Genomic DNA, 83,113 nt, shown 5'->3' on the forward strand with positions numbered 1-83,113 from the left:
GCGCGCACCGGATTCGTCGTCCACGACGAAGGTCGGGCCGATGTCGCGCATCCAGAAGTCGTCCAGCGGGGCCTCGAGCACGTCGACGGCGCCGGAGAGCAGTCGGTCCGCGTCGGCGCGTGCGACCGGGTCCACCACGACCGTCACCGGCTGGTACTCGCTGATCGTGTTGGCTGTCGTCGCCCACGCCGTGCGCGCGGCCTCGGCGCTCGCCGGGTCGTCACCGAGGGTGGCGCCGGGCCGTGGGAACGCCATCCACGTCCGTTCCTGCGGCGCCGTCTCCGCCGGCATCCGCCAGGTCACGAGTGCGCCGCCACAGCGTCGCACGCAGCGTTCGCGGCTGCGTCGGTCGGCCGTCCTTCGGCCGGTACGTTCGCGATGGAGGCGCGGATCGCCTCACGCGCGCCGTAGCCGTCGCGGACGGGGTCGACGTCCCGCACCAGGCCGCCGTACAGGTCGGGTCGCCGGGTGAGGTAGAAGGGGAAGAGCCGGAGCCACTCCACGCGGGCGTCGAGGTCGAGGTCCGCGACGAGCACCGTGTCCGCGTCGCGTGGGGCCTCGACGAGCACCCGACCGAACGGGTCCGAGATGAACGACGAGCCGTAGAACGTGATGTCGCCCTCGTTCCCCCAGCGGTTCGGCACGACCATGAACTGGCCCGCCGTGATGCCGTTCGCCACGATCACCTGCCGCCAGATCCCAGCGGTGTCGAAGTCCGGGAAGGTCGGCTCCGATCCGATCGCGGTCGGGTACGCGAGGACGTCCGAGCCGGCGATCCCGTACGAGCGGGCGACCTCGGGGAACCATTCGTCCCAGCAGGTCGGCAGGCCCACGCGCGCTCCGAGCCCGGCTGGCTCGTACACGGGGAAGGCGTCGTCGTCGTTGCCCGGGCGGAAGTAGGTGTCCTCGTAGTACCCGGCGCTGATCGGGATGTGGGTCTTGCGGGTCCGACCGACCAGGGTGCCGTCGGGGCCGACGAGCACCGCGGTGTTGTAGCCGCGCGGGTCCTCCGGCCGGTCGTCCTCGGCGGGACGCTCGTACAGCGAGGCGTGCACGAACACACCGTGCCGTCGGGCCTGCTCGCGCGCGAAGGTGATCGTCGGCCCGTCCTCGAGTGACTCCGCGTGCTCCTTCGGGACGTCGCCCGCCGGTGTGTCGCCGGGGTAGCGCGACAGCGTGAGCTCCTGCAGGAACACCGCGGTGGCGCCGTTCGCCGCGGCGGTGGCGATGCCGTCGGCGAGCCGGCTCTCGTGCGCGGCGGAGTCCTCGAGCCACCGGGCCTGCACGAGGGCGACCCGGACGGTGCGGCGGGGCACGCCGGTGTCTTCGTGGAGCGGTGACGGTTGCGGCGTGCCGATGATGACGTCCATGTCGCCATTGTTGATCATGCGATCAACACGCACAACCCCCTCTGGGAGTACCCCGCATATCAGTATGCTGGTCCCGGGCCTCGTCACCGCCGGGACGTCGCCCGGGCAAAGTTGAAGCCCACCACTGGGCAAACAGTGATGGGCTTCGATTTGTCCTCCGAGTGGAGAACGAGGGACAACCAGGGTCCCGAGCCTGAACTCGGAACCAGTGTAGCCCGCTCTGTGAGTGAGTTGCATCCCTCGGCCTGCACTTCTCGTGTCCGCCGGCGCTGACACGAAGGTGGTCCGATGTCGAACGACACCGAACCGCGTCGCGGCCGATCGGTGCCGTGGCTGGGGATCGCGAGCTTGCTCGTGACCGTGGCCCGGCTCCTGCTCGACCTGTGGCGCAAGGGCTGAGACCCAGGGCGCCTCGCACGTTCCTCGTGCGAGGCGCCCGCCGGCGGTGTGCCGCGGGGATGACTGGAGTTCAGCTGATGATGTTGACCGCGCGGGAGATGACCAGAGCGAGCAGGATGAACCCGCCGAGCGACTGGTAGGCCATGATCATCTTCGCGCGGACGGTCATCGGCATCGTGTCGGTGGGACTGAACGCCATCATGTTCGTCAGCGCCACGTAGAGGTAGTCGAGGTACACCGGGCGCCATGCAGCGGTCTTCGCATCGGTCTCCTGCGGGAACTGGAAGTCCGCCTCGGCGCTCGTGAAGAGCTCGGGTCGCCGCCGTGCGACCGGGCCACCGCGGTCGAGCTCCCAGTACACGAGGCCGAACGCGATGACGCTGCTCACCCACACCTGGAGGGCGGTGAGCAGCACGGCGCCGCCGTTCGCGTGTCCGGTGAGCAGCTCGACGATCGTCCGGACGACGGTGAGCTGGTTCGCGACGGTCAGCAGGATCGCCAGGGAGAACGACAGCCACCGTGACCAGGTCGTCTCGCGCGTGAGGCGGCGCGGGTTGAAGACGACGAGCGGGATGAGGAGCAGGACCCCGATCGACGGGATGACCCACGAGGGGAAGAGCAGGACCTGGTTCGGCAGGAGCAGGCTGAGCGCGAGGTTCACCAGCACGGCGATGGCGACCGGCACCCGGTGCTCGTGCTGCGGACGTGCCGTCGTCGTGCTCACGGGCCGAGTGTAGAGCGCGGCGGCGCCGGTTCAGTCGACCAGGTCGGCGGCGACGACCTCCGTCCCGAGGATCCGGGACGCCGCGCGCAACCCGGACAGCAGCGCGCCGTGCACCGTCGCGGGGTCGTCGCCCCACGTGGCCTCGCCGGCGAGCTGCACGGGGCCGACCGGGGTGCCGAGCAGGTCGTGGTCGTCCGGCGACGCCCCGACGTGCAGGTACGAGTACGAGCCCCGAGCGAAGGGGTCGGCCTTCCAGCGGGTGATCCGCACGGCCTCGGGCTCGGGCACCGCATCGCCGAACATCCGCCGGAGCGCCGCGACGGCCTCGTCGACGACCATGCCGTCCGGCAGCTCCTCGATCCGCCGGGCCCCGTGACCGCCGAGGAGCGCCGCGAGCACGGGCTCGCCCGTCACCCGAGACATGTCGTACCAGGAGTGCCAGTCGACGCCGGCGGAGCCCTGCTGCCGGATCACCCAGTCGTCGCCCCAGAAGCACGACGGGAAGCGCAGGAACACCTTGTCGTAGGTGCCCATGCCGAGCCGGCCCATGGCACGGCGGACCTCGGGCGGCAGCGGCGGTTCGAACACGACGTCGCCGGCCTGCAGCACGCCGAGCGGCACCGTGACGACCGCGTGTCCGGCCGCGATCGTCGTGCCGTCCGCGAGTCCGACGACGACGCCGGTGTCCTTCGTCGTGACGGAGCGCACCACCGCGCCGAGCCGGATGTCGAGCCCGTCGGCCAGTGCGGTCGCGTACTGGCCGTACCCGCGGGGGAACACGACCTCGTCGCCGGGCACGTGCTCCTCGTCGAGACCGTGCGCGTCGAGCACCGTGACGGGTGCTCCGCAGAGGTCCTCCGAGCGGTGCGCGGTGTACTCGCGCACCCGGACGGCCCGGTCGCCCTCGATCCGCAGACCGCGGAGGACGGTGTCGACCGCGGCCGCGTAGGTCGAGGGCGGTGGGGCGTGCTCGACGACGGCGGGGAGCGCCGCGTCGACGGCGTGCAGGTCCGCGGTGAACGCCGCCGCCGCCGTGGGGGCGACGCGGCGGCCGGCCGGGTCGTGCCATGCGATGGGACGGCCGTCGAACTGGAAGCTCCCGACGGTGAACTCGACGGTCTCGATGCCGAAGGCCGACGCGAGGGCCCAGAGCGGGTTGCCGTCGATGCCGTGGATCCACGACGCGCCGAGGTCGACCGGCACGCCGAGTGCGGAGTCCGTCCAGGTGCGCCCACCGATGCGGTCCCGGGCCTCGAGCACGACCACGGACCGACCCGCACGGTTCAGCGCCCGGGCCGCGGCGAGACCGGCGGCGCCGGCCCCCACGACGACGACGTCGGCAGCAGTGGCCATCAGTGTCCTCCTGTCAGCGGCGCCATGAGTCGTGCGGCGAGGCTCGGGCGCCCGGTCAGCGCCTCTTCACGGTCGGCGAGGTCCGTGGCGACGAGCCCGGCGTTGGCACCGAGGAACCGCAGCGGTTCGAGTTCCCAGTCCGGCGACCGGTGGTTCACCCACGGCAGCGCGGTCAGCGGCGAGGTCACCCCGCGCACGAGGTCGGCGAGGGTCCGCCCCGCGAGGTTCGTCGTCGAGAGCCCGTCCCCGACGTAGCCGCCGGCGGTCCCCACGTGGCCGTCCCAGGTCACCGAGGCGCACCAGTCGCGGGGGACGCCGAGCGGGCCGCCCCAGGTGTGGGTGATCGGGGCGTCGGCCACGGCGGGGAACAGCTCGACGAGTGCTGCGCGAAGGTGCGCGAACACCCGTGGCACCCGGTCGTACCCGGGCGTGATCGAGGAGCCCCAGTGGTAGCGCGCTCCGCGGCCGCCGAACGCGAGCCGGTCGTCGGCCGTGCGCTGCCCGTAGACGAGCAGGTGCCGGTAGTCGGAGAACGTCTGTCCGTGCTCGAGTCCGATCCGGTCCCACACCGACGCGGGGAGCGGGGCGGTCGCGATCATGAGCGAGTAGAGCGGCAGGATCCGCCGCCGCGTCTGCGCGAGCTGCGCGCCGTAGCCCTCGACCGCGATCACCACAGCACCGGCCGTCACGGTCCCGCGTGACGTGACCACGCGCCCGCGGTCCCAGGACGAGGCGGACGTGTGCTCCGCGATGCGGACGCCCCGCGCCTCCAGGGCCGCCGCCAGGCCGCGCACCAGCGCTGCGGGCTGGACGCGCGCGCAGTCCGGTGTCCACGCGACGCCCGCCGATCCCGCGGCGTCACCAGGGCGCGCCGGACGCCAGGTCATGTCGTCACCCCACTCGGCGGAGGACGCGACCTCGTCTCGTGCCGCCCGTTCCTGCACCGCGGAGCGTGCGTAGAGGACGGTGCCGCCCTTCACGTAGTCGCAGTCGACTCCGGCTTCGGCCGACGCACGGCCGACCTCGTCGACCGTGTCCCGCATCGCCGCCCGCAGGGCGAGAGCCGCGTCGCGTCCGTGCCGCTCGGCGATGGACGCCGCGGACCGCGGGAACAGTGCGGAGCACCAGCCGCCGTTGCGGCCGGACGCCCCGAAGCCCGCGATCTCGCGTTCCACGACGACGACCTGGAGGCGCGGGTCGGCCTGGTGCAGGTACCACGCGGTCCAGAGACCCGTCAGTCCACCGCCGACGATGCAGACGTCCGCCGTCGTGTCGCCGTCGAGCGGGGGCCGGGGCGTCAGGTCGTCGCGTCCGGTGGAGACGAGCTGGTCGAGCCAGAACGAGACGCCCCGGTAGGCGCTCATGTCAGATCTTCGTCCAGGCCTCGGACAGGACGCTCCGCAGGATGGAGGTGATCTCGCGGAACTCCGGCTGCCCGATGGTCAGCGGCGGTGCGAGCTGCACGACGGGGTCGCCTCGGTCGTCGGCGCGGCAGTACAGGCCCGCGTCGAACAGCGCCTTCGACAGGAACCCGCGGAGCAGGCGCTCGGACTCGTCGTCGTCGAAGGTCGTCTTGGTCGCCTTGTCCTTCACGAGTTCGATGCCGTAGAAGTACCCGTCACCGCGGACGTCGCCGACGATCGGCAGGTCGCGCAGGGTGTCCAGCTCGGCCTTGAAGAGCGGCGCGTTCTGCTGCACGTTCTGGAGCAGGCCCTCCTCCTCGAAGATGTCGAGGTTCTCCATCGCGACGGCGGCGGAGACCGGGTGCCCGCCGAACGTGTACCCGTGGTAGAACGTCGTGTCTCCGTGCGAGAACGGCTCGAAGAGCTTGTCGCTGATGATCGTCGCGCCGATGGGGGAGTACCCGGAGGTCATCGCCTTGGCGCACGTGATCATGTCCGGCACGAAGCCGTACGTGTCGCAGGCGAACATCGTCCCGATGCGGCCGAACGCGCAGATCACCTCGTCGGAGACGAGCAGGACGTCGTACTCGTCGCAGATCTCACGGACGCGCTGGAAGTACCCGGGGGGCGGGGTGAAGCAGCCGCCGGAGTTCTGCACGGGTTCGAGGAACACCGCGGCGACGGTGTCGGGGCCCTCGAACTCGATCATCTCGCGGATGCGCTCGGCCGCCCAGTAGCCGAACTCCTCCTCGCTCTCGCCGCCGAAGCCCATCTCGGCAGCCCGGTAGAAGTTCGTGTTCGGGACGCGGAACCCGCCGGGAGCGAGGGGTTCGAACATCTGCTTCATCGCCGGGATGCCGGTGATCGCCAGCGCTCCCTGCGGAGTGCCGTGGTAGGCCACCGCGCGGGAGATCACCTTGTGCTTCATCGGCTTGCCGCGGAGCTTCCAGTAGTACTTCGCCAGCTTGAACGCGGTCTCGACGGCCTCGCCGCCGCCGGTGGAGAAGAACACCTTGTTGAGGTCGCCCGGGGCGTGGTCGGCCAGCCGGTCGGCGAGCTCGATGGCCGCGGGGTGCGCGTACGACCAGATCGGGAAGAACGACAGCGTCTCGGCCTGCTTCGCGGCCATCTCGGCGAGGCGCTTCCGGCCGTGGCCGGCGGCGACGACGAACAGGCCGGAGAGCCCGTCGATGTACTCCTTGCCGTGGCTGTCGTAGACGTGGTGCCCCTGGCCGCGGACCATGATCGGGACGTCGGCGCCGGCTTGGTTCGCGCCGTGCCGGGCGAAGTGCATCCACAGGTGGTCGCGGGACTTCTGCTGCAGTGCGGCGTCGTCGACCGGGGCGAACGGGTCGTAGGAGCCGAGTCGGCTGCTGGTCGTGGTCTGATCGGAGATGGTCATCGCGTTCCCCAGTCGTAGAGCTGTTTGCGGAGTTGCAGGTAGACGAAGGTCTCGGTGGCGGTCACGCCCGGGATGGCCCGGATGGTGCCGTTGAGCAGTTCGATGAGGTCGTCGTCGTCCTCGCAGACGACCTCCACCATGAGGTCGAAGCTGCCGGCGGTCATCACGAGGTAGTCGACCGACGGCAGCTTCTCGAGTTCGTCGGCGACCGTGCGGGTGTCGCCGTTGACGCGGATGCCGATCATCGCCTGGCGGTGGAACCCGAGTTGCAGCGGGTCCGTCACCGCGACGATCTGCATGACGCCGGTCTCGGTGAGCTTCTGCACCCGCTGGCGGACCGCCGCCTCGCTGAGACCGACCGCCTTGCCGATCTCGCCGTACGGGCGGCGACCGTCGGCCTGGAGTTGCTCGACGATCCGCTTCGAGGTGTCGTCGATCGGTCCCGGACGTCGTGGTGCTGCCGCCATGCCGCACAGCATGGCAGCGGGTTCGACGGGATGCAAGGGATTCCGTTGTGAACGTCGTGTTTCGCGACGATTTCCGTTGTTACGGTTCTTCCAAACCGGCGCATTCCGTGCAAGTATCGCCGCCATGCTGGACATCGACACAGCCACCCGCACCCTGCGGAACTTCATCGGGGGCGAGCACGTCGACGCCCGCGGCGACCGCACCATGGACCTCGTCGACCCGACCGACGAGCACGTGTACGGCACCTCGCCGGTCTCCACCACCGCCGACGTCGACGCCGCCTTCGCCGCGGCCGGCACCGCGTTCGACTCCTGGCGCCGCACCACCCCCGGGGAACGCCAGCTCGCCCTGTTCCGGATCGCGGACGCGGTGGAACAGCGGGCGGAGGAGTTCGCGGACCTCGAGTCGCTGGACACCGGCAAGCCGCGCGCCACCCTCGTCGAGGACGAGATCCTGCTCTCCGTCGACCAGATCCGCTTCTTCGCCGGGGCGGCCCGCAACCTCGAGGGTCGCGGCGCCGGCGAGTACCTGGCCGACCACACGTCGTTCGTCCGGCGCGAGCCCATCGGCGTCGTCGCCCAGGTCACCCCCTGGAACTACCCGCTCAACATGGCGGTGTGGAAGTTCGCCCCGGCGCTCGCCGCGGGCAACACCACCGTGCTGAAGCCGAGCGACACCACTCCGCTGTCGACCCTGCTGCTCGCCGAGGTCGCCGCCGAGTTCCTGCCGCCGGGCGTCCTCAACGTCGTGCTGGGGGACCGGACCACGGGCGCCGCGATGATCGACCACCCGACGCCGCAGCTCGTGTCCGTCACCGGGTCGGTCCGCGCGGGCACCGAGGTCGCCCGCGCTGCCGCCGGCGACCTCAAGCGCACGCACCTCGAACTCGGCGGCAAGGCCCCGGTGATCGTGTTCGACGACGCGGACATCCCGTCGGCCGTCGCCGGGATCGTCGCCGCCGGGTTCTTCAACGCCGGCCAGGACTGCACCGCGGCGACCCGGCTGCTCGTGCAGGACGGCATCCACGACGAGTTCGTCGCGGCGCTCGCCGCTTCGGCGCGGGAGACCGCGACCACCGGTGCCGACGCACCCAGCCCGTACTTCGGCCCCGTCAACAACGCGAACCAGCTCGCCCAGGTCCGGTCCTTCATCGACACCCTGCCGGACCACGCGACGATCGAACTCGGCGGCGCACGGCAGGGTGACGTCGGCTACCACCACCAGGCCACGATCGTGTCGGGCCTCGGCCAGGACGACCGCATCGTGCAGCAGGAGGTCTTCGGGCCCGTGCAGACCGTGCAGCGGTTCCACACCGAAGCGGACGCCCTGCGTGCGGCCAACGGCGTCGAGTACGGCCTGGCGAGCTCGGTGTGGACGACCGACCACGCGCGCGCGATGCGCTTCGCCCGCGACCTCGACTTCGGCTGCGTGTGGATCAACACGCACATCCCGATCGTCGCCGAGATGCCGCACGGCGGCTTCAAGCACTCCGGCTACGGCAAGGACCTGTCCCAGTACGGGTTCGACGACTACACCCGCGTCAAGCACGTCATGTCCTACATCGGCTGACCCGGCCGGAACCGACCCGAAACCCCCAGGAGGCACCATGGCAATGACCGGCACCTTCGCCGAGTCCGGGGCGGATCTCCGGCTCGACCGGATCACGAAGTCCTTCCCCGGACACACCGCGGTCGACGCGCTCGACCTCACGGTCCCCGCCGGCTCGTTCTTCGCCCTCCTCGGTCCCTCCGGCTGCGGCAAGACCACCACGCTGCGCCTCGTCGCCGGCCTGGAGGAGCCGACCAGCGGCACGATCACGATCGGCGGCCGCGACGTCACCGAGACGAAGCCGTACCAGCGCCCGGTCAACACGGTCTTCCAGAACTACGCGCTGTTCCCGCACATGAGCGTGCTCGACAACGTCGCGTTCGGCCTGAAGCGCCGCCGCATCCCGGACCCGATGACGAAGGCGAAGGAGGCCCTCCGGCTCGTCGAGCTCGAGGCCTCGGCGTCGAAGCGGCCCGCCCAGCTCTCCGGCGGGATGCAGCAGCGCGTCGCCCTCGCCCGGGCGATCGTGAACCGCCCCGCCCTCCTGCTCCTCGACGAACCCCTGGGCGCCCTCGACCTGAAGCTCCGGCACCAGATGCAGCTCGAGCTGAAGACGATCCAGGCCGAGGTGGGCCTGACCTTCCTGCACGTCACCCACGACCAGGAGGAGGCGATGACGATGGCCGACACCGTCGCCGTGATGAACGGCGGCCGCATCGAGCAGATGGGCAGCCCGCAGGACCTCTACGAGCTGCCCCGCACGGCGTTCGTCGCGAACTTCCTCGGCCAGTCGAACCTGCTCGAGGGGGAGGTGCGCGGCACCGAGGGCGGACTGCTCGTCGTCGCCACGCCGGCCGGCACGCTCGCGGTGCCGGCCGCCCGCGCCGTGGCGACCTCCGGCCGCGTCGTCGTCGGCGTCCGCCCCGAGAAGCTCAAGATCCGAACCGCGGAACCGACCCCCGAGGCCGGCCGCAACATCCTCGGGCCGGGCCGGGTCGTCGACGTCTCCTTCTCCGGTGTCAGCACGCAGTACCTCGTCGACGTGCCGGGCGCGGGCCGGGTCTCGGTCTTCGCGCAGAACTCGAAGGGCGGACCGCGCATCGCGACCGGTACCGAGGTCTGGCTCACGTGGGGCGTCGACCACGGTTTCGGCCTGGAGGCGCACCCCGCGACCGACGCGGGCCGCACGACCCGAGCCGAGCCGGGCCTCCAGTCCGCACCCGCCACCGCAGGAGCGGTCGCGTGACCAGCCGCCCCGACCTGGTGCGCGGACTCACGTCCGGCCGTGTCAGCCGTCGCGGGTTCCTCGCCGGGGGCGGCGCCGCCGCGATGGCGGCCCTCCTGGCGGGCTGCAGCATCAAGGGGTCCGCGGCCTCGCTCGCGGACCATCCCGTCGACTGGGAGCGCTTCTGGAAGGACGCGAAGGCGACGAAGCAGCTGAACTTCGCGAACTGGCCGCTCTACATCGACTCCGACCACGGCAAGTCCGAGTCGCTGACCCTGTTCGAGAAGCGGACGGGCATCAGCGTGGACTACCAGGCCGTGATCCAGGACAACGCGACGTTCTACGCGACCGTCTCACCGATCCTCCGGGCGCAGGGGGCGACCGGGTACGACCTGGTCGTCATGACGAACGGGTTCGAGCTCACCCAGATGATCAAGAACGGGTTCGTCTGCGAGCTCGACCACTCGCGGCTGCCGAACTTCGCGAAGAACGCGGGTGCCTCGGTGAAGGACCCGACGTACGACCCCGGGAACAAGCACTCCGTCGTCTGGCAGACGGGGTTCACGGGGCTCGCGTACAACCCGAAGTACATCGACCGCGAGATCACGTCCTTCCAGGACCTGCTCGACCCGGCGTTCACGGGTCGAGTCGGGCTGATGAGCGACAACACCGAGCTCGGCTCCCTCGGACTGCTCGCGAACGGCATCGCCCCGGAGACGTCGACCCCGGCGGACTGGCGGAAGGCGCAGGCGTGGCTGCGGAAGCTGCGCCCGAGCGCCGCGGGGTTCTACGACCAGAGCTACATCAACAAGCTCGAGAACGGCGACACGTGGATCACCCAGGCCTGGTCCGGTGACGTGTTCCAGGCGCAGCAGTCCGGGTTCGAGCACCTGAAGTTCGTCACGCCGGAGGAGGGGCAGATGATGTGGCACGACAACCTCATGATCCCGAGGCAGGCGGCGAACCCGGTGGCGGCGCTCGAGTGGATGGACTTCTACTACACCCCGGAGATCGCCGGCATCGTCGAGGACTGGGTCAACTACGTCTGTCCGGTGCCCGGTGCCGAGGACTACGTGCGCGACGAGCTCGACGACGCGACCGTCGCCGACAGCCCCCTCGTGTTCCCGTCGGAAGCGGTCCTGCAGCAGTCCCACGAGTTCCGGGTGTTCAAGAACTACGACGAGTACTCGGAGTGGAACGCCGTCTTCAACGCGGTGGTGCAGTCGTGAGCGCGGTCGGCACCGCGGCGGTCGCGGGCATCGGGAGCGAGCACGGGCGTCGTCGACTGCGGGTGCCGTTCCTGCTCGCGCTCGTCGGGACGGCGTACCTCTGCGTGTTCTTCGTCATCCCGCTGGTGTCGGGGCTCATCGTGTCGCTGATGTCCGGCAACCCGGACGACGGGTACACGTTCACGTGGAACTGGGGAATCTACTCCTCGCTGTTCGTGGATCCGCAGGTGCCGTACCTGACGTTCCTGCTCCGATCGCTCTGGTACGGAGCCGCTGCCACGGTGGTCACCATCATCGTCGGTTACCCGGTCGCCTACTTCATCGCGTTCCGGGTGTCGCCGCGGTGGAAGAACCCGCTGCTCATGCTCGTGTTCATCAGCTTCCTGGTCTCGTTCGTCATCCGGACCGACATGTGGGCGTTCGTCCTCGCGTCGCAGGGACCGGTCGTCACCGTCCTGCAGGGCATCGGGCTGGCCGGCAAGGACTTCCACATCCTCGGCACGTCCGGCGCGGTGGTCTTCGGCGACGCCTACAACGACCTCGCGTTCATGGTGCTGCCGATCTACGCCGCACTCGAACGGATCGACCCGCGGCTCGGCGAGGCCGCGCACGACCTCTACGCGGGGAAGGCGCGGGCGTTCTGGCACACCACGCTGCCGCTGTCCCGCTCGGGCGTCTTCGCCGGGGTCCTGCTCGTGTTCATCGACTGCGTGGGGGACCCGGTGAACTCGGCGCTCCTCGGCGGCACGAACACCTACACGATCGGTCAGGCGATCCAGGACGCGTACTCCGGCAACCAGCAGTACAACGTCGCCGCGGCGCTGTCGACCGTGCTCATGGTCGTGCTCGGCATCATCCTGTTCATCTACGCCCGCGTGTCCGGAACCGACGACCTCGAGGACCTCGTATGACCGCCGTCGCACCGCCCCGATCGTCCGCCGGTCCCGCGTCACCCGCGACCGGCTCGACCGCCCGCGATCCCCGACGGCACGGGGTGAACCGACGAGGACCGTGGCTCGCCATCGTCTACTGGGTGGTCATCGCGATCACCCTCGTGCCGATCGCCTACATGGTCGCGTACTCGTTCAACGACGCCCCGACGAACCGGCTGACGTTCGCTTGGAACGGGTTCACGACGTACTGGTACGCCAACCTCGTGAACGTGTCCGGGCTCGGGTCGGCGTTCGTCACCTCGGTCGTGATCGCCATCCTCGCCGCCGTGGTCTCGGTGGCGATCGGGCTGCCGTTGGCCCTGGCGCTCGAGCGGTACCGGTTCCCCGGGCGCGGTGCCGTCAACGCGGTGGTGTTCGCGGACATCGCGGCGCCGTCGATCGTCGTCGGGTCGGCCTCGCTGTCGTTCTTCCTGTCGATCGGCCTCGGCACGGGGTTCCTCACGGTGCTCCTCACGCACGTGGCGTTCGACGTCGCCTACGTGGTGGTGGTGCTCCGGGCGCGGATCGCCGGGACGTCCCGGGCGCTCGAGGAGGCAGCCGGGGACCTCGGTGCGACCCCGTTCCAGGCGTTCCGGCTCGTCACGCTGCCGCTGCTGGCACCGGGCATGCTCGCCGCGGGGTTGCTGGCGCTGGCGATGTCGATCGACGACTACGTGATCACCTCGTTCGTCGCCGGACCCTCGGTCACGTTCCCGCTGTTCGTGTACGGGGCGGCGAAGGCCGGGATGCCGCCGCAGGTGCTCTGCTTCGGCACCCTGGTGTTCGCCGTGGGGCTGCTCGTCGCCCTGCTCAACGGAGCGCTGAACCGTCGTCTGGCCCGGACCCGCGGGTGATGCCGAGCGCACCGAGAGGTGTCGCGCGTAGGTTCGGCCCATGAGTGCAGAGCTGACGCTCGGCGCCGAGGAAGAACTGCACCTCATCGACCTCGAGTCCGGCCGACTTTCCGCGAAGGCCCCGCGCCTCCTGCCCAGGCTCCCCGCCGACCGGTTCGGCGCCGAGCTCCAGCGCACGACCATCGAGACGAACACGCCCGTGGTCCGTTCGCTCGACGACCTCAGGCGGGTGATCGTCGACCTGCGCAGCGAGCTGAGCGTGGCGATCGCACCGGCCGGGGTCACCATCGCCGCGGCCGGCACCGCACCGCGGTCCGAGTACGCCGACTTCGAGCTGACCTCCGGTGGCCGCTACGGCCGGATGCAGGAGCAGTACCGGATGCTGGTCGACGAGCAGCTCATCTGCGGTCTGCAGGTGCACGTCGGGGTGAGCGACCGCGACCTGGCGGTGCAGATCGCCCAGCGTGTGGCGCCCGTGCTGCCGGTGCTCCTGGCGCTCAGCGCGTCGAGCCCGTTCTGGAACGGGCAGGACACCGGGTACTCGTCGTTCCGGAGCATCATCTGGCAGCGCTGGCCGTCCGCCGGCAGCTTCGGCCGGGTCGCGGACGCCGCCGAGTACGACGCGATGCTCGAGGACCTCATCGCCTCGGGCGTGATCGCCGACAAGAAGATGGCGTACTTCGACGTCCGGCCGTCCTCGCACGCGCCCACGCTCGAACTGCGGGTCTGCGACGCGACCCCGGTGGTGGACGACGCGGTGCTCATCGCCGGCCTGTTCCGCGCCGCCGTCCGCAAGGCGGAGAAGTCCGTCGAGTCCGGTGCCGGGTGGCAGCCGCGCAGTGAGCCCCTGCACCGCGCGGCGATGTGGCAGGCGGCACGGAGCGGTCTCAGCGGCGAACTGCTCGGACAGGGCCTGCACCCGGAACGGCTGCCCGCGGAGATCGCGGTGCGTCAGCTGCTCGACCGCCTGCGCCCGGAACTCGAGGAGCTCGGTGACTGGGGCACGGTGGCGGACCTGCTGGAGGACACCCTCGCGCGCGGCAACTCCACCGACCGGCAGCGCACCGCCTACGCCGAGCGGGGCGAGCTCGACGACGTCGTGGCCCTGGTGGTCCAGGACACCGCGGGCACCCCGTCGGGCCGCGCCGAGCACCCGTCGATCGCGATCCCCTCGTACCGCGTGCGTGCCGGCGACGAGGCCGTCGGGCCCGGTGCCCGTCCGCGTCCCGCCTTCCGCGACCTGGCCGCCTTCTTCGGCGGGTGGGACGCCGAGACGACCATCGAGCGCTGCGCCGCGCGGGACGCCTGGACCCGCGAGCACGAGGTCGGCTTCGTGGTCGACGGCGGCGTGCAGGCGTTCGGGTGCGACCTCGTCCCGCGCACCGTGAGCGCCTACGAGTGGAGCCAGCTCGGCCTCGGCCTCGGACAGCGGGCACGCGCGATCGAGCTGTTCCTCCGCGACGCGTACGGCGAGCGGCGGATCGTCGCCGACGGCGCGATGGACGAGCACCAGTTCGTGGGCGCGAACGGCTGGGACCCGGACGCGATGCGGCTCCCCGCGTCGGCCGTCCGGGCACCGGTGATGGGCTTCGACCTGGTGCGGAACGAGTTCGGTGGGTGGCGCGTCCTCGAGGACAACGTGCGCTCGCCCTCGGGCGTCGCCTTCGGCATGGCGCTCCGCGAGCTCATGGACGAGGTCGTGCCGGACGCCCCGCGGCCCGAACACCTCCGCGACCCGCGCAGCGTCACCAGGCGCCTGCGTGACACCCTCCGGACCAACGCGACCGCCGTCACCGGCAACCCGGACCCGGTCATCGGACTCGTGAGCGACGGCCCCGCCGCCGGCGCGTGGTTCGAACACCGCAGGCTGGCCGACGGTGCCGGGCTGCGCCTCCTGGCCGACTCCGACCTGGACGTCCGCGACGGGCGGGTCGTCGTGGCCGCGACCGGCGAGGTCCTCGACGGGCTGTACCTGCGGGTCGACCGCGATGCGAGTGCGCTGCGGAACGACCACGCACCGGACCTCGGCAGTCGGATCCTCGACGCGGCCGAGGCCGGCCGTGTCCACCTCACCAACGCACCGGGCAACGCACTCGTCGACGACAAGGCGATGTACGTCAACGTGCCCGACCTCATCTGGTACTACCTCGACGAGAAGCCCCTGCTCGACTCGGTGCCGACCTACCGCACCAGCATCGAGGGCGAACGGCTCTCCGTGCTCGACCGTGTCGGGGAACTCGTCACGAAGCCCGTCGACGGCGAGGGCGGACGCGGCGTCCTCATCGGCCCGAGCGCCAGCGCGCCCGAGGTCGCCGAGCGTCGGCGGGAGATCGCCGCGAACCCCGAGGGGTGGGTCGGGCAGGAGGTCGTGCAACTCTCCTCGCACCCGACGATCGGGCCCGCCGGGTTCGACCCGCGACACGTCGACCTCCGCGCGTTCGTCTACGTCACGGGCACCGGTCCGGACGACGTCCACCTCGCCGACGTCGCACTCACCCGCGTGGCTCCGGAGGGCAGCATGGTCGTCAACTCCTCACGGGGCGGCGGCGCCAAGGACACGTGGATCATCGGCGATCGAGGCGACACCGAGCAGGAGGACAGCTGATGTGTGGACTCGCGGGCGAGATCCGGTTCGACGGACGTCCGGCGGACGTCGGAGCAGTGGCGCGGATGACCGGGTGCCTGGTCCACCGCGGCCCCGACGGCGACGGACTCTGGGCGCGCGGACCGGTGGCGCTCGGCCACCGCCGGCTGTCCATCGTCGACCTGTCCACCGCCGGCGCGCAGCCGATGGTGGTCCCGCGCGCCGGGCTGACGATCGCCTACAACGGGATGGTCTACAACTACCGGCAGCTCCGCGACGAGCTGCGGGCCAAGGGGCACGAGTTCTTCTCGACCTCCGACACCGAGGTCATCGTCGCGGCGTACGCCGAGTGGGGCACCGCGTTCGTCGAGCACCTGATCGGGATGTTCGCGATCGTCATCTGGGAGCACGCGAGCGGCCGGCTGGTCCTGGCCCGCGACCGCCTGGGCATCAAGCCGCTGTACGTCGCGGATGTCCCCGGCGGGGTGCGGTTCGCTTCGTCCCTGCCGGCGATCCTGGCCGGCGGCGAGGTCGACACCTCGATCGACCCGGTCGCCTTCGCGTCGTACATGACCTTCCACTCCATCGTCCCGGCACCGCGCACGATCCTGTCCGGCGTCGGCAAGCTCCCGCCCGCGACCGTCCGGGTCATCGAGCCGGACGGCAGTTCCCACGACGAGACCTACTGGGAGCCCCGCTTCGAGCGCGACCCCGCCAAGGCCGACTGGTCCGACCAGGACTGGCAGGAGGGCTTCACCGAGAAACTCCGCACCGCCGTCGAGCGCCGCATGGTCGCCGACGTCCCGGTCGGCGTGCTGCTCTCCGGCGGGATCGACTCCTCGCTCGTGGTCGCCCTGCTCGCCGAGGCCGGCCAGCAGGACCTCGCCACGTTCAGCATCGGGTTCGAGTCGGCGGGCGGCGAGTCCGGCGACGAGTTCGAGTACTCCGACGAAGTGGCGCGGCACTTCGGCACCGACCACCACCGCATCCGCATCCCCTCGTCCCGCCTGCTCGACGGCATCGACGGCGCCGTCCAGGCGATGAGCGAACCGATGGTCAGCCACGACTGCGTCGCGTTCTACCTGCTCTCGCAGGAGGTCTCGCAGCACGTCAAGGTCGTGCAGTCCGGGCAGGGCGCGGACGAGGTGCTCGGCGGGTACAGCTGGTACCCGCCGCTCGCGTCCGTCCCGCGTGACGAAGCGGCCGAGGTCTACCGCTCCGTGTTCATGGACCGCCGCTGGCCCGCCCTGCAGGGGATCCTCGGGGAGCGGTGGCGGAGCGACGACGACACGCCCTCGGCGTTCGTCGACGCCGAGTTCGCCCGGCCGGGCGCCGAGACGAGCGTCGATGCGGCGCTGCGGAGCGACACCACGATCATGCTCGTCGACGACCCGGTGAAGCGGGTCGACAACATGACGATGGCGTGGGGGCTCGAGGCGCGAGTGCCGTTCCTCGACCACGAGTTCGTCGAGTTCGCCGGGGCGATCCCGCCGGCGCTCAAGCTCGCGGACGGCGGCAAGGGCGTCATGAAGCGCGCGGCGCGCGGCATCGTGCCGGACGCGGTCATCGACCGGACGAAGGGGTACTTCCCGGTACCCGCGATCCGGCAGCTGGAGGGGCCGTACCTCGAGCGTGTGCGGCAGGCGCTGCACGCCCCGGAGGCGCGGGAACGCGGGCTGTTCGACCCGGGTACGGTCGAGCGGATGCTCCAGGACCCGAACAGCACGCGGACCGAGATCGGCGCCAACGCGCTCTGGCAGCTCGGCCTGATCGAGATGTGGCTGCAGCACCAGGGGGTGCGATGAGCCGGCCTGGAGGCACGACACCGGTCGCGTCGTCGGCCCGCGTCGAGCAGGCGGCGGGCCTGGGCGAGCGCCTCGTCGCCGCCTGGGGATCGTGGGGGCCCACCATGACGAGGAACGCGCGTCGCGTCGCCTTCGTCAGCGACCGGCACGGCACACCCGAGGTCTTCGTGCAGGACGTCGTCGTGGACGGTGAACCGCCCCAGCCCGTCCGGATCCGGCTGTCCGACGACCCGGTGGTCCGGGTGACGTGGTCGTCGGACGGCGAGTGGCTCGCCGTGGCCATCGCGACCGACGGCGGCGTGAAGCAGCAGGTCTGGGTGGTCCGCCCCGACGGCAGCGACGCCGCGCAGATCGCGGGTTCGCGGTACCAGCACGCCGAACTCGGGCCGTGGAGCCGCAGCGGACACCGGGTCGTCATCACCCTGCCCTCGACCGAACCCGACCAGCCCGCTCGCTCGTACCTCGTCGACCCGGTGTCCGGCGACCGCGACGACCTCGCCGTCGGGGAACTCATCCACATCCTCGACCTCTCCGTCGAGGAGCGCCTCGTCGTGCTCCGCGACGGGCAGCGCGGACACGAGTTCGTGGTCGTCGTCGACCGGCTCACCGACGAGAGCCACGCGCTCCTCACGGACCCGCCGGACGGCTCGGCGGAGATCGCGTTCCTCCGTCCCGCACCCGCGAGCGAGACCAGTCCGCTCGTGGCCTACGTCGCGACCGAGGCCGGACTGCCCCGTCGGCAGCTCGTCGCCCAGCCGGTCGGACCGCACGGGTGGCGCGGGCAACCGCGGCGGATCGTGGAGCGGGTCGACGCCGAGCTCGAGTACCTCGACGCCGACGACGCCGGGCGGACGCTGCTGCTCGGCTGGAACGTCGACGGTCGCAGCGAGCTCGACCTCATCAACACGCACGACGCCTCGCGCACACCCGTGCCGGACCTGCCCGGGTACGTCGTCACCGACCCCGTCCTGAGCCGCGACGGCCGGAGTGTGATCCTGGCGGTCGAAGGGCCCACCCGGCCGCGGGAGCTCTGGCGGCTCGACACGAACGCGCTCACGTGGAGCCGCGTCACGGACGTGCCGGTCCTGCCGGGAGAGACCCTCGTCGAGCCGACGCTCGAGCGGTTCGCCGCCCGTGACGGTCTGGAGATCACCGGTTGGCTGTACCGGGCCGCGGAGCCGACCATCCCGTCGACGCAGCGCGACGGCGAGACCGGTGCCGTGCCTCCCTTCCCGCGCACAGCGCTCGTCCACCTGCACGGCGGACCGGAGTCGCAGGAGCGGCCGACGTTCTCGCCGCAGCACCAGGCGCTCGCCGCTGCGGGGATCACGGTGTTCGCTCCGAACATCCGCGGGTCCTCCGGGTACGGGCACGACTTCGTGCACGCCGACGACCTCGGCCTGCGGTGGAACGCGCTCGCGGACGTCGTGGACTGCGCGCGGTTCCTGGTGTCGAACGGGTACGCGGACCGTTCCAGGGTGGCGGTGGAGGGCCGCTCGTACGGCGGGTACGCGACCCTCGCGTCACTGGCGTTCACGCCGGACGTCTTCGCCGCCGGGGTCGCGATCTGCGGGATGAGCGACTTCGCGACGTTCTACCGCGACACCGAGCCGTGGATCGCCGCGGCCGCCGCGACGAAGTACGGGCACCCCGTGGACGACGCCGCGCTCCTGGGCTCCCTCTCACCGATGCGCGCGATCGACGACGTCGCGGCGCCGCTCCTCGTCGTGCACGGCGAACTCGACACGAACGTGCCGATCGGCGAGGCGCACCAGGTCGTGGCGGCGCTGCGGGAGCGGTCGCACGACGTGGAGTACCTCGAGCTCGAGGGGGAGGGGCACGAGTACCGGCGCGCGTCGTCCCGCGCGGAACTCGTCCGGCGCATGGTGGAGTTCGTCGCGGACCGCCTCGCCTGAGCGCGGCGGCACCTGGACGCTTCGAGCGGTGCGCGTCACGCGGTGCAACGATCGTCCGTCGGGCGGGTGAGCGGTCGCAGGATGGAGCCATGACGACCAGTGCCCGTCCCACCGACCTGACCCGACCCGGTGACGTCGTCATCACGACCGTCGCCGACGTGGACGGCGTCGTCGAAGGCGCGCGCAACCGGTACGCGGCCGCGGTCGTGGCCGACACCTCGGACTGGGCCGACGGGGACCGGCGTCGACTCGAGGACCTCGGGTTCCGCGGCGGGGACGACCGGGGCGCGGGCGTCCGGACGCTGGACCTGACCACCGCCGACGACGGCACGCCGACGCGCTTGCTCGACAACCCGGCACTCGCCTCGCTGAACGGCCACCACGCCGGGTTCGCCGAGCGCCGCGGGGAGATCGCGCGGTACCTGCCCGACGTGTCGGTGTGGACCGGGATCCCCGCCCGGCCGACCCCGCAGGACTGGGCGGACGTCCGGGCGCTGCTCGGTCCCGGTGCGGTGTTGAGCGTCGGCGCCGAGGCCGTGCTGCCCGACGGCTGGCACGCCGTCGAGAGCGCCGGTGGCGTGCAGCTCACCGGGGAGACCGTCGACGGGGTGCGGGACCCCGAGGCCGTGGAACTCACGCCGGACGACGTCCCCGAGATCCTCGAGCTCATCGCCCGGACGAAGCCCGGACCGTTCCTGCCACGGACGATCGAGCTCGGACGCTACGTCGGCATCCGGCGCGAGGGACGCCTGGTCGCCATGGCCGGGGAGCGCCTGCACCCACCGGCGTGGACCGAGATCAGCGCGGTGTGCACGGACGCCGGCTTCCGCGGGCAGGGGCTCGGGCGCCGGCTCGTGCTCGACGTCGCGTACGGCATCCGGGAGCGGGGCGAGACGCCGCTCATGCACGCGGCGGCGGGCAACACGGGCGCGATCGGCCTCTACCAGCACCTCGGGTTCCGGCTGCGGGACCGCGGGGCACCGCGGTTCGTGCAGGTGCCCTGAGCGCTTCCCGCCGTCTCAGCGGCCGGGCGCGGGCTCGGTCGACGTGGGCGCCGGCTGCAGGGCGGCCAGCTCGGGAGCGGGCTCGCCGAGGACCAGGCGGGCGAGGGCGTCGCCGAGGAGCGGGCCCATCGTGAGACCGGCTGCGCCGTACCCCGTGGCGACGAACAGCCGGTCGTGACCGGGGACGGCTCCCACGATCGGCATCGTGTCGTCGGCGAGCGGACGCAGACCCACGCGCGTCTCGATGACCGTCGCGTCGGCCAGCCCGGGAGCGATGGACAGGGCGTCCCGCAGCACCTGGAGCTGTCCGGCCGCCGTGACCCGGGCATCGAACCCGCTGCCCGTCTCCCGGGTCGCACCCACGGCCACCCTGGACCCGTCGAAGGCGACGAGGTAGTGGTGCGAGAGCGGGTGCACGGACGGCCAGTGCGTGGTGTCGACCCCGGGGAGCGTCAGGTGCGTGATCTGTCCTCGCTGCGGTGCCACCGGGACCCGGAGCCCGATCGCGCCGAGCAGGTCGTTCGTCCAGGCCCCGCCGGCGAGCACGATCGCGTCGGCCTCGAGTTCACGGGCGTCCGTCGTACCCGCGGAGCCCGCACGGTCCGCCGTCGCCCCGGTCAACCGGACGCGTCCGTCGCCGGCCAGGGCGGCGTGCGCCGCGACGGTGCGGCCGCCGCTGCGCAGACCGGCCTCGACCAGGGCGTCGCGCACCGTCCGGCCGTCCACCCGGCCGCCGCCCTCGATCCAGAGCGCGTCGAGTCCGGTCGCGAGCGGCGGGAACAGCTCGCGCGCACGCTCCCCGCCGATGCGCTCGACCCGACCGACCACGTCCGGTTCGGCGGAACGGCGCCGCTCGACCCGCTCCTCGGCCGCGTCGATCGCCGCCGGGTCCGCGTTCACCACGAGGGCGCCGCTGCGTCGGTGATCGGTGCGGCTCACCCCGACGTCGGCCAGACGTGCCAGGGCCTCGGGCCAGAACGCCGCCCCGCGCACGTACAGGTCGGCGAAGGGTCCGTCGATCGCGGACGACCACGGCTGCAGGATGCCGGCGCTCGCCGCGGTCGCCTGTCCGGTCACGCCGTCGTCCACGAGGGTGACGTCGACGCCGCGTCGAGCGAGGGCGAAGAAGGTGGCGGCGCCGGCGATGCCCGACCCGATGACGACGGCGGAACGTGATCCCATCCCCCGATTCTCGGCGGTCGACGCACAGACCGCGAACGAGCGCACCGGCCAGTTCGGGGGGTTGACCCGCTCGTCAGCGCCTCCGCACACTGACTCAGCCACGCACGGGACCGGTGTGGCTCATCAGGGGATCAGGAAGGGCCGGATCGTGCGCATGTCGCTCGTGACCGCAGGGGCGGTCGCCATCGGGGTCGCGCTCGCCGCGGTCACCGTGTCGTCGGGAGGCGGTGCGGCCGTCGGCGCGACGCCGTCGTGTCGTGGGGACCACATCACCGTCGCGTCGCTCGCGAGCGGGTGCGCGGTCTCGTCCGGGACCGTCGTCCTGCCCGACGGCCGGCGCTTCACCGTCCCGCCCGTCGGCACCACCGTCCAGGCGCTGCCGGTCGCGGCGTCGGGAGCTGGGGACCCGGGTGACGTCTCGCTCACGAACACCGGCCGCGCCGGACTCGCGGTGCGCGTCGACGACCATTGGTCCGGATCCCCGGCGGCGGTCCGACAGGAGCGGGCGGCCGTCCAGCACCGGAACGCGGCGCTCGGCTCGACCAGCGGCGCGGCGACCACGACCGCCACCACGAGCGCCCCGTCCAGCTGCAGCAACAAGACCTACACGCGCCTCGGCGTCCGATGGGCGAGCAGGGTCGACTGGCGGTACAACGCGACCGGGCAGAAGGTCGCCGGGGTCACGGCGATCCGGGCGGGCGCGGATGCCTGGACCGGTGCCCTGTCGTCCTGCGGGAAGAAGGTCGCCTCCACCGCCTCGGACCGCTACCTCGGCACCGCCACCGAGGCACCGGGCGTGACCGCGGCCGGCGGGTGCGGTTCGTCCAGCGGGACGAGCGTCGCCGGCTGGGGCTCGCTCCGCTCCGGCACCCTCGCGGTGACGTGCGTCTGGTCGCGCTCCGGCGTCGCGGTCGAGGTCGACGAGCGGTACTCCACGGCGGTCGCGTGGTCGGTGTCCACGACGTGCACGGGCACCCGGTTCGACCTGCGCGGGGTGGCGACGCACGAGTGGGGACACGGCTTCGGCCTCGGGCACACCGCGCAGAGCAGCGGCCTCGTGATGAAGCCCGCGTCGACGACGTGCGAGACCGGGCAGCGCACGCTGGGACTCGGCGACCTGATGGGTATCGACGCCCTCTACTGATCCGTCCCCGTCCCCGTCCCCGTCCCCGTCACCGGCGCCACGACCTCGCTCGGCGCTCACGCGGGCGGGGTGCCGGCGTACCGCCTTCGAGAGCGCCCACGAGTGCTTCCAGCTGCGCGGCGAACGCGGACACGTCGCCTGCGGTCCAGTCGGTGAGGTGGGCGACGAACCGTTCGGACAGGTCTCGACGGAAGGCGTCGATCGTGCTGCGTCCGGAGGTCGTGGGCTGCACCGTGTAGGAGCGTCCGTCGTGCGGGTCTCCGTGCCGTTCGATCAGCGTCGCGGCTTCGAGTTCGGCGACGGCTCGGCTGACCGTCTGCGGTGGCAGGCCGAGTTCTCGCGAGAGGGCGCTGGGCGTGCCGGGCGCGACCGCGGCCGCGTTGAGCACGCCGAGCGCGGCGTACCCGAGCTCTGCCGTCGCGGCGGCGCGCTGCTGGAGCGTGGCCGCACGGTGCAGCGCCCGGATGATCCGCCAGACCGAGTCGTCAGTCTCCACGGCGCCACCGCCGTCCATCGACGGAGGATCCCGTGATCGCCAGCGTCCGGTCGACGAGTCGTCCGAGGTCGTCGGTGTCGTCGACGGCGCCGGCCAGGATCCCGTCGGGTCGCACGAGATGCGCGGTTGCGCGGCCGTACGTGTCCATCCACCGGCCTCCGTGCCGGGGGTCGAGATCGGCGAGACCGACGGAGACCACGTGGAGACGGTGATCGGCGACCGCGAGGTGCTCGGCGGTGACGACCGTGAACCGGCGCGGGTCGAAGCGGTCGAGGAGGCTGCGCCCATCGGCGAGGGCGACGTGCGGCGCTCGGGTCCCGGTCGCCATGGTCGGCCGAGCCGGATCGTCGAAGGCAGCGGCCTCGTTCGTCCCGTAGTGCTGGCCGAGGGAGATGCGGAGCGGGTCGACCTCACCTTCCGCCGGCCCCTGTCCGGGAGCCTTCCGGGATCGGAGGAGGGCCTGGTCGACGATCAGACGGTCGATGGGCCGGCGCTCGGTCTCGTACCGGTCCAGGAGCGGCTCAGGGGCGTCGCCGCGTACGACGGCGGCGAGCATCCATGCCAGGGCGTGCGCGTCCTGCACGCCCGTGTTCCCGCCGAGCCCGCCGTAGGGCGGCATCACGTGGGCGGCATCGCCGACCAGGAACACCCGGCCGGAACGGAACCGGTCGGCGACGAACGCCCCGGTACTCCACAGCGCGACGTCCTCCAGCACCGGCTGCACGTCGGGCATCCCCGTCGCCTCCCGCAGGACACCGGTCAGCTCCGCAGTGAGGTCTCCGGGGTCCCGACCCGTCCACTCCGGCCGGACGTACGTTCCCAGCTGCCACCGCCGATCCACCCCGTTCCCGCGGGCGAACAGGAACGCGCCGGCCGCGCGGCAGAAGACCGCGTCGACCGTGCGTCCGCGCAGCGCGGGCTCCAGATCGGCCCGGAACACCGCACTCACCGACCGGCCGGGCACCTCGGTCCCGGACATCGCGACGCCGAGTCGTTCGCGCAGTGCACTCCGGGCTCCGTCGGCGGCGACGACGAACTGCGCCCGGATCACCCGTGGCCCGTCCGGCCCCTGGACCCGCACCTCGACCGCATCGGGCCGTTCGACGACATCCACCACGGTGGTGCCGAAGCGCACGTCCGCGCCGAGGTCTCCCGCGGCGCTCAGGAGGATCGGTTCGAGACGCTGCTGATCGCAGGAGTAGGGCGTGGTGGGGCTGAGGTCTCCGGCCTCGACCTCGTCCGCCGGCGGCGCGATCCACGTGGACAGGTCGCCCGACAGGGTGTCGGTCACCGCGAAGCCGTGGCTCGGCTCACCCGCCGCGCGGACCGCCGACTCGATGCCGAGCCCGCGGTACAGCTCCATGCTCCGCACCGTCACCAGGCGGGCCTTCGGATGGACGGAGGTCGAAGGACGCCGCTCGACGAGCGTCACCGCCACTCCCTGTCGAGCGAGGAGAGCAGCGCTCGCCGACCCGACGAGGCCGCCGCCCACCACGACGACGTCCGTGTCGATGGTTACTCCCATGGAGGAACCTTATCCGTCATGGTCGATTCTCTAGGATCGATGCATGTCGATCACGATGCCGGGCTTCGGGACGGAACGCATCAGGCAGCTCGGACTGCGAGACCGGGTCTACGACCGGGTGCTCGAGGTCCTCATGGGCCACGACGTCGAACCCGGCATGCGTCTGTCGATCGATGGCCTCGCCCGGACGCTCGGGGTGTCCCCGACACCGGTGCGCGAAGCCCTCGTCCAGCTCGAGCGCACCGGCCTCGTCACGCGCGAGGCGAACAAGGGCTACCGGGTGTCCCCGCCGCTCGCCGGTGACCAGCTCGAGGCGCTCTTCGACGCCCGACTCATCGTCGAGAGCGGCGCCGTCGAGCTCGCGTCCCGAGGCGATGTGCCGGCACTGCGCGCCCGACTGGAGGCGGCGCTCGCCGAGCAGGCGGCGGTCGTCGACGAGATCGCCGCGGTGGGCGCGGGTTCGACGTCCGAGGAGCTGATGGCCCGGTTCTTCCGGAGCGACTGGCAGTTCCACCAGCTGATCTTCGACGCGACGCGGAACCCATTCCTCGAGGAGATGTCCGAGATCATCACGACCCGGGTCCACCGGATGCGGCAGATCGTCGAGGGCGGCGGGGACGACACCGACCGCGCCGTGCACGAGCACCGGGCGATCCTCGAGGCGCTCGCCGTGGACCCCGCCCCCGCGGTCGCGGCGATGCGGCACCACATCGACGCCGTGCGTCTGCGGTCGCGAGCGGACGCGTCGCGCACGGCCTGAGCCCGGTGGTTGCGAATCCCCGTCGATCGAGTATCTTTCCTATAGGAAAGAGGTTCATCGAGGAACCGTGACATGCGAGGGAGCATTCCGTGAGCACACCGCAGGACTGGGTCGACCAGGACTGGAGCCCCACCAGCTGGACGGCGGACACCTGGCCGATCGCCACCTGTCTGCACGGCTTCCCACCGGTCACGCGTGACGGGGTCGCCTTCCACGACGCCGACCCGGCCGTCTGGGACGACGTGTTCGCGCAGATCGAGGCCGTCGGGTTCTCGCTCGCCGAACTCGCCGACAGCCACATCCGGCCCGCCGACCTCGAGCGGTCCCGGCGAGACGAGCTGTTCGCGATCGCGAAGGCGCACGGCGTGGGGATCCCCTCGGTGCACCTGCAGCGCAAGAGCGTCGTCCAGCCCGGGCACGAGGAGGACAACCTCGCCTACGCCCACCGCACGATCGACGCGGCAGCCGAGTGGGGCATGCAGGTCTTCTCGACCGGGCTGCACCAGCCGTTCAACGCGGACCAGCAGCGGGCACTGTGGTTCTGGACCGCGCAGGGACCGAAGGACCCGGACGACCCCGAGGTGTGGGACGCCGCGGTCTCCCGCCTCCGCGAACTCGGTCAGCACGCCGCGTCGGTCGGTCTGCCGATGGCGCTCGAGCTGTACGAGGACACCTACCTCGGAACCGCCGACAGCGCCGTGCGCCTGGTCGAGGAGATCGGCCTCGACAACGTCGGGCTGAACGCCGACGTCGCGAACCTCATCCGTCTGCACCGTCCCGTCGAGGACTGGCGCGAGCTGTTCGCGAAGACGCTGCCGTACACGAACTACCTGCACGTGAAGAACTACACGCGGGACGAAGCAGGCGACGGCAGCTGGGCGACGAGCGCGCCGAGCACCATGGAGGCCGGGCTCATCAACTACCGCCAGGTCCTCCGCGACGCCGTCGCCGACGGGTTCCGCGGCATCGTCATGGCGGAGCAGTACGGCGGGGACAGCCTCGGCGTGTGCGCCACCAACCAGCAGTACATCCGGTCCGTGCTCGCCACGACCAGCGTCGGCCGCGCCGGCACCACCACCGAAGGAGCAACACGATGAGCACCCTCGACATCGCCGTCGTCGGATCCGGCTACATGGGCGGCGGGATCGCCCAGGTCCTCGCCCTCGCCGGCCACACCGTCCGCATCGCCGACGTGTCGGCCGAGATCGCGCAGCAGAACCTCGACCGGCTGATCGGGGAGACCGAGCAGTTCGTCGCCGACGGTCTCTTCCCCGCGGACGCCGTCGAGCGGGTCCGCGCGCACCTCAGCGCCGCGGAGTCGATCGAGGCCGCGGTCGCCGAAGCCGACTTCATCGAGGAGGCGGTGCCCGAGAAGATCGAGATCAAGCACGCGACGCTCCGCCGGATCAGCGAGGCCGCCCGCGCCGACGCGGTCATCGGCTCGAACACGTCGACGATCCTCATCGAGTCCCTCGCCGAGGCCGTCACCGGTCCGGAGCGGTTCCTGGGCGTCCACTTCTCGAACCCGGCTCCGTTCATCCCCGGTGTCGAGCTCATCCCGCACCCCACCACCGGCGACGCCGCCGCGGTCGTCGCCGAGACGGTCGTCGCGTCGACCGGCAAGCAGTCGGCACGGGTGAAGGACGCCACCGGCTTCGTGCTGAACCGCCTGCAGTACGCGCTGTTCGAGGAGGCCACGAAGATCGTCGACGAGGGCATCGCGAGCCCGGACGACATCGACACGATCGTCCGGACGACGTTCGGGTTCCGTCTGCCGTTCTTCGGCCCGTTCGCGATCGCCGACATGGCCGGACTCGACGTCTACGCGTTCTGCTTCGAGTCGCTGCAGACCCGGTGGCCCGAGCGCTTCGCCACCCCGGCCTCGCTCCAGCAGCACGTCGACGCGGGCGAGCTCGGCACGAAGTCCGGAGCGGGCTACCTCCAGGTCCCTGCCGAGCGCACCCCGGAGCTCGTCGCGTACCGGAACAAGGCCTACGTCGCGATGCAGAAGCTCCTCGACGACCTCGGCCCGGCCCCGATCCACTGAACGGAGGGAACGACATGACCGAACAGCACACCGTCGTCCTGACCGGCGCGGCCTCGCCGCGGGGCATCGGGCGGGCCACCGCCCACCACCTCGCCGAGCGCGGGTGGAACGTCGGCATCATCGACCTCGACCAGGCCGCCAGCGAGGCGGTCGCCGCGGAACTCCGCGAGCAGCACGGCGTGCAGGCCGTGGGAGCCGGGGCGAACGTGGCGGACGAATCCGCCGTCCGCGCCGCGTTCGACACGATCGAGGCCGCACTGTCGCCGATCACCGCCCTGGTGAACCTCGCGGGCGTCTCCTCGGCGCACGCCTACCTGGACCTGCCCGAGGGGGAGTGGCACCGCGTCCTGAGCATCAACCTCGACGGGGTGCACTTCGCGAGCCTCCGGGCCGCGGAGTCGATGGTGCAGAACGGGTACGGCCGCATCGTCAACCTGTCGTCGGTCTCCGCGCAGCGCGGTGGCGGCACCTTCAGCAAGACCCCGTACACGGTCGCCAAGGCCGGCGTGATCGGGCTGACCCGCGGCCTCGCGCGGGAACTCGGGCACCAGGGGATCACGGTGAACGCCATCGCCCCCGGGCCGATCGACACCGACATCATGGGCGGGACCCTCACCGAGGAGCGCAAGTCCGCGATGGCGGCCGACGGCGTCCTGCCCCGGATCGGGACGCCGCGGGACATCGCGGCGGCGATCGCCTACCTCATCAGCGAGGACGCCGGCTTCGTCACCGGGCAGACGCTCAACGTCGACGGCGGCCTCTACATGCACTGACGGCCGAGCGGTGCGCGGCAGTCGCCGCGCACCGCCGCCCGACCCGACCCACGACCGGAACGAGCCGACGTGCTCGTCGTGCGTCGTGCCTCCAGGCCGACCCGGCCGACACAAGACCACCCGATCGCGAAGGAGCGACCGTGTCCTCATCCGTCCCCGCCCTGGGGTCCACCCACGATCCCGCCCTGAAGTCGGCGATCGGCAAGGCGACGAAGCACCTCATGCCGATGCTCGTCATCCTGTACTTCGTCGCGTTCCTCGACCGCACCAACGTCGGCTTCGCGGAAGAGGCGCTCAGCGTCGACCGCGACATCTCCGACGCGGCCTTCGCCCTCGGCGCCGGCATCTTCTTCATCGGCTACGCGATCTTCGAGATCCCCTCGAACCTCCTGCTCAAGCGGTTCGGGGCACGCTTCTGGCTCGCCCGCATCGCGATCACGTGGGGGATCGTCGCGGCGCTGTTCTCGTTCACGACGAACGACACCATGTTCATCGTGCTGCGGTTCATCCTCGGTGTGACCGAGGCGGGTCTGTTCCCCGGCGTGATCATGTACCTGTCCGAGTGGTTCCCGAACAAGGTCCGCGTGCGGATGTTCGCGATCTTCTACCTCGCGCAGCCGTTCTCGCAGATGATCGGCGCACCGCTGTCCGGCGGCCTGATCAGCTTCGGCGACAAGGCGACCCCGTTCCACGGCTGGCAGGTGATGTTCGCCGGTGAGGGGATCCTCGCCGTGCTCGCCGGCATCGCGGCGCTCGTGTTCCTGACGAACAGTCCCCAGCAGGCGAGGTGGCTGGAACCCGGGGAGAAGAACTCCCTGACCGCGGCGATGGCCCGGGAGGACACCGCCCGCAGCGAGGACGGCCCGACGGGCATCTGGAAGGCGATGGCGAGCGGCCGCGTCTGGTACTTCACGATCATCTACTTCTGCCTGCAGGTCGCCGTGTACGGCACGACGTTCTACCTGCCGCAGCAGGTCTCCGCGCTGCTCGGGCAGGACGTCGGATGGCAGGTCGGGCTCGTCGCGGCGATCCCGTGGCTCGTCGGCCTGGTCGCCTGCTACCTCGTCGGCTCCAAGGCGGACACGGTCGGGCGTCGCCGGCGCTGGGGAACCCTGTTCTACGTCACCACGGGGCTGTCGATCCTCGGGTCGGCGTGGGCCGGTGCGAACGGGCAGCCGATCCTCGGCATCCTGTTCATCACGCTGGCGGTGGCGAGCTTCCTCGCCGTGGGACCGATCACGTGGGCGTACCCGACGGCGTTCCTCACGGGTGCCGCGGCCGCCGCCGGCATCGGGCTCATCAACTCGCTCGGCAACCTCGGCGGCTTCGTGGCACCGATCATGCGCACCGCGATCAACGAGGTCGTCCCGACGGACAGCGGGGCGTTCGGCATCGTCTCGCTCGGCATCCTGGCGTTCGTGGCCGCGGTGATGATCTTCTGCACGAGGTTCTTCCGCGGGGCGAAGGCGGACGAGCTGCTCGACACGACGCACGTCCGGACGACATCGGCGTCGAAGGGGACGAACGCATGACCCGGCTGTACAACGCCCCCGCCGACTTCGCCGACGAGGCCACCGACGGCTTCGTCGCCGCGAACGGACGCTGGGTGCGGAAGGTGCACGGCGGCGTCGCACGCTCGACGACGTCGCCGGAGGGGACCGTCGCGCTCGTGATCGGCGGCGGCTCGGGGCACTACCCGGCGTTCGGGGGCCTGGTCGGGTACGGCCTCGCCGCCGGCGCCGCGATGGGCAACCTCTTCGCGAGCCCGAGTGCCCAGCAGGTGGCGGCGGTCGCACGCGCCTCCGAGCACGGCGGCGGGGTCCTCCTCAGCTACGGCAACTACGCCGGCGACGTGCTCAACTTCGACGCGGCGGCACGCGCGCTCGAGGCGGACGGCATCGCCGTGCGGACGGTCCGGGTGACCGACGACGTCACGTCCGCCCCGGCCGACCGCGCGCACGAGCGGCGCGGCATCGCGGGCGACCTCTGCGTGTTCAAGGTCGCCGGTGCCGCGGCCGAGCGGGGCGACGACCTCGACGCCGTCACGGCGATCGCCGACCGTGTCAACGCCCGGACGCGCTCGTTCGGCGTCGCGTTCTCCGGCTGCTCCCTGCCCGGCGCCGACGAGCCGCTCTTCGAGGTGCCCGAGGGACGCATGGCCGTCGGGATGGGCATCCACGGCGAACGCGGCATCGACGAGACCGACGTGCCGACGGCGGACGAGCTGGCCTCGCTCCTGGTCGCGCGGCTGCTCGACGAGCTCCCGTCCGGGGTCACGGCCGCCGGGGCCCGGGTCGTCCCGATCCTCAACGGCCTCGGCAGCGTGAAGTACGAGGAGCTGTTCGTCGTCTACCGCTCGGTGCAGCGCCTGCTCGCGGACGCCGGCGTCGTCATCGTGGAGCCCGAGGTCGGTGAGCTCGTCACGAGCTTCGACATGGCCGGGGTCTCGCTGACGCTGTTCTGGCTCGACGACGAACTCGAGGAGCTCTGGGCGGCGCCGGCCGACGCCCCCGCGTACCGCAAGGGCGGTGCGGTGCCGCAGGAGCGGGTCGCGGAGTCGGTCCTCGACGCAGATGCGGCTCCCGACGCGGTCGGGCCGGCCGCCGACGAGTCACGAGCGGCCGCCTCGACCATCGCCGCCGGCCTCGCCACCGTCCGGGCCGTCGTCGACGAGCACGCCGACGAGCTCGGACGGATCGACGCGATCGCCGGGGACGGCGACCACGGCATCGGGATGCAGCGGGGATCGCACGCCGCCGAGGCAGCGGCCGCGGACGCCGTGGCGCGGGGGGCCGGAGTGGGGACGGTCCTGCGGATCGCCGGGGACGCCTGGTCCGACAAGGCCGGCGGTACGTCCGGCGCGATCTGGGGAGCCGCCCTGGAGGCACTGGGTCGCGTCCTCGGGGACGACGCGCGTCCGGCAGCGGCCACCGTCGCGCAGGCCGTCGGCGCCGCCGCCGAAGCGGTGCGGGCCTTCGGTGCGACGGTCGGCGACAAGACGATGGTCGACGCGCTCGTCCCGTTCGACGAGGTGCTCCGGTCGCGCATCGACGAGGGCGTCCCGCTCGCCGAGGCATGGCGTGCGGCGGCGTCCGCGGCGCAGGAGGCGGCGGACCGGACGGCCGAGCTGCTCCCGAGGAAGGGACGCGCGCGCACGCACGCCGAGCACGCGGTCGGTTCGCCCGACCCGGGAGCGGTGTCGTTCGCACTGATCGTGGCGGCGGTCTCGCCGTGATCACCGTCGGGGTGTCGCTGAAGATGTACTTCTCGCACGCGCGCACGCTCGAGTGGGCCGCGTCGGTCGCGGGCATCGCTCGGCGGCACCCCGCGGTGCGTTCGGGCGCGGCCTCGCTGTTCGTGGTGCCGACGTTCCCGGCGCTCGTCCCCGTGCGCGAGGTGCTCGGCGACGCCCCGGTGCTGCTCGGAGCGCAGGACCTGGCGTGGGCCGACGAGGGCGCGTACACGGGGGAGGTGTCCGGTGCCGAGCTCCGGGAGATCGGGGTCGACCTCGTCGAGATCGGCCACGCCGAGCGGCGCTCCCTGTTCCACGAGACGGACGACGACATCGCGGCGAAGGTGCGCGCCGCCTTCCGCAACCGCCTGCGTCCGTTGATCTGCGTCGGTGAGGCGAGCCGTGCCTCCCGTGCGGAGACCGTCGCGGAGGTGACGGCGCGGCTCGACCGAGCCGTCTCGACGGCGGTCGCGGACGGGCTGGCCGGGCCGGTGATCGTGGCGTACGAGCCCGTCTGGGCGATCGGAGCCCCTGCGCCGGCGCCCGACGAGCACATCGTGGCGGTCCTCGGCGGCATCGAGCAGCACCTGGAGGGTCGGCCGGAGCTGCGCGGGAGCGCCGTCGTCTACGGCGGCAGCGCCGGGCCGGGGCTGCTCACGCGTGGTCAGGGGCGGATCGGCGGACTGTTCCTCGGACGGTTCGCCCACGACCCCGCGGCGATCGAGACGGTCCTCGACGAGGTCGCGGCGCTCGACTGAGCGGGTCGCGCGGCCTACCCGTCGTCGCGGGTGCCGGCCAGTCCGTGGTCGTGCGCGTACACCACGAGCTGGACCCGGTCCCGCAGCGCGAGCTTGCCGAGGATGCTCGAGATCTGCGTCTTCACGGTCGACTCGGTGACGAACTCCTTCGCCGCGATCTCCGCGTTCGACAGACCGCGGGACGCCCAGCCGAACACGATCCGCTCCCGGTCCGTCAGCGTCTGGAACTCCCGCGGCTGCGGGGCAGGCGCGCGCTCGACGTCGGCGCCGAACAGCTGTGACAGGTCGTTCGGGGCGATGACCGAGCTGCCCTCGTGCACCGCGCGGACGGCCGCGAACAGGAACGGCGGCGTGGTGTCCTTGAGCAGGAAGCCACTCGCGCCGAGCCGGATCGCCGTCGCCGCAGCGGGGTCGAGGCCGAACGTCGTCAGCACGACCACCCGGGGGAGCGGGCCCTCGACCGCGCCGGAGAACAGCTGCCGCACGGTCTCGACACCGTCCGTCCCCGCCATGCGCATGTCGAGCAGCACGACGTCCGGCCGGAGTTCCGGGATGCGCTCGAGCGCCTCGGCGCCGTCGGACGCCTCACCGACGACGACCATGTCGTCCTGGGCGTCGAGGACGACGCGGAGTCCGGCACGGAACAGCGCCTGGTCGTCGGTGAGCAGGATGCGGATCGGATCGGTCATCGGTTGGTCCCCCCATGGACGTCGAACGGGATGCGGGCGCGTGCTGCGAACACGTCGTCCAGGACGGCGGCGTCGAACGACCCGCCGAGCGCACTGAGCCGGGACTGCATGCCCTCGACACCGCGGCCGGAGCCCGCGGTGCGGCCGTCGCCGACGACGTTCTCGACCTCGAGCACGACGTCGGCCGACCGCCAGGTCTCCCGCACGGTGACCGGCATGCCCGGGGCGCCGTGTCGGAGCGCGTTCGTGAGCATCTCCTGCAGGACCCGCCGCGCGGCCGTCCCGCTGTCCGGTCCGAGGGTCACCGGGGCCCCGCGGACGGCGTGGTCCACGTCGACCCCCGCGTCGCGGATGCCCTGCACGATCTCGTCGAGCGACCCCGGGTCCGTCTCGCTCCCCGAACCGTCGATGTGCCCGAGGACCTGCCGGACCTCGACGAGGGAGCTCCGCGCCGTGCTGGCGATCGTGGCGCTGACCTCGCGGATCCGGGCCTCGTCGTCGAGGAACGGCACCGAGTCCGCCTGCGCGATGATCACCGCGAGGGAGTGTCCGACGACGTCGTGCACGTCGCGGGCGATGTCCGCGCGGATGCGTTCGGACTCCGCGACGTCGATGGCACGGGTGGCGGTCGCCTCGGCCTCGGTGGCGACGGCCTCGGCTCGTGAGGCGGCCGCCTCGGCGTCGGCGCGACGCTCGGACTCGCGGTCCCGCGAACGGAACGCCCGGACGGCGACGCCGCCGGCCCACACGCCGAGGAGCGCCGTCACGGGGGCGGCCATGGCCAGGAACGCCTGGTCGCGAGGGCCGTTGAGGAGCACCAGGAACCGGAAGCCGGTCAGGGCGAGGTAGACGGTCGCCCCGATGCCGGCGACGAACGCGAGCAGACCGGAGGCGATGACCTCGGTCCGTGTGCCGACCACGGCCGCGGTCCCGATCACGACGAACATCGCGAGGTCGACGAGCGACGGACGCTCCCCGCCGCCCACCTGGACGATCCCGAGGACGACGACCATGGTCATCGCCGCAGACGGCGAGACTCGGCGGAGGGCGATGGCCCCGGCGGCCGCGAGGACCGCGATCGGACTCGCGTGCTCGAGCTCGAGGTCGATCGGGAGCAGGAAGACGAACGCGGCGAAGACGGCCCAGGCCACGTCGACGACGATCGAACGGGTGGCGAGCGGCCGGATGAACGTGCGCCGTTCCGTCACGGCTCGATCATCGCACGGGGTCGCGGCGCCACCGTCACGGGACGGGCGACATCGCGATGAGGGCGGTGGCCGTGACCGTGACGATCGCGGCGCAGACCAGCAGCGTGGCGATCGTGTGCTTCGTCGAGGACTCCATGCCGACAGCTTCGCGGCGTTCGGCACCCCTGGCATCGGGCGGGGGGCTGAGCGGCTTCGTCCTGCAGACCGAAACCGGACCGCGTGATCCGTCCAGTCCGGACGGGCGCCCAGAGGCACCGGCCGACCATCGCCCCTGCAGGTACGACCGTCACGAGCAGGGAGCGACATGTCCGAGCAGCAGCCGCCGGGGAGCGACCAGGACCTCACGCCACGCGCCGACCACGGGGAGGAGTCGTACCGCGGCTCGGGCAAGCTCACCGGCCGGCGCGCCGTCATCACCGGCGGCGACAGCGGCATCGGCAAGGCCGTCGCGATCGCGTTCGCCCGCGAAGGGGCGGACCTCCTGATCAGCTACCTCCCCGAGGAGGAGGACGACGCGCAGGACACGAAGCACTGGATCGAGGAGGCCGGCCGGAAGGCCGTGCTGCTCCCCGGGGACCTCAGCGACCCGGCGTACTGCCGCAGCGTGATCGCGACCGCCGTCGACGAGCTCGGCGGTCTCGACGTCCTCGTGAACAACGCCGCGTACCAGATGACCCACGACACGTTCGAGGAGATCAGCGACGAGGAGTGGGACCACACCCTGGCGACGAACCTGAGCGCCTACTTCCACCTCGTCAAGGCTGCGTTGCCGCACCTGGGCCCGGGATCGTCCATCATCGGGTCCAGCTCGGTGAACTCCGACAACCCGAAACCGACCCTGGCCCCGTACGACGTCACGAAGGCCGGCGTCGCGAACCTCTCGGCGGCGCTCGCGCAGCTGCTCGGCGAGCGGGGCATCCGCGTGAACAGCGTGGCGCCCGGGCCGATCTGGACGCCGCTCATCCCGTCCACCATGCCCCCGGAGCAGGTCGAGCAGTTCGGCAAGCAGTCGCCGCTCGGTCGCCCGGGGCAGCCCGCCGAGCTCGCGCCCGTGTACGTGCTGCTCGCGAGCGACGACGGCAGCTACGTCTCCGGCGCGCGCGTCGCCGTGACCGGCGGCACCCCGATCCTCTGATCCGCCAACCGAAACAGGAGAACGAGTTGTACTTCCACAAGCAAGAGCTCCAGTTCAAGGCAACGCCCGACAAGCCCGACGCCGTCTACGCCCGCAAGCTGCAGGAGGTCCTCGGCGGTCAGTACGGGGAGATCACCGTCGCGCTGCAGTACCAGTTCCAGGCGTGGAACATGCACATGCCCGGCAAGTACCGCGACCTCGTGTTCGGCATCGGGGCGGAGGAGATGGGCCACGTCGAGATGCTCGCGACGATGATCGCGCAGCTGCTCGAGAAGAGCCCGCTCGGCATCACCGAGGACGCCGTGCAGGACGACCCGACCGTCGCCGCGATCGTCGGGGGCACCGACGTCCAACAGGGCATCGTCGCCGGCGCCGGAGCCCGACCGGTCGACAGCAACGGCAACCCCTGGCAGGGATCGTTCATCACCGCCAGCGGGAACCTGCTCGCCGACTTCACGGCGAACGCGAACGCCGAGATGCAGGGGCGCGTGCAGGTCGCCCGGCTGTACCACATGACCGACGACGAGGGAGTCCGGGACCTCCTCTCCTTCCTCCTCGCCCGGGACACCATGCACCAGAACATGTGGGCGTCCGCCGCCGCGGAGCTCCGCGAGAAGGGGATCGAGGACTTCCCGGTCCCGAACAAGTTCCCGCAGTCGAAGGAGCACACGGAGTTCAGCTACCAGTACCTGAACTTCTCCGACGGCGCCGAGGCGGGCAACGGCCCCTGGGCCAGCGGCCCGTCGTTCGACGGCAAGGGCGAGTACTCCTACCACGACGGCCCCACCTCGTCGGTGCCGATGCCGCCGCCGACCCACCCGGACTCGCGCTTCTACGGGACGACCGAGTTGCCGAACGTCGTCGAGAAGACGGCCGGCGCCGTGCAGGACAAGCTCAACAAGGAGTGAGTCCCGGCGACCGGTGAACGCACGGAGGCCCGGCGCACGACGTGCGCCGGGCCTCCGTGCCGCTCCTACTCGTCGGCGCTGCCCGCCCCGACGGCGAGCTGCTCCTGACCGCCGCCCACGCTGACAGCGATCTTCCGCGGCTTCGCCGACTCCTTCACGGGGATGGTGATGCTCAGCACGCCGTTGTCGTACCCGGCCGTGATGCGCGCCGCGTCGAGTCCGTCACCGAGCGTGAGCTGTCGGACGAAGGTGCCCGGCTGCCGCTCGCGCGTGATCCACTGCGAGCCCTCCGGGGCGCCGAGCGTCCGCTCGGCCCGGATGGTCAGGACGGAGCCGTCCACGTCGATGTCGACGGAGCCCGGGTCGATGCCCGGCAGGTCGACGTCGAGGACGTAGTGGTCGCCGGTCCGGTACAGGTCCATCGGCATGGAGCGGGGTCCGGCGCCCCCGAGGAGGGACCCAGCGAGACGGTCGAGCTCGCGGAACGGGTCGAAGTTCATCGTCATCGAAATCAACTCCTTCATGTCTGCTGTTGAGTGTCCTCGACTCAACTGCCAACGTTTTAGCACTCGACCCTGGCGAGTGCCAAAAGATCGCTCGGAATCTGCTCGGAACCGGAACCTCCGTCCTGCCTGTGAAGCTGTGGCGCGCTCCAGGGAGCAGGAGGGACCCTCTACGGGTAGCGCTCACCGTGCTCGACCACCGGATCAGGAACCGAGGCCGCACCATGCAGCACCTCCGCCCCCGCTCATTCGCGCTCGTCGCCCTCGCCGTCGGTGCCCTCACGCTGGGACTGGCCCAGCCGGCCTCCGCCCAGGGGTCCGACGTCTTCCCGGGCGGGGTGTACCGCCCCGCCGACATGACCGCTTCCCGGGAGGCGTCGGCGCTCGCCGCGGCCGGCAGGACCGCCGACGCGTCCGTCGCCCGGACGATCGCCGCCCGGCCGTCGAGCGTCTGGCTCGGGGACTGGCTCTCGACGTCCTCGCTCCGCACCACCGTCGAGCACCACCTCGCTGCCGCCGAGGCCCAGGGCAGGACGCCGGTGTTCGTCACGTACGCCATCCCCGGGCGGGACTGCGGCAGCTACTCCGCCGGCGGCCTGACCGCCGGGGCGTACGGTTCCTGGAACCGCGTGTTGGCGGACACCCTGCGGGGACACCGCGCCGCCGTGATCGTCGAGCCGGACGCCCTCGCGCAGCTCTCGTCGTGCCCGAGTGCCGAGACGACCTCGCGCGTCCGGCTCATCCGCACTGCGGTCCAGGAGCTCTCGGCTGCCGGGGCCGCCGTGTACCTCGATGCAGGGCACGAGGCGTGGATCGCCCCGACGACCATGGCGGGGCTGCTGCGTGATGCCGGGGTCGCGTACGCCCGCGGGTTCTCGCTCAACGTCTCGAACTACTACTCGACGTCCGGCGAACGGGCGTACGGCGAACGACTCCGCGCGCTCACCGGGGGCCACTACGTGATCGACGTCTCCCGGAACGGCCGTGGCGCGTCCGGTCAGTGGTGCAACGCCCCGAGCGCAGGCCTCGGGCAGGATCCGGCGGTCGTGAACGACGGGACGGGACTCGATGCACTGCTCTGGGTGAAGCTGCCCGGCGAGAGCGACGGGACGTGCAACGGTGGACCCGCCGCCGGACAGTGGTTCACGAGCGGCGCCGCCGCGCTCGTGCGGAACCGTTGACCGGGGTGCCCTGAATGACACCAATGTAGTTCACTTCCATTAACAGTTCGCCGCGCGAACCGTACAGAACGCAAATAGTTCATTGCGCTGATCGTTCACTCTGTGAAACACTTCTGTCGTCCGCAGGGGACAGCAAGGACGCAGGAAGGCGGGATCGCAATGCACAGCACGTACACCGGGATGCCGCGGCAAGCACGACTCGGCGGCAGCCACATCCGCGTCGGCCTGACCGACCCCGCCGTCATCGACGCGTACGTCGAGCGACGCATCCAGGACCCGTCGCTGCTCTCCAGCCGCGCCGAGCCGTCCTACGCCGACTTCTTCACGGTGCCCGCCGCGTAGCGACCGGCCCCCGAACCTCCACCAGGCAGAGAGAACTCCCCACCACATGCCGTTGACCGTCGTCCGCCGTGAGCACATGCACCTCTACGCCCGGGAGCCCCGGTCGCGTGCCGCGAAGGCCGCCGTCGACGCCCTCCTCCGGCTGCAGCACGCCGAGGAGCAACAGCTCGAACAGGCCCGGTCCGAGAGCAGCCTGACGAAGAACGAGTTCCTCGCCGTCCGCTACATGCTCCAGGCGCACCGGGACGGCCGCGCGATGGGCCCGAAGGACCTCGCGGTCATGCTCAACGTCTCGAACGCCTCGGTGACGAAGATCGTCGACGGGCTCGTCGCGAAGGGCGACTTCGTGCGTGCGCCGCATCCCCGGGACCGCCGGGCACAGGTGCTCGAGCCGACCGTGCAGGCCGCGAAGAAGATCGACGCGTCGTACGCGCGGTTCCACGAGGCCGTGGTCGAGGTGATGGACCACCTGTCCTCCGAGGAGAACGACGTGCTCGCGCGGTGCCTCGACCAGATCACCGAGGCGCTCGTCGGCGGCGCTCCCGCTCCGGTCGATGAGTACACGGTCGACCCGGACGGCGCCGCCGAACCCTACGACTCCTGAGCCGGACCCGGCACGACGGGGTCGAGCCGCGCCTCCCGGAAAAAACCTTCCAGCGGTAAGTTGGGAGGATGACGCACTCTGCCGAGGACGGAGCGGCCGCGCCGCGACGCGGCGGGTACCGCAAGGGCGCCGAGCGGCGGACGCAGATCCTCGACGAGATGATCCGCATGGTCGCCGACCACGGCGTCGATGCGTCGTCGCTGCGATCCGTGGCGGAGGCGCTCGGGATCACGCACGCGGCGCTCCGGCACTACTTCCCGAGCCGCGACGAACTGCTGCTCGCCGTCTACCGCGAGCACGAGGTCCGCGAGCAGGGCGCGCCCGACCGGATGAAGTCGGCGATCGGGGACATGCGGGAGAGCGCCTCGCGGAACCGCGAGGTACCGGGGCTCGTGCAGTTGTACACGACCCTCGCGGCCGACGCCGTGCAGGAGGGGCACCCGGCGACGCGGGAGTTCATGCGGGAGCGGTTCACCCGGCTGCGGGCGGACCTGGCGGCGCTGATCGAGGCGGACCAGGCGGCCGGACGGATCCGGGCGGACCTGGACCCGGTCGACCTGGCGAGCCTGAGCATCGCGGCGTCGGACGGGTTGCAGGTGCAGTGGTTGCTCGATCCGGATGCGGTCGACGGCGAGAAGGTCCTGCGGTTGCTCGAGCAGATCGTGCCGTCGGCGGGGTGAGTCGTCCTGCCACGGGCCCCCAGGACGCGGAACGGCCGGCCCCTGTCGGGACCGGCCGTTCTGCTGAGCGGGGTACTACGCGGTGAGCACCGCAGCCGCCGGGTCGAAGTCCTCCGGCAGCGGCGGGATCGCGTCCACGGTCGACGTGATGTCGACGGCGGAACCGGACTCGGCCGCGTCGCGGATGCCGAGCAGCACGTCGAGGACGTGCAGCGCGACCGCACCCGACGCCCGCTCCGGCCGGTCCTCGGCGATGGCGCGGGCGAGTTCGACGACGCCCGTGCCACGACCCCAGGTGGAGCCGACCGCCTCGAGCGTCTCGGGCTCGTCCTGGCCGTAGCGCCACAGCTGCGACGACCCCTCGAACGTGTTCGGGTCCGGGAGCGAGATCGTGCCGAGCGTGCCGTTGATCTCGACGAAGCCCATGCGCGGCAGGGCGTGCTGGAACGAGAACGTCGACTGCGCGGACTGTCCGCCGGCGAACTCGATCAGGGCCGCGTGGTGCGTGGGCACCTCGACCGGGAACGTCTCGCCGGCACGGGGGCCGGACGCGATCGTGCGACGGTCGAGCGACTTCGAGGACACGGCCTGCACGCGCGAGGCGGTACCGAACGCGTGCACGAGGGTCGTGACGTAGTACGGGCCCATGTCGAACAGGGGACCGGCACCCTTCGCGAACAGGAAGTCCGGGTTCGGGTGCCACGCTTCGGGCCCGGGGACGTGGAACAGCGTCGTCGCGGAGAGCGGCTCGCCGATGTCCCCGCGGGCGATGGCACGGAGCGCCGTCTGGATGCCCGCGCCGAGCACGGTGTCCGGGGCGGTCGCGACGCGCAGGCCCTTGGCCTTCGCCGACGCCAGGACGGCGGCGGCCGACTCGTGGTCGGTCGCGATCGGCTTCTCGCTCCACACGTGCTTGCCGGCGTCGATGATCTGCTGGTCGACCTCGGCGTGCGCGGCCGGGATCGTCAGGTTGATCACGATCGAGATGTCGTCCCGGGCGAGGAGCTCCTCGACGGTGCCGGAGGCGGCGACGCCGTACGAAGCCGCCTGGGCCGCCGCGCGGTCGAGCAGCACGTCGGCGACGAACCGCACCTCGACGTCGGCGAACTTCGTCAGGTTCTCCAGGTACTGCGTGGAGATGTTGCCGGCACCGATGATGCCGATCCCGACTCGGGTCACTTGTCGTTGTCCTGCAGCCACGCGAGCGACTCGGTGATGCCCTCGAAGACGTCGCCCTTGTACGCGTCGAACTCGACGACGCGGATGGCGTGCGGCGCCGCGGCGAGGATCGCGGGGACGTCCACGTCGCCCTGGCCGGCCGGGGTCTGGTTCTCGAAGGCGCGCTGGAGCGCCTCGGGGACGATGAGGGCGCTCTCGGACGAGGGCAGCGCGGTGCGGATGTCACCGTCGACCTTGCCGTCCTTGACGTGGATCGCGACGACGCGGTCGCCGAGGCCCTTCAGGACAGCGGGCGCGTCGGCGCCGCCGACCGTCGCCCAGAAGGTGTCGACCTCGAGGACGGTCTCCGGGCTCAGCTGCGACACGAACAGGTCGTAGACGGGACGGCCGTCGACCTTGTTCGTGAACTCCCACTGGTGGTTGTGGTAGCCGAACTTCAGACCGCGGGCGGCGGCCTCGGCCGTGAGCACGTTGACGCGCTCGGCGATCTTCGCGACGTCGTCGGCGGTCTGCCAGCGGTCCGTCGGGATGAACGGGTCGATGACGGTCTGGATCCCGAGGCGCTCGGCCGCGTCCCAGATCGGCGTGGTGTCGTCGGCGTCGATCACGGCGACGTGGCCGGACGGGGCTTTCAGGCCGGTGGCGGCGAAGGCGCGCTCGAGGTCTGCGGCACGCTCGACGAACGCGTACGGCTCGACGTTCTCGTAGCCGATCTCGCGCACCCGGGCGATGGCCTTGTCGAGGTCTTCGGCGATGGCGTCGCGCAGCGAGTACAGCTGCACAGAGGTGGTGGGCATTGCAGAGGCTCCTTCGGTCCTGTCTGGGTGTCGCGGCCCGTCGAGGAGGAATGCTCCGCGGCGAGGTCGAGAACGACGCTACCCCAGAAACCACCCGCTGTGTAGTTTTAGTCGCATGACGACATCGTCGGTCGACGTCGACCGCAGACAACTCGCCCGGTGGCGGAACGCCATCATCGTCGCCTTCGCGATCGGTGGTGTCAGCCTGGCCGCGTGGGGTCCGCGCCTCGCCGAGCTCCGCGTCGAACTCGGCGTGGACGTCGGCACCATCGGGCTGATGCTCGGCGGGGTCACCGTCGGTTCGATCGGCGGCCTGCTCAGCGCGGCACCGCTGCTGCGCCGGCTCGGTGGCCGTCGAGCGCTCACCGCGGTGGTCGTCCTGGTCCCGGCGGCGATCGCCGTCATCGGCACCGCGGCGGCGCTCCACTCCGTTCCGCTCGCGGCGGTCGGGTTCGTGGTCGCCGGTGCGGGCATCGGCTCGCTCGACGTGATGGCGAACGTGGAGGGCACGGCGATCGAGGCGCTCGCGGGTCGCACGCTGCTCCCGTTGATGCACGCCGCCTGGTCGGGAGGCGCGGCTCTCGGCGCCGGGATCGCCGCCCTCTGCGCGTGGCTGGGCATCACCCCGTCGGCCCAGCTGCTCGGTGAGGCCGTCGTCATCCTCGTGGTCGGCGTCATCGCCGTGCGCGGCATCCCGGACGGCACGCGCGCCGAGGAGCACGACAGCACCCTGACGCCGCGGCAGCGCCTCCGGCAGTGGGCGCGGGGCTGGGCGGACGTCCGGCTCCTCCTCATCGGGGTCGTCATGCTCGGCGTCGAACTCGGTGAGGGGTCGGCCAACAACTGGCTCGCCCTGGCCACCACGGACGGACACGGCCGGACGGCGGCCGTCGGGGCCCTGTTCTTCACGGCCTTCGCGGTCTCCGAGGCCGCCACCCGCGTGTTCGCCGGACCCGTCGTCGATCGGCTCGGCCGGGTCAGCACCATCCGCTGGACCACGGCGCTCGGCATCGTCGGCGCCGTCCTGTTCATCGTCGGCGGGAGCTGGTGGCTCACGCTCATCGGCGTGGTGCTCTGGGCGATCGGCGTCTCGATGGGCTTCCCGCTCGGCATGTCCGCGGCCGCGCAGAGCGGGCCGAACCCGGCCGCCCGGGTGAGCGTCGTCGCCTCGATCGGGTACTTCGCGAACTTCGCCGGACCGCCGGTGATCGGCGCGATCGCGGAGCACGTCGGCGCGCTCAGCGCGCTCTGGCTGGTGGCCGTCCTGTTCGTCGCGGCGTTCGCCGCGTCCGGATCGCTGCGGCCGGTGGCGCGACGCGACTGACGACGGACGGGAGGCACGGTGCCGGCCCGCGGGTCGGCCGCCGGCGCGTCACCCCGGAGCCGACGCTGTGGGCCCAGGCCGTCCCCTGGTCGCGCTGGATAGCGTGGACGGATGCTCGACGCCGACCCGCTGACCTGGGACCCACCTGCCGGACGCATCACCGGCATCGCCGACGGGGGCGTCGTCCGAGCGCTCGGCATCCCGTACGCCCGGGCCGAGCGCTTCGCGCCTCCCGAGCCGATGCCCGCGTTCGAGGAGCCGTACCCGGCGACCGCCCCGTCACCCGTCGCACCGCAGCCCCGGGCGACGTTCGTCGACCAGCTGCTGCACCCGATCGAGGGACTCGTCGTCGACGAGCACTGCCAGCGCCTCTCGATCACCGCGCCGTCCGACGTCGAACCGGGCGAACGGCTCCCCGTCATGGTCTGGATCCACGGCGGTTCCTACGTCATCGGGGGAGGCGACCTGCCGATCTACGACGCGCGAGACCTCGTCACCGAGCAGCGTGTCGTGTTCGTGTCGGTGACCTTCCGGCTCGGCGTCCTCGGGTTCCTCGGCGACGGCGAGACCGTACCGGCGAACCTCGGCCTGCTCGACCTCGTCGAGTCGCTCCGCTGGGTCCGGACGAACATCGCGGCGTTCGGCGGTGACCCGGACCTCGTCACCGTGTTCGGACAGTCCGCCGGCGGGGACGCGGCCGCCCACCTCATGATCAGCGAGGGCGCATCGGGGCTCTTCCGGCGGGCGATCATCCAGAGCGCCCCGCTCGGACTGTCCCGGGGCCGGGCGCGCATGAACAGGGCGATGCTCCGCGCGGTCGGGGCCGTGCACCCGGACACCCCGCTCGACGACCTGCTCGAACGGCAGGCACTCGGGACCCGGGCGGCCGCGCCGTTCGGGCTGCCCGGGGGGATGCCCTACGGCACCCAGTACGGGTACGCGCCGCTGCCGGCGGAGCAGGACCTCGACCGGGAGTGGAGCCGGGTCGCGCAGGACGTCGACGTCCTGATCGGGTCCGGGGCCGACGAAACCGGCATGTACGTGCCGCTCATCCCGGGACTCCGGTCCGCCGCGCGGTTCCGTGCCGTGCGGCCGCTGCTGCGCTGGCTGCTCGTGCGACCCCTGTCCGAGGTCATCTACGGGCGGGACGTCCGGCGGTTCACCACGAGACACCGGGCAGCGGGAGGGCGAGCGACCTCGTACCGACTGCACCGCGGCGTCACCACGAAGCCGACCGGGGCCGTGCACATGAGCGACCTGCCGCTGCTGCTAGGCGGCCGTGCGGCGTGGGCCGGCACCCGGTTCGTGCGGGAGCGGGACTGGCCCGAGGTCGAGCGGCGCGGCCGGGCCTTCCGTGCGATCTGGGCCGAGTTCGCGCGCACCGGGCGGGTGACCGCGGCCGACGACGAGACGCTGACGTTCGACCGGGGCTGACGGCGTCGGGCTCGGCGGCCACTTCCGCGAAAGCGACAGCCTGCCGCCGGACATCCCCGGGCATCTGTCGCTCTCGCGGACCAGTCCGCACGGCCAGGCGGCACGTTGTCGCTTCGATCGTCCGGTCCGTCCCCAGAACTGGCGGTCGCGGGCGGCCTTCGCGAACCGGAGAATCGACGGCATGCCCGAGTCCGACGCCGACCTGCGCGCCCGCATCGTCACGGGCGCGATCGAGGCGTACCGGGCGGCGGACTTCCACACGGTCGGCCCGGCGGAGGTCGCCGCTCACGCCGAGGTCGCCGAGGCCGAGGTCCGGCGGGTCTACCCGTTGTGGGACATCCTCGTCGTCGCGGTGATGGACCGGTGGAACAACGGCAGCCGACGGGCACTCTGGGTCGTCGCCGAGCGGTCGGGAGCGGTCGCGTACCTCCGCGCCCGACTCGAGGCCGGCATGGACGACCCCGCGCTCGTACGGCTCCGCGTCGCCCTCCTCAGTGCCGCCTCGACCCCTGAGCACCCCGCTGCCGGGTGGTTCCGCAGCCAGTACACGCGGTCGTTCGAGGACGTCACGCTCGCCCTCGTGCGCGACGTCGTCGCCGGACGGGAGCCCCGCGGAGCCTCGCCCCGGCATGCGGCGGAGCAGCTGGTCGCCCTGTACGAGGGGCTGCAGCTCCAGTCGCTGCTGCGCGAGGACGCCGAACCGCTCGCCGGCTTCGACCGCGCGGTCGCCCGGATGCGCGCCGGCTGGGCCGCGGTCGGCGCGACCGTCTGACCGCCCGGCCGTCGGCGCGGCTCGCCGACCGCACAGCTCCCAGCTGGCATGGTCGGCTGATGGAGTACACGGACTACGACACCCGGCTCGCCGCCTACGGCGTGATCACGGACGGGGACCGCGTACTCCTGGCGAAGCTCCGGTTCCCCGAGGCCGGCACGTGGACGCTCCCCGGCGGCGGGGTCGAGTTCGAGGAGACCGTCGAGCAGGCCGTCGTGCGGGAGATCCGCGAGGAGACCGGCTTCGAGGCCTCGGTCGGAGCGCTGCTCGGCATCCGCCACCACGTCGTCCCCGCCGAGCGGCGCATCCACGCGAACGGCCGGCCGATGAAGGCCGTGCAGGTGGTGTTCCGGGCGACGATCACGGGCGGTGCGCTCCGCTCCGAGGAGGACGGCTCGACCGACGAGGCAGCCTGGGTGTCCGTCGCCCAGCTGCCGCACCACCGGCACGGCCTCATCGTCCCGATCGCCCTCGGCTGGGCCGGAGCGCTCTCCCGCTGACCCGGAGCGTCGCTACTCCTCGATGACGCTGAGGACGTTGCCCGACGGGTCGGTGAACCACGCGATGAGCGGCCCGCCCTTCCGGTTCACGCCCTTCTCGTCGGTCACGCCCTCGTACTGCAGGAACGTGACGCCCTTCCCGGCGAGCTCGTCGACCGCGGCGTCGACGTCGGGAACGGGGAAGTTCAGGACGGTGAAGGAGGCGGGCTCGTGCGCCGGCCCCTTCGGGTAGACGAGCACGACGTGTTCGTCGCCGAGCTGCAGGAACAGCATGCCGTGGTCCTCGCTGACCTCGAGTCCCAGGACGTCCTCGTAGAACGCCTTCGCCTCCGGGACGTCGCGCACCGAGAACCCGCTGAACGCCTTCGTCGCATCGACCATGCGGCAAGTGAACCACCGACGGCCCACGCCGGCACGCTCTGCCAGGATGAACGCGTGATGCCTCCCGGGATGTCGGTCGACGAAGCGGTCGACCGCGCGATCCGGCTCGCCGGCGAGGGGCGTCGTACCGTGCTCGGCATCGCCGGGGCTCCCGGAGCCGGGAAGTCCACGCTCGCCCGGCGGATCGTCAGCGCGGTGGGCGCGGCCCTCGGTACCGGTGCGGCGGTGCAGGTGCCGATGGACGGCTTCCACCTGTCGAACGCGGCGCTCGACGCCCTCGGACGGCACGACCGCAAGGGCGCGATCGACACGTTCGACGGTGACGGGTACGTCGCCCTCGTGCGACGGCTCGTGGGGACGTCCGCGACGGACGACGGCGCCGCGGCCGGTCCCGTCGTGTGGGCGCCCGACTTCGACCGCCGCGTCGACGAGCCCGTCGCCGGCAGCATCGCCGTCCCGTCCGCGACCCGGCTGGTGGTGTCCGAGGGCAACTACCTGCTCGACGACGGCGAGCCCTGGGCGTCGCTCGCGGACCTCTTCACCGAGACGTGGTTCTGCACGGTGGACGACGCCGTGCGGGTCGACCGCCTGGTGGGCCGGCACATGCGGCACGGCCGCGACCACGAGGCGGCCAGCAGCTGGGCGGTGGAGGTCGACGGCGTGAACGCCGCGAGGGTCGCGCCCACGGTGATCCGTGCCTCCAGGACCGTGCGGACCTGACTCCGGACGAGCGCCGCCGCTACGGGCCGGACAGCGCCGGAGACCAGCGCGTGGCGTCGGGCCGGAGCCGCACCGGGGCACCGAGCCGGTCGATGTCGCGTGCCAGGACGAGGAACGTGCCGCGTGCCCGCCAGCGGAGCAGGTCCGCCACGAGCCACGGCGCGCGCACGTCGGTGCGCTCGTACCCGAGGAACGACGCGTTCTTGCGGGGGCAGACGAGGATCCCGTGCAGCTGCGGCGTCGCGAGCGGCCCCTCCGGGACGCCGTCGAGGACGAAGCGGACGTCGAGGACGAACCCGACCCGGGTGCCGTCGGCGTCGAGGACGGGCTGGCGCATGAGCTCACTCAGGAGCATGTCGTCCTCCGGGGATGCGCTTGACGAGGTGATCGCGGAGCCATCGTTCCTGCCACGTCAGATCACGGTCCTCGGCTTCGCCCGAGACGGAGACGACGATGCCGAGGTCCGTCACCTCTCGCCAGTGCACGCCGTCGAGCCGGGATCGAGGGGGTCGGCCTCCGAAGACACGTGTACCCAGCGTGGCGCCGGCGAGGAGCCGTGTGAGTGTCGGGGGCACGTCGTCGGACGGACGCTTCCCGTCGTCGGTGACGCCCTCGATCTCGATGTCGTCGACGACCATCAGGGGTTCCGCGTTCGCGTCGAGCACCTGCCGGTCCAGCAAGTGCAGCTGCGCATCGACGATCCGTCCGCGCGCTGATCGGTCGACGGGCAGGGCCGGACGGTTCTTCGGCATCAGGCGCCCGCTTTCGTGATGAACATGAGCGGGATCGCTGCGACCGCCGCGACGAGGATGATGCCGAGGAACACGACACCGAGCGCGTTCGTCAACCTGCCGTTGACCTGGTCGCCCATGTACTGCGGGTCGTTGGCGACGATGAGGATCGGCAGGTACGTCAGCGGGAGCGCCACCGCGGAGAACACGACCGAGAACTCGGTCACCTCCACCGGGTCCACCCCGGTCATGAGGACACCGACGCCGACCAGGAGACAGACGATCATCAAGACGTGGAAGCGTGCCGCCTTCGCCGGCGCCCGGAACTTCCCCCACGACCATCCGCTGAACTGGGCGATCGTGTAGCCGGAGGACAGCGTCGTCTCGAGGGCTGCCCCGAACGTCGCGGCGAAGACGCCGAGGATCACGATGATCAGCAGGACGGGACCGCCGGCTTCGGCGACCGGCAGGACGACCTGCGACAGGTGCGACACCTCGATCCCGCGGGGGAGGAGCACCAGGGTCGCGGACACCGCGATCGCGATCGACAGCAGGCCACCGAGCGGGAACCCGACCATCACGTTGAGCCTCGACTGGCTGACGTCGCCGGGACCCCAGTGTTCCTCGACGGCGCCGGAGGAGAAGAAGAACACCTCGTACGGTGTCATCGCCGCACCGAACAGCGCGATCGCGTAGTACCAGTACGTGGCCGCGGACTCGCTCGTGGGCGGGCCGTGCAGGAACGGCGACACCGCCTGCTGGACGAGCTGGTCCCAGTTCGGCGCGAGGAGGAACACGGCGACCGCGAACCCCACGAGTGCGAGCCCCAGCAGGCCCGTGACGTTCTCGAGGATCGAGAACTTCACCCGCCAGATCACGATCCACACCGCGACGGCGGCGACCGGGATCCACAGCATGGGGGCGATGCCGCTGGCGAGCTGCAGCGCCAACGCGATGCCGCCGATCTCCGCGGTGAGGGTGAGCAGGTTGATCAGGAACGACGCGGACAGGTTCGCCAGTGCGGCGCGCGGGCCGAGCCGCTCACGGATGATCTCGAACGTCGCCCGCCCGGACACCGCGGTGACCCGGCCGGACATCTGGGCGAAGACGCAGATCCCGACGACCCCCACGACGACCACCCACACGAGTGACGTGCCGAAGCGGGACCCGACGACGGAGCCCGTCACGAGGTCGCCGATGTCGACGAATCCGCCGATCGCGGTCAGGACACCCAGTGCCAGACCGAGCAGTCTCTTCACGGAGCTCCCTTCCCCAGCTCCGTGGCCCACCCGTCCGCGCCGTCCGTGGCGGTGCGGACGTCCTGCCGGGCTTCCCGGAGTCGTCCGGGCGACGCCTGTTGCAGGGCGGACCTGGCGCCGCTGACCGCTTCGGCGACGCGGTCGAGCGCGCGGGTCGTCCGCTGCTGGAGTGCACGTTGCTGCGGCGTGGTCGTCTCCAGCGACGTCGCTGCGCTCTGCTCGGAGGCGATGTCGGTCAGCGCGTCCTCGAGCGCGGTGTCCGTGGCCGGGCCGAGGGTCTTGCCCGCCTGGTACTGCGACAGCGCCAACGTCGCCGACCTGCCCGCCGACACCACCTGGCCCGTCGCCACCTCCAGCTGCCCCTTGACCTCGGTCTGCGTCGTCGAGCAGCCGGCGCCGACGAGCACCAGCACGGGCACGGCAACGGCGCAGACCAGGACTCGGCGGGGAACGGACGGCAGGTGCATCAGACCATTGCTACTCGAACCGACGCGGGGAAGTGCGGATCTCCCTCGGACACGCCGTGCGGTGCGGTCGTACCCGGGCGGAAGGCCCGGTGCCGGTGCCGGTGCCGGTGCCGGTGCCGACGCCGCTGCTGCTGCCGCTGGCGACGCCCGTCGCCGGCCGCAGGTCGCCCGTGGTTGCACGCGGGAAGCGCTGCCGACCACAATCGTCCTGTGCGATGGAAGACCGGCTACGACAAGAGCGACGGCGACGAACCCGACGAGGCCTTCGTCGAGGCGACGTCGCCCGTCAGCGCCGTGCGTCGCCTCCGCGAAGCGATCGGGACCGACACCGACGTGCTGTACGTGCTGCCCGACGCGAACGACGACCTGCAGGGCGAGCAGACGTACGAGGACTTCCTGACGGATCCGAACAGCAGCGCCCGGTAGCGGCTCAGGACACCCGCCGCGCCGCGGTCGTCCCCACGATCCCCAGGGTGAGCACCGCGACGAGCACCACGAGCAACGGCGCCGTCCAGTCCCCGGTCGCCCCGTGCAGGGACCCGGCGACGAGCGGCCCCGCCGAGCCGATCAGGTACCCGCCGCCCTGCACGAACGCGGACATCCGGCGGGCATCGGCGTCGCTCGACACGATCCGGACGATCACGATGAAGATGACCGTGATGCCACCACCCTGGGCAGCTCCGCCGAGTACCGACCAGAGCAGCCACAGCTGCGGGGCGAACAGCAGCCCGAGGGGCATCGCCAGCCAGAGGAACGCGACGAGGGAGATGATCGCGCGCGGACGCCACTTCGCCGCGAGCACCGGCACACCGAGCGCCCCCACGACCGCGAGGATCTGGAACACCGAGGAACTCGCACCGGACGAAGCCTTCGAGAAGCCGATCTCGTCGTGCAGGAGCGTCGGGATCCACGCGGTCAGCGCGTAGTACGAGAACGCCTGGCCGCCGAACGCCAGCGTCAGCCCCCAGGTGATGAGCCGGCGCGCGGGGCGGACCGGTGCCGATGCGGCTCGCACGGTCCGGATCGCTCCCGCGTCCATGACCTGGTCGATCGGTCCGGTGACGGGCAGCGGTTCCTCCGCCTCGGCCGGCGACGGTCGGAGCCACGCCGCCCGACCGCCGACCGCGTACGTCCACGCGAAGCCCGCGACCACCGCGAGCACGGCCCAGACGGCGATCGCCACCGGCCAGCCCCACGCGGCGGCGATCGGCGCGGTGCCGAGCGAGGTGATCATCGATCCGACGTTGAGCGCCGACGTGTACACGCCCGTGACGAGTCCGACACGCTCCGCGGAGGTGTCCCGGCGGATCACCACCGGGATGACGACGTTGCCGATCGTGATGCCGATGCCGATCACCGCCGTGCCGACGAGCAGCGCGGCCGACGAGGGCATCGACCGGACGACCGTGCCCGCGAGGACGATCACGAGCGACAGCGACAGGGCCCGCTCGGGGTCGGCCCTGGCGATCACCCAGCTGGCGAACGGCGTCGCGAGGGCGAAGCACAGGACGGGGATGGTCGTCAGGAGTCCGGCGATCGTGGCGGTGAGGCCGAGGTCGACGCGGATGTCCCCGATCACGGGTGCCGGTGCGACGATCGGACCGCGGAGGTTCAGCGCCACCAGGACGATCGCCGCGGGCAGCACCCACGCGGCGCCGCGCAGCCCGCTGCCCGCGCCGCGCAGCCCGCTGCCCGCGCCGCGCACCCCGCTTCCGGCACCGCGCGACCCTCTGCCGGCACCGCCGGACGCACCGCCGCTCACGAGCCGGGCAGCAGGATCGGGAGCAGGTCGAGCGGGGTCGCGGCCTGCGCGATCGTCCCCGACGCCTCGGCGGGGGAGCCGTAGCCCCACTCCGCGAAGACCACCGGCACGCCGTGCACCGTCGCACCCTCGACGTCGTGCAGGCGGTCCCCGATGAGCACCGGGTTGCTGGTGTCGAAGCCGCGGGCGTCGAGCCGGCGCAGCGCTTCCTCGACGACGTCGGCCTTCGAGGAGCGCACCTCGTCGTCGCTCGCCCCCGTGATGATGTCGATGTGCCCGGTGAGCCCGTAGTGCTCGAGGATGTACGTCGCCGGCGTCTCGGGCTTGCTCGTCGCGGTCGAGATCGGCAGCCCGGCCTCGTGCAGGGTGCGCAGGACGACGTCGATCCCGGGGAACATCGCCGAGTCGAGGGCGCCGTGCGAGAAGTAGTGCTCCCGGTACACCGACAGGGTGTGCTCGGCCTGCTCCTCGTCCATGCACATGGCGTGGCGGAACGTGTCCATGATCGGCGGGCCGACGAACGACATCAGCGTCGCGTGGTCCGGGACGGGGACGCCGACCTTGCGGAACGTGTGGGTGAGGCTCTCGAGGATGCCCGGCGCGGAGTCGCTGATGGTGCCGTCGAGGTCGAAGAGGATGGCGCTGAACGGGCTGGTCATGTCCTGCCCACCCTACCGGCGCGCCGGTCAGAACAGGCGTGTGTGACCGCCTTCGATGCCACGCATCGCGTCGTAGTCGAGCACGAGGACGCGGATCCCGCGGTCCTCGGCGAGGGTGCGCGCCTGCGGTGCCACGGTCTGCGCCGCCAGCACACCCTGCACCGGCCGGAGCAGCGGGTCGCGGTTCATCAGCTCGAGGTAGCGCGTCAGCTGCTCCACGGCGTCGATGTTGGCGTTCCGCTTCATCTCCACGGCGACGCTCGCGCCCTGGTCGTCCCGCGCCAGGATGTCGACCGGCCCGATCGCCGTCATGTACTCGCGGCGGACGAGCGTGTGGCCGTCCCCGAGGAGCTCGATCTGCTCGGAGAGGAGCTGCTGCAGGTGCGCCTCGACCCCGTCCTTCACCAGGCCAGGGTCGACGCCGAGGTCGTGCGTCTCGTCGGCGATCACCTCGTGGATGCTCACGATGAGCTTGTCCTGCGTCTTCTTCTGCGTGACCGTCCACACCTGGGTGATGCCGGCGTCGGCCTGCTCCTCGGAGGGTTCCCCCATCTCGATCGAGCACGGCGGGCTCATCCAGTTGAGCGGCTTGTAGCTGCCGCCGTCGGAGTGCACGAGCAGTGAGCCGTCGGCCTTCAGCATGAGCAGACGGGTCGCGAGCGGCAGGTGGGCCGACAGACGACCGGCGTAGTCGACGGAGCAGCGGGCGATGACGAGACGCACGCGGGAAGCCTAACGGGAGTCGCGGCCTCCGCCGGACGAGGCCGGGTCCGTCATGGTGTCCTCGGCCTGGAGGCGCGGCTCGCCTCCGCCGTGCCCCTCGCCGCGACGGCCGGTCGCCCGGGCGGCGGCGCCGCGCTCGCGGGCGGCCCCCGACGCCAGTCCCGCCGCGATGATGAACACGAAGACCACCAGGAGCGCACCGAGCAGTCCCACGTGTTCGCCGAGGAACCCGATGAGCGGCGGTCCCGCGAGGAACGCCACGTACCCGATCGTCGCGACGGCGCTGACCCGCAGCGCGGCGGTGCGGGGGTCGTCGGCGGCGGCGGACATGCCCATCGGGAAGCCGAGGCTCGCGCCGAGACCCCACAGCACGACGCCCACGATCGCGACGGGCACGCTGTCCACGAAGATGAGCATCCCGAGGCCGACCACGGCGACCGCTGCGCTGATCCGCAGCACGGGGACGCGTCCGAACCGGTCGATGAGCGGGCTGCCGGCGACCCGTCCGGCGGTCATCGCGGCGAGGAACACCGTGAGGACGGCCGACCCGGCGGCGTTGTCGAGCCCGTGCCCGTCGATCATCGCGAGGGGGAGCCAGTCGTTCGCGGAGCCCTCGGCGAGTGCCATGCCGAGCACGATCACGCCGATGAGGAGCGTCGACGGCTGCGCCCACACCTGCCAGCGGCTGACCTGGGTCGGCACCGGGCTGGTGTCCGTGGCGACGTGCTCCTCGAAGCGGTGCTCGTCCTGGAACCGGTTCACGGCGACGAGCATGACGGCGCTCGTGAGGACGACGAGGACGATGAAGTGCCAGGCCACGGGGACGTCGAGTGCCTCGGTCAGGGCGCCGAGGCCCGCTCCGGCCAGGGTGCCGAGGCTGAACGCGGCGTGGAACAGCGGCATGATCGTGCGGCCGCCGGCCTTCTCGGCGGCGGCGCCGGACACGTTCATCGAGACGTCGCACAGGCCGTTGCCGAAGCCGAACGCGATGAGGGCGATCCAGATGGCGGCGAAGCCCCACCCGAGGGTGACCGCGAGCCCGGCGAACACCATGCCCGCGGTCAGGCAGAGGGCGGCGACCTGGACGCCGCGACGGGCGCCGAGCTTCGCGACGATGTGGCCGGCGAACGTGAGTCCGCCGATCGAGCCGACGGCCATGCCGAGCACGAGCAGGCCCATCTCGAACGTGCTGGCGTCGAGGGAGTCCCGGACGCTCGGGATGCGGCCGAGCCAGGTGGCGATGTCGAGGCCGGACAGGGTGAAGACGACGAACACCGCGGTGATCCAGGCCCTGGTGCTCGGGGCGGTGCGGCTGGACGGCGTCGTCATGGTGGTCCCATCGTGCTGTGGCGATCGTGGTGCGTGTCGCGACCCTGGTCGAATCGATTCGACCGCTGTTTCCGGCTACGCTAACGGGCGATGGACGAACCGGCAACAGGATCCGGCGCGTCGCGGGCCGGAGTTGCCCGCGCCGGTGCCGACGCCGCCGCACGCCCCGTCTCGGTCCGTGGGTCGCGTCCGACCCTCGCCGCGGTGGCCCGCGCCGCCGGGGTCGCCCCGTCGACGGCGTCGCTCGCGTTCAGCGGCAGCGGCCCCGTGTCCGAGGAGGCCAGGGCCCGGGTGCTCGCCGCGGCGGCGGAGCTCGGCTACGGGGGCCCGGACCCGCGTGCTCGATCCCTCCGCCGGGGTCGCTCGGGCGTCATCGGCGTGGTCATGGACGAACGCCTGAGCGACGCCTTCCGTGACCCGGTCAACGTCCTGACGCTCGACGGCATCGCCGAGGTCGCGGGTGCCGCCGGCGCGTCGCTGCTGCTCGTGCGGAGCCCCCTCGACGACGAACGCGGAGCCGTCCCGCTCGTCGACGCCCCGATGGACGCCGTGGTGCTCGTCGGGTGCAACGTCCGCATCGATCCCGCGGTCGCGGTGCTCCGGCGTCGGCAGATCCCCGTCGTCGCGATCGAGGCCGACGACATCGAGGGTGCGGTCCCGATCCAGCTCGACAACCGTGAGGCCTCCCGACGCGCCGCAGCCTTCCTCCGCGACCTCGGGCACGAGGCCGTCACGATCGTCTCGCTGCCCCTCGACCGTTCCCACCGCCGGGGGCCGATCGACACCGCGCGCGAGACCGAGGGCATCGCCTTCACCTCGCTCGAACGGCTCCGAGGGGTGCGCGGCGTCTACCCGGACGCGGTGGCGATCGAGACGGGCGGCAGTTCGGTGGAGGAAGGGCGCATCGCCGGCACCGCCCTCTTCGCCCCCGACGGACCCCGGCCGACCGCGGTGATCGCGCAGAGCGACGTCCTGGCCGTGGGCGTGATCTCGGCGGCGCTCGACGCCGGACTCCGCGTACCCGAGGACGTCAGCGTCGTCGGGTTCGACGGCATCACCGTGGACGACAGCCTGTTCCACCGCACCCGCATCCGGCAGCTCACGACGCTCGTGCAGCCGTTCGTGCAGAAGGGGCAGGCCGCCGCGCGCGCTGCCCTGGCCATGCTCGAAGGCGCCGCCCCGCAGCCGGCGGCCTTCCGCTCCGAGCTCCGGATCGGCGACACGACCGGGCCTCCGCGCGCGTAGCCCGTCCCGGGCCCTCCCCTCCCGCGCCGCGCCCTCCCCTCCCGCGAAAGCGACACATTCCCGCCGCGTTCTTGCGGCACCCTGTCGCTTTCGCGGAACGACCGGTGGCGCGTTCCCGGGAACTGTCGCTTTTGCGCACCGGTCGGCTCCGCCGTGTGGGCCTGGAGGCGCGGGTCGGCCCCGCACCGCGCCTCCAGTCCGTCGGCGGGGCGTCAGCGCGTCAGCGCGACCTCGATCCACCCGCGACGGTGCGCACGCAGCCCGAGCGTGACCGCCCGGATGCCGATGTACCCGAAGCAGAACACCGCCCACAGCCCGGCGAGCGTCCCGCCGGCCCACCACAGCAGCGGCAGGTAGACCACGAGGTTCACGCCTCCGGCGACCGCGAGGTACCGGGCGTCACCCGCCCCGATGAGGACCCCGTCGAGGACGAACACGTACCCGGCCACCGGCATCCCCACGGCGATGAGGAGCAGGACCACCGGCAGGGCCGAACGGACCGCCTCCGAGTCGGAGAACACCGGACCCAGCACCCCGCTGACCAGGAGCGTCAGCACCCCGAGCAGCACGCCGCCCGCGATCCCGAGCACCACCAGCCGCTTCGTCACGAGCGCCACACGATCGGGATCCCGGGCACCGAGGCCGTGACCGATGAGGGACTGTCCGGCGATGGCCAGCGCGTCGAGCGCGAACGCGAGCGTCGAGAAGACCGTGAGTCCGACCTGCGTCGTGGCGAGCCCGGTCGTGCCGAGGGCCGTGGCCGACGCGACGGTGGCGAGCATCGCGATCCGGAGCGACGCCGTGCGGAGGAACAGCCACGCCCCGGACCGCAGCGCCCGGACCACGCCCGAGGCGCCGGGCCGCAACGGCGCACCCGAGGCCCGGGCGGCCCGCACCGCGATCACGACGTACACGGCGGCCATGGCCCACTGCACGATGACGGTGCCGGCGGCCGAGCCCTCGACGCCCCAGCCGGCGCCGTAGATGAGCGCGGCGTTGAGCAGTCCGTTCGCGACGAAGCCGACCGTCGCGACGACCAGCGGTGTGCGGGTGTCCTGCAGACCGCGGAGCAGCCCCGTCGAGGCCGTCACCACGAGGATCGCCGGCAGCCCGAGGAGTGAGAGCACGAGGTACGCGGTCGCCCGCTCCGAGACCGCGGCGGATGCCCCGAACGCGGACACGAGCGGACCGGCGAGCGGCCAGCCGACGAGGCCGAGCGCCACGCCGAGCACGAGCGCGAGCCACATGCCGTCGATGCCCGCGTGCACGGCGCCACGACGGTCCCCACCGCCGAGGGCCCGGGCGACCGCGGGCGTGGTCGAGTACGCGAGGAAGACCAGCAGTCCGGTGACGGTCTGCAGCACCGCGCTTGCCAGGCCCACGGCGGCGAGCGGCGTCGCACCGAGGTGGCCGACGAGCGCCGTGTCCGTCATCAGGAAGAGCGGCTCGACGACGAGGGCGCCGAGGGCCGGCACGGCGAGCCGGACGATGTCCCGGTCGACGATCCGGGTCTCGGGGGAACGACGCACCGGGACATTCTCCCGGGGATACGCTCCGGACGTGGACACCCTCGCGCTCGTGCCGGGAGCGGTCGGCATCGCGCTGAGCCCGTTGACCGTGGCTTCGATCGTGTTCCTGCTGGGCCACCGGCGCGGGTACGGCTCGGCGGTGGCGTGCGCGGTCGGGTGGATCACCGCGATCGTGGTGGCACTGGTGGTGTCGGTGCTCCTCGGGGAGCGGCTGCCCGCGCCCTCGGCGGACGGGGCGCCCGTGCAGGCGATCGTGGCGCTGTGCGCGTCCGCGCTGCTGTTCGGTCTCGCGGCGTGGCAGTGGGTCCGGCGGCGCCTGCCGGACGGGTCGCCCGCGAGTTCCCGGTGGTCCCGCGCGATGGAGGCGATCGGTCCCGCCCGGGCGTTCGGACTCGGCGCGCTGCTGTTCCTCAGCCCGAAGCTCTTCGTGCTGGTGCTCGCTGCGGGGCTCGCCTTCGGGGATGCCGATCCGAGCGCGCTCGAGACCGTCGTCGCCGGAGCGGTGTTCGTGCTCGTGTCGGGGTCGACGGCGCTGCTGCCGATCGTGCTGGCGGTGACGCTGGGGTCGTACGCGCGCCGTGCGCTCGCCGCGGTGCGCGTGGGGATCGCCCGGTGGGGGTCGCTGTCGCTCGTGGCGGTGCTCGTGGCGCTGGCGGTCGTGCAGCTGGTGATCGGACTGGTGGGGCTGCTCGGCCCGCGCTGAGCGGCTCGTGCCCGTCGCCGTCGGTCAGTCGGTGCGCGGCTCGGCGGGGACGCCGCCGGTGGCGGCGTGGGCCTCGTCCGACACCGCCGGGGTCGGTTCGTCGGTCCCGCGTGCCCGACCGACGAGGTCCATCAGGTGGTAGACGACGATCGCTGCGATGGTGCCGAGGATGATGCCGCCGAAGCTGGCCTCGCCGAACGAGAACGTGAAGTCGGCGATGCCGATGATGAGCGCGATGCCCGCCGTGAGCTGGTTCTTCGGCTTGGCGAAGTCGACGCGGTTCTCCACCCAGATCCGGATGCCGATCACGCCGATCAGCCCGTACAGCGCCGTGGTGGCCCCACCGAGCACTCCCGGCGGGACGGAGGAGATGACCGCGCCGATCTTCGGGGAGAGCCCGAGCAGGACGGCGACGATCGCCGCCACCCAGTAGGCCGCGGTCGAGAACACCCGCGTCGCCGCCATCACACCGATGTTCTCGCCGTAGGTGGTCGTCGCCGAGCCGCCGCCGACCCCGGCGAGCACGGTCGAGATGCCGTCCGCGAAGAGCGCCCGGCCGGTGAGCGGGGTGAGGTCGCGGCCGGTGAGCTGCCCGACCCCCTTGACGTGTCCCACGTTCTCGGCGATGAGCGCGAGCACGACCGGGACGAACGCCAGGTAGATCGCGAGCTGGGACGGGTCGAACGCCGGGGCGGTGAACTCCGGCAGGCCGATCCACGCGGCCTTGCCGACCGCGTCGAACGAGACCTCGCCGCCGATGAGCGCCGCGACGTACCCGACGACGACCCCGATCACGATCGACAGTCGTCCGATCAGGCCCTTGAACAGGACGGTCACGAGGATGATCGCCGCGAGGGTGATCACCGCGACGACCGGGGCCTTCGTGAAGTTGTCGCGGGCGGCCGGGGCGAGGTTGAAGCCGATGAGCGCCACGATCGCACCCGAGACGACGGGCGGCATGAGGCGGTCGATCCACCCGGCGCCGGCCAGGTGCACCACGGCCCCGACGATCGCGAGGAGCGCCCCGACGACGATGATCCCGGAGAGCGCGAGCGGGATGCCGCCGATCTTCGTCGCGGCGGCGATGGGCGCGATGAACGCGAACGAGGACCCGAGGTAGCTCGGCAACCGGTTCCCCGTGATGAGCAGGAACAGGATCGTGCCGATGCCGCTGAAGAGCAGCGTCGTCGACGGCGGGAAACCGGTGAGGAGCGGCACGAGGAAGGTCGCACCGAACATCGCCACGACGTGCTGCACGCCGAGGCCGATCGTCCGGCCCCAGCTGAGTCGCTCGTCCGGTGCCACGATCGTCGTCGCGGAGACGGTCGCGCCGTCGCCGTGCAGCTTCCACGGAAGTCCCATGCGACGACCGTACCGGCACCCTTCCACAGGTGACGGCACCCGCCCTGCTCGATCAGGCCGACGGTGGCTATCGTGGACCGCATGACCGACGTCGCAAGCACCTCCGGGATCCACAGCGCCTCTGGGATCGGCATCGACGAGCTGGACGCCACGGTCCGCCCGCAGGACGACCTCTACCGCCACGTGAACGGCTCGTGGATCGACGCGACACCGATCCCCGACGACAAGGCTCGGTACGGCTCGTTCACGGTGCTGGCCGAGGCCGCCGAGATCGCCGTGCGGGACATCATCGAGCGCTCGCAGCAGGCCGCTCCGGGCACGGAGGAGCGCAAGGTCGGCGACCTCTTCACCTCCTTCGCAGACGAAGAGCGGCTCGAGGCCCTCGGCACCGCGCCGATCGAGCCCCTGCTCACCGAGATCGCGGCGATCGACTCCGTCGAGGAGGTCGTCCGCATGGTCGGACGCTTCGAACGCCTCGGGCTGCCGAGTTTCCTGCAGCTCTTCGTCGACAACGACCCGGGCGACCCGGAGTCGTACATGGTCTTCCTCGAGCAGTCTGGGCTCGGACTCCCCGACGAGTCCTACTACCGGGAAGAGCGCTTCGCCGACATCCGCACGAAGTACCGCGAGTTCGTCGCGGCGATGTTCCCGCTCGCCGGCTTCGAGGACGGCGGCGACCGGACCGAGAACGTCATCGCACTCGAGACCGCGCTCGCGTCGAAGCACTGGGACAACGTCACCACGCGCGACAGCCAGAAGACGTACAACAAGCTGCCGTGGGCCGAGGTCGCCGCGCTCGCCGAGGGCATCGACCTCCAGCGCTGGTGGGCAGCCATCGACGCACCGGCCGGCGCCTTCGAGACCGTCGTCGTCCGGGAACCCTCCTTCGTGACCGGCCTGGCGGAGCTGCTCCGCGACCGGCCGTTGGTCGTCTGGAAGGACTGGCTCCGCTGGCAGGTGATCCGCGCCTCCGCGGCCTACCTGACGAGCGCGTTCTCGGCGACCAGCTTCTCGTTCTACGGAACCGCCCTGACGGGTGCACCGAAGCAGCGCGAGCGGTGGAAGCGCGGGGTCTCCCTGGTCGAGGGCGCGATGGGCGAGGCGGTCGGCCGCATCTACGTGCAGGAGCACTTCGACGAGACGTCGAAGGCGACGATGGACGACCTCGTCGCGAACCTGGTCGAGGCGTACCGCCAGAGCATCACGGCGCTCGACTGGATGACCGACGAGACGCGCGCGCGTGCCCTCGACAAGCTCGACAAGTTCACGCCGAAGATCGGCTACCCGGTCAAGTGGCGCGACTACTCGGCGCTCGAGATCTCCGCCGACGACCTGATCGGCAACGTCCGGGCGATCGCGAGCTTCCAGGTCGACCGCGAGCTCGGGAAGATCGGGAAGCCGATCGACCGCGACGAGTGGTTCATGACGCCGCAGACCATCAACGCGTACTACAACCCCGGGTTCAACGAGATCGTGTTCCCCGCCGCGATCCTGCAGTTCCCGTTCTTCGAGGCCGGCCGGGACGCCGCCGCGAACTACGGTGCGATCGGCGCGGTGATCGGGCACGAGATCGGCCACGGCTTCGACGACCAGGGTTCGCAGTACGACGGTGACGGCCGGCTCGAGAACTGGTGGACCGAGGCGGACCGCACGGCGTTCGAGGACCGCACGAAGGCCCTCATCGCGCAGTACGACGCGCTCGTGCCGACCGAGGTGCCCGACGGGCACGTCAACGGCGCGCTGACGATCGGCGAGAACATCGGCGACCTCGGCGGCCTGTCGATCGCATGGAAGGCGTACCTGATCTCCCTCGACGGCCAGGAGCCGCCGGTGGTCGACGGACTGACGGGTGCCGAGCGGTTCTTCCTGAGCTGGGCGCAGGCCTGGCGGATGGCGATCCGCCCGGAAGAGGCCGCTCGTCTCCTCAGCATCGACCCGCACTCGCCGACGGAGTTCCGCTGCAACCAGGTCGTCCGGAACATCGACGTCTGGTACGACACCTTCGGCGTGACCGAGCGGGACGCGATGTACCTCGACCCGGCCGAGCGCGTCTCGATCTGGTGATGGCCGAGCCGGACGCGGCTCCGTCGTCGGAGCCGGGAGCGGCTCGCCGGTCGCGTCGACGACAGCACGCGGGCGGGGCCGACGGTCGCGCGCGCGGGCGCCACCGCGGCGGGGCGGACGAGCGGTTCGGTTCCACCCTGGAGGCGCTGGGCACGATCGCCAGGGACGGCGCGTCGGTCAGTGCGTCCGTCATCGACACCTCGACCGGCAAGGCCCTGCTGGCGGTGGACGACACGCTCGTCCAGCCGGTGGCGAGTCTGGGTCGCGTGCTGCTCCTCGTCGAGGTCGCTGCGCGACTCGAGGACGGTGGTCTGCACGGGGACCGGCTGCAGCGGATGGCGCGGGACACCGCCACCGGTGCCGGGCTCTGGCAGTTCCTGCAGGAGCCGACCATGCAGGTGTCCGACCTCGCGACCCTGGTCGGCGCGAGCGCGGACGCGTGGGCGATGAACGCACTGCTGTCGACCGTCGGGATCGACTCCGTCCGGGAACGTGCGGAGTCGCTCGGGATCGAGCGCACCGCCCTCATCGACCGGGTCCGGGACCGCCGCGGTCCGGACGACGCCCCGGACGCGTCGGTGGCACCGACGGGTGAGCTCGCCTGGCTCATGCGCGGGCTCGCGCTCGGCGAGGTCGTCGACGAGGCGGTGTCGAACCGGGTGCTGGGATGGCTCTCGCTCGCGTCCGACCTCAGTCTCGTCGCGGGCTCGTTCGGCCTCGACCCGCTGGCGCACCGGGCACTCGACCACGGTCTGCAGGTCGTGTCGGTGACCGGATCGAGCACGGGGGTCCGAGCCGAGGCGGGGATCCTCCGCGGTCCGGGGTCGTCGGTCAGCTACGCGGTGACGGTGACGTTCGACGACGCCTCGCTGCAGCGACGCCTGGCCGTGATCGAAGCGCTGCGGACGATGGGCACCGAGGTGCTCGAGGCCGTGCACGAGCCCGCGGTGCGCTGAACCTCAGCGCAGGATGCGGTCTCCGATGAGCGAGCGGACCCACGCGTCGAACCGCTGCCGGAGGACCCGTCCGTCGATCTCCGGCCGCCCGACGCCGGCGTAGTTCGGGGCCCACGTCTCGACGTACGTGTCAGCTCGGGCGGCCGCGATGACGTCCCACGCACGGACGTCCGGGACCCGGCGACCGGCGGCGGCCTCGTAGGCGGCGAGGAACCGATCGGCGGCCGAGGCCGACCCGAGCAGCACGAGGTCCTGGCGGCACCAGGCGAGGTCGACGCCGCGTGGGGCGGAGCGGGCGCCGGACCAGTCGACGACCCCGCTGAGTCGGTCCCCCTCCCACAGGGTGTTGCCGCTCCAGAAGTCGCCGTGGGTGAGCACGCGCTCGAGGTCGGCCTCCCGCCAGGCCTCGTGTGCGAGGGCGGCGAGTCGGCCCGCACGGAGGGTGGGCCGGCGGACGTCGTCAGGCAGCCCCGCGGGGTCCAGCCGGTGGATCGCCGCGAGGGCGGCACCCATCTGCTCCCCGATCACCACGGGATCGAGGTCGGCGGCCGGTGGCCCTCCCGGCAGCGCCTCGGTCACGATGAGGGGGTGGCCGTCGGTCTCGCCGTGGGCGAGGAGCCGTGGTGCGAGTCGGCCGAGCGGGCGGAGACGGTGGAGGACAGCGAGCTCGCGGACCACAGCGTCGTCGGAGCGTGGGAACGCGCGGACCACGGCGTGGTCGGCGTGGTCGGCGTGGTCGACGTCGCCGGAGACCAGGAGCGTGCGGGCGTGCTGTCCGCCGGTGAGCTCGCGGTCGAGGACCAGCGGCCGTCCGAGGAGGTCCGCAGCCGCGGCGACGAGGGCCGGTGAGGTGAGCTGGTCCACGGCGTCGAGCGTACTGTCGCGCCCGGTCGGGGCACCGTCGTCGCAGGTGCGACCCCGTCGGTCAGTCGGCTGCCTGTCCCTCCGGGACGAGCGCCTGGACGTTCAGCACCGTCACGTCGGTGGACCGGCAGGCCGTGTAGTCCGTGGCTGCCACGAACAGGGACTGCTTCGACCCGGGCGGGTAGACCCGGAAGCCATCGGGGGAGACCGGGTCGCACTTCCCGGACGGGTAGTTCTCGGAGTTGGTGATCTTCAGCGGTGCGACCGCCTCCTGCCCCGCGGCGAGGGTCACGGTGGGGTGCGCCGAGGCGCGGTCCTCGGATGCGGCGTTGCCGAGCTGCGTGCCGTTGGTGTCCCCGACGAAGGACACCCCGGGCCAGCCCTGCAGCGTGCAGGTCGTCGCGCCGGTGTTCCGCAGGACGAGGTGCACGTACGTGCTCCCGGCGGCGCCACCGCTGCCGGCCTCGATGCTGCCCGCCAGCGACGACGTCGCACATGCGGCGACCCCGCCGGATCCGCCGGCGGCACCACCGGACGGCGCAGGCGACGACGCTGCGGATGTCGACGCCGTGGAGGACGGCTCGGGCGACGGTGCTGCGGTGACGGTCTTCGTCGCCGTCGCCGTCGCCGTCGGGGTCGGGGTGCCGTCCGAGGAGCACCCGGCGAGGAGCCCGACCGCGGCCAGGCCGGTGGCGATGAGGACTGGGGTGCGGACGCGACGTTGCATGACCCAACGCAATCACCTCGCCGGGGTACACGATTCGGGAGCCACCCAGCCGTCGCGGGCACACTCACGACCACGAGCCGAACCCACGAGCAACGGAGGTCGACATGGCAGGGAAGCACGAACAGGCACGCGGTGACGAGGGCCGTTCGGACGGCGTCGAGCCGCGGGCAGGCGCCTTCACGGACAGCGAGATCCCGGGGGAGACGCCCGTCGTGACGGACGAGCCCGCGGGCGAGTTCGTCTCGAGCGACATCCCGGGCGAGACGCGACCCGACGGCGGCGAGGGTGAGGGCGAGTACGTCGAGTCGGACATCCCCGGCGAGGTCGAGCCCGCTCCCGACGGCGAGGTCGGCCACTACACCGACCGCGACCAGCTCTGATTGTCGCCCATGATCAAGCTTGCGTACGTAAGCTTGATCATGGGACCATGTTTCCATGGGCTCCTACGAGACGGTTCGCCGCCAAGGTGACCCGGCGGCATCGTCTCGCCCGTTCCGTTCGCCCATGGTGTTCCAGGCGTACGTCCCGGACCGGCTGTCCGAGCGCTCGATCAGGCTCGAAGGGCTCGCAGGGGCGGCGATCCTCGAGGCCACGCTCGCCGTCACCGAGTCGGAGACCAGATCGACCGTCCTCGGGAGCGCCGATGCGCTCGGACGGATGCTCCTCCGGGCGGAAGCTGTCGGGTCCTCGATGATCGAGGGGCTCGAGGTGTCCCCGCGCAAGCTCCTCGAGGAAGAGGCGAAGGGCACGGACACACCGGGCCAGTGGAGCACCGCGCGAGAGGTGCTCGGCAACATCGACGCGATGACGTTCCTGGCGGAGGCCGTGACGCCGGGCCGAGAAGTCTCGCTCGAGCTGCTCCTGGAAGCGCACCGGCGTCTGATGACGGCATCCGTGACGCCCGAGTACGGCGGAGTGGTCCGCACCTCCCAGAACTGGATCGGTGGACCGACGCCCACGAGCGCCGCGTTCGTCCCCCCGAGACCCGAGCTGGTGCCGGAACTCCTGGACGATCTCATGGTCTTCGTCAACACGAGCACACTCCCGCCGATCGCGATCGCGGCGATCGCTCACGCACAGTTCGAGACCATCCACCCCTTCGCCGACGGCAACGGCCGCATCGGGCGCGCCCTCATCCACGCGGTACTCCGCTCGCGGGCCCTCACCGTGCAGTCAGCCCCACCCGTGTCGCTCGTCCTCGCGACCCGTGCGTCGGAGTACGAGTCCGCCCTGCAGCGGTACCGTTCGACGGACGAGCCCGATTCCGAACCCGGCCGTGCGGCGGTCGATCAGTTCGTTCGGCTCTTCGCCGATGCGATGGCCGAGGTCGTCGACCGGATGGACCAGTTCGAGAAGGAGCTCGAGGCGATCAGAGACACATGGCGAGGAGCCCTCGCCGGTGTGCGATCCGACTCCGCGGCATGGGGTGTGCTCGACGTGGCACCGAGGATGCCGGTGCTCACGATGCACACCTTCGCCGCCGCGACCGGGAAGAGCGAGCAGGCAGCGAACACAGCGCTCCGGCTGCTCGTCGAGCGGGGAATCCTCGTGCAACGGTCGGTAGGCCGCCGAAACCGTGTCTTCGAGGCGGACGCTGTCATCGGAGCCCTTGCACTGCTGGAGCGTCGACTGGCGTCTCCTGCCGGCGACACAGCGCAGGAACCCCCGGTGCGCCGCGTTCCTGCGGCACCGCCCCGGGGATGAGCCTCAGTCGATGAGCTCCGCCGCCACCAGGCGGCGGAGCGTCTCCACGCCCGCCGGCGGGCAGCGGTCCGAGTCCGCCGAGGTGACCCACTCGACCTCGTCCACCTCGGCGGAGGCGACGGGCGTGGCGGAGTCCAGCGCGCCTCCAGGCCGGACCAGGAAGAGCGCCATCGCGACCATCGTTCCGGGTGCCTGCCCATGGGCGGGCTCGGTGACGGTCCCGAACGCTTCGACCTCGTCGGCCGTCAGGCGCAGGCCGGTCTCCTCGAACGCCTCGCGGATGACGGCCTCGACGTCGGTCTCGTGCGGTTCGGCCTTGCCACCGGGCAGGTAGAGGACGTCGCGCGCCCGCGCACGCACCATCAGGACGCGTCGGTCCCGCACCAGCAGCAGCGCACTGACGCGCAGGGTCGCGGGGACGGAGGGGAGGCTCAGCTCGCGTCCGCCTCGTCGGTGCGCTCCGGTACGGCCCGGTCGGGCGCGGTGCGCTCCGCCAACGGCACGACCGGTGAGGGCAGCTGGGCCTCCGCCTCGGGGCGCACGCCGAACAGGGCGTCGAGCGCCCCGACGAACTCCTCGCCGCGGCCGGCGCGACCGAGCTCGCGCGCCCGCACGGAGGGGCGGTGCAGCAGGACGCCGACGAGGTGCCGGAGTGCGCGCTCGGTCTGCTCGGCGGATGCGTCGTCACCGTCCGCGCGGCGCTTCGCCCGGTCGATCTCGTCGTCGAGGATGTCGAACACGTGCTTGCGGAAGGCCACGAGCGCCGGGGTGGTCGACTGCTCGAGGGCCTGGGCGCGGAAGCGGGACACGGCGTCGTCGACCATCGCGCGGGCCTCGGACTCGGCGTTCAACTCGGCGATGGGGGCGTGGATGCTGATGGTCTCGAGGTCGAGGAGTTCGACGCCGTCGACGTCCGCGGCGTCCGGGTCCACGTTGCGGGGGAGTCCGAGGTCGATGACGATGCGGCGGCCGCCGTCGTCGAGGTCGGCGGGTTCGACGACCGGGACCTCGCTCGAGGTGCAGGTGATGACGACGTCGCTCGTGGCGATGGCCTGGCGGAGGTCCGACGCGGCGACGAGGTCGTGCTTCGCGGCGAACCACGGTGCCCGGCCGGACGGGGAGAAGACCTGGATCGTGGTGGCGCCGCGGTCCCGGAGGGCGGCGATCGTGGTCGCGGCGTAGCTGCCGGTCCCGACGAGGAGCACGCGGGCCCGGCCCCAATCGGTGACGCGGGAGGAAGCGAGCTCGAGGCCGAGACGGACGAGCGACCGGCCGGCGGCTCCGATCCGGGTGCGGGTCTTCACGCCGCGGGAGGTGTGCGCCGCCTCTTGGAAGAGCCGCTCGAGGGCCGAGGTGGTGGTGCCGTTCGACCGGGCGTCCTCGAGCGATCGACGGACCTGTCCGGAGATCTCGGTCTCGCCGACGACGACGGACTCGAGGCCGCTCGAGACGGCGAAGAGGTGCTGGACGACGTCCTTGCCGCCGAGCACGTGGACGGAGTCGAGGACCTCGGCGGGGTCGAGGTCGCTCGCGGCGGCGACGGCGTCGACGGTGGCCGAGACGGCGGAGTCGCGGTCGTCGCCCGCGATGTCGAGGTAGGCCTCGAAGCGGTTGCAGGTGGCGAGGACGACGGCCCCGTCCAGCACGTCGGAGTCCGTCACGAGACGGCTCGCGGCGGTCGGTGCGCCGATGCTCAGTCGCTCCAGGAGATCGAAGCTGGCGTTGCGATGCGACGCCGTGAGACAGATGAGCACGTGTTCCATGGTAACTCGCGTCGCGACCGGTACCGTTTTCCATCGCGCGTGCACGGGATACGTCCTGTTCGCCGATGGGAGAATCATCCGGTGACCGACGCACCCACCACCGTCCTCCCCGCCTCGCACCCGCTCGCCTCCGGGCGCACGTCGGGCTCGCCGCTCGTCCGGGCGCTCCGCGGCGACCGGCCGGAGACCCTTCCGGTGTGGTTCATGCGGCAGGCCGGCCGCTCGCTGCCGGAGTACCGCGAGCTCCGCGTCGGCACGGCCATGCTCGACGCGTGCCTCGACCCCGAGATGGCGTCGGAGATCACCCTGCAGCCGGTGCGCCGGCACGGGGTCGACGCGGGCATCTTCTTCAGCGACATCGTGGTGCCGATCAAGCTCGCGGGCGTCGACGTCGAGATCGTCCCGGGGCGCGGGCCGGTGCTCGGCTCGCCGATCCGCTCGGCGGCCGACGTGGACGCGCTCGGGACCCTCGACCCGGGGGCGCTCGCACCGATCTCCGAGGCCGTGACGAGGACGGTCGAGCAGCTCGGCGACACCCCGCTCATCGGCTTCGCCGGCGCACCCTTCACGCTGGCTGCCTACCTCGTCGAGGGCGGTCCCTCGAAGGACCACAGCCGCGCTCGCACGCTCATGCACGCCGACCCGGAGACCTGGTCGCGCCTGCTGGGCTGGGCGGCCGAGGTGTCCGGAGCGTTCCTCCGGGCCCAGGTCCTCGCCGGGGCCTCGGCGGCGCAGCTCTTCGACTCGTGGGTCGGCTCGCTCTCCCGAGCGGACTACGTGCACTCCGTCGCGCCGCACTCCGCGGCGGCCCTGGCCCACGTCGCCGACCTCGGCGTCCCGCGCATCCACTTCGGCGTCGGCAGCGGTGAGGTCCTCCGGGACATGACCACGTTCGGCACGGACACCGTCGGCGTCGATGCGGTCGGCGTGGACTGGCGGCTGCCGCTCGACGAGGCCGTCCGCCGCGTCGGCACCGGGGTCACCGTGCAGGGCAACATCGACCCGGCGATGCTCTCCGCGCCGTGGGAGGTGCTCGAGGCCCACGTGCGGGACGTCGTCCGACGCGGTGGTGCCGCCCGCGCGCACGTCGTGAACCTCGGCCACGGGGTGCCGCCGGAGACCGACCCGACGGTCCTCACCCGGATCGTGTCGCTCGTCCACGAGCTCGGCGACGGGACGGACGGGACGGACCGGACGACCGGAGCCGACGCGTGACGGACGTCGTCGTGGTCGGTGGCGGGGTCGCCGGCCTCGTCGCCGCGCGGGACCTGGCGAAGGGCGGCGCACACGTCGTCCTCGTCGAGGGCTCCGGCGTCCTCGGCGGCATGGTCCGCCGGCACACGGTCGCCGGCCTCGACCTCGACATGGCGGCGGACTCGTTCGCGACGCGCAACGACGCGGTCGGGCGGCTGGCGATCGAGCTCGGTCTCGGGAACGACGTCACCACGCCCGATCCCCGGGGCGCCTGGCTGATGACCCGCGACGGGCGCACCTCCCCGATCCCGCAGACCGGGCTGCTCGGCATCCCCGGCAGCCCGATGGCGGCGGACGTGCTCGCGGTGGTGGGGCAGACGGCGGCGCTGCGGGCGCAGATGGACTCGCTGCTGCCGTCCCTCGTCGGCTCGAAGGCGACCTCGCTCGGCGCGATGGTCCGGAAGCGGATGGGCGAGCAGGTCCTCGACGACCTCGTCGTCCCGATCGTCGCCGGCGTGCACTCCACGCACCCGGATCACCTCGACCCCGACCGCGTGGCACCCGGCCTGCGTGCTGCCCTGCTCCGAGAGGGCTCGCTCGCCCGGGCCGTCCTGGCGCTCCGCGCACGAGCGACCGCCGGGTCCGCCGTGCAGGGCCTCCGCGGCGGCATCGTGCGGCTCGTGGACGAACTCGTCGCCGACATGGAGACCTACCGCGTCGACGTCCGGCTGCGCGCCCGGGCGACCGCGATCGAGCAGCACGCGGTCGAGGTCGTCACCGCCGACGGCGAGGCCGAGCGACTGCCGGCCGAGCACGTGCTCGCCTCGACGCCCGACCCGGCTCGCTCCGCCGCGGCCTCGCGCACGGGCATCGAACTCGTGACGCTCGTGGTCGACCAGCCCGAGCTGGACGCCGCGCCACGGGGGACCGGGATGCTCGTGCACCCGGACGCCGAGGGTGTCCAGGCGAAGGCGCTCACGCACGCCACCGTGAAGTGGCCCTGGCTCGCCGAGGCGGCGGGCGGACGGCACGTGCTCCGCCTCAGCTACGCGACCGGCCGTGGGGCCGTCGGTGACGGGGAGCCCGTCGGCACGAGCCTCCCGGTCGACCCGGCCGACGCCGTCGGGACCCGTGCCACGCGCGACGCCACCGCCCTGCTGGGCGTCCCGGTCGTCCCGGAAGCCGTCGTCGGCGCCGCGCGTGTCCGCTGGAACGGACCCGACACCACGCCGGCCGGTCTGGCGGAGGGTGTCGTCGGCATCGGGGAGGCCTCGACCGGTCGCGGCCTCGCCGGGATCGTCGCCGCTTCGCGCAGTGCCGCTGGACGCATCCTGGATTCCTGAGCGGACCCCACGCGGGGGGAGGGCTACTGTTGCAGGAACGCCGGACGTATTCCGATCGGCGCATGACCACCGCACACTGACCCAACGGAGGAATCGCACATGCGAGGAAAGCTCCTGTTCGTCGCCGGCGCCGCACTCGGGTACGTCCTGGGATCACGAGCCGGACGGGCGCGGTACGAGCAGATCAAGACCGTGAGCGGGAAGATCTGGAACAGCAACGGCGTCCAGAAGGGCGTCCACGTCGCCGAGGACTTCATCGCCGACAAGACCCCGGACGTCGCCGAGTTCGTCGGTGAGCAGACCAAGAAGGTCGTCCGGAAGGTCGGGCAGAAGAAGGACGACGCGACATCATGACGGACACCCGCGACCGCAAGCCGCGTTCGCTGTTCGGCCTGGTCGGTGACGTCCCCAAGCTCGTCAAGGAGCTGGTCAAGGGCGAGCTGAACCTGCTCAAGGCCGAGATGCTGACGAAGGCGAAGATCTTCGGTCTCGCCGCAGGTCTGCTCGTGGGCGCGCTCGTGATCGTCCTCTACGCGATCGGCGTCCTGCTGACCGCGGCCGTGATGGGGCTCGCGACGGTGATGCCGGCGTGGCTCGCGGCGATCGTGATCGCCGTGGTGATGCTCATCGTCGCCGCGATCCTCGGGCTGCTCGGCTGGAAGCGCCTGAAGAAGGGGCTCCCGATCACGCCGAAGCGCACGATCGACAGCGTCAAGAACGACGTCAACGCGGTGAAGGGCCTGGGCAAGAAGCCGACGCCCCCGACGCAGTACGGCGCCCGCAAGCCGGACGTCAGCGGACGCTTCTAGCGGTTCCCGCCCGGTTCCCACCCGCACCACCCCCGGAGGACTCACGTGACCGATCAGCACGACGACCTGGCCGACCGCGTCGCGGCGACCCGCGCGCAGCTGTTCGACACCCTCGACGCGATCGAGGACAAGCTCAACGTGCCGAAGCAGATCGGCATCGCGGCGTCGAAGGTCAAGCGCGGGGTCGACGAGAACCCGGTGCCGTACCTGGCCGGCCTCGCAGCGGGCGTGGCGGTGGTCGGGGGTATCGTCGTAGCGGTGCTCCGACGGCGGTAGACCGCCTGATCGGTGGTCCTCCGGACGCGGCGCGCAGCCACGACCCAGGCAACCGACAGGACAAGGAACCATGAGCTCCGACGTGCACTCCCTTGCACACGAGACCGACCCCGCTTCGGGCATCGACCCGAACCTGCTGACGGCGTACGCCCTCTGGGCCGTGTTCCGCCGGCCACTCGGCCCGATCCACCGGGCGGGCGACGACGCCGTGGCCGAACTCGACGCCGTGGTCGACGCAGCCGCCGAGCGCGGCGTGACGATCCGCGGTTTCTACGACGTCTCCGGTTTCCGTGCGGACGCCGACGTGATGGTGTGGCTGCACGGCGACGACGCGCAGGCGATCCAGTCGGTCCTGCGCGAGATCCGCCGGACCGGACTGTTCCAGGACGCCGAGCCGGTGTGGCACGCGATGGCGATGCACCGCGAAGCGGAGTTCAACAAGCGGCACACCCCCGCGTTCCTGCGCGGCAAGGACCCCGAGGCGTGGATCACGGTGTACCCGTTCGTCCGCTCCTACGAGTGGTACCTCCTGCCCGACGAAGAACGCTCGAAGATGCTCCGGGACCACGGGATGCAGGGTGCCAAGTACCGCCGCGTGCTCACGAACACGATCGCCACGTTCGCACTGAGCGACTACGAGTGGATCCTCCCGCTCGAGAGCCCCGACCTGGTGGACCTCGTCGACCTGATGCGCGATCTCCGCTACACCGAGGCGCGCATGCACGTGCGCGAGGAGGTCCCCTTCTTCACCGGTCGTCGGGTGACGACCGCAGAGTTGCCGGAGGTGCTCTCGTGACCGACACGTCCCACATCACGAACGGCCAGGCCGTCATCGGTGCGACCCCGGCGGCGGCCGACGGCCCCGAGCACGTCGAGGTCCCGGTCGCGTACGACGCGATCCTGCTCGCCGGCTTCGGCGGACCCGAGGGGCAGGAGGACGTCATCCCGTTCCTCCGGAACGTCACGCGCGGTCGTGGCATCCCGGACGAGCGCCTGGAAGAGGTCGCGCACCACTACCGGCACTTCGGCGGCGTGAGCCCGATCAACGACCAGAACCGTGCGCTCAAGGCGGCGCTCGAGGCCGAGCTCGCGAGCCGCGGCGTGGACCTGCCGGTGCTCTGGGGCAACCGCAACTGGGACCCGTACCTCGAGGACGTCGTGAAGGAAGCGGCGGACAAGGGCTACGGCAACCTCCTCGCGATCGCCACGAGCGCGTACTCGTCCTTCTCGAGCTGCCGCCAGTACCGCGAGGACTTCGCTCGCGTGCTCGACTCCACCGGGCTGATCGACACCGTCAGGATCGACAAGGTCCGGCAGTTCTTCGACCACCCCGGCTTCGTCCGTCCGTTCGTCGAGGGCGTGCGTGACGGCCTCGCGAAGGCGATCGCCGAGAACGAGGGCCTCGACGTCGCGACCGAGGTGCAGGTGCTCTTCTCGACCCACTCGATCCCGTCGACCGACGCCGCCCGGTCCGGCCCGGACTTCCGCGGGTTCGGCGAGGGCGGGGCGTACGCCGCCCAGCACGAGGCCGTCGCCCAGGTCGTCCTCGACCAGGCGTGGGCGGAGCTGCTCGAGCAGCCGGAGCACGAGTCGCTCCGTGGCACGAGCAAGCCGGCGTGGAAGCTCGTCTACCAGTCGCGTTCGGGGCCCCCGAGCATGCCGTGGCTCGAGCCCGACATCAACGACTACATGAACGAGACGCTCAAGGGCGGCCCGACGCGTGCGGTCCTCATCGTGCCGCTCGGCTTCGTGAGCGACCACATGGAAGTCATGTGGGACCTCGACGAAGAGGCCACCGAGACCGCCGGTGAACTCGGCTTCTGGTCGATCCGGACGCAGACCCCGGGCGTGGACCCGGCCTACGTCGCCGGTCTCGTGGACCTCGTCCTCGAGCGCGTCAACGGAACGCCGACCAGCGAGCGTCCGCACGTGACCGACATCGGACCCTGGTACGACGTGTGCCGTCCGGGGTGCTGCGAGAACGTGCGCGCCGGCTTCAAGCCCGCCGCTGCGGGGCTGGCACCGTGACCGGCGACAACGGCACCGTGACCGCCGACAACGGCACCGCGGCCGGCGGCGGCCCCGCGCCGATCCGCCTCGGCACCCGCGCCAGCCGCCTCGCCGTCGCACAGTCGCAGGACGTCGCCGACCGCCTGGCGAAGGCGGCGGGGCGTCCCGTCGAGCTCGTCACGGTGACGAGCGAGGGTGACACGAACCGCGCCTCCCTCGCGAGCCTCGGCGGCACCGGCGTCTTCGCGAGTGCCCTGCGCGAGGCCCTGGTCGCCGGCGAGGTCGACGTGCTCGTGCACTCGCTCAAGGACCTGCCGACCGCCCCGTACCCGGGCCTGACGATCTCCGCCGTGCCGAAGCGCGCGGATGCACGCGACGTCCTGGTCGCCAGGAACGCCGCGACGATCGAGACCCTGCCCGAGGGCGCGAAGGTCGGCACGGGGTCGCCCCGCCGTGTCGCCCAGCTCAGGGCCGCACGTCCCGACCTCGAGGTCGTGGACATCCGCGGCAACATCGACACCCGCCTCGGCCGGGTGGACGACGACCTCGACGCGGTCGTGCTCGCCGCCGCCGGGCTCACCCGGATCGATCGCCTCGACGTCGCGACCGAACTGCTCGACCTCGGCTCCTGGCCGAGTGCCCCGGGTCAGGGCGCGCTCGCGATCGAGACGCGTGCGGACGAATCGGACCGGAACCTGCTCGCCGCGCTGAAGAAGATCGAGCACGCGGCCACGCGTCTGACGGTGACGGCCGAGCGCGAGGTCCTCGCGAAGCTCGAGGCCGGCTGCTCCGCCCCGATCGGTGCGACCGCCATCGTGGACGCCGAGCTGCTGCTCGTCTCCGCCACGGTGTACCGGCCCGATGGTTCCGAGCACCGGACGGCGTCGCACGCGGCTGTGCTCGACGGCTCCGCGCAGGACCGGCTGACCGAGGCGCTCGAGCTCGGTGGCCGCGTCGCCGCCGAGCTGCTCGAGAACGGCGCGGCGGAGCTCGCGGACATCGCGAGCACTTCGAAGTAGGACCGTCACGGACACGCGGGCGCCCGTCGTCGTCATCCCCCGGGGTGGCGACTGGGGCGACCGCGTGGCCGCTGCAGCGCGCGAGCGCGGGCTCGACCCGCGGATCGTCCCGCTCATCGCGGCGGAGCCGCCGACCGACCCAAGCCCGCTCGACCGTGCGGTCCGGCGTCTGCTCGCCGCTGCTCCGCTCGGGAGGCGCGACTCCCCGCCCGGCGAACGAACCAGCACGGCCGGTTACGGGTGGTTGGTGGTGACCAGTGCGACGGCGGTGCGGGTGATCGCGGAACGCGTGTCGCGCCTCCCGTCCGACCTGCGGGTGGCAGCGGTCGGCGAGGCGACCGCGCACGCCGCGCGTTCGGCGGGGTGGACCATCGACCTCGTCCCGCCGGATGCCTCGGCTGCGGCGCTGGCCACCGCGTTGCCCGACTCCCCGGGCACCGTCCTCTTCCCGCGGTCCGACCTCGCCGCACCCACGCTGGCCGAGGGGCTCCGGGGTCGCGGGATCGACGTCGACGACGTGGTCGCGTACCGTACCGTGGGGACCGGTGACGAACCGGTCGCCCTCGACTCCCCGCCCGACGCCGTGCTCGTGACGAGCGGCAGCGTCGCACGGCAGGTCGCCCGCCGGATGACACCGATCGACGCCCGCACCCGGATCGCCTGCATCGGCCCCGGGACCGCCGACCTCGCCCGTGCCGAAGGCCTCCCCGTGCACGTCGTCGCCCGCGCCCGGTCGGCCGCGGCGCTGCTCGACGCCGTCGCCTCCGAACTCCACCCCCATCCCGATCAGGAAGGCCAACCGTGACTGGACGCTTCCCCCAGGTCCGCCCCCGTCGTCTGCGCGCGACCCCTGCCATGCGCCGGCTGGTGGCCGAGACCCGGCTCCACCCGGCCGAGCTCGTGCTGCCGATGTTCATCCGCGAGGGGGCGACCGAGGCGATCGACATCACGAGCATGCCGGGCGTGCAGCAGCACTCGCTCGACTCGTTCCGGCGCGCGCTCAACCAGGCGGCGGAGGTCGGCGTCGGTGGCGTGAACCTGTTCGGCGTGCCGACGACGAAGGACGCGCAGGGCTCGGGCGCGACCGACCCGGACGGCATCCTCAACGTCGCGATCCGGGTCGCGAAGGAGGAGGTCGGGGACGCGCTCGTCGTGCAGTCCGACCTGTGCCTCGACGAGTTCACCGACCACGGACACTGCGGCGTCCTGGCCGCGGACGGCTCCGTCGACAACGACGCGACGCTCCGGCGCTACCGCGAGATGGCCGTCGTGCAGGCGGAGTCCGGCGCCGAGCTCGTCTGCATGAGCGGCATGATGGACGGCCAGATCGCCGCCGCACGGGACGCCCTCGACATCGCCGGGCACACCGGCACAGCGCTGCTCGCCTACGCGGCGAAGTACGCCTCCGCGTTCTACGGCCCGTTCCGCGAAGCCGTGGACTCCTCGCTCGTCGGTGACCGCCGGACCTACCAGATCGATGCCGCGAACGGCCGTCAGGGCCTGCGCGAGGTCGAGCAGGACATCGCCGAGGGGGCCGACATCGTCATGGTCAAGCCGGCGATGAGCTACCTCGACGTCCTCGCGGAGACCGCGGCCACCTCGCCCGTGCCGGTCTGGGCGTACCAGATCTCCGGCGAGTACGCGATGATCACGGCGGCGGCGCTGAACGGCTGGATCGACCGCGACGCGGCCGCGATGGAGGCGCTCGTCGGCATCAAGCGCGCCGGCGCGGACGCGATCCTCACCTACTTCGCCGTCGACATCGCGCGGAAGCTGAACGACGAGGCGGGCCTCCGCACGTCGGGCAGCACCGCGGACGTCGCCGGCATCGCCTCGACCGGGAAGGCCCCCGAATGACCACCAACGACCAGCTGTTCGGCCGCGCCAAGAACAGCATCCCCGGCGGCGTCAACTCGCCCGTCCGCGCGTACGGCTCCGTCGGCGGGACGCCGCGGTTCCTGACGAGCGCGAAGGGGGCGTACGTCACCGACGCCGAGGGTCGCGAGTACGTCGACCTCGTGGCGTCCTGGGGGCCCGCGATCCTCGGTCACGCCCACCCCGCGACCGTCGAGGCGGTGCAGCAGGCGGCCGCCCGCGGACTGAGCTTCGGGGCGTCGACGCCGGGGGAGACCGAGCTCGCCGAACTCGTGAGGCAGCGGGTCTCGGTGGACGGCGACGGCCCGATCGAGAAGCTCCGCCTCGTGTCGACCGGCACCGAGGCGACGATGACCGCGATCCGGCTCGCTCGCGGGTACACCGGCCGCGACCTCCTCGTGAAGTTCGCCGGGCACTACCACGGGCACTCGGACTCCCTGCTCGCCGAGGCCGGTTCGGGTGTCGCCACCCTGGCGCTCCCCGGCAGTGCGGGCATCACCGCCGAGACCGCCGCGCAGACCCTCGTGCTGCCGTACAACGACCTCGAGGCCGTCCGCCGCGCGTTCGAGGAGCACTCCGAGCGCATCGCCGGCGTCATCGTCGAGGCCGCTGCGGCGAACATGGGCGTCCTCGCGCCCGAGCGCGGGTTCAACCGGGCCCTGGCGCAGATCGTCCAGTCGCACGGCGCGCTGCTCATCGTCGACGAGGTGCTCACCGGCTTCCGGGTCGGCTCCGCCGGCTGGTGGGGACTCGAGGCGTCCAAGGTCGTCCCGGACGGCGCCGGGTGGAAGCCCGACCTCGTCACGTTCGGCAAGGTCATCGGTGGCGGGATGCCCCTCGCCGCGCTCGGCGGTCGGCGTGAGGTCATGGACTACCTCGCCCCGCTCGGCCCCGTGTACCAGGCCGGCACCCTGTCCGGGAACCCGCTCGCGGTCGCCGCCGGCATCGCCACGCTCCGGGCCGCCACGGCGGAGGTGTACGCGCACCTGGACCGGACCGCGTCCGTGATCGGCGACGCGACGAGCGCGGCACTGTCCGCCGAGGGCGTCGCGCACACCGTGCAGCACGCCGGGAACCTGTTCTCCTTCGCGTTCACCGACACCGCCCCACGGAACTACGACGACGTGCGGGCGCAGGAGGCGTTCCGGTACGCGCCGTTCTTCCACGCGATGCTCGACGCCGGGGTGACGCTGCCGCCGAGCGTGTTCGAGGCGTGGTTCGTCACGGCCGCCCACGACGACCGTGCCGTCGGGCGGGTGCTCGACGCGCTGCCGGCGGCGGCGAAGGCGGCCGCGAGCGCGACGGCGTAGCGCTGGTCGCTCCTGCGAGGCTGACGGGGGCCGGGAGGCGCGGGTCGGCTAGGACGCTCGGCGCGCGGCCCAGCGCCCCTCGGACCGCAGGATCGCGAGCGGGAAGTCGAAGGCGTGCGACACCGCGGGGGACGTGATGACCTCGTCCGAGGTGCCCTGCGCCACGGCCGCGCCGTCGCGCAGGAGCATCGCGTGCGAGGTCGACGCGGGCAGGTCCTCGAGGTGGTGCGTGACCATCACGCTCCCGAGTTCGGGGTGCCGGTGTCGGAGCGCGTCCACGGTCTCGAGCAGGTGTTCCCGTGCGGCGACGTCGAGCCCGGTGGCGGGCTCGTCGAGGAGCAGCAACTGCGGTTCGGACATGAGGGCCCGGGCGATGAGGGTCCGACCCCGTTCGCCCTGGGAGAGCACGGGCCAGCGCGCGTCCCGTCGTGCCGACAGCCCGACGTCGGCGATGTGGCGCTCGGCCGTCTCGACCTGGGCGCGCGTGGGCTCCCACCGCATCATGATGTCCGTCGTGCCGGTCAGTCCGGTCAGCACGGTCTCGAGGACGGTCAGGGGCGAGAGCATCCGGTGCCGTGGGTCCACGTGCCCGATGTGTTCGCGGAGCTCCCGGACGTCCACGCGCCCGAGGCGGCGGCCGAGCACCTCGACCGCTCCCGCCGTCGGGTGACCGTTCGCCCCGAGGACGGCCAGCAGCGTCGACTTCCCCGCGCCGTTCGGCCCGAGGAGCGCCCAGTGCTCGCCGCGCCGGACGGTCAGGTCGATGTCGTGCAGGATGTCCCGGCCGGACCGGGTCACACGCACCCCGGTGGCCCGGATGAGGACGTCGTCGTTGCTGCTCACGAGACCATCGTGGCGCAGATCGGCGGTCGGTCGGGCGCTCGCGTCAGCGCTTCCGGCCGGTCTGGGCGAGGGTGCTCTCCGTCGGCGCGACCTCGCGGATGTGGTCGGTGTGCTCCTCGACCGTCGCCGTGAGGGATCGGATCGACGCTCCGGCGGCCTCGCCGTCGCGCTTCTTGATCGCGGCCCGGAGCGGGTCGATGAAGTGCTTCACGTCCCAGAAGAGACCGGTCGGGTGCGTCAGCGAGAGGAAGTTGGTCCTCGGGAGGAGCGACGTCGAGAGCTGGGCGAGCAGGTCGTTGTCGGCGGCCGCGATGAGCGCCGAGACCACGGCGCCGAGGTGCTGGGACATGGCCGCGCGGTCCTCGGCGTCGGCCGCGGACCGGAGGGCCTCGAGCGTGTCGAGCAGGTCCTTCGCGGTGCCGTCGTCGAGGTTGGGCACGGACCACCGTGCGGCGAGCTCGGTGAACCCGCCGAGGACCTGGAGGGTGTCGTCGAACTGCTTCAGCGTCGGGGTGGCGACGCGCGTGTACCGGTTCGCCTCCATCTCGACCAGGCCGTAGTCGACGAGCTTGGCGATCGCCTCACGGATCGGGGTGCGACTGACGCCGAGCCACTGCACGAGCTCGTCGTCGTTCAACCGCTCGCCCGCCTGGAGCGTGCCGTCCTGGATCGCGGCGAGCATCTTCTCGAGCACGACGTCGCGCAGGAGCTTCCGCGGCGAGTTCTCGACGGTGGACTTGGGTACCGGCATGCCGGGCTCCTCACAGGCTCAGGTGTTCCGTACTCAAATCCTAGCGTGTCAATATGCAAACGCTTGTAAAATCTCAGTATGCTGATTCGCCGTCGGGCTCAGCGGTCCACGGCCACGACCGTGCGGCCGTGCACGTTCCCGGCGACGACCTCCCCGCCGACGGTGATCGCCTCCTCGAGCCCGACCGTGCGGGTGACCCCGGCGAGGAGCACCGGGTCGAGGTCGGTCGACAGCCGCTCCCACGCCTGTCGCCGCAGGGCCAGCGGGGCATCCACCGAGTTGATGCCGAGGAGCGAGACCGCGCGCAGGATGAACGGCATCACCGTGGTCGGCAGCTCGGAGTCCTGCGCCAGACCGCACGCCGTCACCGCTCCACCCCACCGGGTCGACGACAGGACGTTCGCGAGCGTCGCGCCGCCGACGCTGTCCACGGCCCCGGCCCACCGCGCGCGCTGCAGGGGCTTGCCGAGGTCGGACAGCTCCGTGCGGTCGACGACGTCCGTCGCGCCGAGCGCCCGGAGAGAGGCGTCGTTCGCGACCCGGCCCGTCGACGCCGTCACCGCGTACCCGCGCGCCGCGAGCAGCGCGATCGTCACCGTCCCCACGCCACCGGAGGCACCCGTCACGAGCACCGGACCGTCGCCGGGCGCGACGAACCGTTCCAGGGCGAGGACGCTGAGCATCGCCGTGAACCCCGCCGTGCCGATCGCCGCCGCGAAGGCGTCGTCCACGTCCTCCGGCAGCACGACGAGCGACCCCGACGGCACCACCGTGTGCGCCGCCCAGCCGCCGTGGCGCGTCTCGCCGAGCCCGGCGCCGTTCAGCACGACCCGGTCGCCGATCGCGACGTCGTGCACGCCCGGTCCGAGGGCCGAGACGGTGCCCACCACGTCGATGCCGGGCACGAGGGGGTCGAGCCTGGCGACCCCGGGGTTCATCGCCAGCGCGAGACCGTCCTTGTAGTTGACGCTCGAGTACGTGACGTCGACGAGGGCCTCGCCCTCGGCCGGGTCGGGGACGTCGACCTCGGTGACGGCGGGGGATGCGGAACTGGAGACGAGGACTGCGCGGGTCACGCGTCGGACGCTACCCGTGAGCCCAGGCCCGCGGCCGTCAGCCGAACATGATGGCGGCTTCGTCGTACCGGTACTGGGGCACGGTCTTCAGCTCGCCGAGGGCGTCCTCGAACGACACGTGCACGATGTCCGTGCCCTTCAGCGCGACCATGCGGCCCCACCGCTCCTCGACGACGGAGTCGATCGCCGCCAGGCCCAGCCGGGTCGAGAGCACCCGGTCGTACGCCGTGGGCGTGCCACCGCGCTGGATGTGGCCGAGGGTCGTGGCGCGCGTCTCGATGCCCGTCATCTCCTCGATGAGCGGCGCGAGGCGCTCACCGATCCCGCCCAGACGCGGCCGGCCGAAGGCGTCCAGACCGCGTTCGGTGTGCGCGTTGTCCTCGTGGTCGGGGACGAACCCCTCGGCCACGACGACGAGCGGCGCACGGCCGCGGTCGTACGCGCCGCGCACCCACTTCGCGATCTGCTCCATGCTCGTCTTCTGCTCCGGGATGAGGATCGCGTGCGCCCCCGCCGCCATGCCGGAGTGCAGTGCGATCCAGCCGACGTGACGGCCCATCACCTCGGCGACCATGCACCGCGAGTGCGACTCGCCCGTCGTGCGGAGACGGTCCATGGCCTCGGTCGCGATCGCGACGGCGGTGTCGAACCCGAACGTGTAGTCGGTGGCGCCGAGGTCGTTGTCGACGGTCTTCGGGACGCCGACGATCTTGAGCCCGGCGTCGGTGAGGCGCTTCGCGGCCGCGAGCGTGCCCTCGCCGCCGATCGCCACGATGGCGTCGATGCCGTGGCGCTCGAGCATCCGCTCGATGTTCTCCACGCCGCCGTTCGGGCCTTCGAACGGGTTCGTACGGCTGGTCCCGAGGATCGTGCCGCCCTGCTTGGCGATGCCCTGGATGTCCTTGCGACCGAGCGGGACGATGTCGCCGTCGACCACGCCGCGCCAGCCGTCGCGGAACCCGACGAACTCGTGTCCGTGGATCGCGATGCCCTTGAGGACGATGCCGCGGATGACCGCGTTCAGGCCGGGGCAGTCGCCTCCGGAGGTGAGGATGCCGATGCGCATGGGAACTCCGTCGTCGCGTGGTGGTGGGACAGCCCAATCATGACTGACGGCGGTTCCGCATTACCATCCCCGTGTGTCCCTGCTCGCGTCAGCCTCCGTGCCCGGCGGCTCCGTCGACGCGTCTCGCGTCGACACCGTGTACCGGCCTGGAGGCGCCGTGGACGTCCGCGCGACGCTCCGGCCCCTGCAGCGCGGCTCCGGCGACCCCGCTTTCCGTGTCGAGGGCTCCGACGTGTGGCTCGCGCTCCGGACGCCGTCCGGGCCCGCTTCCGTCGTGGTCCGGCCGGCGGGAGGCGCCGTCGCGGTGTCGGCATGGGGCTCCGGCGCGGAATGGGCGGTCGCACACGCGCCCGAGCTGCTCGGCCGCGGGGACGACTGGTCCGCGCTCGACGTCTCCACGCACCCCTTCCTGCAGGACGCACGGCGGCGCCAGCCCGGGTTGCGGCTCCTCCGCACGAACACCGTCATGGCGATGCTGGTGCCGGCGATCATGGAGCAGAAGGTCACCTCCCGGCAGGCCTGGCGCGCCTGGCGGTACCTGCTCCGGCGGTACGGCACCCCCGCGCCCGGACCGGCACCGGCGGACATGTTCGTGCCCCCGACGGCGGCGGAGTGGGGAGCGATCCCGAGCTGGGAGTGGCACCGGGCCGGGATCGAACCCGGGCGCTCGGCGACCGTGATGCGTGCCGTCCGGGTCGCCCCCGCGCTCGAGCGGACGCTCGCCCTCGGTCGGGGCGGCTCCGTCGTGTCCGCCCGGCTGCAGTCGATCCCGGGCATCGGCAGGTGGACCGCTGCCGAGACCGCCCAGCGCGCCCACGGCGACCCGGACTCCCCGAGCGTCGGGGACTTCCACGTGCCGGCGCTCGTCGGGTGGGCGCTGACCGGGGGACCGGTGGACGACGACGGGATGCTCGAGCTGCTCGAACCCTGGCGCGGGCACCGGGAACGGGTCGTGCGGCTGATCAGTGGTTCGGGCTTCCGGAAGCCGACGTTCGGGCCGCGCATGACGATCCAGGACCACCGCCACCACTGAGAGACCGCTACGGGCGGTCAGCGGTGCTCCGTGCCGTCCGGGTTCACCGCGTACCAGACCCCGCCCACGCCCTGCCCGGTGACGTCCCCAGCCTTCGAGTCGGCCGCGTACGTGTAGATCGGTCGGCCGTCGACGGTGACCTGGAGCTTCCCGTCGACGCCGGTGATCGTGCCGACGGTGCCCGTGACGCCGGACACCGCGGGCTTCGCCGTGTCGGACTCGATCGCGGGCCAGGCGGCCGCGCACCCGCCCGTGCAGGTGCTCTTCCCCGACCCCTTGACGTCCTGGTCGTAGAAGTACGCGGTCATGCCCTTCCCGTCGACGACGACCGTGCCGAGCGAGGTCGACGCGGTCGCGATGCCGTCGTCCGCGCCGTGCCCGTCCCCGCTGCCCCCGGTGTCGTCCGCGCCGTACAGGCCGGAGGACGAGGACGCAGCAGCAGACGACGACGCGGCGGGTGACGAAGCGACGGACGACGGGGCCGAGGACGCCCCGGAGGACGCCGTCGACTGCCCGGAACACCCGGCGAGTGCCAGCGACGCGAACGCGACGCCCGCGACCAGCAGCGCGGGACGGGTCGAACGGATGGTGCGCATGGGGAGACCCCTGTCCTGCGGACCCGGGCCGGGCCTCCCGGCTGGAACGGATCCGCTCACCGGTGACACGGGACGACGAGCCGGATCGTTCGATCCCGATCCGGATCGAACGATCCGGGCACGTGTCTCGTTGACCGGGTGTGAAGAGACGAACGAAGGTCCTGCTCGGCATCGCTGTCGGCGTGGTCGTCGTCGGCGCCGCGGTCGTCGTCGGCGGCCCGGTCGTCTACGCGAACCTCGTGAACGGCGCAGCGGACGCTGCTCCCACGCTCGCGCCGAGCGGGGACGCCACCCTCGCCGCAGCCGATGCCGAGGGACGATGGACGAGCACAGCGGGCAGCTTCGCCGGGTACCGGGTGCACGAGGTCCTCCGGGGCCAGGATGTGACCGTGACCGGACGCACGGAGGACGTCGACGCCCAGGCCACCGTGACGGGCGGATCGCTCACGGCGGCCACCGTCACCGTGCAGGTCGCGTCGATCAGCACGCCGGAGGCCGCCCGCGACGAGTACTTCCGCGGGACCGCGCTCCAGACCGACCGCTTCCCGACGGCGGTGTTCCGCGTCACCGCACCCGTCGACGTGCGGCCGGCGCTCGCCGGGACCGACCGCGACGTCGCGCTCCGCGGGGCCCTCACCCTGCACGGCGTCACGGAGGCGGTGACCGTCCACGCCAAGCTCGGCGTCGACCGCTCCGGGCACGTGCAGGTCGCCGGCTCGATCCCGATCACGTTCGCGGACTACGGCGTCCACGCGCCCGACCTCGGCTTCGTGACGGTGGACGGTCGCGGCGCGGTCGAGTTCTCCCTCGAGCTGGCGATGTGACCGTGGACGCCCGCCCGGCCGACGAACTCCTCACGGCACTGCACGCGGAGCACGCCGACGCGCTCCGTCGGTACGTGCTGCACCTCACCGCGGACCGGGCGCTCGCCGAGGACGTCGTGCAGGAGACGCTCGTACGGGCCTGGCAGCGGCCCGCGGTGCTGGAACGGGAACCGGACGCTGCACGGGCCTGGCTCTTCACGGTCGCCCGCAACCTCGTCGTGGACGACGCCCGGTCCGCCCGTCGGCGCCGCGAGGTCGGATCGGACGACCCCGTCGAGGAGGTCCAACCGGACCGCACCGATGCCGTCCTCGACGGCATCGTCGTCGCCGACGCGCTCGCCGGGCTCTCGCCGGAACACCGTCGGGTCGTGGTCGACGCGTACTGGCTCGGCCACACCGTGCCCGAGATCGCCCGACGGCACGGCATCCCGGAGGGCACCGCGAAGTCGCGACTGCACTACGGTCTCCGCGCCCTCCGGCTCGCACTGCAGGAACGAGGGGTGACCCGATGACCGACGACCGCTACCGGGACTGGGACGCCGCGTACGTGCTCGGATCGCTGCCGACCGACGAGCGACTCGAGTACGAGCGGCACCTGGAGACGTGCGCGGCCTGCCGCGCCGCCGTCGCGGAGCTCGCGGGCATGCCGGGGCTCCTCGGACGGCTGCCGGCCGAGGACGCGGTCGCGATCGCGGAGCCGGACGGGAGGCGCGACGCGGCCCCGGAACGCTCGCTCGCCACCGTCGCGCAC

Annotated in this window: 85 protein-coding genes (1 of these 85 cut by a window edge); 50 read left to right on the forward strand and 35 right to left on the reverse strand. The window is 72.1% G+C overall.

Annotation, left to right across the window (positions count from 1 at the left end; all coding sequences use genetic code 11):
- The 7 genes from HP507_RS17085 to HP507_RS17115 form a co-directional block, all read right to left on the reverse strand.
- A protein-coding gene (locus HP507_RS17085; RefSeq protein WP_175352992.1) for an agmatine deiminase family protein crosses the window boundary here: on the reverse strand, nucleotides 1–303 show its start. 720 nt of this gene lie to the left of the window's left edge; only the first 303 of its 1,023 coding nucleotides appear in the window; it begins with the start codon at nucleotides 301–303; its stop codon lies off the left edge, out of view.
- On the reverse strand, nucleotides 300–1,370 hold the full coding sequence (locus HP507_RS17090) for a nitrilase-related carbon-nitrogen hydrolase (RefSeq protein ID WP_175352993.1): 1,071 nt from the start codon (nucleotides 1,368–1,370) through the stop codon (nucleotides 300–302). Before HP507_RS17090 ends, HP507_RS17085 begins: the two co-directional genes overlap by 4 nt.
- A gap of 469 nt (nucleotides 1,371–1,839) precedes the next feature.
- Entirely contained in the window at nucleotides 1,840–2,493 is a 654-nt protein-coding gene (locus tag HP507_RS17095; protein WP_271207351.1) for a DUF1345 domain-containing protein, read from the reverse strand.
- A 30-nt stretch (nucleotides 2,494–2,523) separates the two neighbouring features.
- Nucleotides 2,524–3,846 carry a flavin monoamine oxidase family protein gene (locus tag HP507_RS17100; RefSeq protein ID WP_175352994.1) on the reverse strand — a complete coding sequence of 441 codons (1,323 nt, stop codon included), beginning with the start codon at nucleotides 3,844–3,846 and terminating at the stop codon, nucleotides 2,524–2,526.
- Nucleotides 3,846–5,210 carry an NAD(P)/FAD-dependent oxidoreductase gene (locus HP507_RS17105; RefSeq protein ID WP_175352995.1) on the reverse strand — a complete coding sequence of 455 codons (1,365 nt, stop codon included), beginning with the start codon at nucleotides 5,208–5,210 and terminating at the stop codon, nucleotides 3,846–3,848. The genes HP507_RS17100 and HP507_RS17105 overlap by 1 nt, the downstream gene beginning before the upstream one ends.
- A gap of 1 nt (nucleotide 5,211) precedes the next feature.
- The gene (locus tag HP507_RS17110) at nucleotides 5,212–6,543 is read right to left on the reverse strand and encodes an aspartate aminotransferase family protein (RefSeq protein WP_246328272.1); all 1,332 of its coding nucleotides are present in this window, start codon (nucleotides 6,541–6,543) and stop codon (nucleotides 5,212–5,214) included.
- A 104-nt stretch (nucleotides 6,544–6,647) separates the two neighbouring features.
- Nucleotides 6,648–7,118: an Lrp/AsnC family transcriptional regulator gene (locus HP507_RS17115; protein WP_175352997.1), complete on the reverse strand. Its 471-nt coding sequence runs from the start codon at nucleotides 7,116–7,118 to the stop codon at nucleotides 6,648–6,650.
- Nucleotides 7,119–7,242: 124 nt separating this feature from the next.
- Between HP507_RS17115 and HP507_RS17120 the strand changes: the two genes are divergently transcribed.
- The 9 genes from HP507_RS17120 (at nucleotide 7,243) to HP507_RS17160 (ending at nucleotide 20,216) form a co-directional block, all read left to right on the forward strand.
- Nucleotides 7,243–8,688, forward strand: coding sequence for an aminobutyraldehyde dehydrogenase (locus HP507_RS17120; RefSeq protein ID WP_175352998.1), 1,446 nt, complete (start codon nucleotides 7,243–7,245; stop codon nucleotides 8,686–8,688).
- A 37-nt stretch (nucleotides 8,689–8,725) separates the two neighbouring features.
- A complete protein-coding gene (locus tag HP507_RS17125; RefSeq protein WP_175352999.1) occupies nucleotides 8,726–9,913 on the forward strand; it encodes an ABC transporter ATP-binding protein in 1,188 nt (395 codons plus the stop codon).
- The gene (locus HP507_RS17130; protein WP_217508899.1) at nucleotides 9,910–11,121 is read left to right on the forward strand and encodes an ABC transporter substrate-binding protein; all 1,212 of its coding nucleotides are present in this window, start codon (nucleotides 9,910–9,912) and stop codon (nucleotides 11,119–11,121) included. Before HP507_RS17125 ends, HP507_RS17130 begins: the two co-directional genes overlap by 4 nt.
- Nucleotides 11,118–12,032, forward strand: a complete 915-nt coding sequence (locus HP507_RS17135) for an ABC transporter permease (protein WP_217508900.1) — start codon at nucleotides 11,118–11,120, stop codon at nucleotides 12,030–12,032. Before HP507_RS17130 ends, HP507_RS17135 begins: the two co-directional genes overlap by 4 nt.
- Entirely contained in the window at nucleotides 12,029–12,907 is an 879-nt protein-coding gene (locus tag HP507_RS17140; RefSeq protein ID WP_175353000.1) for an ABC transporter permease, read from the forward strand. The genes HP507_RS17135 and HP507_RS17140 overlap by 4 nt, the downstream gene beginning before the upstream one ends.
- Before the next feature lie 40 nt (nucleotides 12,908–12,947).
- A complete protein-coding gene (locus HP507_RS17145) occupies nucleotides 12,948–15,512 on the forward strand; it encodes a carboxylate--amine ligase/circularly permuted type 2 ATP-grasp protein (RefSeq protein WP_175353001.1) in 2,565 nt (854 codons plus the stop codon).
- Nucleotides 15,512–17,296, forward strand: coding sequence for an N-acetylglutaminylglutamine amidotransferase (locus HP507_RS17150; protein ID WP_175353002.1), 1,785 nt, complete (start codon nucleotides 15,512–15,514; stop codon nucleotides 17,294–17,296). Before HP507_RS17145 ends, HP507_RS17150 begins: the two co-directional genes overlap by 1 nt.
- Nucleotides 17,293–19,212 carry a S9 family peptidase gene (locus HP507_RS17155; RefSeq protein WP_175353003.1) on the forward strand — a complete coding sequence of 640 codons (1,920 nt, stop codon included), beginning with the start codon at nucleotides 17,293–17,295 and terminating at the stop codon, nucleotides 19,210–19,212. The genes HP507_RS17150 and HP507_RS17155 overlap by 4 nt, the downstream gene beginning before the upstream one ends.
- A gap of 89 nt (nucleotides 19,213–19,301) precedes the next feature.
- Entirely contained in the window at nucleotides 19,302–20,216 is a 915-nt protein-coding gene (locus HP507_RS17160; RefSeq protein ID WP_175353004.1) for a GNAT family N-acetyltransferase, read from the forward strand.
- 15 nt (nucleotides 20,217–20,231) lie between these two features.
- On the opposite strand, the gene HP507_RS17165 is transcribed toward HP507_RS17160, so the two are convergent.
- Nucleotides 20,232–21,398, reverse strand: a complete 1,167-nt coding sequence (locus tag HP507_RS17165) for an NAD(P)/FAD-dependent oxidoreductase (protein WP_175353005.1) — start codon at nucleotides 21,396–21,398, stop codon at nucleotides 20,232–20,234.
- A 154-nt stretch (nucleotides 21,399–21,552) separates the two neighbouring features.
- On the opposite strand from HP507_RS17165, the gene HP507_RS17170 reads away from it, so the two are divergent.
- Nucleotides 21,553–22,542, forward strand: coding sequence for a matrixin family metalloprotease (locus tag HP507_RS17170; protein WP_175353006.1), 990 nt, complete (start codon nucleotides 21,553–21,555; stop codon nucleotides 22,540–22,542).
- 28 nt (nucleotides 22,543–22,570) lie between these two features.
- Here HP507_RS17170 and HP507_RS17175 read toward each other — a convergent pair whose 3' ends face one another.
- Nucleotides 22,571–23,038 carry a MarR family winged helix-turn-helix transcriptional regulator gene (locus HP507_RS17175; RefSeq protein ID WP_175353007.1) on the reverse strand — a complete coding sequence of 156 codons (468 nt, stop codon included), beginning with the start codon at nucleotides 23,036–23,038 and terminating at the stop codon, nucleotides 22,571–22,573.
- Nucleotides 23,028–24,563 (reverse strand): FAD-dependent oxidoreductase, encoded by a 1,536-nt coding sequence (locus HP507_RS17180; RefSeq protein WP_175353008.1) that lies wholly within the window; start codon nucleotides 24,561–24,563, stop codon nucleotides 23,028–23,030. The genes HP507_RS17175 and HP507_RS17180 overlap by 11 nt, the downstream gene beginning before the upstream one ends.
- Nucleotides 24,564–24,606: 43 nt before the next feature.
- On the opposite strand from HP507_RS17180, the gene HP507_RS17185 reads away from it, so the two are divergent.
- From HP507_RS17185 to HP507_RS17215, 7 genes are all read left to right on the forward strand, one after another.
- Nucleotides 24,607–25,323: a GntR family transcriptional regulator gene (locus HP507_RS17185; RefSeq protein ID WP_175353009.1), complete on the forward strand. Its 717-nt coding sequence runs from the start codon at nucleotides 24,607–24,609 to the stop codon at nucleotides 25,321–25,323.
- Nucleotides 25,324–25,412: 89 nt separating this feature from the next.
- Nucleotides 25,413–26,420 (forward strand): sugar phosphate isomerase/epimerase family protein, encoded by a 1,008-nt coding sequence (locus HP507_RS17190; RefSeq protein WP_175353010.1) that lies wholly within the window; start codon nucleotides 25,413–25,415, stop codon nucleotides 26,418–26,420.
- Nucleotides 26,417–27,370 (forward strand): 3-hydroxyacyl-CoA dehydrogenase family protein, encoded by a 954-nt coding sequence (locus HP507_RS17195; protein ID WP_175353011.1) that lies wholly within the window; start codon nucleotides 26,417–26,419, stop codon nucleotides 27,368–27,370. Before HP507_RS17190 ends, HP507_RS17195 begins: the two co-directional genes overlap by 4 nt.
- A gap of 14 nt (nucleotides 27,371–27,384) precedes the next feature.
- On the forward strand, nucleotides 27,385–28,143 hold the full coding sequence (locus HP507_RS17200) for an SDR family NAD(P)-dependent oxidoreductase (protein ID WP_175353012.1): 759 nt from the start codon (nucleotides 27,385–27,387) through the stop codon (nucleotides 28,141–28,143).
- Between the two features lie 140 nt (nucleotides 28,144–28,283).
- Nucleotides 28,284–29,675, forward strand: a complete 1,392-nt coding sequence (locus HP507_RS17205) for an MFS transporter (RefSeq protein WP_175353013.1) — start codon at nucleotides 28,284–28,286, stop codon at nucleotides 29,673–29,675.
- The gene (locus HP507_RS17210; protein ID WP_175353014.1) at nucleotides 29,672–31,378 is read left to right on the forward strand and encodes a dihydroxyacetone kinase family protein; all 1,707 of its coding nucleotides are present in this window, start codon (nucleotides 29,672–29,674) and stop codon (nucleotides 31,376–31,378) included. Before HP507_RS17205 ends, HP507_RS17210 begins: the two co-directional genes overlap by 4 nt.
- Nucleotides 31,375–32,133, forward strand: a complete 759-nt coding sequence (locus tag HP507_RS17215; protein WP_175353015.1) for a triose-phosphate isomerase family protein — start codon at nucleotides 31,375–31,377, stop codon at nucleotides 32,131–32,133. Before HP507_RS17210 ends, HP507_RS17215 begins: the two co-directional genes overlap by 4 nt.
- 14 nt (nucleotides 32,134–32,147) lie before the next feature.
- On the opposite strand, the gene HP507_RS17220 is transcribed toward HP507_RS17215, so the two are convergent.
- Both HP507_RS17220 and HP507_RS18475 read right to left on the reverse strand, forming a co-directional pair.
- Nucleotides 32,148–32,822 (reverse strand): response regulator, encoded by a 675-nt coding sequence (locus HP507_RS17220; RefSeq protein ID WP_175353016.1) that lies wholly within the window; start codon nucleotides 32,820–32,822, stop codon nucleotides 32,148–32,150.
- Complete coding sequence (locus HP507_RS18475; RefSeq protein WP_175353017.1) at nucleotides 32,819–34,030, reverse strand: sensor histidine kinase; 1,212 nt, start codon at nucleotides 34,028–34,030, stop codon at nucleotides 32,819–32,821. Before HP507_RS18475 ends, HP507_RS17220 begins: the two co-directional genes overlap by 4 nt.
- A gap of 304 nt (nucleotides 34,031–34,334) precedes the next feature.
- On the opposite strand from HP507_RS18475, the gene HP507_RS17230 reads away from it, so the two are divergent.
- Nucleotides 34,335–35,165: an SDR family oxidoreductase gene (locus tag HP507_RS17230; protein ID WP_175353018.1), complete on the forward strand. Its 831-nt coding sequence runs from the start codon at nucleotides 34,335–34,337 to the stop codon at nucleotides 35,163–35,165.
- Nucleotides 35,166–35,191: 26 nt separating this feature from the next.
- Complete coding sequence (locus HP507_RS17235; RefSeq protein ID WP_175353019.1) at nucleotides 35,192–36,073, forward strand: manganese catalase; 882 nt, start codon at nucleotides 35,192–35,194, stop codon at nucleotides 36,071–36,073.
- Nucleotides 36,074–36,138: 65 nt separating this feature from the next.
- Here HP507_RS17235 and HP507_RS17240 read toward each other — a convergent pair whose 3' ends face one another.
- Nucleotides 36,139–36,579: an Hsp20/alpha crystallin family protein gene (locus HP507_RS17240; protein WP_175353020.1), complete on the reverse strand. Its 441-nt coding sequence runs from the start codon at nucleotides 36,577–36,579 to the stop codon at nucleotides 36,139–36,141.
- Nucleotides 36,580–36,800: 221 nt separating this feature from the next.
- Here HP507_RS17240 and HP507_RS17245 point away from each other — a divergent pair, with 221 nt between their 5' ends.
- From HP507_RS17245 to HP507_RS17260, 4 genes are all read left to right on the forward strand, one after another.
- Nucleotides 36,801–37,757 carry a glycoside hydrolase family 6 protein gene (locus HP507_RS17245; protein WP_175353021.1) on the forward strand — a complete coding sequence of 319 codons (957 nt, stop codon included), beginning with the start codon at nucleotides 36,801–36,803 and terminating at the stop codon, nucleotides 37,755–37,757.
- A 159-nt stretch (nucleotides 37,758–37,916) separates the two neighbouring features.
- Nucleotides 37,917–38,099 carry a hypothetical protein gene (locus HP507_RS17250; protein ID WP_175353022.1) on the forward strand — a complete coding sequence of 61 codons (183 nt, stop codon included), beginning with the start codon at nucleotides 37,917–37,919 and terminating at the stop codon, nucleotides 38,097–38,099.
- Between the two features lie 46 nt (nucleotides 38,100–38,145).
- Entirely contained in the window at nucleotides 38,146–38,703 is a 558-nt protein-coding gene (locus HP507_RS17255; protein WP_175353023.1) for a MarR family winged helix-turn-helix transcriptional regulator, read from the forward strand.
- A 68-nt stretch (nucleotides 38,704–38,771) separates the two neighbouring features.
- On the forward strand, nucleotides 38,772–39,383 hold the full coding sequence (locus HP507_RS17260) for a TetR/AcrR family transcriptional regulator (protein WP_175353024.1): 612 nt from the start codon (nucleotides 38,772–38,774) through the stop codon (nucleotides 39,381–39,383).
- Between the two features lie 75 nt (nucleotides 39,384–39,458).
- On the opposite strand, the gene HP507_RS17265 is transcribed toward HP507_RS17260, so the two are convergent.
- Together HP507_RS17265 and HP507_RS17270 are read right to left on the reverse strand one after the other, a co-directional pair.
- A complete protein-coding gene (locus HP507_RS17265) occupies nucleotides 39,459–40,562 on the reverse strand; it encodes a Gfo/Idh/MocA family protein (RefSeq protein ID WP_175353025.1) in 1,104 nt (367 codons plus the stop codon).
- Nucleotides 40,559–41,359 (reverse strand): sugar phosphate isomerase/epimerase family protein, encoded by an 801-nt coding sequence (locus HP507_RS17270; protein ID WP_175353026.1) that lies wholly within the window; start codon nucleotides 41,357–41,359, stop codon nucleotides 40,559–40,561. The genes HP507_RS17265 and HP507_RS17270 overlap by 4 nt, the downstream gene beginning before the upstream one ends.
- Nucleotides 41,360–41,474: 115 nt before the next feature.
- On the opposite strand from HP507_RS17270, the gene HP507_RS17275 reads away from it, so the two are divergent.
- From HP507_RS17275 to HP507_RS17290, 4 genes are all read left to right on the forward strand, one after another.
- On the forward strand, nucleotides 41,475–42,683 hold the full coding sequence (locus HP507_RS17275; protein WP_175353027.1) for an MFS transporter: 1,209 nt from the start codon (nucleotides 41,475–41,477) through the stop codon (nucleotides 42,681–42,683).
- Nucleotides 42,684–42,794: 111 nt separating this feature from the next.
- On the forward strand, nucleotides 42,795–44,117 hold the full coding sequence (locus HP507_RS17280; RefSeq protein WP_175353028.1) for a carboxylesterase family protein: 1,323 nt from the start codon (nucleotides 42,795–42,797) through the stop codon (nucleotides 44,115–44,117).
- A gap of 181 nt (nucleotides 44,118–44,298) precedes the next feature.
- The gene (locus tag HP507_RS17285; RefSeq protein ID WP_175353029.1) at nucleotides 44,299–44,889 is read left to right on the forward strand and encodes a TetR family transcriptional regulator C-terminal domain-containing protein; all 591 of its coding nucleotides are present in this window, start codon (nucleotides 44,299–44,301) and stop codon (nucleotides 44,887–44,889) included.
- Between the two features lie 59 nt (nucleotides 44,890–44,948).
- A complete protein-coding gene (locus HP507_RS17290) occupies nucleotides 44,949–45,389 on the forward strand; it encodes an NUDIX hydrolase (RefSeq protein WP_175353030.1) in 441 nt (146 codons plus the stop codon).
- Nucleotides 45,390–45,401: 12 nt separating this feature from the next.
- On the opposite strand, the gene HP507_RS17295 is transcribed toward HP507_RS17290, so the two are convergent.
- Nucleotides 45,402–45,770 carry a VOC family protein gene (locus HP507_RS17295; protein ID WP_175353031.1) on the reverse strand — a complete coding sequence of 123 codons (369 nt, stop codon included), beginning with the start codon at nucleotides 45,768–45,770 and terminating at the stop codon, nucleotides 45,402–45,404.
- A gap of 57 nt (nucleotides 45,771–45,827) precedes the next feature.
- Here HP507_RS17295 and HP507_RS17300 point away from each other — a divergent pair, with 57 nt between their 5' ends.
- Nucleotides 45,828–46,490 (forward strand): nucleoside/nucleotide kinase family protein, encoded by a 663-nt coding sequence (locus tag HP507_RS17300; protein WP_217508927.1) that lies wholly within the window; start codon nucleotides 45,828–45,830, stop codon nucleotides 46,488–46,490.
- A 19-nt stretch (nucleotides 46,491–46,509) separates the two neighbouring features.
- On the opposite strand, the gene HP507_RS17305 is transcribed toward HP507_RS17300, so the two are convergent.
- From HP507_RS17305 to HP507_RS17320, 4 genes are read right to left on the reverse strand one after another with little or no spacing between them, the layout of a single operon-like run.
- Nucleotides 46,510–46,845, reverse strand: coding sequence for a PRC-barrel domain-containing protein (locus HP507_RS17305; RefSeq protein WP_175353032.1), 336 nt, complete (start codon nucleotides 46,843–46,845; stop codon nucleotides 46,510–46,512).
- Nucleotides 46,832–47,242, reverse strand: coding sequence for a hypothetical protein (locus HP507_RS17310; protein ID WP_175353033.1), 411 nt, complete (start codon nucleotides 47,240–47,242; stop codon nucleotides 46,832–46,834). Before HP507_RS17310 ends, HP507_RS17305 begins: the two co-directional genes overlap by 14 nt.
- Entirely contained in the window at nucleotides 47,242–48,480 is a 1,239-nt protein-coding gene (locus tag HP507_RS17315; protein ID WP_175353034.1) for an NRAMP family divalent metal transporter, read from the reverse strand. The genes HP507_RS17310 and HP507_RS17315 overlap by 1 nt, the downstream gene beginning before the upstream one ends.
- Nucleotides 48,477–48,947 (reverse strand): hypothetical protein, encoded by a 471-nt coding sequence (locus tag HP507_RS17320; RefSeq protein WP_175353035.1) that lies wholly within the window; start codon nucleotides 48,945–48,947, stop codon nucleotides 48,477–48,479. The genes HP507_RS17315 and HP507_RS17320 overlap by 4 nt, the downstream gene beginning before the upstream one ends.
- A gap of 210 nt (nucleotides 48,948–49,157) precedes the next feature.
- On the opposite strand from HP507_RS17320, the gene HP507_RS17325 reads away from it, so the two are divergent.
- Nucleotides 49,158–49,373 (forward strand): hypothetical protein, encoded by a 216-nt coding sequence (locus HP507_RS17325; protein WP_175353036.1) that lies wholly within the window; start codon nucleotides 49,158–49,160, stop codon nucleotides 49,371–49,373.
- A 4-nt stretch (nucleotides 49,374–49,377) separates the two neighbouring features.
- On the opposite strand, the gene HP507_RS17330 is transcribed toward HP507_RS17325, so the two are convergent.
- The 4 genes from HP507_RS17330 to HP507_RS17345 are packed head-to-tail and all read right to left on the reverse strand — an operon-like array spanning nucleotide 49,378 to nucleotide 53,420.
- Entirely contained in the window at nucleotides 49,378–50,652 is a 1,275-nt protein-coding gene (locus tag HP507_RS17330; RefSeq protein ID WP_271207349.1) for an MFS transporter, read from the reverse strand.
- 53 nt (nucleotides 50,653–50,705) lie between these two features.
- Nucleotides 50,706–51,368, reverse strand: coding sequence for an HAD hydrolase-like protein (locus HP507_RS17335; RefSeq protein ID WP_175353037.1), 663 nt, complete (start codon nucleotides 51,366–51,368; stop codon nucleotides 50,706–50,708).
- Between the two features lie 27 nt (nucleotides 51,369–51,395).
- A complete protein-coding gene (nucS, locus tag HP507_RS17340; RefSeq protein ID WP_175353038.1) occupies nucleotides 51,396–52,091 on the reverse strand; it encodes an endonuclease NucS in 696 nt (231 codons plus the stop codon).
- A gap of 9 nt (nucleotides 52,092–52,100) precedes the next feature.
- Complete coding sequence (locus HP507_RS17345; RefSeq protein ID WP_175353039.1) at nucleotides 52,101–53,420, reverse strand: MFS transporter; 1,320 nt, start codon at nucleotides 53,418–53,420, stop codon at nucleotides 52,101–52,103.
- A gap of 90 nt (nucleotides 53,421–53,510) precedes the next feature.
- Between HP507_RS17345 and HP507_RS17350 the strand changes: the two genes are divergently transcribed.
- A complete protein-coding gene (locus tag HP507_RS17350; RefSeq protein WP_175353040.1) occupies nucleotides 53,511–54,665 on the forward strand; it encodes a substrate-binding domain-containing protein in 1,155 nt (384 codons plus the stop codon).
- 212 nt (nucleotides 54,666–54,877) lie between these two features.
- Here HP507_RS17350 and HP507_RS17355 read toward each other — a convergent pair whose 3' ends face one another.
- On the reverse strand, nucleotides 54,878–56,194 hold the full coding sequence (locus HP507_RS17355) for an MATE family efflux transporter (RefSeq protein ID WP_271207348.1): 1,317 nt from the start codon (nucleotides 56,192–56,194) through the stop codon (nucleotides 54,878–54,880).
- A gap of 31 nt (nucleotides 56,195–56,225) precedes the next feature.
- On the opposite strand from HP507_RS17355, the gene HP507_RS17360 reads away from it, so the two are divergent.
- Nucleotides 56,226–56,897, forward strand: a complete 672-nt coding sequence (locus tag HP507_RS17360; protein WP_175353042.1) for a GAP family protein — start codon at nucleotides 56,226–56,228, stop codon at nucleotides 56,895–56,897.
- A gap of 24 nt (nucleotides 56,898–56,921) precedes the next feature.
- Here the strand turns inward: HP507_RS17360 and HP507_RS17365 are convergent, their stop codons facing one another.
- A complete protein-coding gene (locus tag HP507_RS17365; RefSeq protein WP_175353043.1) occupies nucleotides 56,922–58,259 on the reverse strand; it encodes a uracil-xanthine permease family protein in 1,338 nt (445 codons plus the stop codon).
- Between the two features lie 81 nt (nucleotides 58,260–58,340).
- Here HP507_RS17365 and HP507_RS17370 point away from each other — a divergent pair, with 81 nt between their 5' ends.
- Together HP507_RS17370 and HP507_RS17375 are read left to right on the forward strand one after the other, a co-directional pair.
- A complete protein-coding gene (locus tag HP507_RS17370) occupies nucleotides 58,341–60,323 on the forward strand; it encodes a M13 family metallopeptidase (protein WP_175353044.1) in 1,983 nt (660 codons plus the stop codon).
- Complete coding sequence (locus HP507_RS17375; RefSeq protein WP_175353045.1) at nucleotides 60,323–61,279, forward strand: serine hydrolase; 957 nt, start codon at nucleotides 60,323–60,325, stop codon at nucleotides 61,277–61,279. The genes HP507_RS17370 and HP507_RS17375 overlap by 1 nt, the downstream gene beginning before the upstream one ends.
- Nucleotides 61,280–61,282: 3 nt before the next feature.
- Here the strand turns inward: HP507_RS17375 and HP507_RS17380 are convergent, their stop codons facing one another.
- On the reverse strand, nucleotides 61,283–62,143 hold the full coding sequence (locus tag HP507_RS17380; protein ID WP_175353046.1) for a phosphotransferase family protein: 861 nt from the start codon (nucleotides 62,141–62,143) through the stop codon (nucleotides 61,283–61,285).
- A 61-nt stretch (nucleotides 62,144–62,204) separates the two neighbouring features.
- Nucleotides 62,205–62,870: a DUF4232 domain-containing protein gene (locus HP507_RS17385; RefSeq protein WP_175353047.1), complete on the reverse strand. Its 666-nt coding sequence runs from the start codon at nucleotides 62,868–62,870 to the stop codon at nucleotides 62,205–62,207.
- A gap of 104 nt (nucleotides 62,871–62,974) precedes the next feature.
- Between HP507_RS17385 and HP507_RS17390 the strand changes: the two genes are divergently transcribed.
- Both HP507_RS17390 and HP507_RS17395 read left to right on the forward strand, forming a co-directional pair.
- Nucleotides 62,975–63,250 carry a hypothetical protein gene (locus HP507_RS17390; protein WP_175353048.1) on the forward strand — a complete coding sequence of 92 codons (276 nt, stop codon included), beginning with the start codon at nucleotides 62,975–62,977 and terminating at the stop codon, nucleotides 63,248–63,250.
- 124 nt (nucleotides 63,251–63,374) lie between these two features.
- Nucleotides 63,375–64,574: a Fic family protein gene (locus HP507_RS17395; RefSeq protein WP_175353049.1), complete on the forward strand. Its 1,200-nt coding sequence runs from the start codon at nucleotides 63,375–63,377 to the stop codon at nucleotides 64,572–64,574.
- A gap of 3 nt (nucleotides 64,575–64,577) precedes the next feature.
- Here HP507_RS17395 and HP507_RS17400 read toward each other — a convergent pair whose 3' ends face one another.
- Complete coding sequence (locus tag HP507_RS17400; RefSeq protein WP_276511470.1) at nucleotides 64,578–65,009, reverse strand: NUDIX hydrolase; 432 nt, start codon at nucleotides 65,007–65,009, stop codon at nucleotides 64,578–64,580.
- Nucleotides 65,006–66,328, reverse strand: coding sequence for a glutamyl-tRNA reductase (locus HP507_RS17405; RefSeq protein ID WP_175353050.1), 1,323 nt, complete (start codon nucleotides 66,326–66,328; stop codon nucleotides 65,006–65,008). Before HP507_RS17405 ends, HP507_RS17400 begins: the two co-directional genes overlap by 4 nt.
- A 90-nt stretch (nucleotides 66,329–66,418) precedes the next feature.
- On the opposite strand from HP507_RS17405, the gene hemE reads away from it, so the two are divergent.
- From hemE to hemL, 11 genes are all read left to right on the forward strand, one after another.
- Nucleotides 66,419–67,552, forward strand: a complete 1,134-nt coding sequence (gene hemE, locus HP507_RS17410) for a uroporphyrinogen decarboxylase (RefSeq protein WP_175353051.1) — start codon at nucleotides 66,419–66,421, stop codon at nucleotides 67,550–67,552.
- Complete coding sequence (locus HP507_RS17415) at nucleotides 67,549–68,874, forward strand: protoporphyrinogen/coproporphyrinogen oxidase (RefSeq protein WP_175353052.1); 1,326 nt, start codon at nucleotides 67,549–67,551, stop codon at nucleotides 68,872–68,874. Before hemE ends, HP507_RS17415 begins: the two co-directional genes overlap by 4 nt.
- Nucleotides 68,875–68,973: 99 nt before the next feature.
- Nucleotides 68,974–69,228 (forward strand): hypothetical protein, encoded by a 255-nt coding sequence (locus HP507_RS17420; protein WP_175353053.1) that lies wholly within the window; start codon nucleotides 68,974–68,976, stop codon nucleotides 69,226–69,228.
- The gene (locus tag HP507_RS17425; RefSeq protein ID WP_175353054.1) at nucleotides 69,225–69,683 is read left to right on the forward strand and encodes a phage holin family protein; all 459 of its coding nucleotides are present in this window, start codon (nucleotides 69,225–69,227) and stop codon (nucleotides 69,681–69,683) included. Before HP507_RS17420 ends, HP507_RS17425 begins: the two co-directional genes overlap by 4 nt.
- A 45-nt stretch (nucleotides 69,684–69,728) precedes the next feature.
- Nucleotides 69,729–69,959 (forward strand): DUF3618 domain-containing protein, encoded by a 231-nt coding sequence (locus HP507_RS17430; RefSeq protein WP_175353055.1) that lies wholly within the window; start codon nucleotides 69,729–69,731, stop codon nucleotides 69,957–69,959.
- A 70-nt stretch (nucleotides 69,960–70,029) separates the two neighbouring features.
- Complete coding sequence (gene hemQ / locus HP507_RS17435; RefSeq protein WP_246328209.1) at nucleotides 70,030–70,755, forward strand: hydrogen peroxide-dependent heme synthase; 726 nt, start codon at nucleotides 70,030–70,032, stop codon at nucleotides 70,753–70,755.
- On the forward strand, nucleotides 70,752–71,987 hold the full coding sequence (locus tag HP507_RS17440; RefSeq protein WP_175353056.1) for a ferrochelatase: 1,236 nt from the start codon (nucleotides 70,752–70,754) through the stop codon (nucleotides 71,985–71,987). Before hemQ ends, HP507_RS17440 begins: the two co-directional genes overlap by 4 nt.
- Complete coding sequence (hemC, locus tag HP507_RS17445; RefSeq protein WP_271207347.1) at nucleotides 71,984–72,988, forward strand: hydroxymethylbilane synthase; 1,005 nt, start codon at nucleotides 71,984–71,986, stop codon at nucleotides 72,986–72,988. Before HP507_RS17440 ends, hemC begins: the two co-directional genes overlap by 4 nt.
- Nucleotides 72,989–73,052: 64 nt before the next feature.
- Nucleotides 73,053–73,793: a uroporphyrinogen-III synthase gene (locus tag HP507_RS17450; RefSeq protein ID WP_271207346.1), complete on the forward strand. Its 741-nt coding sequence runs from the start codon at nucleotides 73,053–73,055 to the stop codon at nucleotides 73,791–73,793.
- 50 nt (nucleotides 73,794–73,843) lie between these two features.
- Nucleotides 73,844–74,845, forward strand: coding sequence for a porphobilinogen synthase (hemB, locus tag HP507_RS17455; RefSeq protein WP_175353090.1), 1,002 nt, complete (start codon nucleotides 73,844–73,846; stop codon nucleotides 74,843–74,845).
- Nucleotides 74,842–76,173, forward strand: a complete 1,332-nt coding sequence (gene hemL / locus HP507_RS17460; protein WP_175353058.1) for a glutamate-1-semialdehyde 2,1-aminomutase — start codon at nucleotides 74,842–74,844, stop codon at nucleotides 76,171–76,173. The genes hemB and hemL overlap by 4 nt, the downstream gene beginning before the upstream one ends.
- 48 nt (nucleotides 76,174–76,221) lie before the next feature.
- On the opposite strand, the gene HP507_RS17465 is transcribed toward hemL, so the two are convergent.
- The 4 genes from HP507_RS17465 to HP507_RS17480 all read right to left on the reverse strand — a co-directional run bounded on the left by HP507_RS17465 (nucleotide 76,222) and on the right by HP507_RS17480 (nucleotide 79,909).
- Nucleotides 76,222–77,016: an ABC transporter ATP-binding protein gene (locus tag HP507_RS17465; RefSeq protein ID WP_271207345.1), complete on the reverse strand. Its 795-nt coding sequence runs from the start codon at nucleotides 77,014–77,016 to the stop codon at nucleotides 76,222–76,224.
- Nucleotides 77,017–77,059: 43 nt separating this feature from the next.
- The gene (locus HP507_RS17470) at nucleotides 77,060–77,767 is read right to left on the reverse strand and encodes a GntR family transcriptional regulator (RefSeq protein ID WP_175353059.1); all 708 of its coding nucleotides are present in this window, start codon (nucleotides 77,765–77,767) and stop codon (nucleotides 77,060–77,062) included.
- A gap of 98 nt (nucleotides 77,768–77,865) precedes the next feature.
- Nucleotides 77,866–78,843: an MDR family oxidoreductase gene (locus HP507_RS17475; protein ID WP_175353060.1), complete on the reverse strand. Its 978-nt coding sequence runs from the start codon at nucleotides 78,841–78,843 to the stop codon at nucleotides 77,866–77,868.
- Nucleotides 78,844–78,880: 37 nt separating this feature from the next.
- Nucleotides 78,881–79,909 (reverse strand): 6-phosphofructokinase, encoded by a 1,029-nt coding sequence (locus HP507_RS17480; protein WP_175353061.1) that lies wholly within the window; start codon nucleotides 79,907–79,909, stop codon nucleotides 78,881–78,883.
- Between the two features lie 73 nt (nucleotides 79,910–79,982).
- Between HP507_RS17480 and HP507_RS17485 the strand changes: the two genes are divergently transcribed.
- Nucleotides 79,983–80,942, forward strand: a complete 960-nt coding sequence (locus HP507_RS17485) for a DNA-3-methyladenine glycosylase family protein (protein ID WP_175353062.1) — start codon at nucleotides 79,983–79,985, stop codon at nucleotides 80,940–80,942.
- A 17-nt stretch (nucleotides 80,943–80,959) separates the two neighbouring features.
- Here the strand turns inward: HP507_RS17485 and HP507_RS17490 are convergent, their stop codons facing one another.
- Nucleotides 80,960–81,538: a COG4315 family predicted lipoprotein gene (locus tag HP507_RS17490; RefSeq protein ID WP_175353063.1), complete on the reverse strand. Its 579-nt coding sequence runs from the start codon at nucleotides 81,536–81,538 to the stop codon at nucleotides 80,960–80,962.
- Between the two features lie 140 nt (nucleotides 81,539–81,678).
- On the opposite strand from HP507_RS17490, the gene HP507_RS17495 reads away from it, so the two are divergent.
- From HP507_RS17495 to HP507_RS17505, 3 genes are all read left to right on the forward strand, one after another.
- Complete coding sequence (locus tag HP507_RS17495; RefSeq protein ID WP_175353064.1) at nucleotides 81,679–82,362, forward strand: YceI family protein; 684 nt, start codon at nucleotides 81,679–81,681, stop codon at nucleotides 82,360–82,362.
- Entirely contained in the window at nucleotides 82,359–82,874 is a 516-nt protein-coding gene (locus HP507_RS17500) for a sigma-70 family RNA polymerase sigma factor (protein ID WP_175353065.1), read from the forward strand. The genes HP507_RS17495 and HP507_RS17500 overlap by 4 nt, the downstream gene beginning before the upstream one ends.
- Nucleotides 82,871–83,113: anti-sigma factor family protein (locus tag HP507_RS17505; RefSeq protein ID WP_175353066.1), on the forward strand; the 243-nt coding region annotated here is incomplete at its 3' end. The genes HP507_RS17500 and HP507_RS17505, both read left to right, overlap by 4 nt.

Origin of the sequence: Curtobacterium pusillum, from assembly GCF_013359865.1 — a bacterium.
Taxonomy (GTDB): domain Bacteria; phylum Actinomycetota; class Actinomycetes; order Actinomycetales; family Microbacteriaceae; genus Curtobacterium; species Curtobacterium pusillum.

Bases quoted from the DNA above. Each gene is read 5' to 3' on its own strand.
- HP507_RS17365 (WP_175353043.1), bottom strand. From the start codon at position 58,259: ATGGGACTTCCGTGGAAGCTGCACGGCGACGGCGCGACCGTCTCCGCG.
- HP507_RS17105 (WP_175352995.1), bottom strand. From the start codon at position 5,210: ATGAGCGCCTACCGGGGCGTCTCGTTCTGGCTCGACCAGCTCGTCTCC.
- HP507_RS17260 (WP_175353024.1), top strand. From the start codon at position 38,772: ATGACGCACTCTGCCGAGGACGGAGCGGCCGCGCCGCGACGCGGCGGG.
- HP507_RS17185 (WP_175353009.1), top strand. From the start codon at position 24,607: ATGTCGATCACGATGCCGGGCTTCGGGACGGAACGCATCAGGCAGCTC.
- HP507_RS17490 (WP_175353063.1), bottom strand. From the start codon at position 81,538: ATGCGCACCATCCGTTCGACCCGTCCCGCGCTGCTGGTCGCGGGCGTC.
- HP507_RS17480 (WP_175353061.1), bottom strand. From the start codon at position 79,909: ATGCGCATCGGCATCCTCACCTCCGGAGGCGACTGCCCCGGCCTGAAC.
- HP507_RS17245 (WP_175353021.1), top strand. From the start codon at position 36,801: ATGCAGCACCTCCGCCCCCGCTCATTCGCGCTCGTCGCCCTCGCCGTC.
- HP507_RS17275 (WP_175353027.1), top strand. From the start codon at position 41,475: ATGACGACATCGTCGGTCGACGTCGACCGCAGACAACTCGCCCGGTGG.
- HP507_RS17120 (WP_175352998.1), top strand. From the start codon at position 7,243: ATGCTGGACATCGACACAGCCACCCGCACCCTGCGGAACTTCATCGGG.
- HP507_RS17310 (WP_175353033.1), bottom strand. From the start codon at position 47,242: ATGCCGAAGAACCGTCCGGCCCTGCCCGTCGACCGATCAGCGCGCGGA.
- HP507_RS17270 (WP_175353026.1), bottom strand. From the start codon at position 41,359: ATGCCCACCACCTCTGTGCAGCTGTACTCGCTGCGCGACGCCATCGCC.
- hemB (WP_175353090.1), top strand. From the start codon at position 73,844: ATGCGCCGGCTGGTGGCCGAGACCCGGCTCCACCCGGCCGAGCTCGTG.
- HP507_RS17425 (WP_175353054.1), top strand. From the start codon at position 69,225: ATGACGGACACCCGCGACCGCAAGCCGCGTTCGCTGTTCGGCCTGGTC.
- HP507_RS17395 (WP_175353049.1), top strand. From the start codon at position 63,375: ATGGTGTTCCAGGCGTACGTCCCGGACCGGCTGTCCGAGCGCTCGATC.
- HP507_RS17150 (WP_175353002.1), top strand. From the start codon at position 15,512: ATGTGTGGACTCGCGGGCGAGATCCGGTTCGACGGACGTCCGGCGGAC.
- HP507_RS17470 (WP_175353059.1), bottom strand. From the start codon at position 77,767: ATGCCGGTACCCAAGTCCACCGTCGAGAACTCGCCGCGGAAGCTCCTG.
- HP507_RS17230 (WP_175353018.1), top strand. From the start codon at position 34,335: ATGTCCGAGCAGCAGCCGCCGGGGAGCGACCAGGACCTCACGCCACGC.
- HP507_RS17125 (WP_175352999.1), top strand. From the start codon at position 8,726: ATGGCAATGACCGGCACCTTCGCCGAGTCCGGGGCGGATCTCCGGCTC.
- HP507_RS17370 (WP_175353044.1), top strand. From the start codon at position 58,341: ATGACCGACGTCGCAAGCACCTCCGGGATCCACAGCGCCTCTGGGATC.
- HP507_RS17305 (WP_175353032.1), bottom strand. From the start codon at position 46,845: ATGCTCCTGAGTGAGCTCATGCGCCAGCCCGTCCTCGACGCCGACGGC.
- HP507_RS17180 (WP_175353008.1), bottom strand. From the start codon at position 24,563: ATGGGAGTAACCATCGACACGGACGTCGTCGTGGTGGGCGGCGGCCTC.
- HP507_RS17345 (WP_175353039.1), bottom strand. From the start codon at position 53,420: ATGACGACGCCGTCCAGCCGCACCGCCCCGAGCACCAGGGCCTGGATC.
- HP507_RS17110 (WP_246328272.1), bottom strand. From the start codon at position 6,543: ATGCACTTCGCCCGGCACGGCGCGAACCAAGCCGGCGCCGACGTCCCG.
- HP507_RS17140 (WP_175353000.1), top strand. From the start codon at position 12,029: ATGACCGCCGTCGCACCGCCCCGATCGTCCGCCGGTCCCGCGTCACCC.
- HP507_RS17255 (WP_175353023.1), top strand. From the start codon at position 38,146: ATGCCGTTGACCGTCGTCCGCCGTGAGCACATGCACCTCTACGCCCGG.
- HP507_RS17335 (WP_175353037.1), bottom strand. From the start codon at position 51,368: ATGACCAGCCCGTTCAGCGCCATCCTCTTCGACCTCGACGGCACCATC.
- hemL (WP_175353058.1), top strand. From the start codon at position 74,842: ATGACCACCAACGACCAGCTGTTCGGCCGCGCCAAGAACAGCATCCCC.
- HP507_RS17420 (WP_175353053.1), top strand. From the start codon at position 68,974: ATGCGAGGAAAGCTCCTGTTCGTCGCCGGCGCCGCACTCGGGTACGTC.
- HP507_RS17210 (WP_175353014.1), top strand. From the start codon at position 29,672: ATGACCCGGCTGTACAACGCCCCCGCCGACTTCGCCGACGAGGCCACC.
- HP507_RS17100 (WP_175352994.1), bottom strand. From the start codon at position 3,846: ATGGCCACTGCTGCCGACGTCGTCGTCGTGGGGGCCGGCGCCGCCGGT.
- HP507_RS17090 (WP_175352993.1), bottom strand. From the start codon at position 1,370: ATGGACGTCATCATCGGCACGCCGCAACCGTCACCGCTCCACGAAGAC.
- hemQ (WP_246328209.1), top strand. From the start codon at position 70,030: ATGAGCTCCGACGTGCACTCCCTTGCACACGAGACCGACCCCGCTTCG.
- HP507_RS17195 (WP_175353011.1), top strand. From the start codon at position 26,417: ATGAGCACCCTCGACATCGCCGTCGTCGGATCCGGCTACATGGGCGGC.
- HP507_RS17280 (WP_175353028.1), top strand. From the start codon at position 42,795: ATGCTCGACGCCGACCCGCTGACCTGGGACCCACCTGCCGGACGCATC.
- HP507_RS17170 (WP_175353006.1), top strand. From the start codon at position 21,553: ATGTCGCTCGTGACCGCAGGGGCGGTCGCCATCGGGGTCGCGCTCGCC.
- HP507_RS17300 (WP_217508927.1), top strand. From the start codon at position 45,828: ATGCCTCCCGGGATGTCGGTCGACGAAGCGGTCGACCGCGCGATCCGG.
- HP507_RS17145 (WP_175353001.1), top strand. From the start codon at position 12,948: ATGAGTGCAGAGCTGACGCTCGGCGCCGAGGAAGAACTGCACCTCATC.
- HP507_RS17240 (WP_175353020.1), bottom strand. From the start codon at position 36,579: ATGACGATGAACTTCGACCCGTTCCGCGAGCTCGACCGTCTCGCTGGG.
- HP507_RS17390 (WP_175353048.1), top strand. From the start codon at position 62,975: ATGGCAGGGAAGCACGAACAGGCACGCGGTGACGAGGGCCGTTCGGAC.
- HP507_RS17320 (WP_175353035.1), bottom strand. From the start codon at position 48,947: ATGCACCTGCCGTCCGTTCCCCGCCGAGTCCTGGTCTGCGCCGTTGCC.
- HP507_RS17350 (WP_175353040.1), top strand. From the start codon at position 53,511: ATGGACGAACCGGCAACAGGATCCGGCGCGTCGCGGGCCGGAGTTGCC.
- HP507_RS17160 (WP_175353004.1), top strand. From the start codon at position 19,302: ATGACGACCAGTGCCCGTCCCACCGACCTGACCCGACCCGGTGACGTC.
- HP507_RS17115 (WP_175352997.1), bottom strand. From the start codon at position 7,118: ATGGCGGCAGCACCACGACGTCCGGGACCGATCGACGACACCTCGAAG.
- HP507_RS17200 (WP_175353012.1), top strand. From the start codon at position 27,385: ATGACCGAACAGCACACCGTCGTCCTGACCGGCGCGGCCTCGCCGCGG.
- HP507_RS17295 (WP_175353031.1), bottom strand. From the start codon at position 45,770: ATGGTCGATGCGACGAAGGCGTTCAGCGGGTTCTCGGTGCGCGACGTC.
- HP507_RS17285 (WP_175353029.1), top strand. From the start codon at position 44,299: ATGCCCGAGTCCGACGCCGACCTGCGCGCCCGCATCGTCACGGGCGCG.
- HP507_RS17155 (WP_175353003.1), top strand. From the start codon at position 17,293: ATGAGCCGGCCTGGAGGCACGACACCGGTCGCGTCGTCGGCCCGCGTC.
- HP507_RS17220 (WP_175353016.1), bottom strand. From the start codon at position 32,822: ATGACCGATCCGATCCGCATCCTGCTCACCGACGACCAGGCGCTGTTC.
- HP507_RS17250 (WP_175353022.1), top strand. From the start codon at position 37,917: ATGCACAGCACGTACACCGGGATGCCGCGGCAAGCACGACTCGGCGGC.
- HP507_RS17375 (WP_175353045.1), top strand. From the start codon at position 60,323: ATGGCCGAGCCGGACGCGGCTCCGTCGTCGGAGCCGGGAGCGGCTCGC.
- HP507_RS17385 (WP_175353047.1), bottom strand. From the start codon at position 62,870: ATGCAACGTCGCGTCCGCACCCCAGTCCTCATCGCCACCGGCCTGGCC.
- HP507_RS17290 (WP_175353030.1), top strand. From the start codon at position 44,949: ATGGAGTACACGGACTACGACACCCGGCTCGCCGCCTACGGCGTGATC.
- HP507_RS17165 (WP_175353005.1), bottom strand. From the start codon at position 21,398: ATGGGATCACGTTCCGCCGTCGTCATCGGGTCGGGCATCGCCGGCGCC.